Source organism: Photobacterium sp. TY1-4 (assembly GCF_025398175.1).
Classification (GTDB): Bacteria; Pseudomonadota; Gammaproteobacteria; order Enterobacterales; family Vibrionaceae; genus Photobacterium.
Window position 1 is genome coordinate 3,393,874 of sequence record NZ_CP099734.1, and the last position, 115,343, is coordinate 3,509,216.

The following is a 115,343-nucleotide window of genomic DNA, read 5'->3' on the forward strand; positions in this document are numbered from 1 at the left end:
GCACTTTCCAGAGCCTTCACCTGACGCACAAAAAGCTTAAGGGCTAATCCGGTTTCGCTCGCCGCTACTGCCGGAATCTCGGTTGATTTCTCTTCCTCGGGGTACTTAGATGTTTCAGTTCCCCCGGTTCGCCTCAATACGCTATGGATTCACGTATTGATAACTGCTTCTGCAGCTGGGTTTCCCCATTCGGAAATCGCAGACTCAAGTGGCTCTTACTGCCTCATCTGGCTTATCGCAAGTTAGTACGTCCTTCATCGACCTCTGACACTGCATCAAACAATGTGTCATCCCACCGTGTACGCTTCAGTCATGAACTGGTAAACGCAAGGTTAAGCTATCTACCCCCCACTCCCAACGGGCGGTCATGTATTCTGATCCACGATTACTAGCGATTCCGACTTCATGGAGTCGAGTTGCAGACTCCATCATTGCTTGAGCTTGCAGATTTGTAGCACGTTGTAGCCCTTTATGCCGGACCTTCTCCGGTTTATCACCGGCAGTCTCCCACCCGAAGTGCTGGCAAACAAGGATAAGGGTTGCGCTCGTTGCGGGACTTAACCCAACATTTCACAACACGAGCTGACGACAGCCATGCAGCACCTGTCTCAGAGTTCCCGAAGGCACCAATCCATCTCTGGAAAGTTCTCTGGATGTCAAGAGTAGGTAAGGTTCTTCGCGTTGCATCGAATTAAACCACATGCTCCACCGCTTGTGCGGGCCCCCGTCAATTCATTTGAGTTTTAATCTTGCGACCGTACTCCCCAGGCGGTCTACTTAACGCGTTAGCTCCGAAAGCCAGTGTTCAAGACACCAACCTCCAAGTAGACATCGTTTACGGCGTGGACTACCAGGGTATCTAATCCTGTTTGCTCCCCACGCTTTCGCATCTGAGCGTCAGTCTTTGTCCAGGGGGCCGCCTTCGCCACCGGTATTCCTTCAGATCTCTACGCATTTCACCGCTACACCTGAAATTCTACCCCCCTCTACAAGACTCTAGCCTGCCAGTTCCAAATGCGATTCCGAGGTTGAGCCCCGGGCTTTCACATCTGGCTTAACAAGCCGCCTGCATGCGCTTTACGCCCAGTAATTCCGATTAACGCTCGCACCCTCCGTATTACCGCGGCTGCTGGCACGGAGTTAGCCGGTGCTTCTTCTGTCGCTAACGTCAAACAACTAAGCTATTAACTTAGCTGCCTTCCTCACGACTGAAAGTGCTTTACAACCCGAAGGCCTTCTTCACACACGCGGCATGGCTGCATCAGGGTTTCCCCCATTGTGCAATATTCCCCACTGCTGCCTCCCGTAGGAGTCTGGACCGTGTCTCAGTTCCAGTGTGGCTGATCATCCTCTCAGACCAGCTAGGGATCGTCGCCTAGGTGAGCCGTTACCCCACCTACTAGCTAATCCCACCTGGGCCAATCTTAGCGCGAGAGGCCCGAAGGTCCCCCTCTTTGCTCCGTAGAGATTATGCGGTATTAGCCATCGTTTCCAATGGTTATCCCCCACACTAAGGCATGTTCCCAGGCATTACTCACCCGTCCGCCGCTCGCCGCCCAACAAATCACCCGAAGGGTCAATGTTGTCGCTGCCGCTCGACTTGCATGTGTTAGGCCTGCCGCCAGCGTTCAATCTGAGCCATGATCAAACTCTTCAATTAAAGTTTTGGTGTTTCCGAAGAAACGGCTCAGTGATTACTGATAAATTGACTGTGCTGATACCGAAGTATCAATTTGGTCACTCAGCTCACTGATAAATCTTTTTGACTATCATTTCACGAGTGCCCACACAGATTGCATGGTCAAATTGTTAAAGAACTGTGCTTTCAGCGCTTTAGCGCTCAAACGAGGTGCGTATAATACGCTTCCCACTTTGAAAGTCAACATAAAACTCTAAGAAATTTTAAAGCTTTATGGTGACTTGCTTGAATCCCAAGCAAAGTCGGAATGAAAGCCTGGCGATGTCCTACTCTCACATGGGGAGGCCCCACACTACCATCGGCGCTGCTGCGTTTCACTACTGAGTTCGGCATGGGATCAGGTGGGTCCGCAACGCTATGGTCGCCAAGCAAATTCGACGTGAAGGGATTCACCAATATCGCGATGCCATGGATGGCAAGGAGCGATGTGACCCTACACTAAATCTGGAAAAGTTAACTAGTTTCTCAAACACTGCATTCAAGTGCTCGTGGAGTCCGTAAAACCCCTTGGGTGTTGTATGGTTAAGCCGCACGGGCAATTAGTACAGGTTAGCTCAACGCCTCACAGCGCTTACACACCCTGCCTATCAACGTCGTAGTCTACGACAACCCTTCAGAAGGCTTAAAGCCTTAGGGATGACTCATCTTGAGGCTCGCTTCCCGCTTAGATGCTTTCAGCGGTTATCGATTCCGAACTTAGCTACCGGGCAATGCGTCTGGCGACACAACCCGAACACCAGCGGTTCGTCCACTCCGGTCCTCTCGTACTAGGAGCAGCCCCTCTCAATCATCCAACGCCCACGGCAGATAGGGACCGAACTGTCTCACGACGTTCTAAACCCAGCTCGCGTACCACTTTAAATGGCGAACAGCCATACCCTTGGGACCGACTTCAGCCCCAGGATGTGATGAGCCGACATCGAGGTGCCAAACACCGCCGTCGATATGAACTCTTGGGCGGTATCAGCCTGTTATCCCCGGAGTACCTTTTATCCGTTGAGCGATGGCCCTTCCATTCAGAACCACCGGATCACTATGACCTGCTTTCGCACCTGCTCGAACCGTCATTCTCGCAGTCAAGCGGGCTTATGCCATTGCACTAACCTCACGATGTCCGACCGTGATTAGCCCACCTTCGTGCTCCTCCGTTACGCTTTGGGAGGAGACCGCCCCAGTCAAACTACCCACCAGGCACTGTCCGCACCCCCGATAAGGGGGCGACGTTAGAACATCAACACTACAAGGGTGGTATTTCAAGGACGGCTCCACAGATACTGGCGTACCTGCTTCGAAGCCTCCCACCTATCCTACACATGTAGGGTCAATGTTCAGTGCCAAGCTGTAGTAAAGGTTCACGGGGTCTTTCCGTCTAGCCGCGGGTACGCAGCATCTTCACTGCGATTTCAATTTCACTGAGTCTCGGGTGGAGACAGCGTGGCCATCATTACGCCATTCGTGCAGGTCGGAACTTACCCGACAAGGAATTTCGCTACCTTAGGACCGTTATAGTTACGGCCGCCGTTTACCGGGGCTTCGATCAAGAGCTTCTCCGAAGATAACCCCATCAATTAACCTTCCGGCACCGGGCAGGCGTCACACCGTATACGTCATCTTTCGATTTTGCACAGTGCTGTGTTTTTAATAAACAGTTGCAGCCACCTGGTATCTGCGACTGCCAGCAGCTCCAAGAGCGAGTCTCTTCACCGCCGGCAGCGTACCTTCTCCCGAAGTTACGGTACCATTTTGCCTAGTTCCTTCACCCGAGTTCTCTCAAGCGCCTTGGTATTCTCTACCCGACCACCTGTGTCGGTTTGGGGTACGATTCCTTACTATCTGAAGCTTAGAGGCTTTTCCCGGAAGCATGGCATCAATGACTTCACCGCCGTAGCAGCTCGACATCGGGTCTCAGCCTTGAGATGGTCCGGATTTGCCTAAACCATCAGCCTACACCCTTGAACCTGGACAACCGTCGCCAGGCCCACCTAGCCTTCTCCGTCCCCCCATCGCAATAGTAAGAAGTACGGGAATATTAACCCGTTTCCCATCGACTACGCCTTTCGGCCTCGCCTTAGGGGTCGACTCACCCTGCCCCGATTAACGTTGGACAGGAACCCTTGGTCTTCCGGCGAGGAGGTTTTTCACCCCCTTTATCGTTACTCATGTCAGCATTCGCACTTCTGATACCTCCAGCAGCCCTTACAGACCACCTTCAACGGCTTACAGAACGCTCCCCTACCCAATGTAGTAAACTACATTGCCGCAGCTTCGGTGTATCGCTTAGCCCCGTTAAATCTTCCGCGCAGGCCGACTCGACCAGTGAGCTATTACGCTTTCTTTAAATGATGGCTGCTTCTAAGCCAACATCCTGGCTGTCTGAGCCTTCCCACATCGTTTCCCACTTAGCGATAACTTTGGGACCTTAGCTGGCGGTCTGGGTTGTTTCCCTCTCCACGACGGACGTTAGCACCCGCCGTGTGTCTCCCGGATAGTACTTACTGGTATTCGGAGTTTGCAAAGGGTTGGTAAGTCGGGATGACCCCCTAGCCTTAACAGTGCTCTACCCCCAGTAGTATTCGTCCGAGGCGCTACCTAAATAGCTTTCGGGGAGAACCAGCTATCTCCAGGTTTGATTGGCCTTTCACCCCTAGCCACAAGTCATCCGCTAATTTTTCAACATTAGTCGGTTCGGTCCTCCAGTGCGTGTTACCGCACCTTCAACCTGCCCATGGCTAGATCACCTGGTTTCGGGTCTAATCCCAGCAACTGCACGCCCAGTTAAGACTCGGTTTCCCTACGGCTCCCCTAGATGGTTAACCTTGCTACTGAAATTAAGTCGCTGACCCATTATACAAAAAGGTACGCAGTCACACCACGAAGGTGCTCCTACTGCTTGTACGTACACGGTTTCAGGTTCTATTTCACTCCCCTCACAGGGGTTCTTTTCGCCTTTCCCTCACGGTACTGGTTCACTATCGGTCAGTCAGGAGTATTTAGCCTTGGAGGATGGTCCCCCCATCTTCAGACAAGATAACACGTGTCCCGTCCTACTCGTTTTCACTTTAAATGCGTTGTCGGCTACGGGGCTATCACCCTGTATCGCGGCACTTTCCAGAGCCTTCACCTGACGCATAAAAAGCTTAAGGGCTAATCCGGTTTCGCTCGCCGCTACTGCCGGAATCTCGGTTGATTTCTCTTCCTCGGGGTACTTAGATGTTTCAGTTCCCCCGGTTCGCCTCAACACGCTATGGATTCACGTATTGATAACTGCTTCTGCAGCTGGGTTTCCCCCATTCGGAAATCGCAGACTCAAGTGGCTCTTACTGCCTCATCTGCGCTTATCGCAAGTTAGTACGTCCTTCATCGCCTCTGACTGCCCAGGCATCCACCGTGTACGCTTAGTCACTTAACCATACAACCCCAAAGGGTCTGTATCGTAAACAACCAAGGTTTTCCATCAATTACTTGACGGATTAGTTTGTTTTGCCGGACTCTTTGTCTGTCTTCACTTTGAAAAGTGAAAGCAAACTTACACAAGACACTTGAATGTGTATTGCTTGAGAACTCGTTTCACCTTGCGGTGAAACAATAATTCAATCATCGAATCTTCGATAATTGATTTACTAGTCAGCTTTCCAGATTGTTAAAGAGCATGTACTTGCCTTTCGGCATCCACTTTCTAATCACACTCGTAAGTGTATTTAGAAAGTGGCGTCCCATAGGGGAGTCGAACCCCTGTTACCGCCGTGAAAGGGCGGTGTCCTAGGCCTCTAGACGAATGGGACACTGTTGTCTTTTACTATTAACCAGGCAATCTGTGTGGACACTGCATCAAACAATGTGTCATATCGTTAAGGAGGTGATCCAGCCCCAGGTTCCCCTAGGGCTACCTTGTTACGACTTCACCCCAGTCATGAACCACACCGTGGTAAACGCCCTCCCGAAGGTTAAGCTATCTACTTCTGGTGCAGCCCACTCCCATGGTGTGACGGGCGGTGTGTACAAGGCCCGGGAACGTATTCACCGTGGCATTCTGATCCACGATTACTAGCGATTCCGACTTCATGGAGTCGAGTTGCAGACTCCCAATCCGGACTACGACGCACTTTTTGGGATTCGCTCACTATCGCTAGCTTGCAGCCCTCTGTATGCGCCATTGTAGCACGTGTGTAGCCCTACTCGTAAGGGCCATGATGACTTGACGTCGTCCCCACCTTCCTCCGGTTTATCACCGGCAGTCTCCCTGGAGTTCCCACCCGAAGTGCTGGCAAACAAGGATAAGGGTTGCGCTCGTTGCGGGACTTAACCCAACATTTCACAACACGAGCTGACGACAGCCATGCAGCACCTGTCTCAGAGCTCCCGAAGGCACCAATCCATCTCTGGAAAGTTCTCTGGATGTCAAGAGTAGGTAAGGTTCTTCGCGTTGCATCGAATTAAACCACATGCTCCACCGCTTGTGCGGGCCCCCGTCAATTCATTTGAGTTTTAATCTTGCGACCGTACTCCCCCAGGCGGTCTACTTAACGCGTTAGCTCCGAAAGCCAGTGTTCAAGACACCAACCTCCAAGTAGACATCGTTTACGGCGTGGACTACCAGGGTATCTAATCCTGTTTGCTCCCCACGCTTTCGCATCTGAGCGTCAGTCTTTGTCCAGGGGGCCGCCTTCGCCACCGGTATTCCTTCAGATCTCTACGCATTTCACCGCTACACCTGAAATTCTACCCCCCTCTACAAGACTCTAGCCTGCCAGTTCCAAATGCGATTCCGAGGTTGAGCCCCGGCTTTCACATCTGGCTTAACAAGCCGCCTGCATGCGCTTTACGCCCAGTAATTCCGATTAACGCTTGCACCCTCCGTATTACCGCGGCTGCTGGCACGGAGTTAGCCGGTGCTTCTTCTGTCGCTAACGTCAAACAACTAAGCTATTAACTTAGCCGCCTTCCTCACGACTGAAAGTGCTTTACAACCCGAAGGCCTTCTTCACACACGCGGCATGGCTGCATCAGGGTTTCCCCCATTGTGCAATATTCCCCACTGCTGCCTCCCGTAGGAGTCTGGACCGTGTCTCAGTTCCAGTGTGGCTGATCATCCTCTCAGACCAGCTAGGGATCGTCGCCTAGGTGAGCCGTTACCCCACCTACTAGCTAATCCCACCTAGGCTAATCCTGACGCGAGAGGCCCGAAGGTCCCCCTCTTTGCTCCCATCTCGTAAAAGACCGGAGATTATGCGGTATTAGCCATCGTTTCCAATGGTTATCCCCCACATCAGGGCATATTCCCAGGCATTACTCACCCGTCCGCCGCTCGCCGCCCAACAAATCACCCGAAGGCTCAATGTTGTCGCTGCCGCTCGACTTGCATGTGTTAGGCCTGCCGCCAGCGTTCAATCTGAGCCATGATCAAACTCTTCAATTAAAGTTTTGGTGTTTCCGAAGAAACGGCTCAGTGATTACTGATTTCTTGCCGCCGCTTTTAAGAAAAGCAGAAGCAAAAATAAATTGACTGTGCTGATACCGAAGTATCAATTTGGTCACTCAGCTCACTGATAAATCTTTTGACTATCATTTCACGAGTGCCCACACAGATTGCATGGTCAAATTGTTAAAGAACAATTCCTCATTCGCTTTTGCTCTGAGGAGGTGCGCCATTTTAAGGATTCAAAGGGAAGTGTCAAACACTTTTTGAAACTTAATTTTGAAGGCTTTCACCATCTCGACTTGGTGCTTGCTTCCTTACTGAAGAAGCCGCCCTCCGTGTCGGTGAGGCGGCATTATAGAGACTTCCCGATACCTGACAAGCGTTTTTTTGAAAAAAATTACCACTCGGTCATTATTTCAACTAATTTGATCTAGACGCCTCAAATTTCAACATTAGAGGATCATCACACTCACCAACTAGTAATTACAACCTGATGAAAGTAATATCAATGTGACTCTGTTGTTAAAATAACCAATCACAGCCTTCCTTTAATAATCATTATGACGATGTAGTTTTTAATATGAAATTTTCCAAACAAACCATGATGGCCCTCGGGGCTATCGCCATTCTCGGGGCACTCATCATTAGCTTGCTTTCTTTCCCGCCTGCCTTTGCCTTTATCCTCGGTATGATCGCCGCAATCGCTGCGCTGAATTACCTGCCTGAAACACCGGAATCAACCGCAAGTTCTGAGGCAGTACCACCAGTAGGCAGTAAAACAATCTATGTCGGCAACTTGCCTTATCGCGCGAATGAAAGTGAGGTCAAGCAGCTCTTTGCCGAATACGGTGAGGTCTTTGCCGTCCGCCTGATGAAAGATAAGCGAACCGGCAAACGACGCGGATTTGGTTTTGTGGTGATGAATAGCGGTGATGCCGACACAGCTATCAGCCAGCTCAATAATAAAGAGTTTGGGCAACGGACGCTGAAAGTCCGTGAAGCCAACGAACCTAAAAGCCTGGATAGTTAAGCGATTGAACCGCACCGAGATTCATTGCTTTTAAACTAAGATTGAGTGCCGCAGTATGAGGGTCTGCGGCACTATTGTATGTATAGTTGGAAACCAACGCAGATTGCTCTCCCGCCTCCAGCTCCCCCAGCAAAGATTTCACCCGATTCGCAATCGCCAATCCGGAGTCGATAATATTCACCGGGGTACCGAAAGCCTGTGCAATTTCGTGCTTGATCAGCGGAAAATGCGTACAGCCCAACACGATACTATCTACCTTTCCCTGCCATGGCGCTAAGATCCCTGTCAGCTCATCCAGAGAAACACGTTTTCCCCGTAACTTCTCTTCGGCCATTTCCACCAAGCGCGTCGAACCAATTCGGTAGACATCACAATCACTGGCAAACTGCGCAATCAGCTGATGGGTATATTCCCGCTCTACCGTTGCCGGTGTTGCCAATAGGCCTACCGCTTTTTGCTTACTCATTAATGCTGCGGGTTTGATGGCCGGCACAACGCCAACCACAGGAATCATGAGCTCGGCACGCAAAGTCGGCAACACCACTGTGCTGGCAGTATTACAGGCAATTACCACCAGATCGATATGGTGGCGCTCCACTAATAGCGAAACGATATGCCGGGTACGCTTGATGAGTACCGTTTCCGGTAATTCACCATAAGGAAAACCGGCATCATCGAACGCATAGATATATTGAAGGGAAGGAAGCTGGGTATAGATTTCCTGATAAACGGATAATCCCCCGACCCCTGAATCAAAAATTAGCACCCGTTTCACTGTTCACCACAAACCAGATATCATTTCAGGATGCACATCATACTGCGTTCGTTGCCAGATCAGAAATCCCCCGCCGAGGATATCTCTCCATCGGGTTCAATCAACTGGTAACGCTGATAGTGAAAGCGCGCCTGCCGCTCGCAATCCAGCCGTTGGATTTTCAATGCTTCCCGGAAACACGGTGCCTGAACCACCAAAGTGTGAAACTCTCCGTTTTCCCCGCATGGATCGACATGAAGCGGCAACCGAGCCAGTAAGTCTGCGTTATACCATTGGCCGCAATATTCACCATCGAGCTGATGTGTATCGACGGTCGTGATCAGCGTTTGAATACCGCTGTGAATAATTTCCTCGGCCAACTCCCGGCTATCGCGTCCCAGTAACGGAAACAGACATTGCCAACCCGCCGGTTCAATATAACCGCGCCGATACTCAGCAATGCCATTGCAAAACATATCCCCAAATGCCACGGCATCAATCTCCAGGCCACTGTTACGGAGCCCTTCAACAACCCGCGACTGGTATAACGCATTCGGCGGAAAGACTTCCGGTAGGGGGATCAGCACCAACGGCAGCCCTGTTAATGCCGCTTGCTGTTTGAGCACATCAATCGGTGTGGCCTGGAACGGTACTTCATCTTCCAGGCAAGTCGTATACAACCCGACAACCTCGATAGTGGGATCGTCGAGCAGCTTGATTAAGGTCAGCGCCGAGTCTTTCCCGGAAGACCAACTGACCATCACTTTGGTTTTCATAAATACCGTTGCATCCCAAGTAAGAAAAAACCGCCCGAAGGCGGTTTAAACATCGTTAGAAACGATAAGAGACAGTTGCATAGTAACTGCGCTCCGCAGTGTTGTAGCCATAGGCTGTTGCATACTCTTCATCCAGCACATTGGCGACACGTCCCTGCAAGGTCAGCGCCTCTGTTACAAAGTAGCTGGCAGCCAGATCCAGCAAATGATAGTTCTTCAGCTCAACTTCTGAGTTCGTGAAAGTAACCGGATTAAAATACGTATCCCGGCTGTCCCCTTGATACAGATAGCTCATCTCCAGCTGGTAAGAATCCGCTAAGTAGCTGGCATTCCATTTCAGGGCTTCATCAGGCACACGTTTAAGGCGCTTTTTATCACTTTCATTTTCATGATCCATCAGATCCAGCGAGACATCATGGTGAATAGAACCCGTTGCAAAGCTAGCAGCCAACTCAATCCCCTGGACACGTACATCCTGGTTTTCCAATTGCTTACCTTTACCTTGATTGCGGATCTGGTTGCTCACTGTATTGTCGTATACCGCCACTCGCCAATCTAGCAGTGGATGGGTGCCTTCCAGTGCCAGTTCATAGTTTTCAGACTCTTCTGCTTCCAGGCCCGGATTCCCGTAACTAGGCCAATACAAGTCATTAAACGTCGGCGCTTTAAAACCGGTTCCAGCATTCGCAGTCACTCGCATCTGCTCGACAAAACGCCAACCGGCCCCTAACTGCCATGAGGTATAAGAGCCGTAATGCTCATTATCATCGTAACGAACACTCGCCTCTAGCTGGACATCATCGGCATCCCGCCAGAACGTAATATAGCCAGCATCATTACGGCGACTCTCTTGATCATAAGATTCAAATTGACCGGCGAAGTTATTCCAGAGTTCAGAATCACTGACCTTCTCATTCACCAAGTCGACCCCAAACCCGGCATAATAATGCTCTGCCAGTTGATAACTGTTGGTCCAATTCACTTGAGTCCGGTCGGTGACAATCGTACTGCCCGGCTGATTTCCCTTATTCTCACCTTCATCGCGATTAACACCAAGAAGGAGCGAAGATGTCAAACGATCAGCAGCGTAGCTTACCTGGCCGGAAACATTGTAAAACACATAATCAGCCTCATTATTCCCCGGGCTGCCGGTATAATCGTATTCAGTTTGGCCATCATGATAAAAAGCATTCACGACGGCGCGCCATTCATCATTCAGGATAATCCCAAATTCTCCGAGAATATCTTTGCTCTTAAAACCGTCATTATCTTTTTGGTCTTCCAGCCAGGCACCAGAAGAATAATCAGCAACATTGAAGCCATCCGCCTGCTCGAAGTTTCCGGCCACTTTAGCCCAAGTTTGCTCTGTCAAACGGCCGGCAACGCTACCTTTAGTTTGATAATAACCATCGCTCCCCATCCCGGCAGCAACTTGGCCCTGCACATCATCAGGCTGAGCCGTAGTAATAATATTGATCACCCCTGCCGTCGCATCTGCACCATACACCGCAGCACGAGTACCCCGGATGTATTCAATACTTTCAATTCCGGTTAATGGTAGTTGGCTCAGATTAACCCCACCGGCCGTAGCACTCCCGAGACGCACACCATTCATCATAATCAGAACATTCTGGCTCCCGCGAACAAAAACAGTCGTCAGCTGACCGTATCCACCGTTGGCAGCAATGCTCACACCCGGCAGACGCCGTAACACTTCCGCCAGGGATTTGGCCTGAATGGCGTCAATATCTTCTTTGGTGATCACAGAGACAGGGGCAATCACATTTTTAACGGATTGCTCAAATCGGTTGGCTGTTACCACCATGACATCCTCGTCCTGGGCGGCAACAGAAAAAGACGACAGGCACACAGGTGCCAGCGCCACTGCTAAAAGCGTTTTCTTCATTATTTAGATACCTTAAGTCGCGTTAATTACAAAGCAAACTCTTGCTCAGTACCACGGGTCGGTCTTCGGACTTAAGAGCATGGTTGAACAACCACCTAGGCAACAACTTCCCACTTCACTGTCAACGGCTTTGCACCGTCTCTCGAAGCAGTGTTCGGAACTAACGTCCATGTGCTTTCGTTCTCTCTCACCGCTGCGCGTCAGTCACGGATTTTCACCGTGTTCCCTACCTGAATTCAGGTAAACCCGTGCAGGGCGAATGCTAGTTATCCTCATGATGAATGTCTAGTTTTGTTTGTTATGGAATATGACAATACGTTTCGGGCAACACTTTTATCCGTCTCAACACTGGACATCAGTCAACAATGCAATAAAATCTGCGCTCTTATTTTGAGCAGTTTGAGGCACCCAACATGGCATCCACCGACATCAATCCGGCTGAGTACCAGGCACAGCTAGATGAAAAGGCAGCGCGTATTCAAAATATCTTCGCGGATTTTGAAACCCCTGAGCTTGAGGTGTTTGCCTCACCTGCCGAGTATTATCGGATGCGCGCCGAATTTCGGGTGTGGCACGAAGGTGACGATCTCTACTACATCATGTTCAACCAGGAAACCCGTCAGAAATACCGGGTGGATCAGTTTCCGGCCGCCAGCCGCCTGATCAACGATCTGATGCCGCTGCTGGTTGATGCGCTCAAACCAGTCAAAACCCTGCGTCATAAACTGTTCCAGGTTGATTTCCTGTCGACCCTAAGCGGTGAGGTCCTGGTGTCGCTGCTGTATCACCGCCAACTGGACGAAGAGTGGGTTCGCGAGGCCAAAGCACTCAAGCAACGCCTGAACGATGAAGGGTTTAACCTGAACTTCATTGGCCGGGCCCGCAAGCAGAAGATTGTCCTGGATCAGGAACACGTCATTGAAAAGCTCACCGTTCATGATCGCACCCTGACCTACCAGCAGGTTGAAAACAGCTTTACCCAACCGAACGGCGAAGTGGCGCAGAAGATGCTGGAGTGGGCCGTCGACTGTACCGAAGACAGCGCCGGCGATTTGCTGGAACTCTACTGTGGCAACGGCAACTTCTCCCTGGCACTGGCCAAGAATTTTGAGCGGGTACTGGCAACTGAGCTGGCAAAACCCTCGGTGGATTCTGCCCAGTACAACATTGCCGCCAATCACATCGACAATGTGCAGATCATTCGGATGTCGGCAGAAGAATTTACCGAAGCAATGGAAGGCAAGCGCGAATTCCGCCGCCTGAAAAATGCCGGTGTGGATCTGAGCAGCTATAACTGCAATACCATCTTTGTTGATCCGCCACGTGCGGGAATGGACGAAGGTACCTGCCGCATGGTGCAGGCCTACGATCGGATCATGTACATCTCATGTAATCCGGAAACCCTGAAAGAGAACCTGGCGATCCTGGGCGAAACGCACCGCATGACCCGCTTTGCGTTGTTTGATCAGTTCCCGTATACCCACCACATGGAAGCGGGTGTGCTGCTGGAGCGGAAATAACCCAAGTTCCGGCAATCACAGACCATAAAAAAGGCGCCCTCGGCGCCTTTTTTATCATCCAACTGAAGGTGCGAATTACGCTTGCGCTTCAGTGCTTTCGATCTTCTTTGGGCTCATGATCCCCAGCTTGTAAGCAACCCACAGCAGCAGACCCAGGGTGATCATCAGCGGCAGGAAGTTAGACCCCATATCCGGGAACTGCGCGCGCATAAAGCCGGAGTAACCAAACGCACCAGCCAGGAAGCAGGCGAAGGCGATCGCCGGGGTCCCTTCTGTCATCGGCTTGCTCAGGTATTCCTGATACAGGCAGTACGCTGCCAGGCCAAACGCAATGACAGGAAAAATAGAAAACGGTACAGCACTTGATGTGAATACAGCCAACGTCGCATTGCCGCACAGACCTGCCAGAAAAGACAGCAGCAGTGTTTTACGTTCAGCTTTTACTTGTTCCTTGTTCATATCCTTCACCAACACAATAAAGTTAGAGTTTCTGCCTGAGCTCTCGACGCTCACGCTCTTTACGATACCAATAGGCACCTTTCGCAATCATTCGCAATTGCATAATCAATCTTTCCGCATGCTCCGCACGCGCGTGGTTGTCCAGATCCAGCGCCTCCGCCCCCGAACTGAACACCAGCGTGACCGACGCCTCCGCCTGAGTATAGGCTTCATCGTGCGTCACACCAGTTTTCGCTTCCAGATACTCGGTCAGCTCCGCAACGAAGTGCTGAATCTCCCGAGCGACAGCGGCGCGAAACGCCGGCGAGGTGCCGGAGCGCTCGCGCAAAAGCAACCGAAACACATTCGGGCTGCTTTCAATAAATTCCATAAATGTTTCTACAGAGGTACGGATCACACTGCCTTCTTTGGCAATGCGCTGACGCGCCTGGCGCATCAACTGACGAAGGATCAAACCGCCTTCATCGACCATGGTCAGACCCAGCTCATCCATATCCTTGAAATGGCGATAGAACGAGGTGGGCGCAATCCCGGCTTCCCGAGCGACTTCACGCAGACTGAGACTCGAAAAGCTACGCTCGGCACTGAGCTGATTAAATGCAGCATCAATCAGTGAGCGACGGGTTTTTTCTTTTTGCTGAGCCCTGATTCCCATGAACTTGTTGTTTCTCTGTAACCTTTTTTGCAACTATACGCGCTTTTGTTCGCCGGTTCAGCGAAAATTGCCCTTTTCACGGCAATCAGAACATAGTAATTCCCGACCGCAGCTGAATTAAAGCAGTATTTGTCACTTTTAACAGCCAGCTCACAGAGTTACGGCTCCACAACGTGATCGCCACCTATCTATCACAGCCCTCTGATTTTACCGACTTCAGGAAAAAGTTAAACTATCACGTAAGCAATGTTGCAAGGATGATAAGAAAGGCCCGAACAATGACTAAGTCAAAACAACCACATGCCCAGCATTTTGATGCCATTATTATTGGCAGCGGCCCGGGGGGCGAAGGGGCTGCGATGGGGCTCACCAAAGCAGGCTTCAATGTTGCGATTATCGAGCGGGAGAACAGCGTCGGCGGCGGGTGTACCCACTGGGGGACCATTCCGTCCAAAGCCCTGCGCCATGCCGTCAGCCGGATCATCGAATTTAACCAAAACCCGCTCTACTGCAAGAACAACTCCAGCCTCCACAGTACCTTCAGCCAGATCCTCGGCCACGCCCAGGATGTGGTCAGCAAACAGACCCGGATGCGCCAGGGGTTTTACGATCGCAACCACTGCACCATCATCCACGGCGAAGCCAGCTTTGTCGACAGCCACACCGTCGCCGTGAACACCGCGGACGGCAGCGTCGATCGCTATACTGCCGGCCAGTTTGTCATCGCCACCGGCTCACGCCCTTACCACCCGACAGACGTTAACTTTGACCACCGCCGGATTTACGACAGCGACTCGATCCTGCGGCTCAAGCACGACCCTCGTCATATCCTGATTTATGGTGCCGGGGTGATCGGCAGCGAGTATGCTTCGATTTTCCGCGGCCTGGGCGTGAAGGTCGACCTGATCAATACCCGGGAGCGCCTGCTGGAATTTCTCGATAACGAAATTTCCGACTCGCTCTCCTACCATCTGTGGAACAGCGGCGCGATGATCCGCAACGGTGAAACCTACGAGCGGATCGAAGGAACCGACGATGGCGTGATCCTTCACCTGCAATCGGGCAAGAAAATGCGTGCCGACTGCCTGCTGTATGCCAATGGCCGGACCGGGAATACCGATCGCCTGAAGCTCGAGAATGTCGGCCTGTTGCCAGACTCACGCGGCCAGCTCAAGGTCAACAATAACTATCAAACCGATGTCGAACATATCTATGCCGTGGGCGATGTCATTGGCTACCCGAGCCTCGCCAGCGCCGCTTACGACCAGGGCCGGTTCGTGGCCCAGGCTATCAGCAACGGGGAAGCCGAAGGCTGTTTGATCGAACATATCCCGACCGGGATCTACACCATCCCGGAGATCAGCTCCGTCGGCAAAACCGAGCAGGAGCTGACCGCAGAGAAAATCCCGTACGAAGTCGGCCGCTCGCAGTTCAAACACCTGGCCCGCGCCCAGATTGCCGGCACCGAAGTGGGCAGCCTGAAGATCCTGTTCCATCGCGAAACCAAAGAGATCCTCGGGATCCACTGCTTCGGGGAGCGGGCCGCAGAGATCATCCATATCGGGCAGGCGATCATGGAACAAAAAGGCGAAGGCAATACCATCGACTACTTCGCCAATACCACCTTCAACTACCCGACCATGGCCGAAGCCTACCGGGTAGCGGCACTGAACGGCTTAAACCGCCTGTTCTAAGTCGGTCAGAAACGGGGAACTCGTCTTACATGTCGTCCCTCAACAAAAAACGGAGCCGCAGCTCCGTTTTTTTATCCTGCCTGACAGGCAATCCTCACACTTCCATCATCCGGTTATCCGGCGTCAGAATCGTTGACCACGGCAACGACTCATCGCCCAGCGTAATGAAATTCGGGTTCTCCAGCGTATCGCGCTCGTTGTAAGAGAGCGGCGTCAGGTGCGTATTGAGGATCCGGCCACCGGCTTCTTCAACAATACATTGTGTCGCCGCGGTATCCCACTCCCCGGTCGGCCCCAGGCGCAGGTAGCAATCCACCGCGCCTTCGGCGACCAGACACGATTTCAGCGCGGCCGAGCCCAGCGGCACCAAATCATAGTTCAGCGACGGATCCAGGCGATTGGTAATGGCCTGAATATCCTGGCGACGGCTGATCGCCACGGCAATCGACTGGGTCGGCAGCTCATGCTTATGGGTGGAGATCCGGACCGTTTCTCCCTCCGGCGTGATCTTCCAGGCTCCTTTGCCGTGATAGGCGTAATACGCGACCCCGGAGATCGGTGCGTACACCACCCCCATCACCGGTTGGTTGTCCGCCACCAAAGCAATAATCGTCGCAAAATCGCCGCTGCCGGCAATAAACTCCTGGGTCCCGTCAAGCGGATCGACCAGCCAGTAGCGCTGCCACTGGCGGCGCTCCGACAGCGGGATCCCGGCATCTTCCTCTGACAAGACCGGAATATCCGGGGTCAGTTCGGTCAGGCGCTCGACCACCAGCTTATGCGCCGCCAGATCAGCACTGGTCACCGGGGTATTGTCATTTTTCACCTGTTTTTCGAACTGGCCGTGCTGGTAAATATCCAGAATCACCTGACCGGAAGCCCGGGCAATGTCGATGACCGATGGTAATAGGTTCGATAAATCCATCATTCGCTCCTATCGGGAGAGTTGTTGTAAGGCCAGGAACAAGGCCGTAATGCTGCGTGATTCGGCAAAATCGACATGGGTAAGCAGCTCTTCCGCCTGATTCAACGGCCAACGCACGATTTCCAGTGGCTCCGGCTCATCCCCTTCCAGTTGCTCCGGATAGAGATCCTCGGCCAGAAACAGGGTCATCTTGCTGGAGAAATACGACGGCGCCAGTACCACTTCTTTCAGCGGGCGCAGTTGGCGGGCGCCAAACCCAATCTCTTCTTTCAGCTCCCGATCTGCCGCCGCTTCTGCGCTTTCGCCCGGATCCACCAGGCCTTTCGGGAAGCCCAGCTCGTAACGATCGGTTCCGGCCGCATACTCGCGGATCAGCAGCAAATCGCCTTCAGCCGTGACCGGCACCACCAGCACGGCATGTCGGCCGCTGGGCTTCATTCGCTCGTAGGTGCGCTCAACGCCGTTGGAAAACCGCAAATCCAGCGATTCAATCTTGAACAGCCGGGATTGCGCGACCACTTTGGTCGCCAGAATTTCAGGTTTGTTGTTGTCCGCCGCCATGCCGTTATCCTGTATTACCGTCGCATTGACCCGTGGCCGGCCGTGCCTGGTGCGACTTTACCGTGCCACTGAATATGGGCTATTTAAGGTCAATAGCCGAATGAAATAAAGCAAATGATCGCAAAAGCGTTAAGTTGAATCGGTGATTTCCGCTTCCGCTAGAGCCGACCACGGTAGTTGATCGGGTAACGCCCTTGCGAGTCCGGGTTACCCAGCCACTTCAGTTGCTGACCCAGTTGTGCCGGAAACGCCGCGCCCGGTTTGAACCAACCGTTCAGGGCGTATTGACGGTTCGGCGTCAACTCTGCCTGCCATTCACTCGAGACGTCAGGCGACGACTGGTTCGCTACCGCAACCACCTTCCCCTGGGCACACGTCAGATCGGCAATCGCCGAGCCCGGATTCAATCCTCCCATCGGCGTGCTGACAGCGCCCGACGTCCAGGCCAGCGTGCCGTTCAGCTCCGCGCAGAAGGGCGCCTGAAACTGATAATCACGCACCGTCAGCTCCAGATTGCCGGCCAAAGTGATCGGAACCGGAACCTTGGCCTGTGCCATCACCTGTTGCGCCGGCAATGACACCAGCAGATTTTCCGCAAAAGGGCCCTGGGCACGATAACCGACTCGACCTCGTCCAACCAGATTCATGTCACTGCCCTGTCCGAAGCGAACATCGAACGCCGCCTGGGCTGAGAACAGCGCAGCAAGATCCATCTGCCACTGCACGCGCCCCAGATTCTGGCCCTGCCAGGCCAATTGATCGGCGCTGCCCTGCCAGGGTGTGCCACTGAGCCCGGACAACGCCAGCCCCCGAACCGGCGGCACGTGTTGCCACACCCAACTGATCGGCACATGCGCCACCAGACTGGCTACCAATACCACGAGAAATGAAACACTGACGAGTAACTTAAACTTCACGACTATCCTCGGCCCAACTGTAAACGACTGACTTCGACCACACCGGCACGCTCACCTTTCGAGACATCCAGAAACTGCGCCTCAATGCCATACTCGTCTTTCAAAAACGCCAGCCAGTTGACCAGCGTGTTAAACGGCAACGGCTGCACCCAGACCTGAACCGCATCATCGCGGGGCTGCATCCGGATCAGCTCAATCCGGAACCGGCGGGTGGTTTCATTCACCACCTGGTTCAATCCCTGATCGCTGACCATGCCGCTGCTCCCGGAACGGGCACGCAGGGCTGTAATTTCATCCGCTTTGCCACTGACCCAGTTGAGGAGCTGACGCTCCGTCTGCAACTGTTGCGCGGCCAGATCAGCGCGGCTCGACAGCGGCTGCCAGATCCCCCAATACAGCACGGCAATCACCAGGGCGATCCCACCACCCAGTACCAAGCGCTGCTCGCGGCCACTCAGGGATTTCCACCACGCATTCATGATTTTCTCCTTAACACGACTGCGCCGGTTACCTGATTTTCCACTTTATTGAGCTGCCCCTGCTCGACCTCAAACTGCTCGGTCAGCAACAGACGCAATTGTTCGAAATGCTGGAACTCTGCTGAGCTCGCCTGCAACCGCAATTCGGCACGGTTTTGATCATATTTCACATTCAGAATATTGAGTTGCGGCACTTTGTTCAGCGCCGGTTGCAGTTGCGCCAGCCACGGCAGCAATCCTTCATTGCTTCCCGCTCCGCCCAGACGGGCCAGTTCACTGTTCATCTGACGCTTGAGGTAACTCTGCGACGGGATCCGGTTAAACTGCGGAAGCACCTGACGGAAGATCCGCTCGCTTTCGGATTTATAGGCCAGCGCCTGTTGTTCCATCTGCTGGATCGACATCAGGTGCTCGGCCACCAGCGCCACCAGCACCAAACCGGCCGCGATGGCCACCTTGCGCCAGGGCTTGAGATATTTACGCCAGGCCGGTTGCCGTTTATACGGTCCCGACAGCAGATTGGTTCCGCTATCATCGGCCCCCAGCGCCAGCAACTGCATCACCAGCTCCGGGGTTTCGGCTTGCCACTGACCCGGGGCACCTGCCGGTGCCGGGGTATAATGGCGGATCAACACCGCGCCGCTGTCTTCAGTTTCCCCGGCATCAACCGCCTGTGAAGCCGGAGTCTCCACCGATTCACGCGCCGCGTCCTCTTCATCCTCATCATCTACTTCTGCCGTGATCGGCGCTTTCTGCGCCAGTAACCAGGCCGCAAGCCAGGAGGATTCAGCACAAATGCCCTGGGTTTCCGACTGACGGATCAGCCACTGATCTTCCAGCTCCGCCGCGGTATAGCTGTCCCGGAACAAGGGCAGACACAGGCAGTCGGGAACCAGCTTCTTCACATCCATCCCAGCGTCAGCCAATGCCGCCAGCCAGGTCTGGATCTTGCGATGCTCAACCACCGCCACATGGGCGGTCTGTCCTTCCCGCTTGAGCAGGTGTACATGCAGCGCATCCACATCCTGCGCCAACTCTTCTTCCAGCAGGTACGGCAACACGGTCGCCAACTGCCGGCTACTGCCGGACGGGATCACCACTTCCGTCAGCAACACATCACTGGCAGGGATCAGTGCAAACACCGGACGCTGAGCTGCATACTCTTCCAGCTCACTCAGCTGGTCCAGACCGGCCAGCTGACCCGATGCTATTACTTCTTTCTGCTGTCGCGACCAGACCAGCCATTGCACCGGCTGCTCCGGTCGACTACTGAGCCTTATCGTCAGAAACTCGCTCACTGATTCCTCCATAACGGCGACGAACGACTGTCACCTTGTCCTGACCCTCACGTTTCATCAGGGCCACAAGTCTTACTCTGGATCGATCCACCCAGATCTCAGTATCCAGTTGAAAATAATTACTGCTGACCGCCAGGTGCTCCTTGGCGCGCTTCTGGGCATCACTGCTGAGGCGGCTGATCGCCGACTCACCCATAAAGGCATCCACCGTCTGCCAGCCGTCATAGGGACGATTACTGATCAGCGTGGCGGCATCAGACATCGGTAACTCAGGCGCAAACAGTCCCACCAGCAAAGCGGCCTGGGCCTCTTCAAGCGTATTGACGTTAATCACCAGATCCCGGCTGGGCAACGCACACAACAAGGCTTGGGCTTTTTGATAAATCTGGGCGCTGACCCCGTTGACCGCCCGGAATTCACTGACATCGGCCATCCACCCCATCGGCGGCAGGTAAGGCGGCTGAAACCCTTCATAGGTGCTGTCCCCGGCCCCGAACGGCGCATTCACCGGTTCGGCCGGATCCACATATTCCCAACTGGAGTCAGCGACTACTTCGGCTTCGTAGCTGTCAATGCCACTCTCTTCCAGAACACTTTGCAGCGTCCGCACCAGAAACGGCTTCTGGCTGCGATCATCCGGCAGGGGAAGCTCCGACAGGGCATTGAGGTTAAAACAGGCCTGGCGATCAAAGATATTGCCCAGCGCCTCCCCGCCGTCAAGCGGGTAGTGCTGTCCCCGGGTCGCCCACACCTGGCTCAAATTCACGGTGTCGCTGTCTTTCAGGCTCTGATCAACAGCCACTTTCGCCAGCTCTTCCATCCCCAGTGCATACCAGTAGGCCTGCTGGTTCTGGACCTGGTTTTCAACCCGGTAAAAATTCAATTGTAAGCGTTCACTCATCTGGGCAGCCAGGAGCGTCATCAGTGCCAGGAGCATCAGCACGACTATCAGGGCCACCCCACGCTGCTGCTTCATCAGCTTTCCTCCTTGGCTTGCGACGCCAGGGCCGAGACCGGCAGCATATACACCCGTTCAATGTCGCCAAAGTCTTCCAGCGTCAGCCGGATCCGGACCCCTTCCGGCAGGGTGGCATCCTGCCCCCAGCTCTCCAGCCACTTCTTGTCATGGTAGAAGCGCACTTCCAGCTTAGTGACTTTGGGCAGGATCGGGCGGACCAACGGCTCGGCACCGACCACCGTATCCGGGTAGCGGAACCAGACCCGCTCCAGCGTATCGTCGACAATGCGATATCCAACCCGGACATTCTCGCCACGGGGAAACATCTGCTGCGGGTTCTGCCAGCCGGCGCGGGTGAACATGATCCCGTCACTGGACGAATCGAGCAGGTACTCCCCGCTCAGCAACAACTTCCCACTGGGCGCTTCGCCCTGATTCCGGCTCTTGCGGGCGACAATCTGGCGAAAGTCGTTATCCATCATCACCACGACCCGCTGGATCTGCTGCAGCCGCTCGTTGTGCTCACGCGACTGCTGATCGCTGATCTGCACCCCGTTCATCACCTGATAGGCCGACAAGCTCAGCATCGCAAACACCGCGATGGCGACCAGCACTTCCAGCAACGTGAATCCCGTTTGACCCGGGCGCAAGCAGCCCGGGTGCGATGAACCCCTGCGGCAGCGGGCTACAATGATACGATTAGTTTTCAACATAAGTTCTCAGGGTGACCACCGACTGCTTACGGGCTGCATCGGTCGCAACCGTCACATCCAGTGCCCGTAGAAATCCATCGGCGGTCTTGCTGCTTTTAATCGACCAGTACCATTCCCGGCCGGCCAGTTCAGACTTGCCTTTCTTCTCCGAAGCCGGGATCTCCCCTGACAGTCGGACTTTGGCCAACTCGTTATCGGCCACCATGGCCGCGAAGGTTTTCTCTTCCAGGTAGCCCAGCGTATTGAGGTGCTGGCTGACCGCTTTCATCACGCTCAGCGCCGCCGTGGCGAATACCGCCAGGGCGACCAGCACTTCCAGCAAGGTCATGCCACGACCGGTTCTCATCAGCGCCTCCGCTCTGCCAGACTGTCTACGGTTTCTCCCGGCGGCAGCAAATGCAACAGGCCAATTTCATCGGCCTGGACCCGCCAGAACTGATTCTCGCCCGTGACTTCAAATTCCAGGGTAAACGGGGTGTACTCCCCGCTCGCCATCACCACCACCTGCGGTGGTTTTACTTTGTCTTTGTCAGCTTGTTCAGCAAACAGGTCTTCATCAAACAACGAACCCGGCTTGAACAGCCGGTCTTTGTCCTGCCAGGAGTAACTGCCGATCTCCACCCGCAGCCGGATATCATCATCCATCTCGACCCGGGTAAAATAACGGGAGGACTCCATCGGTTTCCATTGCTGACCGGTTAGCTGAAGAAACTGGTAACTGCCCCGCTCGACCCGGATCCCGTAATCGAGCCCGTTGAGCAGGGCATCTTCACCCAGCAGTTGCACCAGATGATGAAAACGTGTGGCTTCTTCCTTCACCCGGTCGTCCTGCTTTTCAGGGAAGGTCGCAATCACTGCCACCGCACTGGTCGCCAGTAACACCAGCACCAGCATCAGTTCGATCAGGGTAAAGCCCGCCGCACGTTTCATCACAATCTCTCTCGGTGCAGCCGGCTTAGAAGTCCAGCATGTTCCAGTTACCAATGTCGGTATTGACCCCTTCACCGCCTTCCTGGCCGTCGGCACCCAGGCTGAAGATATCCACCGGACCATTTTCACCCGGCATCACATACTGGTACTCATTGCCCCAAGGGTCCTGCGGCAAGCGCTTGATGTAACCACCGTTACGGTAGTTGCGCGGCTCCGGACTGGAGGACGGCATTGAGACCAGCGCATCCAGGCCCTGATCGGTACTCGGATAGACGCTGTTATCCAGCTTGTACATATCCAGTGCCTGCTCCAGCGCACTGATGTCCGTGACGACTTTCTGCTGATCGGCTTTCTCTTTGTTCCCGAGCAGGTTCGGCACCACCAGACTGGCCAGCACACCCAGGATCACGATCACGACCATTACTTCGAGCAGCGTAAAGCCGCGTTGTTTGCGTTGCATTGAAAAACCTCCAAAAAATAAAACTTACATGCCAACCATGTTATTGAGCGCAATAATCGGCATCAACGTGGCAACCACGATAAACATCACAATGCCTGCCATTGCCACAATCAGCAACGGTTCAAAAATCCCCAGCGCCATATTCACCAGCGATTCAAAATCCCGATCCTGGTTATCGGCTGCCCGCGTCAGCATCTGCTCCAGCTCACCACTGCGCTCCCCACTGGCAATCATATGCAGCATCATCGGCGGGAACAGCTTGGTCTGCTCGAGCGAGACCCGCAGACTGGCCCCTTCACGCACCTTGTCGGCGGCTTCCAGTACCTGACGGTTCACCCAGGTATTGGTCATCACTTCTGAGGCCACCTTCATTCCCTCCAACAACGGAATCGCACTGGAGGTACAGATCGACAGGGTCCGGGCAAAGCGCGAGGTATTGAGGCCCCGGGCCACCTTGCCGATCACCGGCATCCCCATCACCCAGCGATCCCAGCGCAAACGCACATCCGGTTTTCGCAGGGCCGCCTTGACCAGCAGCAGCGCGCCCAGTACTACAATCAGCACTAAGGCACCCCAGTTCTGGACAAAATTACTGGCCGCCAGCAGTATCTCGGTAATGGTCGGCAGCTCCTGCCCCATCTGGACAAACTGGTCGACAATTTTCGGCACCACGGTGGCCAGCAAAAAGGCCACCACGGCAACCGCCACCAGGGTCAGCATCGTCGGGTAGATCATCGCCTGCTGCAGCTTGCTGCGCATCTGCTGACGATTTTCGGTGTAATCGGCCAGCCGGTTCAAAACCGTATCGAGATGGCCCGACTTTTCGCCGGCCGCGACCATGGCCCGGAACAGCTGATCAAAAATATGCGGATACTCGGCCATGCTGTCGGCCAGGGTATAGCCTTCCACGACGCGCGAGCGTACTGCCAGCAGCATGTTCTTCAGCCGCGGCTTTTCGCTCTGCTCAGCCACCGCCTTGAGGCATTCCTCCAGCGGCATCGACGCCTGAACCAGCGTCGCCAACTGGCGGGTGATCAACGACAGCTCTGTGGTGCTGATCCCGCGGCGCAGGTGAAAGCCACCGCCGGCTTTTTTCTTCTCCTGCGCCAGGCTCTGCACCACTTCGACCGGGATCAGCCCCTGCTCACGCAGCTGCTGGCGGATCTGGCGGGCAGTATCGCCTTCCAGCACGCCTTTTTTCTGCCGGCCCCGGGCATCGAGCGCCTTGTATTGGAACGCCGCCATTTAGCTCCCCTCTCTGGTGACACGCATGACTTCTTCCAGCGTGGTCACACCGGCCCGAACTTTGGTCAAACCATCGTCGCGAATACTCGGGGTGTGGGCGCGAATGGCTTTCTCGATCGCCATCTCCCCGACTTCGGCGTGGATCAGCTCCTGTACGTTGTCATCGACCAGCAGCAGCTCATGGATCCCGGTTCGTCCGCGATAGCCCTTGTGATTACAGGCCTCGCATCCGACCGCCCGGTACAGGGTCAGCGGCTCGTCGTCACGCAGGCCGAACAGTTTCTTCTGCTCGGCATCGGCTTCATACGGCTCCCGGCACGATTTACACAAGGTACGCACCAGGCGCTGGGCCAGCACGCCCAGCAACGAAGAAGAGATCAGGAACGGCTCAATCCCCATATCACGCAGACGGGTGATCGCCCCCACCGCCGTGTTGGTGTGCAGGGTCGACATTACCATGTGACCGGTCAGCGAAGCCTGGACGGCAATCGAGGCCGTTTCCAGATCCCGGATTTCCCCGACCATCACCACATCCGGGTCCTGGCGCAGGATCGCCCGCAGCCCCCGGGCAAAGGTCATGTCCACCTTGGTATTGACCTGCGTCTGGCCGATCCCGTCGATATCAAACTCGATCGGATCTTCCACCGTCAGAATGTTGCGCTCTTTACCGTTGAGCTCCTGCAATCCGGCATACAGCGTCGTCGATTTACCCGAGCCGGTCGGGCCGGTGACCAGAATGATCCCGTGCGGGCGCTGAATGATCCGCTGAAAGTTCTCGTGGTTCCCTGCCGTCATCCCCAGACTATGGAGATCCAACCGGGTCGCGTTCTTATCCAGCAGACGCAGCACCACCCGCTCGCCGTGTGAAGAAGGCATAGTCGAGACCCGCACATCCACCGCCCGGCCCCCGATCCGCAGGGAGATCCGGCCATCCTGCGGCACCCGCTTTTCAGCGATATCCAACCGGGCCATCACCTTGATCCGCGACACCAGCAGCGGGGCCAGTTTCCGGCTCGGCTGCAGCACTTCCCGCAGCACCCCGTCGACCCGGAAACGGATCGACAGCACTTTCTCGAACGTCTCGATATGGATATCAGACGCCGCTTCTTTGATCGCTTCGGCCAGCATGGCGTTGATCAGCTTGATGATCGGCGCATCATCTTCCGACTCGAGCAAGTCTTCCGTCTCCGGCAGCTCCTCGGCCAGCGAGAAGAAATCATCGCTGTCCGAACCCAGATCTTCCATCAACTGACGCGCTTCCGATGAATCACGCTGATACGCTTCCGTCAGCTTCTGCTCGAAAGCCTTCTCATCCAGCGCCAGCGGGGTAAACCCGCCGCCGCTGACCCGGCGGATTTCCGCCAGGACCGGCGCACTCATAACGCCGCAATAAAACAGGGTCCGGCCCTGCTCGCTGGATTCCAGCACCACCCGGTGACGCCGGGCAAAGGAGAAAGGTAACCGGAACAGGGGCTGCAGCGGAGTGAATGCCTGCGCGGTATCCGTATCCATTACTGTGTCTCCAGCTGCGCCACAAAGGCCCGCACTTCCGGCGGCAGCGAAATATCTTCACCGTATTTCGGCAATACCGGGGTCTGAGTGTCCGGCATCAGGCGCAAGCCTTTATCCGCACGGAACAGCTGTTCGGCACGAATGTAGTTATATTTGCGCTGGGTGATGCCATCCGCCGTCACGCCATCACGGATGATGGTCGGCTTGATGAACACCATCAGGTTAGTCTTGGCCTTAGTGGTATTGGTCGATTTGAACAGGTGGCCCAGGATCGGGATGTCCCCCAACAGCGGAATTTTCTGCTCGCTTTCGTCAACCTGCTCCTGGATCAGTCCCCCTAGAGCGATCATCTGGCCATCCTGGACCAGCACCGAGGTGGTCAGCTGGCGTTTGGAGAACCGCACATCCACCGCACCGTCGGCCCCCAGGACGTTCGAGACTTCCTGCTCGATCTTCAGCTGCACCGAATCGCCCTCGTTGATCTGCGGCGTCACGTTGAGCTTGATCCCCACTTCCTTGCGCTCAACGGTCTGGAACGGATTGTCGTTGTTCGAGCTGGACGTTGAGCCCGTCACCACCGGCACTTCTTCACCGACAATGAACGAGGCTTCGCCGTTGTCCATCACGGTAATACTCGGCGAGGACAGAATATTGGAGTTGCGATCGGAAGCCACGGCGTTAACCAGTGCGGTCCAGTCGCCCATCACGATCCCGAGCGCGGCACCGTTGACGCCCCCCAAAACACTGCCCAGAGTACTGTAATCCCCCTGGGTCGGTTCATTCACGGTTCTCGTGCCGTCCGAGTTAATCACGGTCGAGCCCGGCACGTCTTCAGCTTCTTTCAGACCAATCGCGAACTGGCTGATCGGCACCCCGGAATTGCCGAACTGGACCACACCACCATCGAGCGAGCCCCACTGCACCCCGAAATTGATGCCATCGCCTTCGGACAGCTCAACGATCATCGCTTCAATCAGGACCTGGGCCCGGCGAATATCAAGTTGGGCAATAATGTTTTCCAGCGCGCGCATAATATCGGGCGGCGCCGTCAGGATCAGGGCGTTGGTATCGACGTGCGCAGAGATCATCACCTCTGACTTGCCGCCCACGGGATTCTTACTGCCGCCCTGTTTTTCGGCCTGCAGGTTCTCGGAAACCCCCTTCAGCACCTCGACCAAGTCTTCGGCATTGGCGTACTTGAGGTAAATCACCCGGTTATTGCCCGAGGTCGCCATCTCTTTGTCGAGCTGACGAATAAGACGTTTCAGGCGATTACGCACCTGCGGATCTCCGGACAGCAGCACCGCATTGGTCCGCTCATCGGCAACCAGTTTCGGCTGCAGGAACTCCGGTGTCGATTTGGCGTCCGCCGACTTGTTCAGCGCTTCGACAATCCGCACCATTTCGGCCGCTGATGCGTTGTTGAGTTCAACCACATCAATTTCTTTATCGCCTGCGCGATCGACCCGCTCAATGATTTCTGCCAGGCGATTCACCACCGCGGCCCGCCCGGTGATCATAATAATGTTGGCCGGATCGTAGTGCACTACGTTCCCGGCACCGGCATTATCGTTGAGCTGACGCAGCAGCGGCGATAGCTCCCGGACCGAGACATTCCGGACCGCAATCACGCGGGTGACGACTTCGTCGCCCTGCACACGATCAGAGCCGTCAACCACCGGAATGGCCGAGATTTTCGCATCTTTATCGCGGATCACCTTGAGTACGCCGTTTTCCATCTCCACCACGGCAAACCCATACACGGACAGCACATTTAAGAAGAACTGGTAGTACTGCTCATCGTTCAGCAAATCATAACTGCGCACATTAACCTGGCCACGCACCGCCGGATCGACAATGATGGTTTTCTGCAAGTTGCGCCCGACAATATTAATGAATTCCTGAATATCCGTTCCTTTGAAGCTGGCGCTGAATTCATTGGCAAGTACTGAGCTGCACAGCAAACTTCCGGCCAGCCACAGGGCACTTTTCCCCATCCATTTTTTCACAAAAAACTCCTGCTCGTTGTCGCGTGCGTTAGCGCAACTCAATATAAATATCGTGTAACTGGCCGTCCCGCTCGACCGTTAACATAAATTCAGAGGCCTCGGACAACTCCGTCCACAGCCGGGCCATCACGGCCGGATCTGTTAAGTCATTGCCATTGAGGCTCACCGCCAGATCATCGGGCTGTAACCCCACCGCATCAAACAAGGCCCGCTCTTTGCCCGGGTTCACCCGATAGCCAACCAACGCGCCGTCTTTTTTCACCTGCGACAGGCGAATGTAACTGAACAGCGTCTGGGGTTTCTCCAGAATCTCCTGCTTGATCTGGCTTAAATTACTGGCCACAGCAGGCTTCGGCGTCGTGGCCGACGTCGGCTGAGGTTGCGGCTGGGATTTGCTGAACTTCACCCCGTCCAGCATCAGGGTTTCATCCCGGCCGCTATTGCGAATAATCACCCGATCGACATACACCGCCTGCAAGGTCGCCCGGGTACCTTCAATCGCTTCATTCAAGCCATAAGTATTCTGGCGACCGCGATTGGCGATCACCGCCAGACTGGTCCCCGGTTTGGTGCTGGCCACCACACCAACCAACGTCAGGCTCAGCCGGGTTTCCGGCGCATCCTGAGCCACCGGTTTTTTCTCCACCACCGGTGCATTTTGCTGATAGCGACCAAACAGATTCATGCCTAATACATCAGACACCTGAAAACCCTCCCGGTTCGCTTGCGCGACCGCGACGGGTTTCGCCTGCCAGATCGCCGGCGCGGCCGTAGGCTGCATCAACGACCACACCAGACGTCCTAAAATCCATGCCAGCATCACGACCAGCAGCCATGTGGCAATCCGGGTCAGTGTCGCCACTGACATCGGCCGCTTAGCCTGAAGCGTTTCCAACCAATTTGCTGCAACCATTGCTCAACCATCTTCCTGTTGCTGTTAGCCGAACGAGTGCCGTTTGGGCGCCCGAATCAGATAGCATACCGTTTCGAGAAAAATACAGCAGTTTTTTCATCGTAAAAAGACTAAATATATCAAAACAGATCACGTAAAAAACATATCTACTATCAATAGACTAGACAGAGGCTGTCAATTATTCCCTCCCGAGCGTTGAAATTGCACCGACCCGGCACCATTAAGTAAGGCTGACGCTGTCATCGCAATATGGTATTTTTAGTCCCCCTTTGGGAGAAGGAGCACGTTATGGGCCAGCAATCCCCTGATTCCGACACCAGCCAGGTTCGCCTCGACAAATGGCTGTGGGCGGCACGGTTTTACAAAACCCGCTCAATCGCCCGCACGATGATCGACGGTGGCAAGGTGCACTATAACGGCCAACGTTCCAAACCCAGCAAACTGGTGGAAGTCGGCGCCGAAGTGCGCCTGCGACAAGGCAATGATGAAAAAACTGTCACCATCATGAAACTGTCCGGCACCCGCCGGGGGGCCCCGGAAGCGCAAACCCTGTACCAGGAAACAGCGCAGAGCATCGAGCAACGCGAAGCCCAGGCCCAAATGCGCAAACTCAATGCCTATCACAGCCCAAGTCCCGACAAGCGCCCTGATAAAAAACAGCGGCGCGATATAATTAAGTTTAAAAGCAGTAACTGATTTTACCTGCTGGAGTAGAAAGTAAAATGACAAACGATAGTCTGTACCGTTACCTGTTTGACGGTGTATCTGTACGTGGTGAGCTCGTTCAGCTGAGCGACACTTATCAGCAAATCATTTCCAGCAAGGAATACCCGGCACCGATCCAGCACCTGTTGGGTGAACTGCTTGTGGCCACCAGCCTGCTGACGGCAACCCTGAAATTTGAAGGCTCGATCACCGTGCAACTGCAAGGAGACGGTCCGGTGAAACTCGCCGTGATCAATGGCGACCACAACCAGCAAATGCGTGGTGTGGCGCGCTGGGACGGCGACGTTCCTGCCGGAACCATCACCGATCTGATCGGCAAAGGTCACATGGTGATCACCATTACCCCGAACCAGGGTGAGCGCTACCAGGGCGTGGTTGGCCTGGAAGGGGACAACCTGGCAGCCTGCCTGGAAAATTACTTTGCCAGCTCCGAGCAGCTGAAAACCCGCATCTGGCTGCGCACCGGCGAAGTCGAGGGTCAGGCCAAAGCGGCAGGCATGCTGCTGCAAATCCTGCCGGACGGCCAGGGCCACGACACCGACTTCGAGCACCTGGAGCAACTGACCGAAACCGTGAAGGACGACGAGTTGTTCACCCTGCCGGCCCAGGACGTGTTGTACCGCCTGTACCACCAGGAAACCGTGAAGCTGTTTGATCCGCAAGCTGTATCCTTCCACTGCGGTTGCTCCCGCGAGCGCAGCGCCTCGGCCATCTGCTCGATTGAGCGAGACGAAGTGGAGCGGATTGTGGCCGAAGAAGGTCAAATTGCCCTGCACTGTGACTACTGCGGCACCACCTACGCCTTTGACAGCGTTGACGTGGCAGCGCTGTTCAAAAATGCAGCAACCAGTCCATCAAATCAGGTACATTAATTATTCTTTCGTAATAACCCTGAAAGTGAATTACAGGAGCCGGCATTCTGCCGGCTTTTCTTTTAACTGAAGCACAGTTTCTCCCGCCCCCCTGAAATTCAACTACGCCTTAAGTCCCGCTTTTTTCAATAGAAATATTAATCCGAAGCCCTAGCGCAAACGTTTCACAACACGGTAAAATCCCCACTCAAAGACAATAATAACTTTTACTAATCCGTAACTTTAAAGTGGTTATTTTTTGATAAACCTCCCTGAATTACCCCTTTAGGGTTGCTAGCATGGTCAACAGTTAAACAACATCTTACCCAAGGAGCACCTATGACCGTCATGAACGTCGAAAAAAAGGTTGCAAAAAATATGGATCTATCTCAATACGGTATCACCAATGTTACCGAAATTGTTCGCAACCCGTCTTATGAACTGCTGTTCGAAGAAGAGACGAAACCGGGGCTGGAAGGCTACGAGAAAGGGATTGTTACTGAACTGGGCGCCGTGGCTGTGGATACCGGTATTTTCACCGGCCGTTCACCCAAAGATAAGTTCATCGTCAAAGATGACACCACCAAAGAGACCCTCTGGTGGGCCGATCAAGGCCAAAACGACAACAAGGCCATTGATCAAGCCGTCTGGAACGATCTGAAAGGACTAGTGACCGAGCAACTTTCCGGCAAGCGCCTGTTTGTCATTGACGGCTACTGCGGTGCCAACCCGGATACCCGCCTGTGTATCCGCGTGATCACGGAAGTCGCCTGGCAGGCCCATTTCGTGAAAAATATGTTCATCCGTCCGAGTGAAGAAGAGCTGGCCACCTTCGAGCCTGACTTCGTGGTCATGAACGGCGCCAAATGCACCAACGATAAGTGGCAGGAGCAAGGCCTGAACTCGGAAAACTTCACCGTGTTCAACCTGACCGAGAAAATGCAACTGATCGGCGGCACCTGGTACGGCGGCGAAATGAAGAAAGGCATGTTCGCCATGATGAACTACTTCCTGCCACTGCAGGATATCGCCTCTATGCACTGCTCGGCCAACATGGGCAAAGACGGTGACGTCGCGGTGTTCTTCGGCCTGTCCGGCACCGGCAAAACCACCCTGTCGACCGATCCGAAGCGTGCCCTGATTGGTGATGACGAGCACGGCTGGGACGATAACGGGGTCTTCAACTTCGAAGGCGGCTGCTACGCCAAGACCATCAACCTGTCGAAAGAAGCCGAGCCGGACATCTACAACGCGATCCGTCGTGATGCCCTGCTGGAAAACGTCACCGTGCGCAGTGACGGTGCCATCGACTTCAACGACAACTCGAAGACCGAGAACACCCGCGTCTCCTACCCGATCTACCACATCGAAAACATCGTCAAGCCGGTCTCCAAGGGCGGTCATGCCAACAAGGTGATCTTCCTGTCGGCCGATGCCTTCGGCGTGCTGCCACCGGTCTCGAAACTGACGCCAGAGCAAACCAAGTACCACTTCCTGTCCGGCTTTACCGCCAAACTGGCCGGAACCGAGCGTGGGATCACCGAGCCAACGCCAACCTTCTCGGCGTGTTTCGGCAATGCCTTCCTGACGCTGCACCCAACCAAGTACGCGGAAGTGCTGGTGAAACGTATGGAAGCCGCCGGCGCGGAAGCCTATCTGGTCAACACCGGCTGGAACGGCACCGGCAAGCGCATCTCAATTCAGGATACCCGCGGTATCATTGATGCGATCCTGGACGGCTCGATTGAGCAGGCCGAAACCAAGCACATCCCGATCTTCAACCTGGAAGTCCCGGCAGCCCTGCCGGGCGTCGATGCGGGCATTCTGGACCCACGCGATACCTACACCGATCCTCTGCAGTGGGAAAGCAAAGCGAAAGATCTGGCCGAGCGCTTTATCAACAACTTTGACAAGTACACCGACAATGAAGAAGGTGCCGCACTGGTTGCCGCTGGCCCTCAGCTAGACTAACGGACAAACACCTCGAGCGATGTCAGCGCCCCTCATGTGAGGGGCGTTTTTTATGTCTGGTGCAAAAGTCACTGAAATAAAACAAAAACATAAAACAAAAACTAAACCACGTTCTGGCACTATCCGGCTTGCAGCAACCCCAATTTTCGGCCACTCTGATTTCATACTATAGGAGAGTGTCATGCGTCTGGTCGGGAAACTCATCGCCACGGTTATCATCATCAGCCTGCTGGGGCTCACCATTCTGCTGGCCCTGCTGCACACCCGACATGCCACGCCGCTCATCAGCCACCTGATCAACACCCTGACGCCGTATCGCGTCCATGCAACGTCGGTGCGCTACCACATCTTGGATCCCTGGCATCTGCAGATCGACGAACTGACACTCCAGCTCCCCGCCGCCGATGCGCAGATCCCCGAGCCGATCACCGTGCCCCGCCTGGAGCTCTGGCTCAACCCGACCCGCCTGCTGCAGCCGGGCTGGTCGTTCGACACCCTGCTGATAGACGGACTGACCCTGACCGGCACGCCGCCGCTGGCCGCCTTCCCAGCCATGGAAGCCAATCACCTGGCCCTGACCCATTTCAACTGGAACAGCGGCCCCCTGAGCCTGACGGACAGCCGTCTCCAGCTCAACCACTGGCAAAGCGATCCGGCAGCCCCCTATGCCTACCAGGGGGATGTCCAGCTGGCCGCCGCGTCGATTCGCTGGCAGCAACAAGAGTTCAGCAACATCCTGATTGACGGGCAGCGTGACGACCATCAGTGGACTTTGCATGGTTTTTCATTTCACTGGCACGGGGCAACGCTGAGCGGCCAGGCCGAGTATCTGGCCCCGCCCGACGTCCGCCCGCAGTGGCGCATCCACCAGCTGAGCCTGGCCGATCTGACCTTTCAGGATCAAACCCTGGCCAACCACCTCACAGCGCAATGGCAGCACTACCTGAGCGCCACGCGCCCTCAAATCGAGCTCCAGCGTCTGGATATTCTCAACAGCAGTGTCGAGCTGCCGGGCCTCACCCTGAACGGCGCCAATCTGTCCCTGCGGGGATGGCGCCTTGATGACGGATACGCTCCCGAAGAAGCCCTTTGGCAACAGCAGGAAGCCACCCTGTCCTTCGGCGCTGACAGTCTGCAATGGCGGGAGATATTGCTGGACGAGCCCCTGGCGGAGCTTCACTTCCGCCCGCAGCAGATCCAGCTGAGCGCCTTGTCGACCCGGCTGTTAGGCGGTTATCTCACCACAGACGGGACGATCACCCCGGACTTCCTGGCACTCAATCAGTTCACCGCCCGCAATCTTCAGTGGGATTTACCGACAGATTGGGCGAGCACGCTGCACCAACTCGCCGCGCCGTTCGCCGATATCAGCGTGCAGGAACTCAATATCGGCTATTCCGCATTGACCGCCGCCGACCCCACCTGGCCGTTTCATCTCGGCGGACTCAATGCCAGCGGGCATGATTTGCATCTCAAACGCCGCGGACATCCCGGCTTGTGGCAAGGAAACCTGACGGCCAGCGCCAGCAGTGCCGGGCTCAACGGCATTCCCGTGGCGGAGTCGATGCTCGACATGACGGCTCAGGCCGGCCAGTGGCAACTGAACCGGCTGGCCCTGTCATTTGAGCATGGCCTGCTGGAAGCTCAGGGTGAGGTTGCACTGCACCGGGAAGGCCTGCCGTGGCAACTGATCCTGAACGGCGACAGCCTACCGGTCGCCGTCCTGCCCCGCTGGCTGCAACTGCCGGTATCGTTCGATGGCCGGCTCGATGTTGCGCTCGACGCGCAGGGACTGGGCCAGCACCCAACCGGCCTGGCCTACAGCCTGGAAGGCGAACTCACGGCCAACCTGCGCCAGCTCCGGCTCAGCCGACTCACCCAGGACCAGCTCTGGCGCCAGTGGCAACAACCTTCGCTGATACTGGCAGCTGTCCCGCGCCCGGGGCCAGACGCCACCGTGAGCAGCCTGCCATCAGGCGCAGCGCAAGAATCCGAGACGCCAAGATTGGAAGAGCGACCCTCCCAAGGGCGGCTATCCGAAGCACTCTTAGCTGAGAAGGCACCGCCTGAAAAGCGACTGCCCGGGGCGTCGACCGGCGTATTGCAAGCCACGCCGCTCCGGCTCCGAGCCGATCGCGGCCGGATCCGGATCAATCCGTTCGAGATCAAAGGGGAAAATTGGTCAGCCACCCTGAGTGGCCAATGGGATCTGGCCCGGCCCGGCGCCCGACAACTGGAGCTGAAGGCCGAGCAGGGCTGCGAGCGCCTGGAGCGGCGCTGGCAGGGGGATCAGCAGTCGGTGTCGCTGTCTTCCTGTGCAGGCAACAACATATAGGTCCCGGTAAAAGTGGCTGCCTGCTGCTCGCCGCTGTAGATGTCCACATCCACCACTACCCGGCCTTTGCGGCCACCGGCCAGACGGTCGAGATCGCCGCGCAGGCTTTCAACGGCAGCCACCGCCCGGGGCCGCGTCTTCACCGGCGCGGTGTAGCGGATCTTGCTGTCCGCCAGCACGATATCGGCCTGTAGCTTGCGCTCTTTGAGCAGCATCCAGACAAAGCCCCATCCCGCCAGCGTCGCCATGGTAAAAATACTGCCGGCAAACATGCTCTGGCTGGGATTCAAATTGGCATTGAGGCGGGCGCTGACTTCAAACCGGTAACCGGTATACTGCGTGATGACGATCCCCATCTTGTCACTGATCGGGATCTGGTACTGCCACAGCTCCTGCAGCGCCTGGCACCAGTCGGGATTGCGCACGATTTCGCTGAGCGGCTTGAGGTGCTTGATCATCTGCTGATGGCGAACCGGTCCGCGCTCTTCACTCAGTTCGCCCTGATTGATAAACCCGTTACGGGCATAGAAGGAGATGGCATCTTCACGGGCATTACACACCAGACGCTTGGCCCCTTCCTGACGGGCCAACGATTCCAGTGCCATCAGCACCAGCGCCCCCATGCCTTTATGACGATAATCCGGATGCACCGCCATAAACCGGACCTGACCTTCATTGTCCGGTGTCATATACAGGCGACCAATCGCGATCGGCTCGCCGTGATCATCGACAATCATCCGGTGATGGCTGAGCTCGTCATAAGCGTCCCGCTCCGAGCCGACCGGCATATGCCAAGGCTCGCGCAGCATCCGCCAGCGAAAATCGTAATACTGTGTTAACTCCCCGTCCGTCGCCGGGGTGATCAATCGAAACATGCTATCCCTCTCCAACAATTCCCTGTCGGCACTCATCCCTGAGCTGCCGCATCTGGTCTGCGCAAGGCACACCACCGGTCCATCCGAACCAGCTACACCTGTAACCAGAAGGTCACCGGCCCGTCATTGAGCAGCGCAACTTTCATGTCCGCCGCAAAAATGCCGGTTTGGGTGTTGATGTCCTTTGCCTTGCAGCAAGATACAAAATAGTCATACCAACGCTCAGCATCCGCCGGTGCCGCACCGGCAGAAAAGCTCGGCCGCATCCCGCTCTTGGTATCCGCCGCCAGGGTAAACTGCGATACCACCAGCACGCTGCCGCCGGCTTGCTGCACATTGAGGTTCATTTTTCCGGCGTCGTCTTCAAACACCCGGTACCCTAACACTTTATCCCGCAAACGTTGCGCTTTGGCTTCATCATCGCCTTTTTCCACGCCCAGCAGGACCAGTAACCCTTTACCGATCGTGCCTGTGGTCTTACCCTCAACGGTCACACTGGCTTCACTTACCCGTTGGATCAGCGCAATCATGCTGTTGCTCCTTTATATCGTCACGACGGTCATTGCCGGATGCCTGCGCATCCGCCTGTTGTTTGGCCGCGGCTTCTTTGGCTTGTTGCCGCGCTGCCGGATGCCAGTGTACACCTTCTCCTAGACTGGCGGTAATCTCCGCCCCGAGCAAGACAATGCACCAAACCAGGTAGACCCAGACAAACAGGATCGGCACCACGGCCAGGGCGCCGTAAATCAGCTGATACGACGGGAAATTGGTAATATACAAAGCAAAGCCCTTTTTGCTCAGCTCAAACAGGATACTCGCCGTCAGGGCACCGACCAGGGCATGACGAAAACGCACCTTGGTGTTCGGCACCAGCAAGTAAAGGCCAAGAAAGGCACTGGTCGACATCATCACCGGCAGGCCACGCAAGAATTGCTGCAGCGCCCCACTGGCCATCTCACTGCCAAGCAGGTTCAGCGAGCCAAGATACGAGCTGACGGCGATACTGCTGCCGAGCAAAATCGGCCCGAGCGTCAGCACCATCCAATAAATCGAAAACGAAATCACCGGCCGGCGCTTCTCATGCACCCGCCAGATATAATTGAGGGTGGTATCGACGGCGGAAATCAGCATCAGGGCGACCACAAACAGCGCCCCGATCCCCACCGCCGTCATCTTGCCGGCATTGGCGACAAACTCATTGAGGTACTGCTTCACCACCTCTCCGGCCGCCGGGACAAAATTCTCAATCACGAAATTTTGCAGTACCTCGCCCAAGCCGGCAAAGACCGGGAAGGTCGACAGTGCCGACAGCACCACGGTCACCAGCGGGACCAGCGACAGCAAGGTGACATAAGCCATCGAGCCCGCCGCGACCGTCAGCCGATCATGACCGATGCGCCGCAACAGGTACTTAAAGTACGCCAGTACTGCCGGGAACCGCTGCGGCCAATTCCCCTTGCCAGTTAGATGTTTGTCAGCCATAGTCTGTGAATTCTATTTATCTGTTTTTATAGTCAAAATAGTTGGTCAGCCCGCAGATGACAACTACGACTGCCGTCTGCCCAACCGCGCAGGAGCCCATTTATGCCCTATTTGCTCATCGCCTTGCTCAGTTTAACCATCCTGCCGGGCTGCCAGAGTGCCTATTATTCGGCCATGGAACAGGTCGGGGTCCATAAACGGGAGATCATGGTCGACCGCGTCTCCGAGGCCAACGAAGCCCAGCAAGATGCCCAGACCCAGTTTACCCGTGCGCTGGATGCCCTGAAGACCATCCATCAGTTCGATGGCGGGGATCTGGAAGAGGCTTACGACACCATCAACGATCAGTACGAAGCCAGCAGTGACGCCGCCGACAAGGTCCGCAGCCGGATTGCCGCCATTGAGGATGTCGCCGATGCCCTGTTTGACGAGTGGGAAGATGAACTCTCCCTCTACACCAGCACCAACCTGCGCCGCGACAGTGAGCAAAAACTCAAGCAAACCCGTGCATCCTACCAGCGGATGCTGAGTGCCATGCACCGCGCTGAGCAAAAGATGACGCCGGTGCTCAATACCCTGCGCGATAACACCCTGTATCTGAAACACAACCTCAATGCAGCCGCCATCGGCTCCCTGCAGGGCGAGTTCCAATCACTCCAACGCGATATCCAGCGTGCGATTCAGGACATGGAAACGGCAATTGCCGAGTCTGAGCACTTTATTGCCCAGCTCAAGCGCAGCTAAACCAACCGGATCCGGGCCAGCACCCAGCCGGCCCGCTCATCCACACGCCCCCAGGGCACCTCAAGCACCTGATAGCCCAGCGCCTGATACGTCTCGACCAGTTGCCGGTGAATCTGCTCGGCTTCCGCAAAGCTGTGCGGCCGCTCCTCATCCTGAACGTAAATCTCGCGCTTCGGCGCGCAGCAAAACACCGTTGGGTGATAGCCCCGTGCCGCCTGGTGGTAATCCACCGGGATCGGCGCGCCACCAATGGCCAGGTAGGCACAAATATCCCCAATCGCCCGATCGACAAACGCCGGCATGGTGCCTTCTGCCGCTAACCTGCGGTGCTCGCTCATGGCCGACAGGCACAGCGCCGCGAAGGCCGGCAAGTCAGTCCAGGGCAAAATGCCCTGCGCCCGCTGTTGCTGCTCACGGATCAGCTGACGGGAGACTTCCGGAAAAACCAGATAGCCTTTGCGCGCAATGGCCTCCAGCAACGCTGTTTTTCCGGCACCGGGTCCCCCGGTGATAATAATCGGTTGCATCACGTTCACGCTCTGTTGATTGAACCGCGCCGATCAGGGCCCAGATACAACTATCCCCTCATGGTAGCACCAATGAGGGGATAGTTTCATAACGTTCTTTAAAGGGTTACCCTTTCAGCGCGCTTTCTTTACTTGGCAGCACGGCTCGCACGTTTACGATCCGTTTCCGTCAGCAGTTTCTTACGAATACGGATGCTTTCCGGCGTCACTTCCACCAGCTCATCATCATCGATGAATTCCAGTGCCTGCTCCAGCGTGTATTTAATTGGCGTCGTCAGCACCTGCGCATCATCGGTACCTGAGGCACGAACGTTGGTCAGCTGCTTCCCTTTCAGGGCGTTCACGGTCAGGTCGTTGTCACGGCTGTGAATCCCGATCACCATCCCTTCGTAAACTTCCACACCGTGGCCGATGAACAGACGACCACGCTCCTGCAGGTTAAACAGGGCGTTCGTCAGCGCTTTACCCGCGGCGTTTGCAATCAGTACACCGTTGATACGTTGACCAATCTCGCCACCTTTGTGCGGACCGTAGTGATCAAACGTGTGGTACATCAGGCCTGAGCCCGACGTCAAGGTCATGAATTCAGTCTGGAAACCGATCAGACCGCGCGATGGCATCACGAAGTCCATACGGACACGGCCCTTGCCGTCCGGAGACATATCTTTCAGCTCACCTTTACGCAGGCCGATTTTCTCCATGATGCCGCCCTGGTGCTCTTCCTGCACGTCGATGGTCACGGTCTCAAACGGTTCCATCAGCTGGCCGTCTTCTTCTTTGATGATGACTTCAGGGCGTGATACCGCCAGCTCGAAGCCTTCACGGCGCATGTTTTCGATCAGGATCGACAGATGCAGCTCACCACGGCCGGAAACGCGGAATTTGTCCGGGTCATCCGTTTCTTCAACGCGCAGGGCAACGTTGTGAACCAGCTCTTTTTGCAGACGCTCAAGGATGTTGCGTGACGTCACGTACTTGCCTTCTTTACCGGCAAACGGCGAGGTGTTGACCTGGAAGGTCATGGTCACAGTCGGCTCGTCAACCGACAGGGCCGGCAGCGCTTCAACCGTGTTCACGTCACAGATGGTGTCAGAGATTTTCAGCTCGCCCAGACCGGTAATCGCGATGATATCGCCGGCAGTGGCCTGATCCACTTCATGACGCTCAAGGCCCAGGTAACCCAGAACCGTCCCCACTTTACCGTTGCGGGTCTTGCCGTCAGCGCCAACCACGGTCACCTGCTGGTTTGGTTTCACCGAACCACGAGTCACACGGCCCACACCGATCACGCCCACATAAGAGCTGTAGTCCAGCTGAGAGATTTGCATTTGCAGCGCACCCTCAACATCGACGTCCGGCGCAGCAACGTTATCCACGATCGCCTGGAACAATGGTTCCATGTTCTCGCCCGTTTCGCCTTCTTCCAGCGTCGCCCAGCCGTTCAGTGCAGAAGCGTAAACCACTTGGAAGTCCAGCTGCTCGTCGGTCGCACCCAGGTTGTCGAACAGGTCAAACACCTGATCCATCACCCAGTCAGGACGGGCGCCCGGACGGTCAATCTTGTTAATAACCACGATTGGCTTCAGGCCGTGTGCAAACGCTTTCTGGGTCACGAAACGCGTCTGTGGCATCGGGCCGTCAACGGCATCAACGATCAGCAGTACCGAGTCAACCATCGACATAATCCGCTCAACCTCACCACCGAAGTCGGCGTGTCCCGGAGTATCAACGATGTTGATGCGGAAATCGTTCCAGTTGATCGCTGTGTTCTTAGCCAGAATGGTAATACCACGCTCTTTTTCGATGTCGTTGGAATCCATTACGCGTTCTTCAACTTCGCCGCGAGACTCTAACGTGCCAGACTGCTGAAGCAGTTTGTCAACCAGGGTCGTTTTGCCGTGGTCAACGTGCGCAATGATTGCGATATTTCTTAAGTTATCGATCTGTGGATTTGACATGTGTTTTACATTCACTCAGAACATGCAGCGACCGGAAGGTTGCCACGTGGTTAAAAAAACGGCTCATAATCTAACAGATTTTACGTCAAAACCCACCTATTATGTGATTTATATCACCGGCATTTTGATCCGGCCGGATCATCGGCGTGAGTCTCCCCGGCTGACCACCTGATTTTCCGGACAAACCACCGCCATCCCGGTGTCATCTGATTGACAACCCTGCGCCGTAGGCTAATAGTAAAGGCGCGCACCACACAGGTGCCAAACACCCTTCTTGCACCATATTGGTGCTGAATATCACCACATTGGTGCAAGAAATGGATTTTCGAAGCCCGGAATGACGCTAAATGGGCGATTTTGGGGCTTTAAAAAGTTGGCACGGTTCTCGCTATACTAGTTTTAAGTGAACACACTCAGGTTCACCATCTATTATTGCGGCCAGTTGCCCAATCTAACACCGGAGGTTACTTAAGATGTCAGTTGAAAACGTACTCGCGCTGATCCAGGAAAACGAAGTTAAGTTTGTTGACCTACGCTTTACCGATACCAAAGGTAAAGAGCAACACATCTCTATTCCTGCCCACCAAATTGATGCTGACTTCTTCGAAGAAGGCAAGATGTTCGACGGCTCTTCGGTAGCAGGCTGGAAAGGCATTAACGAATCCGACATGGTGATGATGCCGGATGCCTCAAGCGCGGTATTAGACCCATTCACAGAAGATGCGACCCTGAACATCCGCTGTGACATCCTTGAGCCGGCAACTATGCAAGGCTACGACCGTGACCCACGCTCGATCGCCAAGCGTGCCGAAGACTACATGCGCTCAACCGGCATTGCAGACACGGTTCTGGTTGGCCCGGAGCCGGAGTTCTTCCTGTTCGACGATGTGAAGTATGCGACCGACATGTCCGGCTCATTCTTCAAGATTGACGACGTTGAAGCGGCCTGGAATACCGGCAGCGACTTCGAAGGCGGCAACAAAGGCCACCGTCCGGGCGTGAAAGGCGGTTACTTCCCGGTTGCGCCGGTTGACTCTTCTCAGGATATCCGTTCTGCCATGTGTCTGATCATGGAAGAAATGGGCCTGGTCGTCGAAGCGCACCACCACGAAGTGGCCACTGCGGGCCAGAACGAAATCGCGACCCGCTTCAACACCCTGACCACCAAAGCGGACGAAATCCAGGTTTACAAGTACGTTGTCCATAACGTTGCCCACGCCTTCGGCAAAACGGCGACCTTTATGCCGAAACCACTGGTTGGCGACAACGGCTCCGGCATGCACGTGCACCAGTCTCTGGCCAAAGACGGTCAGAACCTGTTTGCCGGCGACAAATACGGCGGCCTGTCTGACATGGCCCTGTACTACATCGGCGGTATCATCAAGCACGCCCGTGCCATCAACGCCTTTGCCAACCCATCGACCAACTCGTACAAGCGTCTGGTTCCTGGATTCGAAGCACCGGTGATGCTGGCTTACTCAGCGCGTAACCGCTCTGCGTCGATCCGTATCCCAGTGGTACCAAGCCCGAAAGCACGCCGCATCGAAGCGCGCTTCCCGGATCCGGCTGCCAACCCATACCTGGCATTTGCCAGCCTGCTGATGGCCGGTCTGGACGGGATCAAGAACAAGATCCATCCGGGCGAAGCGATGGATAAAGATCTGTACGACCTGCCAGCAGAAGAAGCGGCAGAGATTCCAAAAGTGGCTGAATCCCTTGAAGTCGCCCTGAAAGCGCTGGATGAAGACCGTGAGTTCCTGACTGCCGGCGGCGTGTTCTCTGATGATTTCATCGATTCTTACATCGCCCTGAAATCGAAGGACGTTGAGAAAATCAACATGACCACGCACCCACTGGAATTCGAACTGTACTACTCTGTATAAGCAATACGCAGTGTAACCACAGCATGACTTTTAGGCCGGCTTCACAAGCCGGCCTTTTTATCCTTGCCCGGATCGGCCACATCCCCCACCCTGCATCCAAGAGCTCGATCCCAACCCGGAAACCCACCACTCAAACCCATCACGCAGGGAGCCCGTATGAAAGCCATCACGGCCACGATGCTACTCTGTCTGTCTGCCAGCCTGTCCGCCACATCCGTCTATACCTGGCAAGATACACAGGGCGTCACCCATTTCTCCGATCTGCCCCAGCCCGGTGCAACCCCCCTGCTCCTCGACCCACCGGCAACCCTGACCCTGAGCCAACCGGCCCCGACGACGCCCCCGGCACAACCCGAGCCAGCAACACTACCGCCGCTGCTCCTGACGCTGGATTCGCCAGCCGATCAACAGACCCTACGCGACAATCGCGGCATCATCGCCGTCACCCTGTCGGCCAACCGCCCGCTCGCCCAGGACGAACAGGTTCTGGTGCTGCTTGATGGTGCACCTTATGCCGCGCCCCAGGCCACATTGACCTGGCAACTGCACAATATCGATCGCGGCAGTCACCGCCTCCGGGCACAAGTGCTCAAAGACGGCAAGGTTATTGCATCATCTCAAGACATTACTGTCTTTTTGCATCGGGCATCTGTGCGCCAGCAAACCACACCCGGGCCTGAGCCCAAATAAACTCGCCGCCGCACAATTTTCCGTGCACGATTGCAGACAGGCAGGTTACACTTAGTTGCACCAACATGGTGCAATGTCAGTTCATTGCACGCAACAGAACTGGGTCGACAAGGATGAATACAGTGACTGCCTCATTTACACCGCTGATCCTGGATAACATGGTCACGGCGATACTTCTGCTTGATGAAGGGCTGACGATCCGCTACGTTAACCCGGCGGCCGAGCAGCTGCTGTCGTACAGTAAGCGCCGGCTCCATCATGCCCACTTCCCGGCGCTGCTCCAGCACTCCTCGCTGGACCTCGGGTTGATCCAGGCGACGCTGCAAAGCGGGCAGGGCCTGGCAGACAGTGACGTCACCTTTGTGATTGACGGGCGCCATTACACACTGGAGGTCAACGCCAGCCCGCTGTCGTGGCAAAAAGAGCTGCTGATCCTGCTCGAACTCAAGCCCATCGACCAACAGCGCCGGATCAGCCAGGAGCTGAGCCAGCATGCCCAACAACAAGCCGCCCGGGAGCTGGTCCGCGGGCTGGCCCATGAAATCAAGAACCCGCTCGGCGGCCTGCGCGGCGCGGCGCAACTGCTGGAGAAAACCCTGCCCGATCCCAGCTATACCGAATACACCCAGATGATCATCGAGCAGGCCGATCGGCTGCGCAATCTGGTCGACCGCCTGCTGGGCCCCCAACGCCCGGGGGCGCGGAAAATCGACAATATTCACGTGGTGCTGGAAAAAGTCCGCCAACTGGTGGCGCTTGATTCCGCCAGCCAGATCCACTTTCACCGTGACTACGACCCCAGCCTGCCCGACTTCACCATGGATCCGGAGCAGCTGCAGCAGGCAATTCTCAATATCGTCAGCAATGCCGCCCAGGCGTTGCAGCAACACGGCGGCGGCAACATCACCCTGAAAACCCGTACCGATCATCAGACGCTGATCCAGGGCACCCGCTACCGGGTCGCGGCCAAAATCGACATCATTGATGACGGCCCGGGGATCCCGGGCGATATCCAGGACACCCTGTTCTACCCCATGGTCACCGGGCGCGAAGGGGGCACCGGGCTGGGGCTGTCGATTGCCCAGAACCTGGTCGATCAGCACCACGGCAAAATTGAGGTGGTCAGCTGGCCGGGCCATACCGAGTTTTCAATTTACCTGCCGATTAAATGATCCGGCCGCACCAAAACGCAATGCATAACGACAAGACAACTAGAGAGGACGTGATATGAGCAAAGGACTAATTTGGGTCGTCGACGATGACAGCTCAATTCGCTGGGTACTAGAGCGAACCCTCACGGCCGCCGGGCTCAAATGTGACACCTTTGCCGACGCCGACAGCGTCCTGGATGCGCTGGAGCGCAATGTCCCGGACGTCCTGGTCTCCGATATCCGGATGCCGGGCACGGACGGCCTGGCCCTGCTGCGCACCCTGCACCGGGATTACCCGTCACTGCCGGTGATCATCATGACCGCCCACTCCGACCTCGATGCAGCCGTCAATGCCTACCAGGAAGGGGCCTTTGAATACCTGCCCAAGCCGTTCGACATTGACGAGGCGGTGAACCTGGTCGAGCGCGCCGTGACCCACAGCCAGGAGCAAAAACGCCAGCAACAGCCGGACACGGAAACCAAAAGCGCACCGGAAATCATCGGCGAGGCCCCGGCAATGCAGGAAGTCTTCCGCGCCATCGGCCGCCTGTCCCGCTCATCCATTTCCGTGCTGATCAATGGGGAATCCGGCACCGGCAAAGAGCTGGTCGCCCACGCCCTGCACCGTCACAGCCCGCGCAGCCACAAAGAATTCATTGCCCTCAATATGGCCGCGATCCCAAAAGATTTGATCGAGTCCGAGCTGTTCGGCCATGAAAAGGGCGCGTTTACCGGCGCCAACAGCGTCCGCCAGGGCCGCTTCGAGCAGGCGAACGGCGGCACCCTGTTTCTGGATGAAATCGGGGATATGCCGCTCGATATCCAGACCCGGCTGCTGCGGGTGCTGGCCGACGGCCAGTTTTACCGGGTCGGCGGCCATTCGCCGGTCAATGTCGATGTGCGGATCATCGCTGCCACCCACCAGAATCTGGAGCGGCTGGTCGCCCAAGGCGATTTCCGGGAAGATCTGTTCCACCGCCTCAACGTGATCCGGGTCCACCTCCCGGCCCTGAAAGATCGGCGCCAGGATATTGCCCAGCTCACCCGCCACTTTCTCCAGCGCGCCTCGGACGAACTCGGCGTCGAAGTCAAAACCCTCCACCCGTCCGCCGAGGCGGTACTGACCGAGCTCGACTGGCCGGGCAATGTCCGTCAGCTGGAAAATACCTGTCGCTGGCTGACAGTCATGGCCAGCGGCAACGAAATCCTGCCGGCCGATCTGCCGCCGGAGCTGCTCCAGGCCGAGCCCCGCCTCAGCGAAGACAACGCCAACGGGCACTGGGAACAGGCGCTGGAGCGCTGGGCGCGCGAAACCCTGCAACAAGGCAACCAGAACCTGCTGGGCGAAGCCCTGCCTGCGTTTGAGAAAATCCTGCTGGAAACCGCCCTGGCCCATACCCACGGCCACAAACAGGAAGCCGCCCGCTTGCTCGGCTGGGGTCGCAATACCCTCACCCGCAAACTCAAGGAGCTGAATGTGACCGCCGACTAAGGTGCCACACGGCGAGACATACCTATCCGGCATACCCTGATGCACAGCCCGCGCAGGCTGCCCGTCAGGCGTCGGATTATCGGCATAGAAATAACATTCCCGGGAGATAACGTTTGCAAGTTCGCGCTATTTCATCGACTATTTGCTCAATATAACTTGCGTAACTTTTATTCACTTAGGAAATAATGCTGAAACATCGTCTGCTGACATTGCGTTTAGCGGTAATGGCTCCCTTTACCGCGCTGTTGTTGTTAACGGTCGGGATTATTGCCCTGGCCCAGCAGCACAGCTATGAGCGTATGCTCGACGAAGTCAGCGGCAAATTGCTGGGCTCCTACACCCGCAGCATCAGCAATGATTTACGCGTGTTTCTCGGCGATCCCTTTAACACCAATCTGACCATCGCCGACAGTATCCAGCGCCACCGGCTGTACCAGCCGCCGCGCCTGACCGGCCTCGAAGCCTACCTCAAAGATGCCATTGCCAGCCTGTATGGCCACCAGCCGCAGATTACCACCATCGGCTTTGGCAGCCGGGACGGTTATTTCATCGGCTTTCGCAAGCAGGAGCTGCGCCAGTTGTCGCTGATGCTCAAAGATCGGCGCACCGATAACGAGCTGCACATCTACCGGGGCGACAGCCATTACAGCGACCTCCGCTACCGGGTAAGCGATTACGACCCGACGACCCGGCCCTGGTACCTGCCGTTTACCCAGACCCGAACACCGGGTTGGGCCGACGTCTATACCAACCAGGATGATACCCAGTCGCTGACCATCTCTGCCGTCAGCCCGGTGATTGACGATACCGACCAACAACTGCTCGGCATGATGGTCACCGATATCAATCTCAGCCGGATCAACCAATTCCTGCACCGGGAAAGCCGCAACTTTTCCGGCAGTACCTATATTATTGACCAGCATGATCGGCTGATCGCCAGCTCGGCCCAGTCCGGCAATCCGCAGTTAATCACCAATCTGCCGCGCCCCGATGCCCTGATCACCGCCAGCCAGCAGTTTATGGCCAAGTCCAGCCTGACCGGCCGCGACAGCGCCCGCTCGTTTGAGTTTAGCCATGACAATATCCGTTATTTCAGCCGGATCACCCCCTACCATGACGAATACAACCTGAACTGGCATATTGTGGTGATCATGCCCGAAAGCGAGTTGCTCGGTCAGTTGCCGCAACTGCAGGAAACCGGGTTACTGGCCGCCATGCTGCTGGCCGGCTGCGGGCTCATCGCCGGATTGTTCATCCTGAAGAAAATCACTCAGCCGATCACCGACATTGCCCGGGCCTCGCAACAAATCAGCGAAACCCACTGGCAAGTCGACGTACGCCCGACGTTCCGGCTCCAGGAAACCGACCAGCTGACCTCGGCCTTCACCGCGATGTCGGCGCGACTGCAGCACTCTTTCAATACCCTGCGCAAACAGGTCCTCTACGATACCCTGACGGGGCTCCTGAGCCGGGAAGGCCTGCTGGAAGCAACCAAAGCGCCCCACGCCGGACAACAGGCCACCCTGATGATCATCGGCCTCAAGGCGTTTAGTAATATCAATGACGGCATCGGCCATCTCAATGGCGATCGGCTGCTGAGGCTGATCGCCCAGCGCCTGCAGCGCAACCTGCCCGGGGCTGCCCTGCTCAGCCGGATCGATCGCTACGAATTCGCGGTGTTCATTCCCGATCTGGGCCCGGCTCACGACGCCGAATCGATTGCCGACCTGCTGCTGACCTCCTTCTCGATGCCGTACCGGGTCAACGATATCGAAATCATCGTCTCGGCACGCATCGGGGTGATCGACGGCATCTTGCAGCAACACGGAATGGCCGAATGGCTACGCAATGCCAGCCTGGCCCTCAATGCGGCCAAGCGGCAGGACGACCACCCAATCCGGTATTTCACCCCGGCGTTGCTGGAAGCCTCCCAGGAAAAAACCCGGCTGGCGGCCGAGCTCAACCGTGCCCTGGAAAACCAGGAATTCGAGGTGCACTACCAACCGCTGATCGCCCTGGACAGCGGCACCCTGTGCGGCGCCGAAGCCCTGGTCCGCTGGCGCAGCCCGAGCCGGGGGCTGGTTCCGCCGTTTCAGTTTATCCCGCTGGCGGAAGAGAACGGGATGATTAATGAGCTGGGCGATCAGATCCTGCGCCAGGCCTGCCGGGAGACCCAGGGCATGATCGCGCGTGGCGCCTGGCCGGCCGGCTTCATGCTGCATGTCAACCTGTCGGTCCGCCAACTGCAACAGCCCGATTTCGTGCTGCAGCTCAAATCGATCCTGGCCGACACCAGCCTGTGCACGAGCAACCTGACGCTGGAAATCACCGAATCCCGGCTGATCAGCCAGCCGCAGCAAGTCACCCAGACCCTGCGCCAGTTGCGCCGGCTCGGGATCCACATTGCCATTGATGATTTCGGCACCGGCTACTCCTCGCTGGCCTACCTGGCCGATCTGCCGTTTGACAGCCTGAAAATCGATCGGGCCTTTGTCAGCCAGATGAGTGCCAGTACCAACTACACCCCGGTGATCACCGCCATCATCACCCTGGCTCGCCATTTTCAGGCCGAGATCGTCGCCGAAGGCGTCGAAACCCTCGATCAGGCCGAACGGCTGAAATCACTCGGGTGCCATTACGCCCAGGGCTATTATTACGCCAAACCCCTGCCGCTCAGCGATTGGTCAACAGCTCCGGTAAGCGTCGCGGCAAATTCTGCCGACACCGAATCATCCGTGCGCTAACTATAATGATCGAGAATCGTTCTTTGCGTATACTGACGCACCAATTTTCAGCGGGATGACGAGTATCATGATTACCAAGCACCTTCCTTTAACCGATTTGCACCGCCATCTTGATGGCAATATCCGGATCCAGACCATCCTTGAGCTGGGCCAACAATTTGGCATGGCTTTACCCGGTCATGATATCGAGTCCCTGCGCCCGCATGTGCAGATTGTCGAAGCAGAGCCAAGCCTGGTCGCGTTCCTGTCCAAGCTTGACTGGGGCGTTGCCGTTCTGGGCGATCTGGACGCCTGCCGCCGCGTGGCCTACGAGAATGTTGAAGACGCGCTCAATGCCAAAATTGACTATGCCGAGCTGCGCTTTTCACCGTACTACATGGCGATGAAACACCAGCTGCCGGTGGCTGGCGTGGTCGAGGCCGTGGTGGATGGTGTCCGCGCCGGTTGCCGTGACTTCGGTATCCGGGCCAACCTGATCGGGATCATGAGCCGCACCTTCGGCACCCAGGCCTGCCAGCAGGAGCTGGATGCGCTGCTGACCCAGAAGGACCATCTGGTCGCCGTCGATCTGGCCGGGGATGAGTTGGGCCAGCCGGGCGTTCAGTTTGTCTCCCACTTCACGCAAGTGCGCGATGCCGGCCTGCAGGTGACAGTCCACGCAGGTGAAGCGGCCGGTCCGGAGAGCATGTGGCAGGCCATTCGCAAGCTGGGCGCGGTCCGTATTGGCCACGGGGTCAAAGCGATTGAAGATCCGGCCCTGATGGACTATCTGGCAGAGCACAAGATCGGGATTGAGTCATGCCTGACCTCCAACATCCAGACCAGCACCGTCGCCTCGCTGGCAACCCACCCGGTGAAGCAATTCCTGGATCACGGTATCCTGGCCTGTCTGAACACCGATGATCCGGCGGTCGAAGGGATTGAGCTGCCCTACGAGTACGAGGTTGCCGCACCGAAAGCCGGACTGACCGACGCTCAGATCCGCCAGGCGCAGATCAACGGCCTGGAGCTCGCCTTCCTGTCTGCTACCGAAAAACAAGCACTTCGGGACAAAGTGGCACAACGCTAATCCCGCCCCTCAAAAAAACGCAATCAGCCGGGCATTTTTTGCACAAATGCAATTTCATTCCGGCTGATTTTGCGTAAAATACGCCCACTTTCTCCCCACCGCCAACCCACTTTTGATCCGCACTGGCTTCAGCGCTGACCTTTAGGTTGCGGGAGAACTTCACGATCCACCACCCGATTCAGGACACACACATGCTGGACAGTTTTCTCTCTATCAGTATGGCGCTTCCTGCCGTCAGTGAAGTGGCAGCCAATGGCCCGGGCCATTTTGCTGCCAGTGTACTGGCGCTGTTAACCGCCTTCAATTTATTTGGCAACTGATCGCAAAAGCCCTCATGCTGACCATTCAGCATGAGGGCTTTTTTGTCAGGGCCGTTTCCGGCCCGAACCCGTGCGAAGACGGCTAGATCACCCGGGAGAACTGCTGCTGCCGGGCCCGATCGCGCAGGTATTTGTCGAAACACATACAGATATTACGGATCAACAACCGCCCCCTCAGCGTCACCCGGATGGTGCGCTCATCCACGCTCACCAGCCCGTCATTGATAAAGGTCTGTAAAAGTTGCAAATCTTCGGCAAAGTACTGGTCAAAATTCAGGTCAAAGCGGGTGGCAATGTCGGTTTTATCCAGCTGGAAATTACAGATCAGCGCTTTAATCACCTCGCGGCGCAGCAAGTCATCGCCATCCAGCGAGACCCCTTTCCACAGCGCTTCCCGTTTGTCGCCGACACTGGCGTAATACTTCTTCAGCTCTTTCTGGTTCTGGGCGTAACAGTCGCCAATCATCGAAATCGCCGACACCCCCAGCCCCAGCAGATCGCACTCGCCCTGGGTGGTGTATCCCTGGAAGTTACGATGCAGAATGCCGTGGCGCTGCGCCACCGCCAGTTCGTCATCCGGCAGGGCAAAGTGATCCATGCCGATAAACTGATAGCCGGCGCCGGTCAGGGTGGCGATGGTGTCTTGCAAAATCGCCAGCTTCTCGTTGGCGGCCGGGAGGTCGGCTTCCAAAATTTTCCGTTGCGCAGCAAACAGGCTCGGCATATGGGCGTAATTGAACACCGACAGGCGGCCCGGCTTCATGGTCAGCACCTGTTGCAGGGTCTTGGCAAAACTCGCCTGATCCTGTTTCGGCAGCCCGTAGATCAGATCCAGGTTGGTCGAACGGAACCCCAGCTCTTTGGCACGTGCCACCAGCGCAAAAATAAAGGCTTCATCCTGCTCGCGGTTCACCAGCTTTTGCACTTCTTTATTGAAGTCCTGCACCCCGATACTCAGGCGGTTAAACCCTTCGCTGCGCAGGTGATCGAGCATATCGAGTTCAATTTCACGCGGGTCGATCTCAATACTGATTTCGGCATCAGGCGCAAAGTCAAACTGCTCGCGCAGCAGGCCGACCAGGCGGCTGATCTGCGCTTTGGTCAGAAACGTCGGCGTGCCGCCGCCCCAGTGCAGCTGGGTGACGGTCCGATCGCCGAGCAACCCGGCGCGCTGGCGGATCTCCTGCTCCAGGGCGTCGAGGTACTGATCCGCCTTGTGCTGGTGACGGGTAATGATTTTGTTGCAACCACAGTAGTAGCACAGCTTGTGACAGAACGGGATGTGCACATACAGCGACAACGGCCGCTCCGGATACTGTGCACACGCCATATCAAACTCCGCCGACGTGAAGGCTTCATGGAACTCCAGGGCGGTCGGGTAGGAGGTGTAGCGGGGACCTGAATAATTGTACTTTTCTATCAGCGCCTGATCCCAAATTATCTGCTCATTTGACATGACGTATTTCCACTACTGTTCTGGGGTTAATTGCAAAGGCCAAGTGTGCCACAACTTGATAAAGATGTAGATGTTTTACTTATTACAGTGCGCGGAAATGATGACTTGCTCAGAGTTTACGGCCTTATCTTCCTGCGCCGGGTGTCAGCATACAGTATAGATAAGGCCGAGTGCTGCCGGGGAGGCAGCATTGAGGCGGGAGGCTCAGGCTTTCAGGGCCAGGACTAAGTCCAGCTCGCGTTTGATGTCGTCCATCAACCGGGCTTCGGCTTTCATCCGCGTCATATCGAGCTGCATCCGCTCACGCTTTTCCAGCGTTTTGCGCGCTTCGCCCCGCGGCATTTCTTTGACCACCTGATACAACTCATGCATCGCCGGGTACTGATCGGCAAAATCGACCTGATGATCGCCTTGCAGCACCTCCATCAGCTTGTACAAGCGGATGGTCACTTCCGACACATCGCACTCATCCTGCTTCCCGGCCTGGGCAATAATCAGCACGCTTTCCATAATATTGGCATTGCGCTGTTTGATGCCCTCGGCTTCCAGCCGCTGCGCCCGGGCCAAAAAGGCCTTGTGGCGTTGGTTCTGCTGATACAGTTTGAACAGCAGATAACCGGCGTACCCCGCCAGCACGGCAACCACCGCGCTGGCCAATCCAAACCACAACGTCACATTCTGCAAGGCTTACTCCTTGTCGAAATCGTCAAAATCCATGTTTTCAAACTTATCCAGCAGGTCGTCATCGTCATCGTCATCTGACGGTGCCGCAGCAACGACTTCAACCTCGTCGTCTTCCAGCAGGCCCAGCTGATTCATCAACTGCTCAATCCGATCCAGTTTCTGGTCGACCTGTTTTTGCAATCCGGCGCCCAGGTTTTCACCGGCCTCAATCCGATCCAGCAGCACCATCAGCTGGCTGTCATTTTCCAGCATGGCCAGCTCCTGCTCGGCGCTGAGACGACGCTCTTTCTTGGTCATCGGCTTCTTCGCCTCGACGATCAGCGGCACCGGCTTCTTGCTGCCATGGCGCGGATCTTTCGCGCGGGCCTGGGCACGGCTGTCGGCCACCGAGCCGTCGGAGTGACGGCTGCCGGTCTTCAGACCTTTACGCTTACGTGCCTTCTTGCGCAGACGCCCTTCCTGCTCCAGCTGGTTGGTTGATTTCTGGGTATATACTGCCGGGCCTTCTGAGCCCGGCTTACGGCTCTTTTTCTTACGGGTCATTACTGGGTTTTCCTCAGCAAAATTACATCATTTCCAACAAATTCCACACTCAGGCCATCTCGCCGGGCCAGAAAGCGGAACGTTTCGCGGCTGAAAAAGCTCACGTGGGTTGGGTCGTTCTTATAGTGCCAGCGGGCAAATGCCTCGGCATCCGTCGCCAGCTTGGTCATCAGCCCCAGCCATCCGCCGGGCTTGACCATGTTGAGTAACAGCGCCCACTCCCTGGCCGGTGTATAAAAGTGTTCAATCGCTTCGGTACAAGTGACAAAATCATATGTTGCCTCCAGGAGCGCCGGCTCATCGGCAAAATACGGATCATAGATCGCCATCTGATGTCCCATCTCTGCCAGCATGACAGACAAGGTCGGGCCCGGACCGCAGCCAAAATCCAGCCCGTCGAGCGGCGCCGGTCCCAACCGCTCGCTCAGCGGCTCGGCCAGGCGGTTGAGAAAGCGTCGGTAGCCCTGATCGGCCGGGTTGTTCTCATGCTGATCATAGACCGCCTTTTCGTCCGCCGGGGCCAGCAATGCCGCCGGATCTGCAAAGATCAACGCACAGGCCTGACAGCGGAAATAAGCACGAAGGCGATCTTCAACAAACGCATCAGCCGACTGATGTTGACACAGCGGGCAGGTCTGCATGGCTTACTCTCTCCTACGCTTCGGATGACACGGCGCGCCCGTCATCCGACTTAAAATGAAGCCGCGTATCATAGCAGATCCGAATACGAAATGCGCATATTTGCGCCGCCCTCCCGCCAAACCGGGCAGACATGAAAAAAGGCAGCCGAGGCTGCCCTTATTTCACGAATACTGGAAACGGATGAATTAGTGTAGGCCACCAACGTATTGGGACAGAGCGGCAATTTCTTTATCAGTCAATTTCGCTGCCACGGCGCGCATCATGGCATTCATGTCGTTGCTGCGATCGCCGGCACGGAATTTCTCCAGCTGCAGTTTGACATACTCGGCATTCTGACCGGAAATTTTCGGGAAGCCCGACAGGCTGGTGCCGTTTCCGCGCGGACCGTGACAGGCCGTACAAGCCGCAATCCCACGCTCAGCATCACCGGCACGGTACAGGGTCTGACCGATGGCAATCGCAGATTCCGGCGTCGTATTGTCAGAAATAGGTAACGAAGCGTAGTAAGCAGCCAGATCAGCCATATCCTGCTCACTCAATGGCATCGCCATTCCGCCCATAACCGGATCGTTACGGCCTTGCTTTCCACCGGTACTCATCGCCAGCTTAAAATCCTTCAGCTGTTTTTCCAGATAGCCAGCATGCTGACCTGCGATTTTCGGGTATTGCGCCATAATGCTGTTGCCATCTGCTCCATGACAAGCGGCACATGTCGCGGCTTTTGCTTTTCCAGCTTCCACATCTCCCTGGGCCCAGGCTGAGCAACTGGCAAGAAGAGTCAATATCAGTGCTAATTTCTTCATGACATTCCGTTATAATTATTGAGCTTCCAGTACCACAAGTAATGCTCAGTTACATGGTATACAATAAGACCACATAGCGAGCACGGTTTCGCACATTTTACACCATTTCACATAAAAGTAATCAGTCGACTACATGAAGACTTGACGGAGTTAACAGTGAATCAAACTCTCAACTATAGAAATACCGGCTTTATCACAAGTGCACCGACTATTCGTCACTTGCCAAACGACACAGGCGTTGAGATCGCATTTGCTGGCCGCTCCAATGCAGGTAAGTCAAGTGCCCTGAACCGAATTACCGATCAGAAGAGCCTGGCCCGGACCTCAAAAACCCCGGGGCGGACCCAGTTAATCAACATGTTTGAAGTGATCCCGGGTTGTAACCTGATCGACCTGCCGGGGTACGGCTATGCACAGGTTCCGCTGGAAATGAAGATCAAATGGCAGCAGTCGCTGGGTGAATACCTGCAAAAGCGTGAGTGCCTGGAGGGCCTGGTGGTGCTGATGGATATCCGCCATCCGCTCAAAGATCTCGATCAGCAGATGATCATGTGGGCGATTGAGAGCCGCCTGCCGGTGCTGGTGCTGCTGACCAAGGCCGATAAACTGAAAAGCGGTGCCCGCAAGCAACAACTGATGAAAGTACGCGAAACGGTGAAAACCTTTGGCGGTGATGTTCAGGTTGAAGCCTTCTCATCACTCAAAGGCATTGGCGTCGATCAAGTCCGCCGCAAACTCGACGATTGGTTCGCCCCAGAGCTGGAACGCCAGCAGGCACTGCTGGATATGGAAGCGATCGACAGTGAGGAGCACGGGGAATAACCCGTGCCACGACCGGTCTGAAAAATACCCCACCGACCGGTGGGGTAACCGGAGAGAAATAGAAGGTTTTTATTGTTGTCCCACAAGGATTGTTGAGTTCTCCGCCAAGCGCAAGTTTTTCGCCCTGCCCCACCATTCCCCTTTCAATTCGCTTTCAATGCTACCGATTCAGTAACACCGCCCAGCTGCCGTGATGCCCCGTATCCGTCATCCGTCGCCGGTGATGACCCGGTTGTCGGAATGCTTTTGCTCATCCCCCACTCAGGCCATCAAGGCCCTTTCTTTCATCACACAAATTAAGATGAGTGTGCACCACTCCATACTGGAAGTTTATTACATTTTGATGAGCAGAACAGACAAGGCGCGGATAAAAAAAAGCCACCTCAACAGAAGGTGGCCATGTCATGGATGTGCTTGGCAGCCGGCGTTCGAGCCCGCTGGCAAATAACAAATATGAACAAGAAGCAACCTTAATTATACCGAACCGGGTCCATATTTAAAGTAAATACTCTAAACATTTGTTGCACATTGTTTCAGAGAAGCTGCGACAGAGTTGGCAGGGCTTGACAACACGCGGCTGGTCTCTGGCGTAGTCCAATATCTTCCGGCGGATCTGCCCGGGAGCACACAGTGCTTTATTTCGCGACAACTTTCGGATTATGGGTGAGAAAATCGACGCAAACCGGCTGCATCAAGCGGATCGGCATATGACCGTGCGCAACGGAAGCATGGACGGGGAAAATCAAACGGATCATCAAAATAGGTGGGGATGGATTGTGGTGGCGCTGAAATAAAAAACGCCCCGGTCAATCGACCAGGGCTGCTGAATCAGCCAAATCCAATAACGTGAAACAAAAGGTCTGAAAGATAGAACATCTTACCTCTGTACCCTACGCCGATAACTGTATATCAATTGCGCAGATTTGAAAAGCCCTTTTTGTAGTTTTTTTTCACCATGACGTAACTAACTTAAATGTTAGGGAAATTTATCAGCCATTAATTTGCCTAAAAAAATAGCTGGCCTATGGCCAGCTATCAGGATTTTCGCTGCTCATCCGATGCGTGATCCCTTAGTGGGCCTGCTCCCAGTTGTCGCCCTGACCGGCATCCGCGATCAACGGCACCGCCAGTTCCGCCGCGGATTCCATCAACTGACGAATACTGTCGGAGACGCTTTCCAACTCAGATTCCTGTACTTCAAAAACAAGTTCGTCATGTACTTGCATCAGCAGGCGAACCCGGTCGGCCGGCTGCTCACGGATCCACTGATCCACCAGCACCATCGCGCGCTTGATGATATCCGCCGCCGTGCCCTGCATCGGCGCATTGATCGCCGCCCGTTCGGCAGCCTTACGGCGCATGCCGTTTCGCGATTTAATATCCGGCAGGTAGAGGCGACGCCCGAACAGGGTTTCCACGTACCCTTTCTCACTCGCCGTGGTGCGGGTGCTTTCCATATATTCCAGCACGCCCGGATAACGCTCGAAGTACACATTCATATACTCCTGGGCTTCGTTGCGGCCCATATCCAGCTGCTTGGCCAGGCCAAACGCACTCATGCCGTAGATCAAACCGAAGTTAATCGCCTTGGCGCGGCGACGCTGCTCACTGGTAACGGATTCGATCGGCAGACCGAGGATCTCTGCGGCCGTCGCGGCGTGGATATCCTTGCCGTGGCGGAAGGCATCCAGCAGCGCCTGATCGCCAGACAGATGGGCCATGATCCGCAATTCAATCTGCGAGTAGTCGATGGCCAGGATCTTGTAGCCGCTCGGCGCAGTAAAGGCCTGACGGATCCGGCGGCCCTCTTCGTTACGGACCGGAATGTTCTGCAGGTTCGGATCACTCGATGACAAACGCCCGGTGGCCGTCACGGCCTGATGATACGAAGTATGTACCCGCCCGGTGGCCGGGTTAATCATCTTCGGCAACTTGTCAGTGTAAGTCGATTTCAGCTTCGCCAGACTGCGATATTCGAGGATCAGCTTCGGCAGCGGGTAATCCAGCGCCAGCTCCTGCAACACTTCTTCGTTGGTCGACGGCGTGCCGGACGGCGTCTTCTTCACCACCGGCAGGCCCATTTTCTCAAACAAAATCGCCTGCAACTGCTTCGGCGAGCTGAGGTTGAACTCTTCCCCGGCTACCTCGTATGCCTGCTTCTCCAGCGCATCAAGGCGGGCGGCAATTTCAACCGACTGGGTGTTCAGCTTCATGCTGTCAATCAGCACCCCGGTGCGCTCCATCCGCGACAGGACCGGCACCAGCGGCATTTCAATGGTTTCAAACACCGACTTGAGTTTGGCGTCGGCATTGATTTTCTCGATCAGCAGGTTGTGCAGACGCAGGGTAATATCGGCATCTTCTGCGGCATACGGCCCGGCCTGCTCCAGCTCGATCTGGTTAAACGTCAGCTGCTTCTTCCCTTTCCCGGCAATCTCTTCAAAGCTGATCGTCTTGTGCTCAAGATAGCGCAGCGCCAGGCTGTCCATATCGTGGCGGCCGATCACGCTGTTGAACACGTAGGATTCCAGCATGGTATCAAAGGTGATCCCCTGCATCTCAATGTCGTAGCGAGCGAGGATCGAGGCATCGAACTTCAGGTTCTGACCGACCTTGGCCTGGTTCGGATCTTCCAGCAGCGGCTTGAGCTGGGCCAGCACCCAGTCGCGATCGAGCTGGTCCGGCGCATCCAGATAATCATGGGCCACCGGCACATAGGCCGCCTTGCCTTCTTCCACCGCGAACGATACCCCAATTAGGTTGGCCGTCATGTAATCCAGACCATCGGTTTCGGTATCAAAGGCAACGACTTCCGCTGATTTCAGGGTCTCCAGCCAGCCGTTGAATGTGGCTTCATCCAGCACGGTCTCGTAGCCGCTGCGATCAATCACCGGCGCCACCGCCTGAGTTTCAGGGACTGCGGCGGCAACTTTCTCGTCCGCTACAATCCGGCCATCGCTGCCGCTCAGCATCTCTTCCAACCAGCGGCGGAACTGCAACTTGCCGAACAGACGGGTCAGCTCGTCCGCATCCGGCTCGCCCTTGCGCAGCTCATCCGGCGTCACATCCAGCTCGACATCCAGCTTGATGGTCGCCAGCTCATACGAGAGATAAGCGGCGTCTTTATGGTCGGCCAGTTTCTGCGGCATGGTTTTCGAGCCGCGAAAACCCAACGCCGGGATCGCTTCCAGGTTGGCATACAGTGCGTCCAGACCACCAACGCCGGTCAGCAACGCCTTCGCCGTCTTCTCACCCACACCAGGGACGCCAGGAATGTTATCGACTTTATCGCCCATCAGCGCCAGGTAATCGATGATCAGCTCAGGGCCGATACCGAATTTTTCCACCACCCCTTCCGGGTCCATCACCACCCCGGTCATGGTATTGATCAGCGTGACATTCTGATCCACCAGCTGGGCCATATCTTTATCCCCGGTACTGATCAGCACCGGCATATTGGCTTTGGACGCCTGAGTCGCCAGGGTCCCGATCACGTCATCGGCTTCCACCCCGGGGACGGCAATCAACGGCAAGCCCATGGCCCGGATAATCGCATACAACGGCTCAATCTGGCCGCGTAAATCATCCGGCATCGGCGGTCGGTGGGCCTTGTATTCCGGGTAGATTTCATCACGGAAGGTTTTGCCCTTGGCATCAAACACCACGGCAATATGCTCTGTGGAAAACTGGCGCAACAGGCTGCGCAACATGTTCACCACCCCGTACACAGCGCCGGTCGGCTCACCGTCAGAGTTGGTGAGGTTCGGTGCCGCATGATAGGCACGGTAGAGATACGAGGATCCGTCAATCAGGATCAGTGGATTTTCTGGAATAGTTGCCATAAAGAGATTCTTATATCCGGGGGATGAAAGAGTTAGGGCCTTAGAATGCCACGACAGCCGTCAACTGTTAACTATTGTTGGCCACGCGCCTCCGCCACCCTGTGGATAACTTTGTTAGTATTTAAAATGGCCGGGAGGATCAAATTCGACATAAAATCATACGCCTTCAAACAAATCCTTTTAAATCATCACGTTAAACAATTACCTCAAAATAGATCCTCGATCCTAAAATGATCATTAATTGTGGAAAAAGTTAACAGATCGATCTGAAATAAGCATATCTTAGAGCAGACAGCGGCAAAATTGATGATAAAGGAGACCAGCATGAAGAAAATAGCAGTTATTTTGAGCGGCTCAGGCGTCTTTGACGGTGCAGAAATCCACGAATCCGTCCTGGCGCTCCTCGCCATTGAACAAGCCGGTGCCAGCTGGCACTGCTTCGCACCGAATATCTCTCAGCACCATGTGATTAACCATATCAGCGGAGAAGAGATGCCGGAGACCCGCAACGTGCTGGTCGAAGCGGCCCGGATCGCCCGCGGCAACATCGATGATATCGTCAACCTCAGGGCCGTCGACTATGATGCCCTGCTGCTGCCGGGCGGGTTCGGGGTCGCCAAGAACCTGTCTGATTTTGCCCTGGCCGGTGCCAAGTGCCAGGTCAACAGCGAGGTCAAGCGGGTATGCCAGGAGTTTGACCGGGAAGAAAAACCGGCAGCCTATCTCTGCATTGCCCCGACATTGATCCCGACGATCTACGGCGAAGGTGCCCGGGGGACGATCGGCAACGATCCGGACACCGCCAACGCCTTTACCAAGATGGGCGGCGAGCATGTGATCTGCCCTGTGGATGACTATGTGCTGGATCAACAGCGGAAGATCCTCACCACTCCGGCCTATATGCTAGCCGGCAGCATTTCGGAAGCCGCAAGCGGGATCAATAAACTGGTGAAAGAGCTGGTCAAACTGGCGTAAGCAGGCAACGCGGATCCGGATTTAATTTTCCGGGTCCCCAGAAAAGAAAAGGCGGCGCTCCTTGTGGTTGGTCGTCCAACCGGATGCGCCGCTCAGCAGAATTGGTGATTGGTTCTCAGCCCTACACTAAAAACCCAACCGTCGCTGAAGTACACTGGAAGCAATGTGAGCAATGTCGTGCCTTCAAACAAGAGAGCGTTTGTCCTTCCCTCTCGCTGAGTGCAAGTTAATAATAACCATTCTCATTTAAGTTGCAAGCTTTTTATTGAGAATTATTGTCATTTATTTCGATCATTCACCATATCCCGGCTGACACATTGCAACATCAATCGCTAACCATCTGATACAGAAAGATCTTTCACAAAGTGAATGCGGTAATCTTCCAGCCCGTCTTTTTTCTCAAGATGTTCGATTTGATAGCCGTTGCGGAGCAATAGCCGCAGCATGGCCGAAAAACGGTTGCGGGATTTCACCCGTACTTCGACATAGCCCTGCTCACGCATCCAGGTTTCCTGAGCGACCAGCAAGGCCTGCGCCACCCCATAGCCGCGTGCCCCGGCGGTCACCCCGCCCAGCCAGCTGTAAAAACAGGTCTCCGACAGGGCGTAGCCAATTTTGATCCCCACCGGCAGCCCTTCAACCTCCGCGATCAGGATTAACGACGCATGACCCCGGAGCCGGGACTGCAATCCTGCTTCATCGGTCGGATAGGCGAATTCTTCAATTTGGGTCAGCACTGCGGCAGCTTCAGCCACACTGGCCTGGCGGATCTTCATGTCATGCTCCTTTCAGTGATCATCAGACAAAGGGGATAGCCATAAAAAAGCCGACATTCGTCGGCTTGAGTGTAACTTAGACCAGCTCCCGATGGGGAACGGACTGTGGCGTCAGGCTCGTCAGGCGCTTGATCAGATAATTGAGCAACACCCCGTACATCGGCACAAACAGGCCCAGGCTGATGATCAGCTTGAAGCCATAATCCACCAGCGCGATTTCCACCCAATGTTCGGCCATGAACGGATCCGGACTGTGGTAGAAGGCAATGGCAAAAAACGCCACGGTATCGAGCGCGTTACCGAACAAAGTCGAGCAACTCGGAGCCACCCACCACTGTTTGCTCTGGCGCAGGCGGTTAAAGACTGAGACATCGAGGATCTGCCCCAGCAGATAAGCCATGAAGCTGGCAATCGCGATCCGGGCGACAAACAGGTTAAATTCCCCCAGTTGCGCCATGCCCTGATACTCACCCTGATAGAAGAGCACCGACAGCCCGTAGGAAATGGCCAGCGACGGCACCATCACCCGCAGGATGATGTTGCGCGCCATCGCCGCGCCGAAAATCCGCACCGTCAGATCGGTGGCCAGGAAAATAAACGGGAACGAAAAAGCGCCCCAGGTGGTATGGAAACCCAACACGGTAAACGGCAGCTGGACCAGATAATTGCTCGATGCAATGATCAGCAGGTGGAAGGCAACCAGAAACATCAGGGCTTTGCGCTGTTGCGCGAGAGAAAATTGAGACGCAGTCATACTGAGACCTTTTTGTCATTGGGGGAGAGGGAACCCAAAACACCGTCGGCACACTGTGCCGCGGCAACCAGGCGGGCGATTATACCTTAACCATGTCGATTGCCTAGCCCCGGATCCACCCGGCATCCGATGCAATCGATTGAGCCCCGCCGTGGACTATCGGCGCCCCAGCAAGGTGGCGAGAAATTGCAGGGTGTCTGCCGCATCGCCGGCCATGCCTTCGAGCCATAGCGCCCCGCTGTAGTGCTCGCCCTTGAGCATCAACCGACAGCCTTCGAAGTCCACCAGCCAGAGGTGCAGATCGGCATTACACTCACGCTCAATCACAGTGGCATCCAGCTGTTGCAGCAACTGCTCGGCGATGGCCGGAAAATCATCAAAATCAAACTGCGGGCCGTCAATCAGCAGCAGCCCCTGCTCAAGGTCGAGTTCGCGGCAAGTAAAGGCAGGTGTCGAACAGGTCATATGGGCTCCTGGGGTGATGGATGAACTTGCGAGAATCTATCGATTCGCAACTATCGATTCGTTAATACTGATACGTTAATAGGTGCCGTCGCCGACGGTCAGGTGCTCTTCAATCAGGGTCAAAAAGGCCTCACCGTATTTCTCCAGCTTGCGATGGCCGACGCCATTGACGGCCAGCAGCTCGCCGGAGGAGGTCGGCAGTATCTCTGCCATTTCCATCAGGCTGGCATCATTGAACACCACGTACGGCGGTAAATCTTCTTCATCGGCAATCGCCTTGCGCAGTTTGCGCAGCTTGGCAAACAGCTTCTTGTCGTAATGACGGTTGGCCAGCTTATCGTTCTTGGCACTGCGGGCGGCGATATCAAGCCGCGGTACTGCCAGCTCCAGCGCCACTTCCGCGCGCAGGATCGCACGGGCTTTTTCCGTCAGTTGCAGCGTCGAGCTGTGGACAATACTCTGGATCAGGTAGCCACGGTGGATCAGCTGGCGCAGGATGCTGACCCAGAACTCATGGCTGTGCTCGCGACCGATGCCATAGGTCGTCAGCTTGTCGTGGCCGAGCTCACGGATCCGCTGATTCTGCATCCCGCGCAGCACATCCACCACATGGTTGACGCCGAAACGCTGATTAACCCGGTAGACGCAGGACAGCGCTTTCTGGGCCACTTCCAGCGCCGCAAAATGTTTAGGCGGGTCGAGGCAGATATCGCAGTTGCCGCAGGGCTCTTCCCGGGACTCGCCGAAATAATTCAGCAGCACCTGGCGGCGGCAGGTCTGGGCTTCGGCAAACGCGCCCATGGCGTTGAGCTTGTGGCCTTCGACCTGCTTCTGGGCGCCGTCGGCCTTTTCATCCAGACAGCGACGCAGCCAGGCCAGATCAGACGGGTCGTACAGCATCACCGCTTCTGCGGGCAGGCCGTCGCGCCCGGCACGGCCGGTTTCCTGATAATACGATTCGATATTACGCGGAATATCATAATGGACCACAAAGCGGACATTGGGCTTGTTGATCCCCATCCCGAAGGCCACTGTCGCCACCACGATATGAATATCATCGCGCTGAAAACTTTCCTGCACCTGAGCCCGCTCGTCGTGCGCCATCCCGGCATGATAGGCCGCAGCCCGGATCCCGCTCTCGCACAGTTTCTCGGTGATCTGCTCCACCCGCTTGCGGCTGTTGCAATACACAATCCCGCACTGGCCGCGCATCGTCCCCAGATAGCGGATCAGCTGCGACATCGGCTTGTATTTTTCCTGCAGGGTATAGCGGATATTGGGCCGGTCGAAACTGCCGAGGTAGACATGCGGCTCGCTCAGGGCCAGCCGGGAGAGAATATCCTGCCGGGTGGTTTCATCCGCCGTCGCGGTCAGGGCCATGATCGGCAGCTCCGGGACATATTGCTTGAGCGCCCCCAGCGACGCATATTCCGGCCGGAAATCATGCCCCCACTGAGAAATACAGTGCGCTTCATCCACCGCCAGCAGACTGAGCGGCAACTCGGGCAGGCGCTCGAGAAAATCCCGACTCAGGGCCCGCTCCGGCGAGACATACACCAGTTTGATTTCACCGTCCTGCATCTGACGGAAGGTGTCCTGGATGGCCTCGCGCGAGAGGGTGGAATTGATACAGGCAGCTGCCACCCCGTTGGCATTGAGCTGGTCGACCTGATCTTTCATCAGCGAGATCAGCGGCGAGATCACCAGCGTCAGCCCGTCACGGATCAGGGCCGGGATCTGGTAACACAGCGACTTTCCGCCCCCGGTCGGCATGATCACCAGACAGTCCTGCCCCCCGGACGCCGCGTCAATCACGTCCTGCTGGCCGGTACGGAAAGCCTGGTAGCCGAACACATCCCGGAGGATCTGCGCACTGGCGGAAAGTGAAGCCGACTGGCAAACGGCGGCGCTGCTGGATGACATAGGAGGACTCTTTGATGAACGAGCGGGCTATTCTATACCATTCGGATCATGGATGTGAACGTCGCAGCACCGGCACCCCGGCCGACGGCCCGTTTTTCGCCATCCCCCGGCATCATTGCCTCTGCCCAGCCCGGCATTTGCCGAAAAAAGTTCCGGGTGACAGGGTTCTGGATCACGTTTTATACTGCCGGGACATCACAAGTTAGAAAATCGTTTTAACGCGACCACTCCTTTTCCTTAACATTCTGGGTACCGATGAACGAACAACAACAGACGCAGCGTGGCGTCGTCCTGGCCCTGGCAGCCTATACCATGTGGGGCATTGCGCCCATTTATTTCAAAGCCCTGCAACAGGTCAGCCCGCTGGAAATTCTCAGCCACCGGGTGATCTGGTCCTTTTTCTTCCTCGCCGGCCTGATTGCGTTGGGGAAAAACTGGGGCAAAGTCCGGGCCGTATTGCGCCAACGCAAGACCCTGCTGATGCTGAGTGCCTCCTCAGTGCTGATTGGCGGCAACTGGCTGATTTTCATCTGGGCGGTCAATCACAACTACATGCTCGATGCCAGCCTCGGCTATTTCATCAATCCTCTGCTCAATGTACTCCTCGGCATGCTGTTTCTCGGTGAGCGACTGCGACCAATGCAATGGCTGGCCGTGGCTCTCGCGGCCTGCGGCGTGGCGGTGCAGCTGATCCAGTTCGGCTCGCTGCCTTGGATTGCCCTGGCGCTGGCCAGCAGCTTCGGGGTGTACGGCCTGGTGCGCAAGAAAGTTAACTTGGATGCCCAGACCGGGCTCTTCATGGAAACCAGCATCCTGCTGCCGCTGGCCGCCGTCTACGTGCTGGTGTTTGCCGACAGCCCGACCGCGGACTGGACCGCCAATCCGGCCGGTACCAACCTGCTGCTGATGGCGGCCGGGATTGTCACCACCCTGCCGCTACTGTGCTTCACCGGTGCCGCGACCAAACTCAAGCTCTCCACCCTGGGCTTTTTCCAGTATATCGGCCCGAGCCTGATGTTCCTGCTGGCGATTCTGATCTACGGCGAAACCTTCAGCCTCGACAAAGGCTACACCTTCGCCTTTATCTGGGCGGCGCTGATCCTGTTCAGCTTTGACGGCATCAAAGGCCATCGCCAGGCCAGAAAACAGCTGCGCGCCAGCTAAGCTGCAAAGTGTGTTCCTCGCGGGGTGTCAGTTTTTTACAAGCCCGCCCCGCTGCTTTATGCTCTACTGAAAGGCTGTCAGCGTACAATCACCCGGGTGAGGTTCAGGATGAACACAGTCAACCACCGCAAATCCTGCATCGCGGACATCAATCTGATTGATGCCCACTACCAGAGCTTTGCCTTCAAACGCCACTACCACCTCAATTACCACCTCGGGCTGATCACCGAAGGGGAGCAGGAATATCATTTCCACGGCGCCCGCTACCTGGCCGGCGCCGGGCAGATGGTGATGATGCCACCGGATGAAATCCATGACGGCCAGCCGCATGCGCGTGGTTATAAAGTCAAAGTATTCAGCATCACCCCGGACTGGCTCGATCACCAGGCGTATGAATTGGCCGGTCCGCAGCAGATCCATTTTCCGCGCAACCTGATCACCGACCCGCAATTGTTTCGCCAACTGAGCCAGCTGCACGACCAGCTCAGCAATCCGCACTTCCCGCAACTCGCCAAAGAAAGCATGCCGCTGGAATTCTTCTCCCGCCTGCTCAGCCGTTACGGCCAGCTCCGCCCCAATGCGGTCGCCGCCCTGGGCAGTAAAGATCTGCATCAGTTGCGGGATTACCTGATGGCCCACCTGGATCAGAAAATCAGCTTAGAGACGCTGGCCCGGCTGTGCGATCTCAGTCCGTCCCAACTGCTGCGCCAGTTTAAAAAGGCGACCGGCATGACCCCGTATGCCTGGCTGGCCCGGCTGCGGCTGGAACATGCCATGGCCCTGCTCAAGGCCGGCTACAGCAGTACCGATGTCGCCTACCACGTCGGGTTTTACGATCAGGCCCACTTTACCCGCACCTTCAAGCAAACCTTCGGCGTCGCCCCGTCCGGGATCTGAAGCTTTGTGCGGTGGGTGTGAATTTTTTACAAGCGCCCGCTGGTGAGCCCGGGCATGCTATGACGATAGTTATCAGTCGCGGAAACACAGCATGAACGAAGTCCACACCCTCATGACCCTTTTAACCGTCCACTTTATTGCCCTGATGAGCCCGGGGCCGGATTTTGCCCTGGTGGTGCAAAATGCCGGACGCTACGGCCGCCAGGTCGGGGTCAGCATCGCGCTCGGCCTGTCGCTGGGGATCCTGCTGCACTCGATCCTCAGCCTGACCGGCACCAGCCTGCTGATCCGCGAGCAGCCGACCCTGTTTGCCCTGTTGCAAGGTGCCGGTGGGGCCTACCTGTTGTGGCTTGGCCTCGGAGCGGCCCGCAGCGCCTGGTCGACACTGCGCCGGACCAACGCCCCGGACAGTGACGGCGCCCCCGAGCCGGTCGCCGCCATCGGCAACATCAAACAGGCACTGGCCAAAGGCTTTGCCACCAATATCCTCAATCCCAAGGCGCTGGTGTTTTTCCTCAGCCTGCTGTCGACCCTGATCCCGGCCGGGATGTCGACGTCCGGCAAAATCACTGCTATCAGCCTGCTGTGGCTGATCTCCTTCCTGTGGTTTGCCCTGCTCGCCTGGCTGCTGACCGGTCAGCGGGTACAGCAAACCGTGCGCCGATGGACCCCTTACGTCGATGCCCTGTGCGGCCTGATCTTTCTGGTGATTGGCGCCATCATCCTGGTGCGGCTGCTGCCGCTGTAGGCCACTCAGCCGGCCGGAAGGAATGTTTGATAATGAGCACAGAAAAATGCTCATGAATTAGACAGTTACCCATTCTGCTCGTAGTCTGAATGAATATTCAAGGACAAGAGGAACACGCCATGGAATGGAACAAACGCCCCCTGGCTATACTACTGGCTGCCAGCCTGCTGAGCCCGCTCGCCCAGGCCAAAGAGCCACAAAGCAACCCGAGCAGCGGGCAGAGCACGGATCAGGTTGCCCCGGAAACCAGTACCGGCCGGAACCAACAGCAACTGATCACCGGCAGCGAGTGGATGATTGCCACTGCCAATCCCTATGCCAGCCAGGCCGGGGCCGAAATCCTCAAGCAAGGCGGCAATGCCATTGATGCCATGGTCGCCACCCAACTGGTGCTGGGCCTGACCGAACCGCAATCCTCCGGGATCGGCGGCGGGGCATTTCTGGTCTACTGGGATGCCAAGCAGGAAAATCTGACCACCTTTGACGGCCGGGAAACCGCGCCGCTGGCCGTGACGCCACGGCTGTTCCAAGATAAAGACGGCAAGCCGCTGGCCTTCTATGACGCAGTCGTCGGCGGCCGATCCGTCGGCACCCCCGGCACGGTCAAGCTGATGTGGCACACCCACCAGAAGCTCGGCAAGCTGCCGTGGCGGGATCTGTTCCACCCCGCCATCAAGCTGGCGAAAAACGGTTTCACCGTCAGCCCGCGCCTGGCGCAGCTGATTGATCAGGACCGCGAACGCCTGCAACGCTGGCCCAGCACGAAAGCCTATTTCTTCCATGAAAACGGCAAGCCGCTGCAAGCCGGGGAAACCCTGACCAACCCGGCCTATGCCGATACCCTGCGCCGGATTGCCGAGCAGGGCGCCAGCGCGTTTTACAACGGCGACATTGCCAAAGATATTGTCAACACCGTGCGCAATGCCGAGGGCAACCCGGGCGTGCTCAGTGTAATGGATCTGGCCACCTACCGGGTCAAAGAGCGCAAACCGGTCTGCGCCCCGTATCGCCAGTACCAGATCTGCGGCATGGGACCACCCAGCTCCGGTGCCCTGACCTTAGGCCAGATCCTCGGCATGCTCAGCCACTATCCGCTTGAAAACATGGGTCCGGACGATGTCCACAGCTGGCGCCTGCTCGGCGATGCCTCGCGGCTGGCCTTTGCCGACCGCGGCCAGTACATGGCCGACAGCGATTATGTGCCGATGCCGACCCTGGGCTTGCTGGCGCAGGACTACCTAGAGCAGCGCGCCACCCTGCTCAAAGGCGACAAGGCGCTGGCCAGTGTAGCACCGGGCCAACCCGCCTGGACCCACGCCATGCGCTATGCCCCGGATGAATCGATCGAGTTGCCGTCCACCAGCCATTTCGCCATCGTCGATCGCGACCGCAATGTGGTCTCCATCACCACCACCATCGAAAACGGCTTTGGCTCGCGACTGATGGTGCGCGGCTTTTTGCTCAACAACGAGCTGACCGATTTCTCGTTCCGCAGCCACAGTGACGGCCAACCGATCGCCAACCGGATCGAGCCCGGCAAGCGGCCGCGCTCGTCTATGGCCCCGACCATCGTGATGAAAGATAACCAGCCGCTGCTGGCCATCGGCTCACCGGGCGGCAGCCAGATCATCGGCTATGTCGCCAAAACTCTGGTCGGCCATCTGGACTGGAACCTGGATCTGCAACAGGCGATCAACCTGCCGAACATGAACAACCGCTTCGGCGCGTTTGAGCTCGAGCAAGGCACCGACGCCGAGCAGTGGGCACCGAAACTGGAGCAACTGGGCTTCAAAACCCAAATCAAGGATCTCAACTCCGGGGTCCAGGCGATCCGGATTGACGGCAAACGCCTGAGCGGGGCCGCCGATCCCCGCCGAGAAGGAGAGGTGCTGGCCCAGTAAGCCACACGCCTTCCACGTCTCCGGCCCAACAAAAAGCCCGCAGACTTTTCGTCTACGGGCTTTAGTCTGCGGGCTTTTCATTGGCGGAACGCGATGTCAGCACAACGCCGAAGTCACACAACGACGCTGGGGGCTTACATCGGCTCCAGCTTGGCGTACTGGGTCACCAGCCACTTGATCCCTTCACCGTTGAAGGCAACCTGAACCCGGCTCTGGGCACCACTGCCTTCAAAATTGATGATGGTCCCTTCACCGAATTTCGGGTGCATTACCCGCTGACCGAGGTTAAACCCGGTCTGGTTGAAGTTGTCATTCACCTGAGTCTGGCTGAAACGACCGCTGCTGGCCGGACGCGAGACCTGGGCCTTCATCCGCACTTCTTCGACAAACTCAGACGGGATCTCGCGAATAAAGCGCGATGGCTTGTGGAAGTTGTCCTTGCCGTACAGCCGACGCATTTCCGCGTAAGTGATGTAGAGTTTCTGCATCGCCCGGGTCATGCCGACGTAGCACAACCGGCGCTCTTCTTCGAGACGGCCCACTTCCTCGCTGGTGCGGGCGCTCGGGAACATGCCTTCTTCCACCCCGACCATAAACACCACCGGGAACTCCAGCCCCTTGGCACTGTGCATGGTCATCAGCTGGACCGCATCTTCAAATTCATCGGCCTGACCTTCGCCGGCTTCCAGCGCCGCATGGGACAGGAACGCCGCCAGCGGTGACAGATCTTCGGCTTCTTCCGGCACTTCATACTGACGGGTTGCCGTCACCAGCTCTTCTAGGTTTTCGATCCGCGCTTGGGCCTTCTCGCCTTTTTCCTGCTCGTACATGGCGCGCAGACCCGAGTTGCGGATCACCTCATCAGTCTGCTGGAACAGCGGCAGCTCGCAGGTATCATCTTCCAGCGCATTGACCAGTTCGATAAACCGGCGCAGGGCGTTAGCAGCCCGGCCGGCCAGCACCTGCTCATCGAGCAGGGCAACACTGGCCTGCCACAAAGTTGCGCCGCGATCGCGCGCCGCCATCCGGATAGTGTCCAAGGTGCGATCGCCGATCCCACGGGTTGGCGTATTCACCACCCGCTCAAACGAAGCATCATCGTTACGGTTGGACAGCAGGCGCAGATACGCCAGTGCATCTTTGACTTCCTGACGTTCGAAGAAACGCATTCCGCCGTAAATCCGGTACGGCAGACCTTCCTGGATCAGGGCTTCTTCCAGCACCCGCGACTGGGCGTTGCTGCGATACAGCAGCGCGGTGTCGTTCAGGGTGCCGCCCTGATCGCGCCACGCCTTAATCTTGCCGACGGCAAAGCGGGCTTCATCCAGCTCGTTAAATGCCGAGTACAGGGAGATCAGCTCGCCTTCCGCCCCTTCGGTCCACAACCGCTTGCCCATCCGCTCATTGTTATGGGCAATCAGTTCATTGGCCGCGTTCAGAATATTGCCGGTCGAACGGTAGTTCTGCTCGAGGAAGATGGTCGAGGCATTGTGGAAATCACGCAAAAAACGCTGGATATTTTCCACCTGAGCACCCCGCCAGCCGTAAATCGACTGGTCGTCATCGCCAACAATCATCACATGGCAGTCCGGGCCGGCCATCAGCCGCAGCCAGGCAAACTGGATGTTGTTGGTATCCTGGAACTCGTCCACCAGAATTTGCTTGAAGCGGGCCTGGTAATGTTCGCGGATATGTTTGTTGTCCCGCAGCAGCTCAAACGAACGCAACAGCAGCTCGGCAAAATCGACCAACCCGGCCCGATCGCAGGCTTCCTGGTAGGCACGGTAAAGCTGCAACCAGACTTGCTCAACCGGATCGTTGAAGGTTTCGATATGGTTCGGGCGCAGCCCTTCGTCTTTCTTGCCGTTGATATACCAGGCCGCCTGGCGGGCGGGCCACTGTTTCTCATCCAGGTTCTGGGCCTTGATCAGGCGGCGCAGCAGGCGCATCTGATCGTCCGAGTCGAGAATATTGAAATCTTCCGGCAGGCGGGCATCGAGGTAGTGGGCGCGCAGCATGCGATGACACAGGCCGTGGAAAGTGCCGTTCCACATCCCGGCGCAGGAGCCCTGCATCAGGGCATTGATCCGGCCGCGCATTTCAGCCGCCGCCTTGTTGGTAAAGGTCACCGACATAATGCCGTACGGTGATGCCTGTTCAATCTGCAACAACCAAGCGATTCGATGGACCAGCACCCGGGTCTTACCACTACCCGCCCCCGCCAGCACCAGGTGATTCCCCAGCGGCGCAGCCACCGCCTCGCGTTGCTTGTCATTCAGGCCATCTAACAGGAGTGAAGCGTCCATCATTACCTACTGGTTATTTATACACTGGCGACGATTATAACAGCTCCACTTGAGAATGCCTTATCGAACTTCGCCCCGCCCTTGCGAGGAGAAATACCAGACCGCTCACGCGTTGATAGCGCCGTTTCAAGTCACTGTCCCGGCTCCCTTTTGTTCTATGCTTGAAACGACGACATGTTGCGGAAACGATCAGTGAGTTAAAAAAGTGTGAAAGAAATCTCAGCCCGGCCCTTTCTAATCACACGAGAGCATCATCCATGCCATCACCGTGCGTCGCCCACACGCGATGCCACCGCAACCATCCGTATTGAAGAGGATATCTCATGAAAAAATCGACCAACCTCGCCCTCGCCACGGCTGTGACCGGCCTGCTTGCCCTGGCAGGAACCGCGGCCACCACAACCACCGCCGTCGCCGCCGATGCCAAAGAAAAATGCTACGGCGTTGCCAAGGCCGGGAAGAATGACTGCGCCACCAAGACCAGCTCCTGCGCCGGGACCGCCAAAGTCGACGGGGCCACAGACGCCTTCATCATGGTGCCGAAAGGCCTGTGTGATCGGCTGGCCGGCGGCTCAACAACCCCGAAATCGAGCTAATGCGTCCGGCTGACACGCAATTGGTGGGGGTGGGTCTACGGCCCCCCCACCTGACCGAATTCTGCGACCAGCAACCGGCGATCGGCTGGCTGGAGATCCACAGCGAGAATTACTTTCTCCCGACCTCTGCCGCCCGGCAGCAATTGCGGCAAATTGCCGAGCACTACCCGATCAGCTGCCACGGCATCGGCCTGTCCCTCGGCTCCGCCGACCCGCTGGATCGGGCGCACCTGAGCCAGCTCAGGCACCTGGTGGATGAGATCAACCCGATAGCAGTGTCCGAGCACCTCAGCTGGAGTTCCATCAACGGACAATTTTTCAATGACTTGCTGCCCATGCCGTATACCGAATCAGCCCTGCGCCACTTTTGCGACAAAGTCGGACAGGTCCAGGACGCCCTCGGCCGCCAAATCCTGATCGAGAATCCGTCAAGCTACCTGCAGTTTGCCCATGCCGAGATGCCCGAGTGGGAATTTCTCCACCAGGTGCAGCAGCACAGCGGCTGTGGGCTGCTGCTCGATCTCAACAACATCTATGTCAGCGGGTTTAACCACGACTTTGACTGCCAGACCTATCTGGCCGCGCTGGATGCCTCAACGGTGAAAGAAATTCACCTGGCCGGCTTCACTGTCAAACAACTCGAGGCCGGGGAGATCTGGATCGACACCCACAGCAAGCCGGTCAGCGAGCCGGTCTGGCAGCTCTACCGCGACTGGCTCCGCCAGCACGGCCCCGTGCCGACCCTGATCGAATGGGACCAGGACATTCCCGCACTGCCGGTGTTGCTGGCAGAAGCCGACAAAGCCCGAAATATTCTGCGCCAGGAGGCCCCGCATGGCCGCTTCGTCACCCCCTGATCTCCAGCAATTGCAGCAGGAATTTGCCGCCGCCCTGCACTACCAGCCCAGCCCGGTGGCTGCGCAAGTAGAAAACGGTGCCCTGAGCGCCGAGCAGCGACTCCAGATCTACCGCAATCACTTTATTCTCAGCCTGTCCGAGGTGCTGGAAGCTGTTTATCCGGCCGTCCAAGCCGTCATCGGCGAGACCTGTTTTGCCCAGTTGGCCCGCCAGCATGTGCTGCGCCAGCCGTTGCAGCACGGCGATGTCAGTTGCTATGGTGACAGACTCGAAGACATCATTGCCGGATATCCGGAGTTAACCGACGCCGTCCCCTATCTGGCGGCGCTGGCCCGCCTGGAGTGGCAGGTTGACCGCGCCGGGCACGCCCCGGCTTCACATCACACATTTCCGTTTGCCAAGTTACAACAACTCACCACCGGCAATACGGCCGATTTCTCCCGGTTACAACTCACCGTGCCCGAAGCCACCAACTGCCTGGATACCGACTACCCCGTAGCCACCCTGTGGCAGATGATCACCCATAACCAGATCGAGACCATCGACCTGGATCAGGCTCAATCGGTGGTGATCCAGCATCGCCCGGATCACATCGCCGTGATCCCAACCAACCGGGCCGGCACCGCCCTGATCCGCCTCAGCCAGCGCGGCGAGACGCTAGGCCGGGCATCCGAGGCCATGCTGGCCGAACTGGGCGAATTGGTCCGGCAACAAATTTTTTCTGATGTTCAGGTTGTGCCACAGGGAGATGCTTTATGAAAAATATTGTTCAGCAGATTGATCGCCTGGCAGAGCGGACGACCGAGCCGCTCATCCCCTTGCTGTTGCTGTTCACCCGGCTGTGGGTCGCCTGGGTCTTTTTCAACGCCGGGCTGATCAAATATGCCAGCTGGGACAGCACCCTTTACCTGTTTGAATTTGAATATCAGGTTCCGCTGCTGCCGTGGAAATGGGCGGCCTACCTCGGCACCGGGGCCGAGCTGATCCTCCCGGCCTTTCTGGCGTTGGGCCTGCTGACCCGCCCGACCGCGTTGGCACTGTTTGCATTTAACGCCATCGCGGTGGTGTCCTACCCGCTGCTGTGGGAGCGCGGTTTTTTTGATCACCAACTGTGGGGCATGATGCTGCTGGTGAATTTGTTCTGGGGCGCCGGGGAGGTTTCCCTCGACCAGCTGTTTCGCCGGGCCCCGAAACAGAGCCTGCTGGAATAAATGGCCTACCCAAGGCCAGATGGCAAAAAGGCGATCTGCAGATCGCCTTTTTCATTTCTGAATGTTCAGCGGTGATTGAAGCGACCGGCCCAACCGCTCAGACCAACGCCAACAGCTGGGACAGAGAATGGATCTCAACATCCGGCAGCCATTTGGCTTTCGGCTCCCGGCTCAGTTGACGCTGCTGATCATTGAGCCAGCATGCCTGCATCCCGTGCAGTTTCGCCCCGCCGACATCACTGACCAAATGGTCGCCGACATGCAGAATCTCACCGGGCGTGAGTCCCAACAGAGCCACCGCCTGGGCAAACAGATCCGGTTCCGGCTTGGCCAGACCGTCCCGGCCAGCCACCAGAACCCGGTCAAAGTACTGGCTGAGACCGATTTTTTCCACATCCACATTACCATTGGTGATCGCCAGCATCGGCACCCGCTTGCCCAGCTCACGGAGCACCCGGTGGGTTTCCGCCGGCACCTCAACCTGATTGCGGACCACCAGCACATGCCGGACCCCGGCCTGAGCCGCCTGCTCCGCCAGCGTCTGGGCATAGCCCAGCTGCATCAAGCCGATTTTCAGCAACTCATAGCGCCATTGCGTCACGTCGTGGCGCAGCAGCGGGTTGTGCTCGGCCAGCCTGAACTTGAGCCGCAGCCAATCTTTGCGGGTCAGCGCGTCGCTGATCGGGTGAACGTCCGCCAGCCAGTCATACATGGCCTGCTCTGCCCGCCGGATCACCGGCCGGTTGTCGTACAAGGTATCATCGAGATCAAATGTCAGCGCCTTAGGGGGCTGGTAGCGACGATAAAACTGCATGGCTGCCTCTGCAAAAAAGAATCAAACAATGCGACCCACGAACGGCTAGCGTTTGCCCCGCTTGGCTCGCGGATGCGCCTCATCATAGACCTGGGCCAGATGCTGAAAGTCGAGGTGGGTATAGATCTGGGTGGTCGACAGGTTGGCGTGCCCGAGCAGCTCCTGCACCGCCCGCAGATCCCCGCTAGACTCAAGCATATGGGTGGCAAAGCTGTGACGCAGTTTATGCGGATTGATATGGCTCGACACCGCCTGCTTCTGACCCCACTCGGCCATGCGCTTCTGGACATTACGGGTCGAAATCCGCTGCCCCAGCTTGGAGACAAACAGCCCCGGCTCATCTCCGGCAGCCAGCTGGCCGCGCACCTTGAGCCAGTGTCCGACCCAATCCCGGGCCAGTCCGGCAAACGGCACCACCCGCTCTTTGTCGCCTTTACCAATCACCCGGATATCGCCCTTGCTGAGGCTGATGTCCCGCACGTCAAGATTCACCAGCTCCGACAAACGCAGACCAGCACCGTACATCAGCTCCATCATGGCCCGATCACGGATCGACAGCGGATCATCTTCGTTGACATCGAGCAGCTGATCCATCTCGTCGACATCGAGGTTTTTCGGCAGCGGGCGGGCTTTGCGCGGTGCCGACACCCCTTTCGCGGGATTGGCCTTCAGATCGCCCTGATGGACCAGATAATCGAGAAAACTACGCAGCGCCGACAGGCGCATCGACAAGCTGCTGGCCTTGAGACCATCGCGCATCCCCTTGCTGGCCAACTGACGTACCCAGGCCGCATCGACCGTCTGCCAGTCGGTGACGCCCAGATCCACCAGCTGCTCGGCCATCGTGGTGAGCTGGCGCTTGTAATTGTGCTGAGTGTGCAGACTCAGTTCACGCTCGCTGCGCAGGTATTCATAAAAGCGCAGCAGCGGCTTTTCCAGTCCAGCTGGCAGGCTCAATCAATCACCTCACGGGTGTATTCCCAGTGATAGATCAAACGGGTCAGCACCAGCGCCAGCTGCTCGACGAACAAGGTGTCCATCGACGGCTGGAAATGACCGCCGTCCGGGCTGGCAAAACTCAGCACCCCGATCGGCTGCTCCAGCCCCAGCGGCAGGACCACAAAGGATCCCAGGTGCGGCGGCTGATCAAACAGCAACTCACTCTCCGGCTTGCGCAGGCGACCCAGGTACACCGAACGTTGGGACAGATGTGCAATCCGGAACGGTTCGAAAGCTTTGCGCTCTAAAAACAGGGTGTCGTCAAAACTGTCGAACAGCTTGAGGCTGACCTCCAGGTTCAACTTTTCCGCCAGGGATTCCAGGATCACCAGCGCCTGGTAAATATTGTGGGTCTGAAACAATTGATGCTGCGCCCGGGCAAAAATCTCAAACAGCTCGCTGTTTTTGCCGGCAGCAGCCACCAGGCCGCGGATTTCGCTTTCCAGATCCCGGACCTGATGACGCAACCGGGTCAGCTGGATTTCCACCAGAGACACGGCTCCCCGCTCCGGGTGGTTGACTTGCAAGCCGTCCAGCACATCCGGCTGGCGATCAAAAAAATCAGGATGGTCACGCAAATACGCCGCAACTTCCTGATCGGTCAACAGGGCGTCTGCCGCAATCGGCAGCTCGTCCAGTTGGGATACATCGGTCATAATACTATTTGTCCATCAAACACATGGGCAGCAGGGCCAGTCATGTACAACGGTTTGCCCGGACCCGGCCAGCGAATATGCAAATCGCCGCCCGGCAGGCTGACTTTGACTTTTTCATCCAGCAGCCCTTGCTGACGGCCAATGGCCACCGCCGCACAGGCACCGCTGCCGCAGGCCTGGGTTTCCCCTGCCCCGCGCTCATACACCCGCAGTTTCACTTCGTTGCGGTTGACGATCTGCATAAAGCCGGCGTTCACCCGCTCGGGAAAACGCTCGTGGGATTCTAACAAAGGCCCCAAGGAGTCGACGTCCGCAGTCGCCACATCCTCGACCACGGTCACACAATGGGGATTGCCCATGCTGACCGCCCCGCAAAAGACAGTTTGCTCGCCGACCCGCAAAATATAGGTTTTCTCCGCCTGCTTGGCCCGAAACGGGATCTTCGCCGGCTCAAAGTCCGGCACGCCCATATTGACCGTGACCTGATTGTCATTCTCCAGCTTGAGCACCATCTTACCGCCCTTGGTGCTGACGGAAATATGGTATTTGTTGGTCAGCCCTTTCATCCAGACGAAGCGGGCAAAACAGCGCGCGCCGTTGCCGCACTGCTCCACCTCACTGCCGTCGGCATTGAAGATCCGGTAGTGGAAATCCGTTTCCGGATCGTAAGGCGGCTCCACCACCAGCAGCTGGTCAAAGCCGATGCCGCGATGGCGATCGGCCAGGCGGCGAATGGCATCAGGCGAGAAGAACACATTCTGGGTCACACAATCGACCACCATGAAGTCGTTGCCTAAACCATGCATTTTGGAAAAGTTAATCTGCATGAAGTCCTGTCTCGTTATTCCGGTAAGATATGCTCAGACTGCCACAATTGCGCCAGGGTTTCACGTTCGCGCACCAGATGCGCCTGATCACCATCAACCATCACCTCGGCTGCCCGGGTCCGGGTATTGTAGTTCGACGCCATCACAAATCCGTATGCCCCTGCCGAGCGCACCGCCAACACGTCGCCTTCTGCCAGACACAGAGCGCGATCTTTGCCGATGAAATCCCCGGTCTCGCAGATCGGACCGACAAAATCATAGGTCGTCGCCGTCCCTTCGCGCGGGCTGACCGGAATGATGTCCTGCCAGGCTTGGTACAGGGTCGGGCGGATCAGATCATTCATCGCCGCATCGACAATGGCAAAGTTCTTATGCTCGGTGTGCTTGAGGTATTCCACCCGGGTCAGCATCACCCCGGCATTGGCGGCAATCGCCCGGCCCGGTTCAAAAATCAGCTCCAGTTGCGGGTGATCGACCAGGCGCGCCAGCAGGGCCGAAGCATAGGCTGCCGGCTCCGGCGGTTGCTCGCTGCTGTAAGTGACCCCCAGACCACCGCCGACATCCAGATGGTCGATTTCAATCCCTTCGGATTTCAGGGTATCAATCAGTGCCAACAGGCGATCGGTGGCATCGATGAAAGGCTCCAGCGCCGTCAGCTGTGAGCCGATATGGCAGTCCATCCCGGTGACCTTAAGGTGCGGCAGGCTGTGGGCCAGACGGTAGACTTCCGGCGCACGATCGAAGGCAATCCCGAACTTGTTATCCCGCAGGCCGGTGGAGATATACGGGTGCGTCTGCGCATCGACGTCCGGGTTGATCCGCAGCGAAACCGGGGCCACTTGACCCAATTCGCCCGCCACGTCATTGAGGCGGATCAGCTCCGGCTCAGATTCGACATTGAAGCACTTAATGCCCAGTGCCAGCGCCCGCTTCATTTCCGCCGCGGTTTTGCCGACGCCGGAGAACACCACCTTGGCCGGATCGCCGCCGGCGGCAATCACCCGCTCCAGCTCGCCCTGAGAGACGATATCAAACCCGGAGCCCAACCGGGCCAGAACATTCAGCACCCCGATATTCGAGTTCGCCTTCACCGCATAGCAAATCAGGTGCGGGTGATCCGCCACCGCCTGATCAAATGCACGCCAGTGGCGCTCCAGCGTCGCACGCGAATAGACATAAAGGGGCGTGCCAAAGCGCTCAGCCAGTTCACTCAGTGCGACGTCTTCGGCCCATAGCTGGCCGTCTTGCTGGTAATTAAAGTAATCCAATGTTGTCTCTTCCCTGTCTGCTCGCTGTGTTTACGGTTGTTGTTGTTGCTGCTGCTCAGAATCATCCGGCATATATAACGGACCACTCTGGCCGCAGCCGGTCAGTGCCAGGATCCCCAGAACCAAAATTGCCAATAAACCTTTACGCATGTTTCAAAGCCAGTGATTATCATTTCAATGCCCTCTATAATCGCACCAACACTCGGAAAAGCAATAGGACGCAATGGGATGAACGATACAGAATTTCATAAGCTGGCCGATGAAGTGCTGATGCACATCGAAGAAGGCATCGATCAGTCTGGTGCCGACATCGAATATGAAACGACAGGCAACGTACTGACGCTGGAATTTGAAAACCGCAGCCAGATCGTAATCAACCGCCAGGAGCCGCTGCATGAAATCTGGCTGGCCTCCAAATCCGGCGGCTACCACTTCAAATATAAGGATGGCGAGTGGCGCTGTACCCGCAGCGGCAATGAGCTGATTGCGCTGGTGAAGCAGGAATGCTCCCTGCACGCCGAAGAGCCGGTCAACTGGTAAGCCCCGAACTCAGACGCCAGAGATACAAAAAGCGAGAGCCGGGCTCTCGCTTTGTTGTTTTGGGGCCGCTTCAGCCCAGCTGACGGGACGATGCCGGCATCACCATCATCTCCGGTGCCGCGGACTCTGCCGGACGCCGCGGGATCTGCTGACCGCCCTTGAACGGGATCACCTGCGGCTCACCACCGTCGCTATGGACGATGTCGTAGAACTGCGGCAGGTTAAAGTTAATAAAGTTGGCACTGTAGCTGAAGCGATCCTGAGCCGAGGTGTAGAACCGGTTTACCCCGTGCACCATCTCGTTCTTATCGCCGCAGCACTGGCGGTACACTTCCACCCGATTCGCTTCATCGAGAATATAAATGTTATAGCCGCTGTCGCAGTCCTCGAAGAAGAACTGGATCAGCCCTTCACTGGCGTAGGAGTCGACAATTTCCGGCGGATGCGGCTCATCGGTTTTGCCCATCACCAGATTGGCCGAGCCAAACAGCTTGTTAGTCGAGATGCAGCTGTAGAAATCAACCGAGTTCTCCAGCTTCTGGACCGATACCCCGCGGCGTTCGAAAAACAGGCCGTGGGTCTGCTCGCCAATGCGAATGGCTTTAAAGCGGCGGCGTTTCTCCTGCTCGACCGGTTTCAGGCGCAACTCGATACATTCGGCTACCAATTGGTAGACCAGATTGCGGATCAGGCCGCGCATGTGCTTGCTGTAACAGAACACATCCACCGACTCGGGCGGGATCGCATCCTGGTGCATCTTGCCCAGTACCGTTTTGAGCGCATCGAGCATCGCATTCTCGCCGCTGAAGTTGAGGGTTCTCACTTCATTCCAAGAGTTGCGGTATACCAGATCGACACTGCCGACCAGGCACAGTTGCTCCGCGCCGTAACTAAAGATATCTGTGTTCTTGAAATCGAACTTCACCGCGCGGTTTTTCAGCGCTGTGGTCGGGTCATTCTCCAGGTTGATAAACAGACCGAGCTGGCGGATCTCACACGGACTTGACAGCGCCTGCAGGCCCGGCTGCGGCCGGCGGATCGGGAAGGTGTTGCGAATATCGCTGACCAGCTGATACAGCTTGTCGAGATCCATTGCCGCATCCCGCACCACGGTATGCAGGCAGGTCGATTCGGTCAGCAGGCCGTTGAAATAGGCCCACGCCACCAGCTTGCTCAGGTAGCGGTTATGCTCCAGCGACGGCTGGCCGAGGATCGCATAGGGGTCGAGCGAGTGCTTGTACAGATACCAGCCCGCGGCGTTGGTCCGCCCGGCCGGCACCTGGATCAGCGTCAGGTCCGGTTCGTGCAAATCCGGTGAAATCTGCGGATTGAGCAAGGTCACTTTGCCCGGCAGCACCTCAAACGCCGCATACAGTTTGCGGGCCAGGATACTGATATCTTCCGGGCTGATCGCCGAGGTAATATTGTTGCGCCGGGCGAAGCGGATCAGATTCCGGTAGCTCAGCATCAGGGCATCAAGCAGTTCATTATGCGCCCGCTTGACCTGCTCCACCTTCCAGTTCCGGCGGTTGTCCAGCTCCAGCAGCACCGCTTGCGGCCACTGCCAGGCCCCGGTCAGCTCTTCCAGCACGTCACGGCGCCAGGGCACCGAGCCCAGCGACGGCTCGCGGGTCAGTTTTTCGTGGGTCTTGAGATAAAAGCAGCGCCGCACCAGATCCAGCCGGCGATGATCATCAATCCGCTCCAGATAGCGGGTCACCTTCTCCAGCATCAGGAAGTACGCATCCATACAGTATTCGGTGCGATCCTCGGCGAAAAATCGCCGTTTGGCATCCAAACTAAGCAGTTGGGTGTGCGGATATTCCCACGAGTAGGCTTCGAGCAAAATGGCTTTGAGCACCGATTTGTACGGCGAGTCGATACTTTTATACAGCTGCCACAGACTGGAGCCGAAGTATTCCTCGGCCGGGATCCGACTCAGGCCGCCAAAATCGATCCACTTATCACGACGGATATACCCGTTACTTTCGAGGTAATGGAGATAATCGTCGTAACACTCCTCCATCTCCGGCGGCACCATGTACCACAGCAGTCGCTGACCGGCGAGTTGCACCGCCGAGCGGTAAAACTCATCGAGCAGCAGCAAGTGCTGGCTCGAACCACAATTCTCGCCGGTCATGGCTTCGGAGAAGTTGTCGCGGAAACGATTTTGGTCAATCAGGAAGAAGTTGGCTTCAACGCCCTGGGCCATCGCCCATTCGGAGACCAGGCCGCATTTGCTTTCCAGGGCGGCGCGCGCCTCGGCAGACAAGTCGGTGCGGATACAGACCCAGATATCGAGATCACTGGTCAGGCTCTGACCCAGGGAAGCGGTACTACCCATGGCATACAGGCCCAGGATTGGCATCTCGGCCAGGGACAGGATCGGGGAAGAAATCGTGGTGTGATGGGTCAGGCCACAATCATCAATAAACTGCTGCTGCGCGTCAGTCACAGTAAAGTCAGCAATCCCGGCCGGTACTGCCTGCTCCACATAGCCAGGCACCGCCGGATGATTGTAATGCAGCAGCACGGTCAGCAAATTAAAGACCCGCTCGGACGGGGCCGTCATGGCCGCACGAGCTCGTTCCAGCCGGAGCTGGTTCAGCTGATCCAGTCTGCGTTTTAGCGTCTCGATAAAATTGTGCAAATTACTCTTCCAAGAGCTGCCAGCTTGAGAGCGGCCCAAATCTGGTCATTCGACATGCAGCACAGGGGCCACACCGGAGCAAAAACGTGATCAATCTAACAGTTTTTGCTTTGACCGTAAAGATAGTGTCAGATTATGACAGCTTATGAATGGTATGCCGACTGATAAAATGCCTGGCCAGGCCCATCCTTAGTCCTAACTCACCCTCAAGTTAGTACAAACTCACTAAACCGCCAAAGACGGCAGGGTCATGCATTCGACGCCTCGAGGTTATGTGATAAATATCACACTAATCACAGCAAATGGCAAGACAATACTGCGTCACCGCACTGAGCTACAGATACGAATTACCATCACTTTCAAGGAGTGATACGATTACCGGATTACCCAAGTAAGTGATGATATGGATCTGATTCTATGAGCGATAAACCGATCCGGATTGCCACCCGCAAAAGCCCGCTGGCAATGTGGCAAGCTGAATTTGTAAAGGATGCCCTGGTGCAGGCGCACCCGGGCCTGAACGTCGAGCTGGTACCGATGGTCACCAAGGGCGACGTCATTCTGGATACACCACTGGCCAAGGTCGGGGGAAAAGGTTTGTTCGTCAAAGAGCTGGAAGTGGCGATGCTCGAAGGCCGCGCCGATATCGCAGTTCACTCGATGAAAGATGTTCCGGTCGAGTTTCCTGAAGGCCTGGGCCTGGTCACCATTTGCGAACGCGAAGATCCGCGGGACGCCTTCGTCTCCAACCATTACGACAACATTGCCGCGCTGCCGGCTGGTGCCGTGGTCGGCACGTCCAGCCTGCGCCGCCAGTGTCAGCTGCGCGCCCGGCGCCCGGATCTGGTGGTCAAGGATCTGCGCGGCAACGTCAACACCCGCCTGAAAAAGCTCGATGACGGCGAATACGACGCGATCATCCTCGCCTGCGCTGGCCTGATGCGCCTGAACATGCACGACCGCATCCGCGGCGCGATTGCACCGGAAGAGAGCCTGCCGGCCGTTGGTCAGGGCGCGGTCGGGATTGAATGCCGCCTGGACGATACCCGGGTCCGTACGCTGCTCGATGCGCTCAATCACTCGCCAACCGCCACCCGCGTATTGTGTGAGCGGGCGATGAACAACCGTCTGCAAGGCGGCTGCCAGGTGCCAATCGGCAGCTATTCAGAACTGGAAGGCGATCAAATCTGGCTGCGCGCCCTGGTCGGCGAGCCGGACGGCAGCAAAATTGTCCAGGGTGAAATTCGCGGCCCACTCGCCGATGCCGAAGCCCTGGGTACCGAGCTGGCAGATCAGCTGCTCGCCCAAGGTGCCAAAGAAATTCTGGAAAAACTGTACGGCGACGCCTGATGACCATCCTGATCACCCGCCCGGCACCGGAGGGCGACGCGCTGGCCCGACAGCTCAACGCGGCGGGGATCAACGCGATAGCCCAACCCCTGCTCGAGATTGGCCCGGGCGCTGAGCTGCCAACGCTCCAATCCCGGCTCGATCATCTGCAATCTGACGATTTTCTGATTGCCGTCAGTGCGCATGCAGTAGATCTGGCGCACAATTACTTGTGCTCGCAAGGTGCCAGCTGGCCAAAAAACGTGCATTATATGGCGGTTGGAGACAAAACGGCTGCCCGTCTCGCGGCCTGCAGCGGCCAGGAGGCCCACAGCCCCGAGACCCGCAACGACAGCGAAGGATTGCTGGCCCTCCCTGCCCTGACGCAGGTCCACGGCCGCCGCGTCCTGATCTTGCGCGGTAACGGCGGCCGCGAACTGATTGCCCAAACCCTGCAACAGCGCGGGGCTGAAGTGCATTACTGCGAAACCTACCAACGCCGCCTGCTGCCCCTGGATGGCGCAGCCCTGTGCCAGGCCTGGCAGGCGCAACAGGTTTCGTCCATAGTAATCACCAGTAGTGAGCAACTGGCATATCTGTATCGTTTGGTTCCAGAGCACGACAAAGCTTGGTTTCTGCAGCGACACCTTTTCGTACCAAGCCAACGCATTGCTGAGCAAGCCGCAGCGCTTGGTTTCAGCACTGTTTCCACAGTGGGAAGCGCGGCGAACTGCCAGCTTTTTACAACCCTAAGCAAGATAGGCACGATGGGATAAATCGGATGACTGATAAAAAAACCAATAATGAAAACCCTGCGGATCGCAACCAGTCGGCAGCGGGAAAAACAACGGACAAACCAGGTCAAGCAAGTGCCCCGACCCAAGCACCGGACACCGGAGCCACCAAGGACAAGGCAGCCCAGGCGAAGACCCCACCCCCGGCCCAGCCAGCCGAAGCCAAAGGCGGCAACAAAATGGGTGCCATCGCCATTGCGCTGGTGATTGCCCTCGGTGCCGGCCTGTATTACCACGGCCACCAGCAGACCCTGACCCAGAACGCCAAAATGGCCGCTCTGGAGCTCCAGCTCGCCAACATGAAGGGCGAGTTGAAAGACACCATTTCATCCAGCCAGCAAGCGACCCTGAACAAAGTCGAAACCAGCCTGCAACGCACCGACGTCTCGCTGTCGCAGCAGAACAAATCGATCACCAGCCTGCAAATGGCGCTGTCGGAAATGAAAGGCCGCCGTCCGAACGACTGGCTGCTGGCCGAAGCCGACTACCTGGTGAAAATGGCCGGGCGCAAACTCTGGCTGGAGCATGACACCGCCAGTGCGACTATTTTACTCGAATCGGCTGATCACCGGATTGCCGAGCTGAACGACCCGAGCCTGACCCCGATCCGCGAAGCCATGCACAGCGATATCACGTCGCTGAAAGCCGTGGCCCGCATCGACCGTGACGGTCTGGTGCTGCGCCTGACCAGCCTGCAGGAAGCCGTACCGGCGCTGCCGCTGGCCAATGCCGTGCTGGCTGACGTGGTTCCGGAAGAGTCCGCGGCCGTCTCGACCTCAGTCGATGACTGGAAAACCAACCTGATGACCTCGCTGAAGAACTTCAGCGAACACTTCGTGACCTACCGCACCCGGGACGGCAGCGTGATCCCGCTGCTGTCGCCGAAGCAGGACTTCTACCTGCAGGAAAACATCAAGTCCAAGCTGGAAACCGCTATCAAGGCTGTGTACCGCGAGCAGGGCGATCTGTACCGCAAATCGCTGCTAATGGCCAAAGACTGGGCTGAGCAGTTCTACGACATGGAAGATCCGGCAGCGCAGAGCTTCGTCAACACGCTCCAGGCCCTGGCCCAGGAAACGGTGGAAGTCAGCTACCCGAACAAGCTGAAGTCACAGCCGCTGCTGACCCAGGCCATCGGTGAGCGCGTGCGCCAGCAAGTGAAACCCCTGAGCACTGAGGAGAATCCGGCATGATCAAACTGTTACTCCTGGTGGCGGCCCTGATCGCCGGGATTGTCGCCGGACCGATGCTGGCCGGTAACCAAGGCTACGTGCTGATTTCCGTCGCCAACCAGACCCTGGAAATGAGCATCACCACCCTGATCCTGCTGGTGATTGTGCTGTTCGGACTGTTCTTCCTGCTGGAAACCCTGCTCAAGCGCCTGCTGTCGCTGAGCAGCAGCACCCGCGGCTGGCTGAGCGGCCGTAAAACCCGCAACGCCCGCCGCCAGACCGCCGATGGCCTGGTCAAGGTGATCGAAGGGGACTGGAAGCACGCCGAGAAGCTGGTCGTCAAAGCGGCTAAGTACAGTGATGCCCCGCTGCTGAACTATCTGGCAGCGGCCGAAGCCGCCCAGAGCCAGGGCGATACCAGTCAGCGTGACGAATATCTGCGCCTGGCCGCGAAAGTGGACAGCCAGAGCCTGGCCCTGGCGCTGACCCGCGCCAAGCTACTGTGCCGTCAGGAGCAATACGAACAAGCGGTTGCCACCTTACAGGATCTTCGCCATGAGCACAGCCGCAACCCGGTGGTCCTGAACCTGCTGAAAGCCTGCTACCTCAAGCTGGAAGACTGGAAACCCCTGCTGGCCCTGCTACCGCATTTGGAAAAACAGGGGCTGGTCGACGTGGCTGAAGCAGACCAGCTGCGGATCAAAGCCGAGTGCGGCGTGATGAGCCATATCACCCAGCAACACGGCAGCGACGGCCTGATGGGGCACTGGAACAGCCTGAGCCGCAAGGACAAGCAACGTCCGGAGCTGATCGCCTGCTTCGTCAAACTGATGAGCAGCCACAGCGCCGACAGCGAAGCCTATACCGTGCTGCGGGATGCGCTGAAAAAGAGCAATGATGACGATCTGATCGAGCTGGTACCAGCCCTCAATCTGGCCGATTACCACCCGGCGATTGTCCGCCTGCAGGATCTGCTGCGCTATGACAGCAGCAACCCGAGCACCCACAGTGCGCTGGGTCAGTTGCTGATGCGTGAGGGTAAGTGGGAAGAAGCCAAAACCCATTTCGAGAAAGCCATTGAGCTACGCCCGAATGTGGAAGATTACGGCCACCTGGTCGAAGTGCTGGAAAAACTCAATGACAGCCAGGGTGCCGCCGACTTATCCCGCCAAGCCCTGACACTGGCATTACCCGCCAAGAGTTAACAAAATCACAACATAACATTTTGTCTCAAAAAGCACCCGGAAGGGTGCTTTTTTGTACTGATTTGTAAGGGAATATATTCCAAAATCCGATATATTGTATCCAACTGTTAACAGCCATTTCATCTTATAACTGTCCCATTGCTAGCATAATGTAAAAGTTATTCAATACCGACTCTCATTGCTAACAGATGGATAACTAACGATGGATATGCTTCCTTGGTTAATCGTATCTGGCATCATCGTTTCTGTGATCACCTGTCTGATGACTGCGGTACTGATCAAAGAGTCGTAAGTTGCCTGTAAAAAAGGCCTCCATCTGTGGAGGCCTTTTTTTTCAAATCGATCATGTCCGCTGTCCGGACACATATCTCCGGGCGAACTAAGCCAGCTTCACGGCGCGCTTGGCCTTGGCCAGCACCTTCTCGTAACGCTTGACGGCCTTGGCCGCTTTCTTCAGCCGTTTATTTTTCTTTTTCGCCAGTTTCTTCAGTTTCCTGATCTGTTTTTTCCCCAGCGATACGGCCAGCTCTGCCGGTACCATCGACTCCCTGTGCCCGTGAGATGAAGCCAGGGCAAGCGCCGGTGACGCCACAACAGGGGCAGCCGGAACCGGCGCCGGACGTGGCGCCTTCGTAATCGGCTTGGGTAACTGCAGCGAGCTGGGTTTACACAGATATCCTTTCTCGCTGGCCGAGCGGGCGCAACTGCGGCAGACAAACTTCGGCTCGCTGACGATCCGGCTGATCACCGCAAACTGATCGGCAATCTCTGCCCGGCGGTATTTACATAACGACTTTGCCATCCCCGATGACTTCCTCACTCAAATCCAACTGATGCCATGCCCGGATTATCACCGCCGGAACGGCGGTGGCAAAGCATTATTTCATGGCCGCGATCACATAGACATCAAAGCGATTTTTCTTGGTTTCAATCGCCGTGGACGGCGCCTGACCTGCCAGGTATTCGGCATAGTCCGGCCGCTTGACCACCACTCGCTTGGTCGCCAGCGCCAGCGCCGGGGCCAGCAAGACATCCGCGTCATCATCCGCTCCGACCAGGGTCTGAAATACCCGCATCTCTTTTTTCACCAACGCCGATTTTTTCTTATGCGGATACATGGGGTCGAGATACACCACATCCGGCGCAGCAAAATCCGGATCCTGCGCCAGCAGGGCCAGCGCGTCCTGGCTCGAGGCATGCGACAGACTCAGCCGCTCGCACACCCAGGCCCCGATTTCCGGATCCTGCTGGGCCCGGTGTAACCCGTCTTCCAGCAATGCCGCCACCACCGGATTCCGTTCGACCATATGTACCCGGCAGCCCAGCGAAGCCAGCACGAAGGCATCCCGCCCGAGTCCGGCGGTCCCATCCACCACCGACGGCATCACCCCGCCTTTCAGGCCAACCGCCTTGGCAATTGCCTGACCCCGGCCGCCGCCGAATTTGCGCCGGTGGGCAGCCGCGCCCCCGGCAAGATCGACATACACGGCCCCAAGCTTGGGCTCGTCCCGTTTGTGCAGCTCCAGCCGCTCGGCCGTGAGCACCAGCGCAAAGTTGCTGTCCGGATCATGGCGCAATCCCCAGCGTTGGGCGAGGGCGTCCAGCGCAGGCTGGCGATCAGGGGTTTCACAAATTAAAGCTAGTTGCACTGCAATCTCCGGTGTCTGGTTAAGGCTTCTGGTTGGCGCGATCAGTCCCGCGCTGAGGCCGGGAGCGGATTATAGCACTGCCGCCGAGCGTTGGTGCAACTGGCTGACCAGGGCCGCCAACGGCTGCGGCTTGCCAAACAGGTATCCCTGGGCATAGTCGACGCCCAGGGTGTCGAGCCGGGCCAGAATCGCCTCGTTCTCGACAAATTCCGCCACCGTCTGCTTGCCCATTTTCTTGGCCAGGCCGTTAATGGCCTGCACCATCGCGAAGTCCATGTCATCATCGAGGATGTCACGCACGAACATGCCGTCGATCTTGATGATGTCGACCGGCATGCGTTTGAGATAACCGAACGAAGACAGCCCGGAGCCAAAATCATCCAACGAGATCAGGCATCCCAGCGCTTTGAGCTGGGTAAACAGGTGAATCGCTTCGCTGAGGTTGCCGATCGCTGCCGTCTCGGTGATCTCCAGGCAAATCTTGCCGGGCGGCAGCCCAGAGGTGCGGATTTTTTCAATCAGGAACCCGACAAACTCGCGATTGCCCATCGACTGGCCCGACAGGTTAATGGCACAACGCGCCAGCGAGTCGACCGCCGTCGGGTGCGCCACCAGCCAGTCCAGCGTGGCATTGACCACATAACGGTCAATCAGGTGGGCCAGGTGATAGCGCTCAGCCGCCGGCATAAACAACCCGGGCGACACCATCTCCCCCTGGCTGTCGCGGATTCGAACCAGGATTTCATAATGATGGGTATCCTGCGCCCCGCTCAGCGGCACGATTTGCTGCGCATGCAGCTCCAGCCGCTCTTCGGCCAGCGCCTTGCGGATCAGGGTCACACACTCCATCTCCAGCTCCCGGCGCTTGAGCTCCTCATCATCCGGATGATAAAGGTGCAGCCGGTTGCGTCCTTCATCTTTGGCGGCATAACAGGCGGTGTCGGCCTGCGCGTGCACCTGCTGGGTCGAGCCGGCGGTGTCATCAATCAGACGGATCCCGATGGAGCCGCTGAAACTGAAGCGGGTGTTTTGCCAGTAAAACTCGGCTTTATCCAGCAACTGCAGGATCTGCTCGCCCAGTGCCAGCGCTTCGGGCGCATCGCAATGAAAGAGCACAATGGCAAACTCATCGCCGCCGAGGCGCGACAGCACGGATTTCTCCGGCAAGATACCACGCAGCAACAAGGCAACCTGCTTCAGCGCTTCGTCCCCGGCGGCATGGCCGGCAGTGTCGTTAATCACCCGGAACTGATCCAGATCGATATAAAACATCGCATGGCGGGTCCCGTGCTCCCGGGCCTGTTGCAGTACCATCTCCAGCCGCTGCTCAAAATAGTTACGGTTGTAGAGATCGGTCAGGGGGTCGTGATTGGCCCGGTATTCCAGCTCGGCTTCCAATGCCCGGGTCGAGGAAATATCTTCCCCGACCAACAGCAACTGCCGCTTGGACTGGGTCGGACGAATGGTCTCCCGGATCCAGACCGTGCGGCCATCGGCACAGCGATAGCGCAACTGGCGACGCCAGACCTGCTGGGCATCACTCTCACGCGCTCCGGCAATGAACTGCTGCGGCAACGGCACCTCGTCCTGGTAGAAATCGGTCACCTTGTGGCCGAGCAGCTGGCGTTTGTCGTAACCGAGCAGCTCCGCGGCAAACTGATTCACCGACTGGATCCGGGACTGGCTATCGATGGCCAGCAAAATCACCGGCTGCTGCTCATAGAGCAGCCGGTAGCTGACTTCCCGCTCGCGCAACTTCTCTTCCATCTGATGGCGGGATGTGACGTCCCGGGCTTCAAACAGCAGCTGCTCATGCGCGCCGACGGAGGCCGGCATCCGTTTCATCGCCAAATCCAGTACCCGGCGGCCGTCTTCCTGGCTCTGGATTTCCACCTCCATCCGGATCCGCTGATCAGCCCAGGCCGACTGAAAGCCCTGGCTCAACCGGGTGGCCGTGTCCTGATCCCAGCAATGCCAACGCCAGATCGCGCGGTCATATTTCATCGCCGCGCGCCCCACCAGCTGCTGCAGCGCCAGATTACCGGACAGCAGCTTACCGCCGTCATCCAGGATCCCGATAAACTGGAAGCTCTGATCAAACACCCCTTCGAACAGGGCACGGCTTTGCTGCAACTTGGCCTCACTCTTGCGCAGCCGGCGAATAAACAGGCTGAGGAACACAATAATCGCGACCATCACCACCAGCACCACGGCCATGATCCGCAGCTCCCGGTTATAGCGCTCATACCAGCTCAGGGGCTTGTTCAGTACCACCCCGGCTTCCGGCTCAATCAAGCCCCATCTCTGGAGGGCCTGATGGTTGAAGGTCGCCTGGTTGGCACTGGAAATAAAATAGGGATAAGTCTGGATGTCTCCCTGCACGATCCGCAGCAACAGCTCGCCGACCTGGCTGCCCTTGGACAAGGCGCCGCCCAGCATGCCGCCCACCGCGCCATGCTCAATCAGCTGGCTGTACGACGAATACACCGGGGCATTTGCATGTTTCACCAGGGTCTGGATGAAGGGGACATTGTCCATGTAATGTCCTTGGCTATCGATAAAATAGCTGAGGTACAACAGGGCAGAATGCGCCGGCAACTGCGCCGACCGGACGAAAACATCTTCAAATCGGCCCTGGTTGATACGGTGGACGGTCACGTTGGACGGGTGCGTGGCGACATACTCAGCAATCCCCCGCCACATCGCATTGCCGGTATAGGTATTGTCGGCCAGCACATAAATTTGTTGCAGGTCCGGCTGGACCGACAGGGCCAGGGCGATATTATCCGACGGCTCGGTGATATCCAGCACCCCGGCCACCTTGCTCAGCCGCGCATGCCGGTCCGGGGCGTAATCGTCGATGCCGGTCATGATGACCGGCGTGTTGCCCACTTCCTCCGCCAGCTCGTTGACCAGCCACAAGGCGTGGTCATCCGTCACCACAATGGCCTTGTAGGTCTCCCGGCTCAGCTTGGTGCGGTAGATATCCAGCAACTCCTGCAGGTAGCTTTGCGACTGATAGCGTTTGCTGTCCATGTAGCTCACCTGGAGCGACACGCCGTGCGGCCGGACCGCGGCATCAATCCCGTCCTGCAGGGCATCCGTCCAGCCCATCCCCCGGTGGTAGGAATGGATCACCAGCGTCTCTTTCTCATAGGCCAGCGCGGGTGCCGCCAGCAGTACCATCAAAAAAGCAATAAAGCGCATAAGCTGTCAGGGTTCCTGTGGGTCAACGTTCGCACCAGGACGGATTTCAGTCGCGACGAGAAGTCGCACAGTATAAGATATGACCGGTATCGGATAAACAACAGACACAGGAAAACCATGACCCAGCCGCCACGGATTGATGACTTAGACCGCGATATTCTCAATGCGCTGATGAACGATGCCCGGATCCCTTATGCCGAAATGGCGAAGCGCTTTCAGGTCAGCCCGGCAACGGTTCACGTCCGGGTCGAAAAGATGCGGGCCGCCAACATCATCACCGGCACCGAAGTGGTGATCAATCCCAAGTTGCTCGGCTATGACGTGTGCTGCTTTATCGGCATCAACCTCAATGCCGCCCGGGATTACCACTCGGCCCTCGCCAAGCTCAACGAGCTCGATGAAGTCGTGGAGGCCTACTACACCACCGGGGCGTACAATATTTTCGTCAAGCTGATGTGCAAGTCGATTGAAGAGCTGCAATATGTACTGATCGACAAGCTGCAGGCCATTGACGAAGTGCAATCCACGGAAACCCTGATTTCGCTGCAAAACCCGATCAACCGCAACGTCAAACCCTGATCGCCGGGCGCCGCCATCATCCGACCGTGTCGGCGCAGAGACAAAAAAAGGGTTGATGCCGCAACATCAACCCTGAGTCTGATTCTGATCTCGCCCGCCTTACTCGGCGTTATTGCCATTCTCATCGAGCGCAGCCTTGCGCGCGGCACCTTCTTCGGCCAGCCACTCGGCCACCGGCTTGGCAAAGTAAGTCAGAATACCGTCCGCCCCGGCGCGCTTAAAGCACAACAGGGATTCCATCACGGTTTCACGCTCTTTCAGCCAGCCATTCTGGATTGCCGCCATGTGCATCGCGTACTCCCCCGACACCTGGTAGGCAAAGGTCGGCACCTGCAGCTCGCTCTTCACCCGACGCACCACGTCCAGATACGGCATGCCCGGCTTGACCATCACCATGTCGGCCCCTTCATTGATATCCATCGCCACTTCATGCAGCGCTTCATCGCTGTTGGCCGGATCCATTTGATAGGTCTTCTTGTCACCGCCTTTGAGGTTCGCCGCTGAGCCGACCGCATCGCGGAACGGGCCATAGTAGTGCGAGGCATACTTGGCCGAATAGGCCATGATTTGGGTGTGAATGTGGCCCGCTTCTTCCAGCGCAGCACGGATCGCCCCGATGCGGCCGTCCATCATGTCTGACGGGGCCACGACATCCGCCCCGGCTTCGGCATGAGACAATGCCTGCTTGATCAGCACTTCAGTCGTCACGTCGTTCATCACGTACCCGTCGTCATCAATGATGCCGTCCTGGCCGTGGGTGGTGAACGGGTCCAGTGCCACATCGGTGATCACGCCCATTTGCGGCACATGCTCTTTGAGCAGGCGCACGGCACGCTGCACCAGACCTTCCGGGTTATGGGCCTCGGCGGCACACACGCTCTTGAAATCCTGGGACACGACCGGGAACAGGGCAATCGCCGGCACCCCCAGCTTGGCCAGATACTCGGCTTCCAGCAACATCAGATCAATCGACAGACGTTCCACGCCCGGCATGGATTCCACGGCTTCACGGCGGTTTTTGCCCATCAGGATAAACATCGGATAGATCAAATCATCGGCTGAGATCTGGTTTTCAGCGATCAGACGGCGAGTGAACTCATGCTTACGAATACGACGCATACGGCGTGCCGGAAACGCGCCCTGAATAGATACTGACACTGCATACTCCTTCATGGTTGGTTCGCGGGTACGGCGAGGGGATCGCAGCCTGGCTGCGCCAGCATCGTACCCAGCGGAATTTGCTCGATCATACCATCGTCGGCCCGCTTTCGGAGGTCAGATGGCGAAAAATGCCTTGGTTGTCGCACAAGATTGTTTCATCACAGTCGCTGCGTCCTGCCCCCGGCACTCGGCGATCACCCCGGCGATATGCGGCAGATACTTCGGCTCATTGCGGCTGGATTTCGGCTTCGGGCGATAGTCCCGCGGCAACAGATACGGGCAGTCGGTTTCGATCATCAGCCGCGCATCGGGGATCAGCCCGACCAGCGCGCGCAACTCGGTGCCGCGGCGCTCATCACAGACCCAGCCGGTAATGCCGATATGCAGATCCAAATCCAGGCACTCCCGAAGCTCGGCTTCACTGCCGGTGAAGCAATGCAGCACCGCAGCCGGCAGCTGGTCGCGCCAGGGTTTGAGGATCGCAACAAACCGCGGATGGGCATCACGGCAGTGCATGAACACCGGCAGGTTCAGTTCAGCGGCCAGTGCCAGCTGGGCTTCAAACACCGCTTCCTGCTGCGGGCGTGGTGAGAAATCGCGGTTGAAATCCAGCCCGCATTCGCCCACAGCCACCACCGCCGGCTCGCCCGCCAACGCCCGGATTTCCGGCAGGGTCAGGTCAGCTACGGTTTTGGCATCGTGCGGATGCACCCCGGCGGTACTGTAGCAGTACCCCGGCCACTGCCGGGCCAGTGCCAGCGCGTCGCGGCTTTCCGCAATGCTGGTCCCGGTCAGGATCAGCCCCTCGACCCCGGCCGCCTGCGCGCGGGCCACCACGTCGTCCCGATCTTTATCAAACCGGCTGTTGGTCAGGTTCACCCCGATATCAATCATGCTGTGTTATCCGTGTTGTGTTCATCCGGGGCCATTTTGCCATAAAAAAACCGGCCGGAGCCGGTTCTTCTCGAACGTTCGCGATTAATCGCCGTCGCGCCCGGCCGTTTCAGTTTCGTCTTCTTCTGCTACTTCCCGGACATAAAAACGGGCGCAGAACAGGCCTACTTCAAACAGCAGGCACATCGGGACGGCCAGCAATGTCTGGGAAATAATATCCGGCGGGGTCAGCATCATCCCGACCACAAAGGCACCCACAATAATGTACGGCCGCTTCTGGCGCAGGCTTTGCGGATCCGTCGCGCCGGTCCAGCACAGCAGGATAATGGCCACCGGGATCTCAAAGGCAATCCCGAACGCCAGGAACAGGGCCAGCACAAAATCGAGGTAACTGGCGATGTCCGTGGCCACCTGCACCCCTTCCGGGGCAATACTGGTAAAAAAGCCGAACACCAGCGGGAACACGACAAAGTAGGCAAAGGCGACCCCGGCGTAGAACAGCAGTGAGCTGGAAAACAGCAACGGCATGATCAACCGGCGTTCATGCTTATACAAACCCGGCGCGATAAAAGCCCAGACCTGATAGAGGATCATCGGCACCGCGACAAACACGGACGTCACCAGAGTCAGCTTGATCGGCGTAAAGAAGGGGGAAGCCACATCGGTCGCAATCATGCTGGCGCCTTCCGGCAATCGCTCTACCAGCGGTGCCGACAGGAAAGCATAAATATCGTTGGCGAACCACACCAACCCCAGAAAGACCAGGAAGACACTCAGAATAGAGCGCAGCAGCCGATTCCGCAGCTCGATCAAATGGCTGAACAACGGTTGCGTTTCTTCAACGGTAGACATAGCGATGTAATTAATCCTGCTTATGAGAAGTGGTTGCTGAGGCTCGCTCGTTGTTGTCTGCTTTATCGGCATACGGGCGCTGTACATCGGCAGCGGCCTGCTTGAGTTCTTCTACCGAATTACGCAGTTCCGGTGACAGATCTTTCATGCCCATTTGCTCTGCTTTTCTCAGATTTTCCTGCAGCTCCTGGATTTTCATCTCCTGGGACAGTTCATCCTTGACCGCATTCGCCATATTCCGAGCAGCGCCTACCCAGCGCGATACCGAACGGATCGCGACAGGCAGACGTTCCGGCCCCAGTACGACCAATCCCACCACGGAGATCAGTATTAACTCCCAGAACCCGATATCAAACACGTGTTAAACCTGCTCTTTATCTTTCTGGCTCTTCTGAGCCTGCTCGCCCTGACCATCGGCCAGTTTCTTCTGCTCGAAATCCGCATCTGCGTCTTTCTTGGCAGTTGTGTCCTCATCACCGATGGCTTTTTTGAACCCTTTGACTGCCGAACCGAGATCGCCGCCCAGCGAACGCAGCTTCTTGGTGCCGAACAGCAGCACAATGATCAATGCAATGATGAGCAATTGCCAGATACTAATACCACCCATGCTTGTTTTACCTCTGCGAATTATGGTTGATCACAAAATGATATATATTAAAGCCTACTTTAACCGCTATTTGCGGCAAGCACGCCATCCGAGTAACCAAAACGTGACCCCTGTTACGGCTGAAAGCGCCGGATAAGTTTCAATCTGATTACTAAAAAGTATGGCAGAACATACAACCAGGGTCGCACCAATGCCAAAATAGAATCTCGCCTGGCCCTGATAGCGCCGACTGGCCATGAAATTGTCGTACAGGGTATCAATGCGCTGGTTCAATGCATTGCCCTGGCGCAAACTATCGTAAATGAGTTCCGGCAATTCTGGTAATTTCTCGGCCCAGAACGGCGCCCGGGTCTTGACCCCTTCGATCACGGCTTGCGGCCCGACCTGACGCGACATCCAGTCTTCCAGAAACGGCTTGGCGGTCACCCACAGATCCAGCTGCGGATACAGCTGTCGGCCCAACCCTTCAACGTAGAGCAGGGTTTTCTGCAGCAGCACCAGTTGCGGCTGCACTTCCATATGAAAGCGGCGCGCGGTATTAAACAGGTTCAGCAACACATGGCCGAACGAAATTTCCGCCAGCGGCTTTTCAAAAATCGGCTCGCACACCGTGCGGATCGCGAACTCAAAATCATCGATATTGGTGTTTTTCGGCACCCAGCCCGAATCCACATGCAGCTCCGCCACCTTGCGGTAGTCGCGGTGGAAAAACGCCAGCAGGTTCTCGGCCAGGTAGCGCTTGTCTTCGCGGTTCAGCGTCCCAACGATGCCGCAGTCGAGGGCAATCCACTGCGGATTCTGCGGGTTTTTCCGCGAAACGAAAATATTGCCCGGGTGCATGTCGGCATGGAAAAAACTGTCACGGAACACCTGGGTGAAAAAGACCGTCACCGCATTTTCCGACAGCACTTTCAGATCCGTGCCGTTGGCCACCAGCGCCTCGATATCCGACACCTGAATGCCGTAAATCCGCTCCATCACCAGCAGCCGCTCGCTGCTGAGATCCGAGTAGACTTCCGGCACATAGAGCATATCGCTACCTTCAAAATTGCGCCGTAGCTGGATCCCGTTGGCCGCTTCGCGCATCAGGTTCAGCTCATCGAGCAAGGTGCGCTCATATTCGCGGATCACTTCCACCGGACGCAACCGACGCGCTTCAGGCCAGGCTCGAGCCACAATCCGGGCCATCCGGTACATCAGTTTGATGTCCGCCTGGATCACCGGCAGGATGTCCGGGCGGATCACCTTGAGCACTACCTCGCGCCCGTCAGATTTCAGGGTCGCGGTATGAACCTGGGCAATCGACGCCGAGGCCAGCGGGGTTTCATCAAAGTCATCAAACCAGGTTTCCAGCGGCCCGCCCAACGACTGCTCCATCTGCTGCTTGGCCAGCTTACCGTCAAACGGGGCCACCTGATCCTGCAGCATCGCCAGCTGATCGGCGATATGCGGCGGAAACAGATCGCGCCGGGTCGACATCATCTGACCAAACTTGATCCAGACCGGTCCCAGCTCCTGTAAGGCAAGACGCAGGCGCACGCCCAAAGGCTGATCGGCATATTCGTTCTTCATCCAGAACAGCGACTTGCGCATCATCTTCGGCAGCTTGACCCGCGGATCATCGGGCAGGAAATCATCCAGCCCGTAACGCAGCTTCACCGCCGTGATCTGATAGAGGCGCTTAAATTCCGATGAGGTCATCATACAGCAGCACGCTCCAGGATCTGGTTCAGGCGCGACTCGAGCCGGGCCACATCGGTGCGTAGATCATCGACCTGATCGGCAAAATACGCCACTTCCAGCGCCTGCGGCGCCAGTCGCCACTCTTCGGTAATGACTTCGGCCAGATCCCGCTGACGACGCTCGACACCGCGACGGATCGTCTCGACGCCGTTTTTAAGGCCGCTGACGACCGTGTGGGCCACGATATCACCGGTATATTGCGATAATATTTCGGCGACATCCGGCTTTAAGCCACTGAGAAACGAGGAAAATTGCTGAGCCAACTGAATATCGCCGTCAAGCGAAAGCTTATCGGCCTTGATCAGCTGGGTCAGGTTGGCCTGCTGGCGCAACTCCGGCAGCACGCTGAGATTCAACGCCAGACGACAGTCCACGTCCCCTTCATAGGCTGCCAGCACATCAATCTGCTGGCTGAAGATAAAAATCAACTGCTTGTTGAATTCATTCAGGGTCACGCTGATCGCTTTGCCGCGCAGGCGGGCCAGACGGCGCTGGCTGTCAGCATCGTCTTTGAGCAGCGCGTTGAGTGAGGTTTCAATGGCGCCGGTTACAAGAGCATCGATGGGCATAATATCCTCAGAATTTGTAGCCACGGTGCAGCGCGACAATCCCGCCGGTCAGGTTGTAGTAACGGGTCTGCTCAAAACCGGCCTCCTGCATCATCCCTTCCAGGGTGTCCTGATCCGGGTGCATGCGAATGGATTCAGCCAAATAACGGTAACTGTCAGCATCGTTGGCGATCAACTCACCCATTTTCGGCAACAGGTGGAACGAATAGGCGTCGTAGACTTTGGACAACGGCGCGAAGACCGGCTTGGAGAACTCCAGCACCAGCAGGCGGCCGCCCGGCTTGAGCACCCGGTACATCGAGCGCAGGGCTTTGTCTTTATCCGTCACGTTACGCAGGCAGAAACTGATGGTAATACAGTCGAAATAATCATCCGGAAACGGCAGCTCCTCAGCATTGGCCTGCACATAACCGATGTTGCCGACAATGCCGTTGTCGCGCATCTTGCTGCGGCCAACCTTGAGCATCGAGTTATTGATATCGGCCAGGATCACCTGCCCTTCATCGCCGACCATGCGCGAGAACTTGGCCGCCAGGTCGCCGGTACCACCGCCCAGATCCAGAACACGCTGGCCACGACGCACACCACTACAATCAATCGTAAACCGCTTCCACACCCGATGGATGCCCATCGACATCAGGTCATTCATGATGTCGTACTTGGTCGCTACCGAGTGGAAAACTTCTGCAACCAGCTCCGCTTTTTCGTCCTTGGCCACGGTGCGATAGCCAAAATGGGTTTTATCTTGTGTCGTGTCCGTCATGCTATTTCCGTCATGCTAACTCTCTGTATTGATCGGCTTAGTGTACTTGATGGCTGCGATTTGCTCAAAGCACTACGACAAATCATTTCCTGCCGATGTGGCCGCGATCCGGTCCATCGCAGCGTCCGGTGATGCCGGGGCCGCCCGCTCCCGCGCGAGCGTTGCCAAAGACTGCTCGGCCAGCGCCGGATTAATGTCCCGTTTCACTTCGACCCCGAGTGACTTGAAGCTCTCCGCCTGGCGGATCACATTCCCCCGGCCATGCACCAGTTTGTTCATCGCGCCCTGGTAGCTCTGGCTGGCCTTGTCCAGCGAGGCGCCGACCGCTTCCATATCGCAGACAAACAGCCGCAGCTTGTCGTACAACTTCCCGGCCCGCTCGGCGATCTGCTTGGCATTCTGATTCTGACGCTCGTTGCGCCACAGGTTATTGATGGTGCGCAGCGCCACCAGCAGGGTGGTCGGGCTGACCAGCATGATATTGTGCTCCATCGCATCGCGGATCAGCGCCGGGTCGGCTTCCACCGCCGCCTGGAAGGCCGGTTCGACCGGGATGAACATCAATACATAGTCGAGGCTGCGAATGCCGTGCAGCTGATGGTAGTCTTTGCGGCTCAGGCCGCGGATGTGGCTGCGGATCGAGGCGATATGCTCGCTCATCGCCAGCTCCTGCTCCGCCACGGTGTCGGCATTGAAAAAGCGCTCATAGGCGATCAGCGACATCTTGGCATCGATCACCACCTCTTTCTCCTGCGGCAGATGGACCACCACATCCGGCTGATAGCGCTTACCTTCTTCGTTTTCCAGGCTGATCTGGGTCTGGTACTCGTGGCCTTCTCGCAGTCCCGACTCGGTCAGCACCCGCGCCAGCACCACTTCGCCCCAGTTGCCCTGCGCTTTATTATCCCCTTTCAGGGCCTGGGTCAGGTTGACGGCTTCGCGCGCCATCTGCTCATTGAGCTGCTTGAGGTTGTTGATCTCATGCACCAGAGTATGGCGCTCGCGTGCTTCCTGGCTGAAGTTGTCGTTGACTTGTTTCTTGAACCCTTCCAACTGCTCACGCAGCGGGCCGAGCAGCGTCGCCAGACTGAGCTTATTCTGCTCATCCACACTACGGCTCTTTTGTTCAAACAACCGGTTGGCCAGGCTTTCAAACTGCACCCGCAGCCGCTCTTCGGCATTTTCCAGCAGCGCGATTTTCTCATCGGCGGCTTTTTGCTCTTCAAAATGGCGCGCTTCCTGCTCGCGCAGATCGGCTTCCAGCCCGGCATTGGCCATCCGGGCATTGTCCAGTTGCTCGCTCAGGTACTGTTTCTCGTTTTTCACCGCCTCAAAGTGGCGCATTTTCTCCAGCGCCGCGGCCAGCCGGGCGTGCATCTGGCGCAGCTCAGAAGTCAGGCGATCCCGCTCGACATCCAGCTCGTCGAGATCCTGGTTGCGCTCGGCTAACTGAGCACTGAGGTAGGCTTCCTGGCTCTGTGCCAGGCGCTGATCCGCCTCACTCTGCTGCTGGTACAGTGCCAGTTGCTGCGCCATGCGCCCTCTCATCCACAGCCCCGTGATCACGCTGGCCACCGTTGCCCCCGTCAGAGCAGCGACCACAGCTAGCCCGCTCCCTGTAAGCCACTCAGTTATCATTGATACCCAACCTTTATGACGCCAATTCAGCGCAGCCTGTCAGTACCGCGCCTGTTCTGTTTCAAGGGCTACAGGCTAAGTGGATACTGGATAAATGTCCAGCCATGTTCCGTGTCCAACGCTCTTGTGTGACGTCACCGACGTGCCCGTCACCCGCCCGCAGCAAAGGCTTTCCGCCCGGACGGCTATCGCATACACTGGCGCTTTAGTACGACAAATAACTGGACTGCGGGGAAAACCCCCAGCAGCCGATGGACAAGGAAGTATGAAGAACGAACGCCTCGCGCTGAGCTACGGGCTGACGGCCGTCCTGCTGTGGTCAACCGTCGCCACCGCTTTTAAGATCACCCTGAGCTATTTCACCCCGCTGCAAATGCTGGCGGCCGCCAGTGCCGTTTCCGTGCTGGCACTGACTGCCATCGCCCTGTATCAGGGCAAACTGCACCAGCTCGGGCGCACCTTTCGCTCCCGCCCCGGCTATTATCTGCTGCTGGGGCTGATTAATCCGCTGGCTTATTATCTGATCCTGTTTCAGGCCTATGATCTACTACCCGCCTCGCTGGCCCAGCCGCTCAACTACAGCTGGGCGATCACCCTCACCCTGATGGCGGCGGTGTTCCTCGGCCAGACCATCCGCCGCCAGGACTGGATCGCCTGCGGATTCGGCTACTTTGGGGTGGTGGTGATTGCGACCCAGGGGAACCTGCTGGCGCTGGATTTTGACAGCCCGCTCGGGGTGGGTCTGGCGCTGTTCTCGACCCTGCTCTGGGCACTGTACTGGATCCTCAATACCCGCAACCAGGCCGATCCGGTGATCAGCGTGCTGCTCGGGTTCCTGATCTCACTGCCGATTTCCGTCGGCGCCAGCTTCGCCGTTGACGGTTGGCCCGATGCGCCCTGGCAAGGCTGGGCAGCGGTCAGTTATGTCGGACTGTTTGAAATGGGGATCACCTTCGTGCTGTGGATCAATGCACTGAAACTGACGGAGAATACGGCGCGGATCAGTAACCTGATCTTCATCGCGCCCTTCATTTCTCTGCTATTGCTGGCCACCATCATCGGCGAGTCCATTCATCCCGCCACCCTGATCGGTCTGGTGATGATTATTTGCGGCCTGCTGATCCAGCAGTGGAAAGGCAAGTCGCGCCCGGCGGCAGACTCTTCCTGCTAGCATTGATCCCGTCTGCCTAAGCAAAAAAAAGCCTGCCACATTGTGGCAGGCAAGCGAGATTGGGTTGTCGAGACCCCGCGTCTTTAAAGGGTAAAGGACGTCTTATTATTCAGTAAACTTCAGGAGCGATTGCATTCATTGGTGCGCTGGCGGTATTAGTTGCTGGCCGCAGCTGCATGCCAGCGACGCCCGAATCGCGATCCCAGGATCACCAGACCCGGTGCCAACAGCCACATATGCAGCACCATCAGATCCGGCGGCAGCAAGTCCAGGCGCTGGGTCAGGCTGACCATGGCACCAGCTCCACTCATCTGGAACAGCCCCAGCAGTGCGGCAGCGGTGCCAGCGCGATCACCAAACGGCGCCAGGGCTTTCCCGGCCGCCGAGCCGAGGACAAAGGCAAATCCGAACGAAGACATGAACACCGGTACCATATAGGCCCAGGCTTCGCGCAAGTGACTCAGCATCAACATCGCCACCCCGGAAGCCACCAGCATGACTAACCCGGTCGCCAGCGTCCGGCGCGAGCCAAAGCGATCGATATATTTTGGCGCTACCATGCAGGCTAAGATATTCAGCGCCGCATTGACCCCGAACCACAGCGTAAACTGACCCATATCCTGACCCAGCTCAGTCATCAGCCAGACCGGGGCCGAAGTCACATAAGCCAAAATGACCGCCATCGCCAACATACACATAATGCTGTGGTACAGGAACGTCGGCTCGCGCAGCACCGAGCGGTAACGCGCCCAGCTCAGCATCGCGCCCGACACATCAGTCTCCACCGGACGGGTTTCGCGGAACTGCAGCAAAATGAAGGTCCCGGCAACCACCGCAAACCCAGCCATAAAGCTGAAGTTGCTGCGCCAGCCAAACTCATGGGTCAGCCAGGTACCCAGCAAGGGTGCCAGCGCCGGAATAAAACAGATCGCGCCGTTGAGATAGCTGATCATCCGGCCGCTTTTTTCCGGGCCGAAGCTGTCACGCACTGCAGCAAACGCCGCCACCGAGGTGGCACAGGCACCGAAACCCTGCAGCAGACGCGCCACCAGCAACAGATCCAGGGTATGGGCGACATAGGCCAGCGCGGCACTCAGGCCGTAAATGGCGATCCCGCCCAGGGCAATCGGGCGGCGGCCGAAGCGATCGGCCAACGGACCGGCCAGCAACTGACCCAAGCCCAGGCTGAACATAAACCAGGTCACGGTATCCTGGACCCGCGCCGGTTCGACGGCAAACGTCTCCGCCATGGCCGGGAGTGCCGGCAGATAAATATCAATCGCCAGCGGGCTGAACAGAACCAGAATTACCATCAGGGCGACAAGTCGGGTTCCGGACGGTGAAGAAACAGGGGTCATGGTGCATTTCCTTTATGATGATGGCGGCAGTCTAAGCCCTTCGTGATATGAACAGAAATGGTTTATATTCAAATCAGAATTTCCAATGGGGAATATCATCATCCGAGGTGCCTAGTGTCTTTTGAAAAACTCGCCCGCATCGATCTCAACCTGCTGGTGTGCCTGCATGTCCTGCTGGAAGAGTGTAACGTTACCCACGCCGCCAAACGGCTGCACCTGAGCCAGTCCGCCGTCAGCAAAAGCCTGATGCGGCTGCGCGAGCAGTTCAACGATCCCCTGTTCACCCGCAATGCCCACGGGTTATGTCCGACGCCCCGGGCGAAAGCCTTGCAGCCGTTGCTGGAGCACCTGCTGCATGAAATCGAGCAAATCACCGCGCCGCCGGAATTTACCCCCCGCACCAGTGATCGCCACTTCAAGATGGCGCTGGTCGAGAGCGCCTACCCACTGTTTCTGCCGCAGTTCCTCGGCGATATCTTCTCTGAAGGACCCAACCTGACCATCGACACCCAGGCCTGGGAGCCCAATACATTCGAAAAACTGCAATCGGGGGAAATTGACTTCGGTATCACCGGCAAGGATCTCAACCCCGCCGATGCCATGCTGACCCTGATGCCGCCCAAAGGCATCGTGTTCCAGGAGCTGTGCCGCGACCGCCAGTGTTGCATTGTCCGCCCGGACCATCCGATCCTGAACCAGATTTGGGATGAAGCCAGCTACCTGGCCCAGCGTCATATTCAGGTGCGTTGCATCGGCGACGACCGCTGGTTGCTCGATTACAAGCTGGCCGAACGCGGCCTGGGCCGTGACATCGCCATGTATGTGCCGGATTTCAACAGCGCGGCCTGCCTGTGTCACCAGACCGACTTTGTGTTCACCGCCCCGAGCCACTTTGCCAACTACATTGCCAAGCAGCTCGGCCTGGTGGTGCTGCCGTTGCCGACCGAATTGCCGCCGATGGCCTATACCCTGTTCTGGCATCAGCACCAAGAGAAAGATCCTGGGCACAGCTGGTTACGCGAGATCATTATCGGCCGCTGTCGTGATTTACCAGTCGGTTAATTGCAGCCGACAAGTAAACGCGCTACCGTAAAGCGATCCGGCCTGAATGGCCTGAGCCGTCACGCCAGGACGGCGAACGACTTTAAGGAATGATGAAGCATGCAAACTGTTATTTCACAGCGTGTTGAGCAACTACGTGAATGGTTAACGCAGAACCAGCTCGATGCCTTTCTGATCCCGCACGAGGATGAGTACCTGGGCGAATATATTCCCGCCCACAATGATCGCCTGCACTGGGCCACCGGCTTTACCGGCTCGGCCGGGATGGCGATTGTCACCCGCGACAAAGCCGCCATGTTTGTCGATGGCCGCTACGTGGTCCAGGTACGCAAGCAAGTCCCGGGCGATGTCTTTGAATATCGTCACCTGATTGACGAGCCGCCGATGCAGTGGGCCCAAGCCAACCTGGCCGCCGGCAGCAAGGTGGCAATCGATCCCAAGCTGCACAGCGGTGCCTGGCTGGCACGCACCGAAGCGGCAGTGGCCGGTGATCTGACACTGGTCACCGTCGATGCCAACCCGATCGACGGCCTGTGGCATGACCGTCCGGCACCGACCCTGTCGGATGCCAAGCTGATGAGCCTGGACTTTGTCGGCGTCAGTAGCACCGACAAGCGAGCGCAAATTGCCGCCGTGCTGAAAACTCAAAAAGCCGATGCCGCCCTGCTGACTCAAGTCGACAGCATTGCCTGGCTGCTCAATATCCGCGGCAGCGACATTCCGTGTCTGCCGGTTCTGCTATCCACCGCGATCCTGCACCAGGACGGCAGCGTCGATTTCTATATCGACCCGGCCCGCCTGCCGGCTGCATTTGCAGACCATGTCGGTGAAGGCGTTCGCATCGCGCAACCGGACTCCCTGGAAGCCGGTCTTCAGGCCCTCGGCGGCAAAGCCGTACTGGTCGATCCGGCCACCAGCAATGCCTGGGCATCACAGATCCTGACTGACGCCAAGGCCAAGCTGATTGCTGCCCAGGATCCATGCATGCTGCCGAAAGCGGCCAAGAACCCGACCGAGATTGCCGGCATGAAAGCCAGCCACATCCGTGATGGCGTCGCGATCAGTAAATTCCTGGCCTGGGTCGATCGCCAGGTCGACCAAGGCAACCTGCTCGATGAAGGCACGCTGGCCGATCAACTGTGGGCGTTCCGCTGTGAAGACAGCAGCTGTACCGATGTCAGCTTTGATACCATCTCGGCGGCCGGCGGCAACGCGGCAATGTGTCACTACAACCACAAGAACCAACCGGCACCGAGCGTGCTGGAAATGGACAATGTCTACCTGGTGGACTCCGGCGGCCAGTACCCGGACGGCACCACCGATATCACCCGGACAGTGGCGATCGGCAAGCCGGGCGATGAAGTCAAACAAACCTTCACCCTGGTGCTGAAAGGTCACATTGCGCTGGCAACGGCCCGGTTCCCGAAAGGCACCACCGGCTCTCAGCTTGATGCCCTGGCCCGTCAGCACCTGTGGGCACACGGTTTTGATTATGACCACGGGACCGGCCACGGCGTCGGCCACTTCCTCAATGTCCACGAAGGGCCGCAGCGGATTGCCAAGGTCTACAACCCGACCGCCCTGCAACCGGGCATGGTGTTGTCGAACGAGCCGGGTTACTACCGCGCCGATGCCTTCGGGATCCGAATTGAAAACCTGGAGCTGGTCGTTGAGGTGGCAACCGCCGGGGACATGACGGTGCTGGGCTTCGAGTCCCTGACCCGCGCGCCAATCGACCGCCGTCTGGTTGAGCTTTCGCTGCTGACGGATGTTGAGCTGGCCTGGCTGAACACCTATCACCAAACCGTGTTTGAAGTGATCAGCCCGTCACTGAGTGGCGACGATCTCATCTGGCTTCAGCAAGCCACGGCACCGCTAAGCCGCTAGGCTCGCGCTACTGCCACATAAAAAACGCCCGCAGCCACGGTATCCGTGTTACTGCGGGCGTTGTGATTTCAGGGCCGCGCCTGAACGTCGTCCCACCGAAAAAAGGTCACCTAGCCGGAATAGGCTGCGTGCCAATCCTTCCACACCACCTCGAAACCATGGTGTTTGACGGCTTCCGCCACCGCCGCGACCGAGCGCTCGTCACTGATCGCGAACTGCTCCAACTCCGGCTCATCATCAGCATAACCGCCCGGCTGGGTTTTCGACCCTGCCGACATACTGGTTACCCCCAGCGGCAGCACATTATCGCGAAACTGCGGTGACTCCCGGGTCGACAACGATAGCTCCACTTCCGGGTTCAGCAACCGGTAAGCACAGATCAGCTGCACCAGTTGGCGATCACTCATCACCGACTTCGGTTGCAACCCGCCGGTACACGGCCGCAGGCGCGGAAACGAAATCGAATAGCGGGTTTGCCAGTAAGTCCGCTCCAGATACGCGAGGTGGCTGGCGACAAAGAAGCAGTCGGTGCGCCACTCTTCCAACCCGATCAACGCCCCGATGCCGATTTTGTCGATCCCGGCCCGGGCCAGCCGGTCCGGGGTTTCCAGCCGGTAGACAAAATCGGTCTTGTTGCCGCGCAGGTGGTGCTCGGCATAGGTCGGCGCGCTATAGGTTTCCTGATACACCATCACCGCATCCAGCCCCAGGGTTTTCAGCTCGGCATACTCGTGCTGATCCAGCGGCTGGACCTCCATCGCCAGATAACTGAACTGGGACTTGATGCGCGGCAGCGCTTCGCGGAAATAATCCATCCCGACCTTGCGCTCATGCTCACCCGTCACCAGCAGCACACTGTCAAAGTGCATCGCCTTGATGGCGGCACATTCGCGTTCAATCTCCGCCATATCCAGCGTGCGACGCTTGATGCGGTTTTCCATCGAAAAGCCGCAATAGGTACAGGCGTTGGCGCACAGGTTCGACAAATACAACGGCACGTAGAACGAGATGGTCCGGCCGAACCGCTTACGGGTCAGCGCCGCCGACAGCTGCGCCATCTGCTCCAGATACGGTTCGGCTGCCGGGGAGATCAAGGCCTTGAAGTCTTCCAGATCCCGTTTGGGTTTGCGCAGTGCCCGTTCAACATCGGCGGGCGTTTTGCTGTAGATCGACAGCCGGATATCATCCCAATCCAGCTGCCGCCAGACATCCACATAACTCATGCGGCCCCCTTAGGCGGTGTGATCCAAAAACGCGGTCAGCGGACTGGAAGCCATCGCTTGGTTCACGGTCCCGGCCAGCCCGGCCTCGTAAGCCATCCGGCCGCTTTCCACCGCCAGCTTGAACGCCTTGCCCATCGCCACCGGATCAGCCGCCGCGGCGATCGCGGTGTTGACCAGCACAGCATCGGCTCCCAGCTCCATCGCTTCGGCCGCATGAGACGGCGCACCAATTCCGGCATCGACCACCACCGGCACCCGGGCCTGATCGATGATAATTTCCAGAAAGTCACGCGACGCCAGCCCCTTGTTCGAGCCAATCGGCGCACCGAGCGGCATCACTGCGGCACAACCGACTTCTTCCAGCCGCTTACACAGCACCGGATCGGCATGGCAGTAAGGCAGTACAATGAAACCTTCTTTGACCAGCGCCTCTGCGGCCGCCAGGGTTTCGATCGGGTCCGGCATCAGGTATTTCGGATCGGGGTGGATCTCCAGCTTAAGCCAGTTGGTCCCCAGTGCGGCACGGGCCAATTTGGCAGCAAACACCGCTTCTTTGGCATTTTTGGCGCCGGACGTGTTCGGGAGCAGGTTGACACCGGCAGCGATCAAAGGCGCCAGAATGTCATCATCCCGGCTCTCAATATCGACCCGCTTGAGCGCCATAGTCACCAGCTCAGAGCCACTGGCAATAATAGAGTCACTCATCGCCTGCCGGCTGGCATACTTACCGGTGCCGGTGAACAGGCGGGAAGAAAAGGTTTTATCGGCAATCTTCAGCATTTAACCTCCGGCAATCGCTTGGAACAAGGCGATGCGGTCGCCTTGGCTGAGTCGGGTCGTGTCCCAGTCGCTCCGGGCCACAATGTCATCGTTGAGGGCAACGGCTGTCGCTTGCAACGGCATCTCCAGCGCAATTAGCAGCGCGGCCAGGGTATGTCCGGCCGGGCAATTCACCGGCTTGTCGTTGACGCGGACTTGAATCGCAGTTGTTGTCGTCATTCGTTCTTCTCTCCTGTGCCACAGACCGGGCACGCTGGCTCACGCGCCACGTTGAAGGTTTGCCAGGCAGATGTCAGTCCGTCAAATAGCCGCAGGGTGGCAAACGGTAAGGTGCCGGACCCCGTCAGCAACTTCAGCGCTTCCAGCGCCTGTAACGTGCCGATCGTACCGACGACCGGACCAGCGATCCCGCTGGTACTGCAATTTTGCGGCGCCTGCGGGGCATCCGCCTGCCAGGGAAACAGACAGTGATAGCAGGGCCCGGATCCGCCGCGGAAATCAAACGCCATCAGTTGTCCCTGCCAGCTGATCGCCGCCCCGGCAATCAGCGGTTTACCTGCGGAAACACAGGCCTGATTCACCGCGTGGCGGGTTTCCAGGTTATCCGAGCAATCGAGTACCACATCAGCCAGCGACACTTCCAACGCCAGCTGCTGCGCTGCCAGTCGGGCTTCGACCGGACGAACCCGGATCATCGGATTGAGGCTTCGCAGTTGCTCTGCAGCGGCGTGGGCCTTGCTGTGCCCCTGATCCGCTTCGCGATAGATCACCTGCCGCTGAAGGTTTGAGCTGTCGACGACATCATCGTCCGCGATCACCAGCTGACCGATCCCGGCACCGGCCAGATACAAGGCCGCCGCCGATCCCAAACCACCCGCGCCAACCAGCAGCACCTGCGCCTGCGCGAGCTGGGCCTGTCCGGCTTCACCGATTTCCGGCAACATGATCTGGCGGTTATAGCGGATAAAAGCCTGATCACTGAGCATGGGCGGGCTCCTTGGGCAGGACAGCGTGCTGCGGCTCCGGGCGCACCAGACGACGGTAAAATGCATCGACCGCCGCCTGAGGATCCTCGGCCTGAGTAATGGCCCGGACCACCGCCACACTGCTGACACCGGTTTGCCACACCGCATCTGCGCGAGACAGGTCAATCCCGCCGATCGCGACGGTCGGGAATTCCCGGCCAATCAAGCGCCGGTACAGCGCCAGACGGCTCAGTCCCTGCGGCTTGGACGGCATTTGCTTGGTGGTGGTCGGATAAATATGGCCCAGAGCGATATAGCTGGGATGAAACTCTGCCGCGCGCAGGATTTCGTAATAGCCATGGGTTGACAGACCCAGACGCAGGCCGGCTTGCTGAATGGCAGCCAAATCAGCCGTTTCTAGATCTTCCTGCCCCAGATGCACCCCGTAAGCCCGGTGTTCAATCGCCAGTTGCCAGTAATCATTGATATAGACCTGCGCCTTGGCCTGCGCCCCGGCGGCGATCACCTGACGGACCTGCGCGGCAAGCGTGGGCTCTGTCGGATCTTTGATCCGCAATTGCGTCAGGGTGACGCCCATCTCCAGCAGCCGTCCGACCCAAGCGGCCGAATCGACAACCGGATACAGCGCCATCTGGGCCGGATCCGCCTTGGCAAACGGCGCCACCGCCACTTCCCGGCTGACCCACCCGAGTGCCTCGGCCTGTGGGTGATTTGCGGTCAACGGACGCGGAAACAGCGCCCGCTCAAGCGGCCAGCAGTCGACACACCCTTCGTCTTTATCATGGAGATAACACCGGGCGTAAGCCCGGGCGAGCGTCACCGCATCTTCCAGCGGATAATCCAGGGCTAGGGCCGCCAGCAACATGGCACGCTGCGGCGCTTCAGGCCCAGCTTGCCCGCAAAATACCGCGCGAGCTTCGCCATGGTGATGCCACAAGTCGACATATCCCAGCGCCGTCGGCAAACCGCAAATCACCAGTGACGGATCCTGCGCAACCTGCTGCTGCACCTCACGCAGGGACGGATACGGCGGCAGCCACTGATCCTGCACCCGGTAATCCGCAGCTCCGCTATCTTCAGGATGAAAGGTCAGGCGAATTCGGCGATGGTCGACGTCTATCCCGACATCAGGTGAAGTCGCCCAGACCACCTCAACCGGCGCCCCCAATTGATAGTGCTGTGCTGAAGCCAGCACAGCATTGAAATACCGGCGCAACGGTGCCAGGTATTCCGGTAAGGTGAGTGTTCCCATCAGCCTTCCTCGTGTGCCGGGTGGTACAGCTCACTGCCTCGGGCTCGGAATTCTTCAGCTTTCTGCTGCATCCCCTCCAGCGGGTCTTCCAGAAGTTTGATTTCCACCGCCTGCGCCTCTTGGGGCAGCGTTTTAGCATAATCCCGCACTTCCTGAGAGATCTTCATCGAGCAGAATTTCGGACCGCACATCGAACAGAAGTGCGCTACCTTGCCCGATTCCTGCGGCAGGGTTTCATCGTGGTAGGAGCGGGCCGTTTCTGGATCCAGCGCCAGGTTGAACTGATCTTCCCAACGGAATTCAAAACGGGCTTTCGACAAGGCGTTATCCCTTACCTGCGCGCCCGGGTGTCCTTTGGCCAAATCAGCAGCATGAGCACATAGCTTATACGTGATCAGCCCGACCTTTACATCGTCTTTGTTCGGCAGACCCAGGTGCTCTTTCGGGGTGACGTAGCACAGCATGGCGCAGCCGAACCAGCCAATCATCGCTGCACCAATCCCTGAAGTGATGTGATCGTAGCCCGGAGCAATATCCGTCGTCAGTGGGCCCAGAGTGTAGAACGGCGCTTCATGGCAGTGCTTGAGCTGCTCATCCATGTTCTCTTTGATCATGTGCATCGGCACGTGTCCCGGCCCTTCAATCATTACCTGGACATCATATTCCCAGGCGATTTTAGTCAGCTCTCCCAAGGTGCGTAGCTCACTGAACTGCGCTTCGTCGTTGGCATCAGCCACCGAGCCCGGACGCAGGCCATCCCCCAGAGAAAGCGAAATATCGTACCGGGCACAGATTTCACAGATCTCGCGGAAGTGTTCATACAGGAAGCTTTCTTTGTGATGCGCCAGACACCACTTGGCCATGATTGATCCACCCCGTGAGACAATCCCGGTCACCCGCTTGGCGGTCATCGGCACGTAGCGCAGCAGTACCCCGGCATGGATAGTGAAGTAATCGACCCCCTGCTCGGCCTGCTCCAGCAAAGTGTCGCGGAATACTTCCCAGGTCAGGTTCTCCGCAATACCGTTCACCTTTTCCAGCGCCTGATACATCGGCACCGTACCGATTGGCACCGGGCTATTGCGGATGATCCACTCACGGGTTTCGTGAATATTGCGACCGGTCGACAGATCCATCACGGTATCGCCGCCCCAGCGGGTCGACCACACTAACTTTTCCACTTCTTCTTCAATCGATGAACTGACAGCAGAGTTACCGATGTTGGCGTTCACTTTGACCAGGAAGTTACGACCGATAATCATCGGCTCTGATTCCGGGTGGTTGATATTGGCTGGAATAATCGCTCGGCCTTCCGCCACTTCCTGTCGGACAAATTCCGGCGTAATTTCTTTCGGCAGATTGGCCCCGAAGTTCTGGCCCGGATGCTGTTGAGTCAGCACGGCATCGCGGTACTTGGCGCGGCCCATATTTTCGCGAATTGCGATGTATTCCATTTCCGGGGTAATGATCCCCTGACGGGCGTAATGTAGTTGGGTAACATTCGCCCCCGCTTTGGCACGCCGAATGCGAGCGCGCTCACCAAAACGCAGCTCGTCCAGCGTATCATCGGCCAGACGCTCTTTGGAATACGCCGAACTCAACTCATCCAGCAGCTCGGTATCTCCGCGCTCTGAAATCCAGGTTTCCCGCAGTCGCGGCAGGCCCGTGTAAATATCGATTTCATGGGCAGGATCGGTGTACAGTCCCGATGTATCATAAACGCGGATCGGCTCATTGGGCTCCAAAACCGGGGCATCTTTGGTGCCGCCGACCAGGCTGTCCGACAGGGTAATTTCGCGCATCGGGACACGAATATCGTCGCGGCTGCCCGTCACATAGACTTTGTGTGAGTTCGGATACGGTTGGGTGGTGAGTGAATCAATGAATTGTTTCGCTTCCAGTCTCGCTTGTTTGCGATTCGACATAGCAATTTCCTTGGTTTCAATAAAAGGGAAGTTGCTTATCGGATGGGTGCGTCAACAAGAGGCTACACGTAGGGTGTGTAACATCATCTGGAACAGCAGCTGCAGGTGCAGCAATACAGAAGATTTTCTCTTGTTCCCTTCGCAGGTATTAGCCTGATCAGGTTCTACGGATCCCGCAATGCGGTCTCAGCCAATTGGCACTCCGACAAGTTAAGCTCGAGTATATGGAAGTCTTGAGCGAACAGCAACTATCCTGAGCTGCTTTGTTGTAACATCTGATCAATGACACATTAACACATCGCAGCCGCCTTGCTGTGACAAAGCCTGCCCCAGATCGCCAAACCACTGGATACCGCTTTTGTGTGTACCAAGAACGACCAGATTAGCCCGAACCTGCTTCACCAGATCCAGCAAATGCTTCGCAACGTCCCCATCGGCAATATGCAGGGCCCGGACTTTATAGGGGGATGCCTGAGACAAGGCAGATAGCTGCTGAATGCGGAGCGCCTGGGTGTCTAAGTGCGCCTCTTCCAGCCCCAGCTCCGCATCCAGAAAACTCACATTCCCCAGCCCCGGCTCGACAAACGCGACATGCAACTCGGCATGGTTCTGCCCTGCAATCAGCGCCGCTTTCACCATCAACTGGTGTGCATCCAGGTTATCCGGGTTTACCGCCAGCAGTACCGTCTGATACAACGCCATACTTTTCCCCCGAGAATGATTCATGTCACCCACCGAAACATCGTGCATCAATCATTGATTGCACATTTACAGCCCGGCAAAGGTGATCAACACACAGCTATCGTGGTATTAGTATGGCAACTTTCTCACAACCTAAAGTAGTATCAATGAGCCAATTTTTCTTCTTGGGACTGATTGCGCTGGGCGGTGCCTTTGGCGCCTGTTCACGGTATCTGATTTCTGAACTGTGCGTCAGCCTGTTCGGCCGGGGATTTCCCTACGGTACCCTGGTCGTCAATGTGCTCGGCTCCTTGCTCATGGGGCTATTGATGTCTGCCATCAACCAGGGCATGATTGCGAGTGTCCCCGCCCGTCCCATCATTGGTTTGGGCTTTCTCGGGGCCCTGACGACCTTCTCCACGTTCTCGATGGATAATGTCATTCTGATGCAGCAAGGCGCGTTTTTAAAAGCCGGACTCAATATACTGCTCAATGTCGCTCTCAGCATCGCAGCCTGCTTTGTGGGTTACCAGCTCCTCATGAAAAACTAGCGCCTGCGTAGCCCAAACAACGCTGACATCGCGTCCATCTCCCCACGGCCTTCGAAAGCAGCACTAAAATTGGTAGATCATAAAGAAAGAAATTTGATCAGGCCAACAGAAGCTCGATGGATCATAGGATCGGACAGGGCTGTACTCCGATGCTACGATATCCCAAAGACCATCAGGCGCTGCAGTACATTAATGGAATTCGACAATCAGCATACAAAAAAGCCCCTGCATCTCTGCAGGGGCGTATAGTCTGAGGCTTCAGAAGACGGCAGGGAGCCGCATTCAGGAAATTCAGAGAATCCACTGCACTGACAATGGACGCTTAAAACAAAAAAACCTCAGCATTTCTGCTGAGGTTTCAAATATGGCAGGGGTGGAGAGATTCGAACTCCCAACACGCGGATTTGGAATCCGCTGCTCTGCCAATTGGAGCTACACCCCTGTTGGCTCAGTTTTTAAGAGCTGAAACTCTGAATAAGTGGCGGAGCGGACGGGACTCGAACCCGCGACCCCCGGCGTGACAGGCCGGTATTCTAACCAACTGAACTACCGCTCCACACGGCACCTAATCGAAGTCTTACTGTTGATGCTTCAATCAAGTTAATGTTCAAAGCCTGGCGATGTCCTACTCTCACATGGGGAGGCCCCACACTACCATCGGCGCTGCTGCGTTTCACTGCTGAGTTCGGCATGGGATCAGGTGGGTCCGCAACGCTATGGTCGCCAAGCAAATTCGATGTGAAGGGATTCACTAATATCGCGATGCCATGGATGGCAAGGAGCGATGTGACCCTACACTAAATCTGGAAAAGTTAACTAGTATCTCAAACACATCATTCAAGTGCTCGTGGAGTCCGTAAAACCCCTTGGGTGTTGTATGGTTAAGCCGCACGGGCAATTAGTACAGGTTAGCTCAACGCCTCACAGCGCTTACACACCCTGCCTATCAACGTCGTCGTCTACGACAACCCTTCAGAAGGCTTAAAGCCTTGGGGATGACTCATCTTGAGGCTCGCTTCCCGCTTAGATGCTTTCAGCGGTTATCGATTCCGAACTTAGCTACCGGGCAATGCGTCTGGCGACACAACCCGAACACCAGCGGTTCGTCCACTCCGGTCCTCTCGTACTAGGAGCAGCCCCTCTCAATCATCCAACGCCCACGGCAGATAGGGACCGAACTGTCTCACGACGTTCTAAACCCAGCTCGCGTACCACTTTAAATGGCGAACAGCCATACCCTTGGGACCGACTTCAGCCCCAGGATGTGATGAGCCGACATCGAGGTGCCAAACACCGCCGTCGATATGAACTCTTGGGCGGTATCAGCCTGTTATCCCCGGAGTACCTTTTATCCGTTGAGCGATGGCCCTTCCATTCAGAACCACCGGATCACTATGACCTGCTTTCGCACCTGCTCGAACCGTCATTCTCGCAGTCAAGCGGGCTTATGCCATTGCACTAACCTCACGATGTCCGACCGTGATTAGCCCACCTTCGTGCTCCTCCGTTACGCTTTGGGAGGAGACCGCCCCAGTCAAACTACCCACCAGGCACTGTCCGCACCCCCGATAAGGGGGCGACGTTAGAACATCAACACTACAAGGGTGGTATTTCAAGGACGGCTCCACAGATACTGGCGTACCTGCTTCGAAGCCTCCCACCTATCCTACACATGTAGGGTCAATGTTCAGTGCCAAGCTGTAGTAAAGGTTCACGGGGTCTTTCCGTCTAGCCGCGGGTACGCAGCATCTTCACTGCGATTTCAATTTCACTGAGTCTCGGGTGGAGACAGCGTGGCCATCATTACGCCATTCGTGCAGGTCGGAACTTACCCGACAAGGAATTTCGCTACCTTAGGACCGTTATAGTTACGGCCGCCGTTTACCGGGGCTTCGATCAAGAGCTTCTCCGAAGATAACCCCATCAATTAACCTTCCGGCACCGGGCAGGCGTCACACCGTATACGTCATCTTTCGATTTTGCACAGTGCTGTGTTTTTAATAAACAGTTGCAGCCACCTGGTATCTGCGACTCTCAATAGCTCCATCCGCGAGGGACTTCACCGTCAAGAGCGTACCTTCTCCCGAAGTTACGGTACCATTTTGCCTAGTTCCTTCACCCGAGTTCTCTCAAGCGCCTTGGTATTCTCTACCCGACCACCTGTGTCGGTTTGGGGTACGATTCCTTACTATCTGAAGCTTAGAGGCTTTTCCCGGAAGCATGGCATCAATGACTTCAGTGCCGTAGCACCTCGACATCGGGTCTCAGCCTTGAGATGGTCCGGATTTGCCTAAACCATCAGCCTACACCCTTGAACCTGGACAACCGTCGCCAGGCCCACCTAGCCTTCTCCGTCCCCCCATCGCAATAGTAAGAAGTACGGGAATATTAACCCGTTTCCCATCGACTACGCCTTTCGGCCTCGCCTTAGGGGTCGACTCACCCTGCCCCGATTAACGTTGGACAGGAACCCTTGGTCTTCCGGCGAGGAGGTTTTTCACCCCCTTTATCGTTACTCATGTCAGCATTCGCACTTCTGATACCTCCAGCAGCCCTTACAGACCACCTTCAACAGCTTACAGAACGCTCCCCTACCCAATGTAGTAAACTACATTGCCGCAGCTTCGGTGTATCGCTTAGCCCCGTTAAATCTTCCGCGCAGGCCGACTCGACCAGTGAGCTATTACGCTTTCTTTAAATGATGGCTGCTTCTAAGCCAACATCCTGGCTGTCTGAGCCTTCCCACATCGTTTCCCACTTAGCGATAACTTTGGGACCTTAGCTGGCGGTCTGGGTTGTTTCCCTCTCCACGACGGACGTTAGCACCCGCCGTGTGTCTCCCGGATAGTACTTACTGGTATTCGGAGTTTGCAAAGGGTTGGTAAGTCGGGATGACCCCCTAGCCTTAACAGTGCTCTACCCCCAGTAGTATTCGTCCGAGGCGCTACCTAAATAGCTTTCGGGGAGAACCAGCTATCTCCAGGTTTGATTGGCCTTTCACCCCTAGCCACAAGTCATCCGCTAATTTTTCAACATTAGTCGGTTCGGTCCTCCAGTGCGTGTTACCGCACCTTCAACCTGCCCATGGCTAGATCACCTGGTTTCGGGTCTAATCCCAGCAACTGCACGCCCAGTTAAGACTCGGTTTCCCTACGGCTCCCCTAGATGGTTAACCTTGCTACTGAAATTAAGTCGCTGACCCATTATACAAAAGGTACGCAGTCACACCACGAAGGTGCTCCTACTGCTTGTACGTACACGGTTTCAGGTTCTATTTCACTCCCCTCACAGGGGTTCTTTTCGCCTTTCCCTCACGGTACTGGTTCACTATCGGTCAGTCAGGAGTATTTAGCCTTGGAGGATGGTCCCCCCATCTTCAGACAAGATAACACGTGTCCCGTCCTACTCGTTTTCACTTTAAATGCGTTGTCGGCTACGGGGCTATCACCCTGTATCGCGGCACTTTCCAGAGCCTTCACCTGACGCATAAAAAGCTTAAGGGCTAATCCGGTTTCGCTCGCCGCTACTGCCGGAA

97 protein-coding genes, 3 tRNA genes, 5 rRNA genes, 2 riboswitches and 1 other annotated feature (2 of these 108 only partly in view) are annotated in these 115,343 nt (G+C 56.9%); of the genes, 35 read left to right on the top strand and 70 right to left on the bottom strand.

Annotation, left to right across the window (positions count from 1 at the left end; genetic code table 11):
- Positions 1–1,660, bottom strand: a sequence feature (most likely nonfunctional fraction of RNA operon); it reaches 2,581 nt to the left of the window's first position.
- Between the two features lie 292 nt (positions 1,661–1,952).
- The 4 genes from rrf (NH461_RS15685) to NH461_RS15700 all read right to left on the bottom strand — a co-directional run bounded on the left by rrf (NH461_RS15685) (position 1,953) and on the right by NH461_RS15700 (position 7,115).
- Positions 1,953–2,068: ribosomal RNA gene (gene rrf / locus NH461_RS15685) — 5S ribosomal RNA — on the bottom strand.
- Between the two features lie 149 nt (positions 2,069–2,217).
- A 23S ribosomal RNA gene (locus tag NH461_RS15690) occupies positions 2,218–5,108 on the bottom strand.
- Between the two features lie 297 nt (positions 5,109–5,405).
- Positions 5,406–5,481: transfer RNA gene (locus NH461_RS15695), tRNA-Glu, on the bottom strand.
- A 67-nt stretch (positions 5,482–5,548) separates the two neighbouring features.
- Positions 5,549–7,115 (bottom strand): 16S ribosomal RNA (locus tag NH461_RS15700).
- The 16S, 23S and 5S rRNA genes sit together here with 1 tRNA gene alongside, the layout of an rRNA operon.
- Positions 7,116–7,698: 583 nt before the next feature.
- Between NH461_RS15700 and NH461_RS15705 the strand changes: the two genes are divergently transcribed.
- Positions 7,699–8,148: an RNA recognition motif domain-containing protein gene (locus tag NH461_RS15705; protein WP_261601207.1), complete on the top strand. Its 450-nt coding sequence runs from the start codon at positions 7,699–7,701 to the stop codon at positions 8,146–8,148.
- Here NH461_RS15705 and murI read toward each other — a convergent pair.
- From murI to NH461_RS15720, 3 genes are read right to left on the bottom strand one after another with little or no spacing between them, the layout of a single operon-like run.
- Positions 8,129–8,923 (bottom strand): glutamate racemase, encoded by a 795-nt coding sequence (murI, locus tag NH461_RS15710; RefSeq protein ID WP_261601208.1) that lies wholly within the window; start codon positions 8,921–8,923, stop codon positions 8,129–8,131. The genes NH461_RS15705 and murI overlap by 20 nt on opposite strands.
- A gap of 59 nt (positions 8,924–8,982) precedes the next feature.
- Complete coding sequence (locus NH461_RS15715) at positions 8,983–9,678, bottom strand: adenine nucleotide alpha hydrolase (RefSeq protein WP_261601209.1); 696 nt, start codon at positions 9,676–9,678, stop codon at positions 8,983–8,985.
- 55 nt (positions 9,679–9,733) lie between these two features.
- Positions 9,734–11,584: a TonB-dependent receptor domain-containing protein gene (locus NH461_RS15720; RefSeq protein WP_261601210.1), complete on the bottom strand. Its 1,851-nt coding sequence runs from the start codon at positions 11,582–11,584 to the stop codon at positions 9,734–9,736.
- A gap of 38 nt (positions 11,585–11,622) precedes the next feature.
- Positions 11,623–11,849: riboswitch (cobalamin riboswitch) on the bottom strand.
- A 148-nt stretch (positions 11,850–11,997) separates the two neighbouring features.
- Between NH461_RS15720 and trmA the strand changes: the two genes are divergently transcribed.
- Positions 11,998–13,104, top strand: coding sequence for a tRNA (uridine(54)-C5)-methyltransferase TrmA (gene trmA / locus NH461_RS15725; RefSeq protein ID WP_261601211.1), 1,107 nt, complete (start codon positions 11,998–12,000; stop codon positions 13,102–13,104).
- 75 nt (positions 13,105–13,179) lie between these two features.
- Here the strand turns inward: trmA and NH461_RS15730 are convergent, their stop codons facing one another.
- Together NH461_RS15730 and fabR are read right to left on the bottom strand one after the other, a co-directional pair.
- Positions 13,180–13,563, bottom strand: coding sequence for a YijD family membrane protein (locus NH461_RS15730; protein ID WP_261601212.1), 384 nt, complete (start codon positions 13,561–13,563; stop codon positions 13,180–13,182).
- Positions 13,564–13,585: 22 nt separating this feature from the next.
- Positions 13,586–14,218, bottom strand: a complete 633-nt coding sequence (gene fabR, locus NH461_RS15735) for an HTH-type transcriptional repressor FabR (protein WP_261601213.1) — start codon at positions 14,216–14,218, stop codon at positions 13,586–13,588.
- 278 nt (positions 14,219–14,496) lie between these two features.
- Between fabR and sthA the strand changes: the two genes are divergently transcribed.
- On the top strand, positions 14,497–15,912 hold the full coding sequence (sthA, locus tag NH461_RS15740) for a Si-specific NAD(P)(+) transhydrogenase (protein WP_261601214.1): 1,416 nt from the start codon (positions 14,497–14,499) through the stop codon (positions 15,910–15,912).
- Between the two features lie 94 nt (positions 15,913–16,006).
- On the opposite strand, the gene cysQ is transcribed toward sthA, so the two are convergent.
- The 14 genes from cysQ to gspC all read right to left on the bottom strand — a co-directional run bounded on the left by cysQ (position 16,007) and on the right by gspC (position 28,832).
- Positions 16,007–16,837, bottom strand: a complete 831-nt coding sequence (cysQ, locus tag NH461_RS15745) for a 3'(2'),5'-bisphosphate nucleotidase CysQ (protein WP_261602930.1) — start codon at positions 16,835–16,837, stop codon at positions 16,007–16,009.
- A 9-nt stretch (positions 16,838–16,846) separates the two neighbouring features.
- The gene (gene nudE / locus NH461_RS15750; protein WP_261601215.1) at positions 16,847–17,398 is read right to left on the bottom strand and encodes an ADP compounds hydrolase NudE; all 552 of its coding nucleotides are present in this window, start codon (positions 17,396–17,398) and stop codon (positions 16,847–16,849) included.
- Positions 17,399–17,556: 158 nt separating this feature from the next.
- Positions 17,557–18,315, bottom strand: a complete 759-nt coding sequence (locus NH461_RS15755; RefSeq protein WP_261601216.1) for a type II secretion system protein N — start codon at positions 18,313–18,315, stop codon at positions 17,557–17,559.
- 2 nt (positions 18,316–18,317) lie between these two features.
- Complete coding sequence (locus NH461_RS15760; RefSeq protein WP_261601217.1) at positions 18,318–18,794, bottom strand: type II secretion system protein M; 477 nt, start codon at positions 18,792–18,794, stop codon at positions 18,318–18,320.
- On the bottom strand, positions 18,791–20,092 hold the full coding sequence (gspL, locus tag NH461_RS15765) for a type II secretion system protein GspL (protein ID WP_261601218.1): 1,302 nt from the start codon (positions 20,090–20,092) through the stop codon (positions 18,791–18,793). Before gspL ends, NH461_RS15760 begins: the two co-directional genes overlap by 4 nt.
- Positions 20,061–21,071 (bottom strand): type II secretion system minor pseudopilin GspK, encoded by a 1,011-nt coding sequence (gspK, locus tag NH461_RS15770; RefSeq protein WP_261602931.1) that lies wholly within the window; start codon positions 21,069–21,071, stop codon positions 20,061–20,063. The genes gspL and gspK overlap by 32 nt, the downstream gene beginning before the upstream one ends.
- Positions 21,068–21,763 (bottom strand): type II secretion system minor pseudopilin GspJ, encoded by a 696-nt coding sequence (gene gspJ, locus NH461_RS15775; RefSeq protein WP_410000084.1) that lies wholly within the window; start codon positions 21,761–21,763, stop codon positions 21,068–21,070. The genes gspK and gspJ overlap by 4 nt, the downstream gene beginning before the upstream one ends.
- The gene (gspI, locus tag NH461_RS15780; RefSeq protein WP_261601220.1) at positions 21,750–22,109 is read right to left on the bottom strand and encodes a type II secretion system minor pseudopilin GspI; all 360 of its coding nucleotides are present in this window, start codon (positions 22,107–22,109) and stop codon (positions 21,750–21,752) included. The genes gspJ and gspI overlap by 14 nt, the downstream gene beginning before the upstream one ends.
- A complete protein-coding gene (gspH, locus tag NH461_RS15785) occupies positions 22,109–22,696 on the bottom strand; it encodes a type II secretion system minor pseudopilin GspH (RefSeq protein WP_261601221.1) in 588 nt (195 codons plus the stop codon). Before gspH ends, gspI begins: the two co-directional genes overlap by 1 nt.
- A gap of 22 nt (positions 22,697–22,718) precedes the next feature.
- A complete protein-coding gene (gene gspG / locus NH461_RS15790) occupies positions 22,719–23,153 on the bottom strand; it encodes a type II secretion system major pseudopilin GspG (protein ID WP_261601222.1) in 435 nt (144 codons plus the stop codon).
- A gap of 24 nt (positions 23,154–23,177) precedes the next feature.
- Complete coding sequence (gene gspF / locus NH461_RS15795; RefSeq protein ID WP_261601223.1) at positions 23,178–24,398, bottom strand: type II secretion system inner membrane protein GspF; 1,221 nt, start codon at positions 24,396–24,398, stop codon at positions 23,178–23,180.
- Positions 24,399–25,910, bottom strand: a complete 1,512-nt coding sequence (gene gspE / locus NH461_RS15800; protein ID WP_261601224.1) for a type II secretion system ATPase GspE — start codon at positions 25,908–25,910, stop codon at positions 24,399–24,401.
- The gene (gene gspD / locus NH461_RS15805) at positions 25,910–27,919 is read right to left on the bottom strand and encodes a type II secretion system secretin GspD (protein ID WP_261601225.1); all 2,010 of its coding nucleotides are present in this window, start codon (positions 27,917–27,919) and stop codon (positions 25,910–25,912) included. Before gspD ends, gspE begins: the two co-directional genes overlap by 1 nt.
- A 28-nt stretch (positions 27,920–27,947) precedes the next feature.
- Positions 27,948–28,832 carry a type II secretion system protein GspC gene (gspC, locus tag NH461_RS15810; protein ID WP_261601226.1) on the bottom strand — a complete coding sequence of 295 codons (885 nt, stop codon included), beginning with the start codon at positions 28,830–28,832 and terminating at the stop codon, positions 27,948–27,950.
- Positions 28,833–29,120: 288 nt separating this feature from the next.
- Here gspC and hslR point away from each other — a divergent pair, with 288 nt between their 5' ends.
- The 4 genes from hslR to NH461_RS15830 all read left to right on the top strand — a co-directional run bounded on the left by hslR (position 29,121) and on the right by NH461_RS15830 (position 34,715).
- Positions 29,121–29,528 (top strand): ribosome-associated heat shock protein Hsp15, encoded by a 408-nt coding sequence (hslR, locus tag NH461_RS15815; RefSeq protein ID WP_261601227.1) that lies wholly within the window; start codon positions 29,121–29,123, stop codon positions 29,526–29,528.
- A gap of 26 nt (positions 29,529–29,554) precedes the next feature.
- On the top strand, positions 29,555–30,430 hold the full coding sequence (gene hslO, locus NH461_RS15820) for an Hsp33 family molecular chaperone HslO (RefSeq protein WP_261601228.1): 876 nt from the start codon (positions 29,555–29,557) through the stop codon (positions 30,428–30,430).
- A 318-nt stretch (positions 30,431–30,748) separates the two neighbouring features.
- The gene (gene pckA, locus NH461_RS15825) at positions 30,749–32,380 is read left to right on the top strand and encodes a phosphoenolpyruvate carboxykinase (ATP) (RefSeq protein ID WP_261601229.1); all 1,632 of its coding nucleotides are present in this window, start codon (positions 30,749–30,751) and stop codon (positions 32,378–32,380) included.
- A 181-nt stretch (positions 32,381–32,561) separates the two neighbouring features.
- Positions 32,562–34,715, top strand: coding sequence for an AsmA family protein (locus tag NH461_RS15830; protein WP_261601230.1), 2,154 nt, complete (start codon positions 32,562–32,564; stop codon positions 34,713–34,715).
- Here NH461_RS15830 and NH461_RS15835 read toward each other — a convergent pair.
- The 3 genes from NH461_RS15835 to NH461_RS15845 all read right to left on the bottom strand — a co-directional run bounded on the left by NH461_RS15835 (position 34,670) and on the right by NH461_RS15845 (position 37,072).
- Positions 34,670–35,590, bottom strand: a complete 921-nt coding sequence (locus NH461_RS15835) for a bifunctional GNAT family N-acetyltransferase/hotdog fold thioesterase (RefSeq protein WP_261601231.1) — start codon at positions 35,588–35,590, stop codon at positions 34,670–34,672. The two genes, NH461_RS15830 and NH461_RS15835, sit on opposite strands and share 46 nt — an antisense overlap.
- Before the next feature lie 92 nt (positions 35,591–35,682).
- On the bottom strand, positions 35,683–36,120 hold the full coding sequence (gene dtd / locus NH461_RS15840; protein WP_261601232.1) for a D-aminoacyl-tRNA deacylase: 438 nt from the start codon (positions 36,118–36,120) through the stop codon (positions 35,683–35,685).
- Positions 36,092–37,072 (bottom strand): virulence factor BrkB family protein, encoded by a 981-nt coding sequence (locus NH461_RS15845; RefSeq protein WP_261601233.1) that lies wholly within the window; start codon positions 37,070–37,072, stop codon positions 36,092–36,094. Before NH461_RS15845 ends, dtd begins: the two co-directional genes overlap by 29 nt.
- A 102-nt stretch (positions 37,073–37,174) precedes the next feature.
- Between NH461_RS15845 and NH461_RS15850 the strand changes: the two genes are divergently transcribed.
- The gene (locus NH461_RS15850) at positions 37,175–37,816 is read left to right on the top strand and encodes a DUF2959 domain-containing protein (RefSeq protein ID WP_261601234.1); all 642 of its coding nucleotides are present in this window, start codon (positions 37,175–37,177) and stop codon (positions 37,814–37,816) included.
- Here the strand turns inward: NH461_RS15850 and NH461_RS15855 are convergent.
- Together NH461_RS15855 and typA are read right to left on the bottom strand one after the other, a co-directional pair.
- A complete protein-coding gene (locus tag NH461_RS15855) occupies positions 37,813–38,343 on the bottom strand; it encodes an AAA family ATPase (protein ID WP_261601235.1) in 531 nt (176 codons plus the stop codon). The genes NH461_RS15850 and NH461_RS15855 overlap by 4 nt on opposite strands.
- A gap of 128 nt (positions 38,344–38,471) precedes the next feature.
- On the bottom strand, positions 38,472–40,301 hold the full coding sequence (gene typA / locus NH461_RS15860) for a translational GTPase TypA (protein ID WP_261601236.1): 1,830 nt from the start codon (positions 40,299–40,301) through the stop codon (positions 38,472–38,474).
- 473 nt (positions 40,302–40,774) lie between these two features.
- On the opposite strand from typA, the gene glnA reads away from it, so the two are divergent.
- The 7 genes from glnA to NH461_RS15895 all read left to right on the top strand — a co-directional run bounded on the left by glnA (position 40,775) and on the right by NH461_RS15895 (position 49,650).
- Positions 40,775–42,184 (top strand): glutamate--ammonia ligase, encoded by a 1,410-nt coding sequence (gene glnA / locus NH461_RS15865; RefSeq protein ID WP_261601237.1) that lies wholly within the window; start codon positions 40,775–40,777, stop codon positions 42,182–42,184.
- Positions 42,185–42,340: 156 nt separating this feature from the next.
- Entirely contained in the window at positions 42,341–42,874 is a 534-nt protein-coding gene (locus NH461_RS15870) for a DUF4124 domain-containing protein (RefSeq protein ID WP_261601238.1), read from the top strand.
- A gap of 122 nt (positions 42,875–42,996) precedes the next feature.
- Positions 42,997–44,046, top strand: a complete 1,050-nt coding sequence (gene glnL / locus NH461_RS15875; protein WP_261601239.1) for a nitrogen regulation protein NR(II) — start codon at positions 42,997–42,999, stop codon at positions 44,044–44,046.
- A 55-nt stretch (positions 44,047–44,101) separates the two neighbouring features.
- Entirely contained in the window at positions 44,102–45,517 is a 1,416-nt protein-coding gene (gene glnG / locus NH461_RS15880) for a nitrogen regulation protein NR(I) (protein WP_261601240.1), read from the top strand.
- A gap of 185 nt (positions 45,518–45,702) precedes the next feature.
- The gene (locus NH461_RS15885; protein ID WP_261601241.1) at positions 45,703–48,261 is read left to right on the top strand and encodes a GGDEF and EAL domain-containing protein; all 2,559 of its coding nucleotides are present in this window, start codon (positions 45,703–45,705) and stop codon (positions 48,259–48,261) included.
- 67 nt (positions 48,262–48,328) lie between these two features.
- Positions 48,329–49,330 (top strand): adenosine deaminase, encoded by a 1,002-nt coding sequence (gene add, locus NH461_RS15890; RefSeq protein WP_261601242.1) that lies wholly within the window; start codon positions 48,329–48,331, stop codon positions 49,328–49,330.
- A 191-nt stretch (positions 49,331–49,521) separates the two neighbouring features.
- The gene (locus NH461_RS15895; protein WP_261601243.1) at positions 49,522–49,650 is read left to right on the top strand and encodes a hypothetical protein; all 129 of its coding nucleotides are present in this window, start codon (positions 49,522–49,524) and stop codon (positions 49,648–49,650) included.
- A gap of 82 nt (positions 49,651–49,732) precedes the next feature.
- Here the strand turns inward: NH461_RS15895 and hemN are convergent, their stop codons facing one another.
- The 5 genes from hemN to NH461_RS15920 form a co-directional block, all read right to left on the bottom strand.
- Positions 49,733–51,106, bottom strand: coding sequence for an oxygen-independent coproporphyrinogen III oxidase (hemN, locus tag NH461_RS15900; protein WP_261601244.1), 1,374 nt, complete (start codon positions 51,104–51,106; stop codon positions 49,733–49,735).
- Positions 51,107–51,310: 204 nt separating this feature from the next.
- Positions 51,311–51,781: a DUF2489 domain-containing protein gene (locus tag NH461_RS15905; protein WP_410000114.1), complete on the bottom strand. Its 471-nt coding sequence runs from the start codon at positions 51,779–51,781 to the stop codon at positions 51,311–51,313.
- A gap of 12 nt (positions 51,782–51,793) precedes the next feature.
- Positions 51,794–52,333: a Der GTPase-activating protein YihI gene (gene yihI, locus NH461_RS15910; protein ID WP_261601246.1), complete on the bottom strand. Its 540-nt coding sequence runs from the start codon at positions 52,331–52,333 to the stop codon at positions 51,794–51,796.
- Complete coding sequence (locus NH461_RS15915; RefSeq protein ID WP_261601247.1) at positions 52,333–52,974, bottom strand: class I SAM-dependent methyltransferase; 642 nt, start codon at positions 52,972–52,974, stop codon at positions 52,333–52,335. The genes yihI and NH461_RS15915 overlap by 1 nt, the downstream gene beginning before the upstream one ends.
- A gap of 186 nt (positions 52,975–53,160) precedes the next feature.
- Positions 53,161–53,778 carry a c-type cytochrome gene (locus NH461_RS15920; RefSeq protein WP_261601248.1) on the bottom strand — a complete coding sequence of 206 codons (618 nt, stop codon included), beginning with the start codon at positions 53,776–53,778 and terminating at the stop codon, positions 53,161–53,163.
- A 156-nt stretch (positions 53,779–53,934) separates the two neighbouring features.
- Between NH461_RS15920 and yihA the strand changes: the two genes are divergently transcribed.
- Positions 53,935–54,600, top strand: a complete 666-nt coding sequence (yihA, locus tag NH461_RS15925) for a ribosome biogenesis GTP-binding protein YihA/YsxC (RefSeq protein WP_261601249.1) — start codon at positions 53,935–53,937, stop codon at positions 54,598–54,600.
- 1,070 nt (positions 54,601–55,670) lie between these two features.
- Here the strand turns inward: yihA and polA are convergent.
- Entirely contained in the window at positions 55,671–58,442 is a 2,772-nt protein-coding gene (polA, locus tag NH461_RS15930; protein WP_261601250.1) for a DNA polymerase I, read from the bottom strand.
- Between the two features lie 324 nt (positions 58,443–58,766).
- On the opposite strand from polA, the gene elbB reads away from it, so the two are divergent.
- A complete protein-coding gene (elbB, locus tag NH461_RS15935; RefSeq protein ID WP_261601251.1) occupies positions 58,767–59,417 on the top strand; it encodes an isoprenoid biosynthesis glyoxalase ElbB in 651 nt (216 codons plus the stop codon).
- A 332-nt stretch (positions 59,418–59,749) separates the two neighbouring features.
- On the opposite strand, the gene NH461_RS15940 is transcribed toward elbB, so the two are convergent.
- From NH461_RS15940 to recQ, 4 genes are all read right to left on the bottom strand, one after another.
- On the bottom strand, positions 59,750–60,193 hold the full coding sequence (locus NH461_RS15940; protein WP_261601252.1) for a GNAT family N-acetyltransferase: 444 nt from the start codon (positions 60,191–60,193) through the stop codon (positions 59,750–59,752).
- A 76-nt stretch (positions 60,194–60,269) separates the two neighbouring features.
- Positions 60,270–60,947 (bottom strand): 7-cyano-7-deazaguanine/7-aminomethyl-7-deazaguanine transporter, encoded by a 678-nt coding sequence (locus NH461_RS15945; RefSeq protein ID WP_261601253.1) that lies wholly within the window; start codon positions 60,945–60,947, stop codon positions 60,270–60,272.
- 156 nt (positions 60,948–61,103) lie between these two features.
- The gene (locus tag NH461_RS15950; protein ID WP_261601254.1) at positions 61,104–61,412 is read right to left on the bottom strand and encodes a DUF3630 family protein; all 309 of its coding nucleotides are present in this window, start codon (positions 61,410–61,412) and stop codon (positions 61,104–61,106) included.
- 75 nt (positions 61,413–61,487) lie between these two features.
- Positions 61,488–63,335: an ATP-dependent DNA helicase RecQ gene (gene recQ, locus NH461_RS15955; protein ID WP_261601255.1), complete on the bottom strand. Its 1,848-nt coding sequence runs from the start codon at positions 63,333–63,335 to the stop codon at positions 61,488–61,490.
- A gap of 255 nt (positions 63,336–63,590) precedes the next feature.
- Between recQ and rarD the strand changes: the two genes are divergently transcribed.
- From rarD to ggt, 4 genes are all read left to right on the top strand, one after another.
- Positions 63,591–64,499 (top strand): EamA family transporter RarD, encoded by a 909-nt coding sequence (gene rarD, locus NH461_RS15960; protein ID WP_261601256.1) that lies wholly within the window; start codon positions 63,591–63,593, stop codon positions 64,497–64,499.
- A gap of 108 nt (positions 64,500–64,607) precedes the next feature.
- Positions 64,608–65,396, top strand: a complete 789-nt coding sequence (locus NH461_RS15965) for an AraC family transcriptional regulator (protein WP_261601257.1) — start codon at positions 64,608–64,610, stop codon at positions 65,394–65,396.
- Between the two features lie 91 nt (positions 65,397–65,487).
- Positions 65,488–66,144, top strand: coding sequence for a LysE family translocator (locus tag NH461_RS15970; RefSeq protein WP_261601258.1), 657 nt, complete (start codon positions 65,488–65,490; stop codon positions 66,142–66,144).
- Between the two features lie 119 nt (positions 66,145–66,263).
- Positions 66,264–68,045 (top strand): gamma-glutamyltransferase, encoded by a 1,782-nt coding sequence (ggt, locus tag NH461_RS15975; RefSeq protein ID WP_261601259.1) that lies wholly within the window; start codon positions 66,264–66,266, stop codon positions 68,043–68,045.
- Positions 68,046–68,179: 134 nt separating this feature from the next.
- Here the strand turns inward: ggt and uvrD are convergent, their stop codons facing one another.
- Positions 68,180–70,354: a DNA helicase II gene (uvrD, locus tag NH461_RS15980; protein WP_261601260.1), complete on the bottom strand. Its 2,175-nt coding sequence runs from the start codon at positions 70,352–70,354 to the stop codon at positions 68,180–68,182.
- A 320-nt stretch (positions 70,355–70,674) separates the two neighbouring features.
- On the opposite strand from uvrD, the gene NH461_RS15985 reads away from it, so the two are divergent.
- Genes NH461_RS15985 through NH461_RS16000 form a run of 4 tightly spaced genes read left to right on the top strand, consistent with a single transcriptional unit; the run spans position 70,675 to position 73,016 of the window.
- Positions 70,675–70,947, top strand: coding sequence for a DUF2282 domain-containing protein (locus tag NH461_RS15985; protein ID WP_261601261.1), 273 nt, complete (start codon positions 70,675–70,677; stop codon positions 70,945–70,947).
- Positions 70,947–71,804 (top strand): DUF692 domain-containing protein, encoded by an 858-nt coding sequence (locus NH461_RS15990; protein WP_261601262.1) that lies wholly within the window; start codon positions 70,947–70,949, stop codon positions 71,802–71,804. The genes NH461_RS15985 and NH461_RS15990 overlap by 1 nt, the downstream gene beginning before the upstream one ends.
- Positions 71,782–72,564 carry a DNA-binding domain-containing protein gene (locus tag NH461_RS15995; RefSeq protein ID WP_261601263.1) on the top strand — a complete coding sequence of 261 codons (783 nt, stop codon included), beginning with the start codon at positions 71,782–71,784 and terminating at the stop codon, positions 72,562–72,564. The genes NH461_RS15990 and NH461_RS15995 overlap by 23 nt, the downstream gene beginning before the upstream one ends.
- Positions 72,561–73,016, top strand: a complete 456-nt coding sequence (locus NH461_RS16000) for a DoxX family protein (protein ID WP_261601264.1) — start codon at positions 72,561–72,563, stop codon at positions 73,014–73,016. Before NH461_RS15995 ends, NH461_RS16000 begins: the two co-directional genes overlap by 4 nt.
- Before the next feature lie 97 nt (positions 73,017–73,113).
- Here NH461_RS16000 and yigB read toward each other — a convergent pair whose 3' ends face one another.
- The 6 genes from yigB to lptM are packed head-to-tail and all read right to left on the bottom strand — an operon-like array spanning position 73,114 to position 77,730.
- Positions 73,114–73,830 carry a 5-amino-6-(5-phospho-D-ribitylamino)uracil phosphatase YigB gene (gene yigB, locus NH461_RS16005; protein WP_261601265.1) on the bottom strand — a complete coding sequence of 239 codons (717 nt, stop codon included), beginning with the start codon at positions 73,828–73,830 and terminating at the stop codon, positions 73,114–73,116.
- 45 nt (positions 73,831–73,875) lie between these two features.
- Positions 73,876–74,787, bottom strand: coding sequence for a tyrosine recombinase XerC (xerC, locus tag NH461_RS16010; RefSeq protein WP_315903229.1), 912 nt, complete (start codon positions 74,785–74,787; stop codon positions 73,876–73,878).
- Positions 74,784–75,485, bottom strand: coding sequence for a DUF484 family protein (locus tag NH461_RS16015; protein ID WP_261601266.1), 702 nt, complete (start codon positions 75,483–75,485; stop codon positions 74,784–74,786). Before NH461_RS16015 ends, xerC begins: the two co-directional genes overlap by 4 nt.
- A complete protein-coding gene (dapF, locus tag NH461_RS16020; RefSeq protein ID WP_261601267.1) occupies positions 75,482–76,312 on the bottom strand; it encodes a diaminopimelate epimerase in 831 nt (276 codons plus the stop codon). The genes NH461_RS16015 and dapF overlap by 4 nt, the downstream gene beginning before the upstream one ends.
- 14 nt (positions 76,313–76,326) lie before the next feature.
- A complete protein-coding gene (gene lysA / locus NH461_RS16025; protein WP_261601268.1) occupies positions 76,327–77,580 on the bottom strand; it encodes a diaminopimelate decarboxylase in 1,254 nt (417 codons plus the stop codon).
- Positions 77,581–77,610: 30 nt separating this feature from the next.
- Positions 77,611–77,730 carry an LPS translocon maturation chaperone LptM gene (lptM, locus tag NH461_RS16030; RefSeq protein ID WP_261601269.1) on the bottom strand — a complete coding sequence of 40 codons (120 nt, stop codon included), beginning with the start codon at positions 77,728–77,730 and terminating at the stop codon, positions 77,611–77,613.
- A gap of 78 nt (positions 77,731–77,808) precedes the next feature.
- Between lptM and cyaY the strand changes: the two genes are divergently transcribed.
- A complete protein-coding gene (gene cyaY, locus NH461_RS16035; RefSeq protein ID WP_261601270.1) occupies positions 77,809–78,120 on the top strand; it encodes an iron donor protein CyaY in 312 nt (103 codons plus the stop codon).
- Between the two features lie 70 nt (positions 78,121–78,190).
- Here the strand turns inward: cyaY and NH461_RS16040 are convergent, their stop codons facing one another.
- On the bottom strand, positions 78,191–80,770 hold the full coding sequence (locus NH461_RS16040) for a class I adenylate cyclase (RefSeq protein ID WP_261601271.1): 2,580 nt from the start codon (positions 80,768–80,770) through the stop codon (positions 78,191–78,193).
- A 417-nt stretch (positions 80,771–81,187) separates the two neighbouring features.
- On the opposite strand from NH461_RS16040, the gene hemC reads away from it, so the two are divergent.
- Genes hemC through NH461_RS16060 form a run of 4 tightly spaced genes read left to right on the top strand, consistent with a single transcriptional unit; the run spans position 81,188 to position 85,270 of the window.
- Complete coding sequence (gene hemC, locus NH461_RS16045) at positions 81,188–82,120, top strand: hydroxymethylbilane synthase (RefSeq protein ID WP_261601272.1); 933 nt, start codon at positions 81,188–81,190, stop codon at positions 82,118–82,120.
- Positions 82,120–82,875 carry a uroporphyrinogen-III synthase gene (locus tag NH461_RS16050; protein WP_261601273.1) on the top strand — a complete coding sequence of 252 codons (756 nt, stop codon included), beginning with the start codon at positions 82,120–82,122 and terminating at the stop codon, positions 82,873–82,875. The genes hemC and NH461_RS16050 overlap by 1 nt, the downstream gene beginning before the upstream one ends.
- Positions 82,876–82,880: 5 nt before the next feature.
- A complete protein-coding gene (locus NH461_RS16055; protein ID WP_261601274.1) occupies positions 82,881–84,086 on the top strand; it encodes a uroporphyrinogen-III C-methyltransferase in 1,206 nt (401 codons plus the stop codon).
- Positions 84,083–85,270 (top strand): heme biosynthesis HemY N-terminal domain-containing protein, encoded by a 1,188-nt coding sequence (locus tag NH461_RS16060; RefSeq protein WP_261601275.1) that lies wholly within the window; start codon positions 84,083–84,085, stop codon positions 85,268–85,270. Before NH461_RS16055 ends, NH461_RS16060 begins: the two co-directional genes overlap by 4 nt.
- Positions 85,271–85,649: 379 nt before the next feature.
- Here NH461_RS16060 and NH461_RS16065 read toward each other — a convergent pair whose 3' ends face one another.
- From NH461_RS16065 to NH461_RS16075, 3 genes are all read right to left on the bottom strand, one after another.
- Positions 85,650–86,072, bottom strand: a complete 423-nt coding sequence (locus tag NH461_RS16065) for a hypothetical protein (protein ID WP_261601276.1) — start codon at positions 86,070–86,072, stop codon at positions 85,650–85,652.
- 76 nt (positions 86,073–86,148) lie between these two features.
- The gene (locus tag NH461_RS16070) at positions 86,149–86,919 is read right to left on the bottom strand and encodes a class I SAM-dependent methyltransferase (RefSeq protein ID WP_261601277.1); all 771 of its coding nucleotides are present in this window, start codon (positions 86,917–86,919) and stop codon (positions 86,149–86,151) included.
- 69 nt (positions 86,920–86,988) lie between these two features.
- A complete protein-coding gene (locus NH461_RS16075; RefSeq protein WP_261601278.1) occupies positions 86,989–90,126 on the bottom strand; it encodes a bifunctional diguanylate cyclase/phosphodiesterase in 3,138 nt (1,045 codons plus the stop codon).
- A gap of 117 nt (positions 90,127–90,243) precedes the next feature.
- Between NH461_RS16075 and asnC the strand changes: the two genes are divergently transcribed.
- Positions 90,244–90,705: a transcriptional regulator AsnC gene (asnC, locus tag NH461_RS16080; protein WP_261601279.1), complete on the top strand. Its 462-nt coding sequence runs from the start codon at positions 90,244–90,246 to the stop codon at positions 90,703–90,705.
- A 99-nt stretch (positions 90,706–90,804) separates the two neighbouring features.
- On the opposite strand, the gene hemB is transcribed toward asnC, so the two are convergent.
- From hemB to rmuC, 9 genes are all read right to left on the bottom strand, one after another.
- Positions 90,805–91,863 (bottom strand): porphobilinogen synthase, encoded by a 1,059-nt coding sequence (gene hemB, locus NH461_RS16085; RefSeq protein WP_261601280.1) that lies wholly within the window; start codon positions 91,861–91,863, stop codon positions 90,805–90,807.
- A gap of 117 nt (positions 91,864–91,980) precedes the next feature.
- On the bottom strand, positions 91,981–92,760 hold the full coding sequence (gene tatD / locus NH461_RS16090; protein ID WP_261601281.1) for a 3'-5' ssDNA/RNA exonuclease TatD: 780 nt from the start codon (positions 92,758–92,760) through the stop codon (positions 91,981–91,983).
- A gap of 84 nt (positions 92,761–92,844) precedes the next feature.
- Entirely contained in the window at positions 92,845–93,612 is a 768-nt protein-coding gene (gene tatC / locus NH461_RS16095; protein WP_261601282.1) for a Sec-independent protein translocase subunit TatC, read from the bottom strand.
- Positions 93,613–93,622: 10 nt separating this feature from the next.
- Entirely contained in the window at positions 93,623–93,970 is a 348-nt protein-coding gene (gene tatB / locus NH461_RS16100; RefSeq protein WP_261601283.1) for a Sec-independent protein translocase protein TatB, read from the bottom strand.
- Between the two features lie 3 nt (positions 93,971–93,973).
- A complete protein-coding gene (gene tatA / locus NH461_RS16105) occupies positions 93,974–94,219 on the bottom strand; it encodes a Sec-independent protein translocase subunit TatA (protein WP_261601284.1) in 246 nt (81 codons plus the stop codon).
- A gap of 66 nt (positions 94,220–94,285) precedes the next feature.
- Entirely contained in the window at positions 94,286–95,920 is a 1,635-nt protein-coding gene (gene ubiB / locus NH461_RS16110) for a ubiquinone biosynthesis regulatory protein kinase UbiB (RefSeq protein ID WP_261602933.1), read from the bottom strand.
- Positions 95,920–96,531, bottom strand: a complete 612-nt coding sequence (locus NH461_RS16115; protein ID WP_261601285.1) for an SCP2 domain-containing protein — start codon at positions 96,529–96,531, stop codon at positions 95,920–95,922. Before NH461_RS16115 ends, ubiB begins: the two co-directional genes overlap by 1 nt.
- A gap of 7 nt (positions 96,532–96,538) precedes the next feature.
- Positions 96,539–97,294 carry a bifunctional demethylmenaquinone methyltransferase/2-methoxy-6-polyprenyl-1,4-benzoquinol methylase UbiE gene (gene ubiE, locus NH461_RS16120; RefSeq protein WP_261601286.1) on the bottom strand — a complete coding sequence of 252 codons (756 nt, stop codon included), beginning with the start codon at positions 97,292–97,294 and terminating at the stop codon, positions 96,539–96,541.
- Between the two features lie 72 nt (positions 97,295–97,366).
- Entirely contained in the window at positions 97,367–98,932 is a 1,566-nt protein-coding gene (rmuC, locus tag NH461_RS16125) for a DNA recombination protein RmuC (protein WP_261601287.1), read from the bottom strand.
- Positions 98,933–99,197: 265 nt separating this feature from the next.
- On the opposite strand from rmuC, the gene NH461_RS16130 reads away from it, so the two are divergent.
- A complete protein-coding gene (locus tag NH461_RS16130; RefSeq protein WP_261601288.1) occupies positions 99,198–100,103 on the top strand; it encodes a DMT family transporter in 906 nt (301 codons plus the stop codon).
- A 155-nt stretch (positions 100,104–100,258) separates the two neighbouring features.
- Here the strand turns inward: NH461_RS16130 and NH461_RS16135 are convergent, their stop codons facing one another.
- The gene (locus NH461_RS16135; protein ID WP_261601289.1) at positions 100,259–101,461 is read right to left on the bottom strand and encodes a multidrug effflux MFS transporter; all 1,203 of its coding nucleotides are present in this window, start codon (positions 101,459–101,461) and stop codon (positions 100,259–100,261) included.
- A gap of 114 nt (positions 101,462–101,575) precedes the next feature.
- Between NH461_RS16135 and NH461_RS16140 the strand changes: the two genes are divergently transcribed.
- Positions 101,576–102,523 carry a LysR family transcriptional regulator gene (locus tag NH461_RS16140; RefSeq protein WP_261601290.1) on the top strand — a complete coding sequence of 316 codons (948 nt, stop codon included), beginning with the start codon at positions 101,576–101,578 and terminating at the stop codon, positions 102,521–102,523.
- Between the two features lie 99 nt (positions 102,524–102,622).
- Complete coding sequence (locus NH461_RS16145; protein WP_261601291.1) at positions 102,623–104,410, top strand: aminopeptidase P family protein; 1,788 nt, start codon at positions 102,623–102,625, stop codon at positions 104,408–104,410.
- A 110-nt stretch (positions 104,411–104,520) separates the two neighbouring features.
- Here NH461_RS16145 and thiH read toward each other — a convergent pair whose 3' ends face one another.
- The 7 genes from thiH to NH461_RS16180 form a co-directional block, all read right to left on the bottom strand.
- Complete coding sequence (gene thiH, locus NH461_RS16150; RefSeq protein WP_261601292.1) at positions 104,521–105,633, bottom strand: 2-iminoacetate synthase ThiH; 1,113 nt, start codon at positions 105,631–105,633, stop codon at positions 104,521–104,523.
- Between the two features lie 9 nt (positions 105,634–105,642).
- Positions 105,643–106,413, bottom strand: a complete 771-nt coding sequence (locus NH461_RS16155; protein ID WP_261601293.1) for a thiazole synthase — start codon at positions 106,411–106,413, stop codon at positions 105,643–105,645.
- Entirely contained in the window at positions 106,414–106,632 is a 219-nt protein-coding gene (thiS, locus tag NH461_RS16160; protein ID WP_261601294.1) for a sulfur carrier protein ThiS, read from the bottom strand.
- Positions 106,629–107,399 (bottom strand): HesA/MoeB/ThiF family protein, encoded by a 771-nt coding sequence (locus NH461_RS16165; protein WP_261601295.1) that lies wholly within the window; start codon positions 107,397–107,399, stop codon positions 106,629–106,631. Before NH461_RS16165 ends, thiS begins: the two co-directional genes overlap by 4 nt.
- Complete coding sequence (gene thiE, locus NH461_RS16170; RefSeq protein ID WP_261601296.1) at positions 107,389–108,651, bottom strand: thiamine phosphate synthase; 1,263 nt, start codon at positions 108,649–108,651, stop codon at positions 107,389–107,391. Before thiE ends, NH461_RS16165 begins: the two co-directional genes overlap by 11 nt.
- Positions 108,651–110,576, bottom strand: a complete 1,926-nt coding sequence (thiC, locus tag NH461_RS16175) for a phosphomethylpyrimidine synthase ThiC (protein ID WP_261601297.1) — start codon at positions 110,574–110,576, stop codon at positions 108,651–108,653. The genes thiE and thiC overlap by 1 nt, the downstream gene beginning before the upstream one ends.
- A gap of 117 nt (positions 110,577–110,693) precedes the next feature.
- A riboswitch (TPP riboswitch) is annotated at positions 110,694–110,791 on the bottom strand.
- A gap of 64 nt (positions 110,792–110,855) precedes the next feature.
- Positions 110,856–111,302: a universal stress protein gene (locus NH461_RS16180; protein WP_261601298.1), complete on the bottom strand. Its 447-nt coding sequence runs from the start codon at positions 111,300–111,302 to the stop codon at positions 110,856–110,858.
- Between the two features lie 122 nt (positions 111,303–111,424).
- Between NH461_RS16180 and crcB the strand changes: the two genes are divergently transcribed.
- Positions 111,425–111,808 (top strand): fluoride efflux transporter CrcB, encoded by a 384-nt coding sequence (gene crcB, locus NH461_RS16185; protein ID WP_261601299.1) that lies wholly within the window; start codon positions 111,425–111,427, stop codon positions 111,806–111,808.
- Between the two features lie 365 nt (positions 111,809–112,173).
- Here crcB and NH461_RS16190 read toward each other — a convergent pair.
- From NH461_RS16190 to NH461_RS16205, 4 genes are all read right to left on the bottom strand, one after another.
- A tRNA-Trp gene (locus tag NH461_RS16190) sits at positions 112,174–112,250 on the bottom strand.
- A 37-nt stretch (positions 112,251–112,287) separates the two neighbouring features.
- Positions 112,288–112,364: transfer RNA gene (locus tag NH461_RS16195), tRNA-Asp, on the bottom strand.
- Positions 112,365–112,420: 56 nt separating this feature from the next.
- Positions 112,421–112,536, bottom strand: a 5S ribosomal RNA gene (rrf, locus tag NH461_RS16200).
- A gap of 149 nt (positions 112,537–112,685) precedes the next feature.
- Positions 112,686–115,343, bottom strand: a 23S ribosomal RNA gene (locus tag NH461_RS16205) (it continues 231 nt past the right edge of the window).

Coding starts and splice junctions, on each gene's coding strand:
- NH461_RS15950 (WP_261601254.1), bottom strand. CDS start 61,412: ATGACCTGTTCGACACCTGCCTTTACTTGCCGCGAACTCGACCTTGAG.
- tatC (WP_261601282.1), bottom strand. CDS start 93,612: ATGTCTACCGTTGAAGAAACGCAACCGTTGTTCAGCCATTTGATCGAG.
- polA (WP_261601250.1), bottom strand. CDS start 58,442: ATGGCAACTATTCCAGAAAATCCACTGATCCTGATTGACGGATCCTCG.
- NH461_RS15855 (WP_261601235.1), bottom strand. CDS start 38,343: ATGCAACCGATTATTATCACCGGGGGACCCGGTGCCGGAAAAACAGCG.
- gspI (WP_261601220.1), bottom strand. CDS start 22,109: ATGAGAACCGGTCGTGGCATGACCTTGCTGGAAGTGCTGGTCGCCCTG.
- NH461_RS16015 (WP_261601266.1), bottom strand. CDS start 75,485: ATGACCGATGTATCCCAACTGGACGAGCTGCCGATTGCGGCAGACGCC.
- NH461_RS15715 (WP_261601209.1), bottom strand. CDS start 9,678: ATGAAAACCAAAGTGATGGTCAGTTGGTCTTCCGGGAAAGACTCGGCG.
- ubiE (WP_261601286.1), bottom strand. CDS start 97,294: ATGACGGACACGACACAAGATAAAACCCATTTTGGCTATCGCACCGTG.
- NH461_RS15940 (WP_261601252.1), bottom strand. CDS start 60,193: ATGAAGATCCGCCAGGCCAGTGTGGCTGAAGCTGCCGCAGTGCTGACC.
- NH461_RS16135 (WP_261601289.1), bottom strand. CDS start 101,461: ATGACCCCTGTTTCTTCACCGTCCGGAACCCGACTTGTCGCCCTGATG.
- trmA (WP_261601211.1), top strand. CDS start 11,998: ATGGCATCCACCGACATCAATCCGGCTGAGTACCAGGCACAGCTAGAT.
- NH461_RS15920 (WP_261601248.1), bottom strand. CDS start 53,778: ATGAAGAAATTAGCACTGATATTGACTCTTCTTGCCAGTTGCTCAGCC.
- NH461_RS15990 (WP_261601262.1), top strand. CDS start 70,947: ATGCGTCCGGCTGACACGCAATTGGTGGGGGTGGGTCTACGGCCCCCC.
- NH461_RS15720 (WP_261601210.1), bottom strand. CDS start 11,584: ATGAAGAAAACGCTTTTAGCAGTGGCGCTGGCACCTGTGTGCCTGTCG.
- uvrD (WP_261601260.1), bottom strand. CDS start 70,354: ATGATGGACGCTTCACTCCTGTTAGATGGCCTGAATGACAAGCAACGC.
- cysQ (WP_261602930.1), bottom strand. CDS start 16,837: ATGGATTTATCGAACCTATTACCATCGGTCATCGACATTGCCCGGGCT.
- NH461_RS15970 (WP_261601258.1), top strand. CDS start 65,488: ATGAACGAAGTCCACACCCTCATGACCCTTTTAACCGTCCACTTTATT.
- gspC (WP_261601226.1), bottom strand. CDS start 28,832: ATGGTTGCAGCAAATTGGTTGGAAACGCTTCAGGCTAAGCGGCCGATG.
- thiS (WP_261601294.1), bottom strand. CDS start 106,632: ATGACGACAACAACTGCGATTCAAGTCCGCGTCAACGACAAGCCGGTG.
- gspG (WP_261601222.1), bottom strand. CDS start 23,153: ATGCAACGCAAACAACGCGGCTTTACGCTGCTCGAAGTAATGGTCGTG.
- dapF (WP_261601267.1), bottom strand. CDS start 76,312: ATGCAGATTAACTTTTCCAAAATGCATGGTTTAGGCAACGACTTCATG.
- NH461_RS16055 (WP_261601274.1), top strand. CDS start 82,881: ATGACTGATAAAAAAACCAATAATGAAAACCCTGCGGATCGCAACCAG.
- fabR (WP_261601213.1), bottom strand. CDS start 14,218: ATGGGAATCAGGGCTCAGCAAAAAGAAAAAACCCGTCGCTCACTGATT.
- NH461_RS15845 (WP_261601233.1), bottom strand. CDS start 37,072: ATGGCTGACAAACATCTAACTGGCAAGGGGAATTGGCCGCAGCGGTTC.
- tatA (WP_261601284.1), bottom strand. CDS start 94,219: ATGGGTGGTATTAGTATCTGGCAATTGCTCATCATTGCATTGATCATT.
- thiE (WP_261601296.1), bottom strand. CDS start 108,651: ATGGGAACACTCACCTTACCGGAATACCTGGCACCGTTGCGCCGGTAT.
- NH461_RS16115 (WP_261601285.1), bottom strand. CDS start 96,531: ATGCCCATCGATGCTCTTGTAACCGGCGCCATTGAAACCTCACTCAAC.
- tatD (WP_261601281.1), bottom strand. CDS start 92,760: ATGATTGATATCGGGGTGAACCTGACCAACAGCCGGTTTGATAAAGAT.
- pckA (WP_261601229.1), top strand. CDS start 30,749: ATGACCGTCATGAACGTCGAAAAAAAGGTTGCAAAAAATATGGATCTA.
- NH461_RS15965 (WP_261601257.1), top strand. CDS start 64,608: ATGAACACAGTCAACCACCGCAAATCCTGCATCGCGGACATCAATCTG.
- ubiB (WP_261602933.1), bottom strand. CDS start 95,920: ATGACCTCATCGGAATTTAAGCGCCTCTATCAGATCACGGCGGTGAAG.
- typA (WP_261601236.1), bottom strand. CDS start 40,301: ATGTCAAATCCACAGATCGATAACTTAAGAAATATCGCAATCATTGCG.
- gspJ (WP_410000084.1), bottom strand. CDS start 21,763: ATGTTGAAAACTAATCGTATCATTGTAGCCCGCTGCCGCAGGGGTTCA.
- cyaY (WP_261601270.1), top strand. CDS start 77,809: ATGAACGATACAGAATTTCATAAGCTGGCCGATGAAGTGCTGATGCAC.
- NH461_RS16180 (WP_261601298.1), bottom strand. CDS start 111,302: ATGAATCATTCTCGGGGGAAAAGTATGGCGTTGTATCAGACGGTACTG.
- NH461_RS16165 (WP_261601295.1), bottom strand. CDS start 107,399: ATGCTCAGTGATCAGGCTTTTATCCGCTATAACCGCCAGATCATGTTG.
- NH461_RS15760 (WP_261601217.1), bottom strand. CDS start 18,794: ATGAATGCGTGGTGGAAATCCCTGAGTGGCCGCGAGCAGCGCTTGGTA.
- hslR (WP_261601227.1), top strand. CDS start 29,121: ATGGGCCAGCAATCCCCTGATTCCGACACCAGCCAGGTTCGCCTCGAC.
- sthA (WP_261601214.1), top strand. CDS start 14,497: ATGACTAAGTCAAAACAACCACATGCCCAGCATTTTGATGCCATTATT.
- NH461_RS16000 (WP_261601264.1), top strand. CDS start 72,561: ATGAAAAATATTGTTCAGCAGATTGATCGCCTGGCAGAGCGGACGACC.
- recQ (WP_261601255.1), bottom strand. CDS start 63,335: ATGTCATCCAGCAGCGCCGCCGTTTGCCAGTCGGCTTCACTTTCCGCC.
- NH461_RS15835 (WP_261601231.1), bottom strand. CDS start 35,590: ATGTTTCGATTGATCACCCCGGCGACGGACGGGGAGTTAACACAGTAT.
- ggt (WP_261601259.1), top strand. CDS start 66,264: ATGGAATGGAACAAACGCCCCCTGGCTATACTACTGGCTGCCAGCCTG.
- asnC (WP_261601279.1), top strand. CDS start 90,244: ATGACCCAGCCGCCACGGATTGATGACTTAGACCGCGATATTCTCAAT.
- crcB (WP_261601299.1), top strand. CDS start 111,425: ATGAGCCAATTTTTCTTCTTGGGACTGATTGCGCTGGGCGGTGCCTTT.
- NH461_RS16050 (WP_261601273.1), top strand. CDS start 82,120: ATGACCATCCTGATCACCCGCCCGGCACCGGAGGGCGACGCGCTGGCC.
- elbB (WP_261601251.1), top strand. CDS start 58,767: ATGAAGAAAATAGCAGTTATTTTGAGCGGCTCAGGCGTCTTTGACGGT.
- gspF (WP_261601223.1), bottom strand. CDS start 24,398: ATGGCGGCGTTCCAATACAAGGCGCTCGATGCCCGGGGCCGGCAGAAA.
- lptM (WP_261601269.1), bottom strand. CDS start 77,730: ATGCGTAAAGGTTTATTGGCAATTTTGGTTCTGGGGATCCTGGCACTG.
- add (WP_261601242.1), top strand. CDS start 48,329: ATGATTACCAAGCACCTTCCTTTAACCGATTTGCACCGCCATCTTGAT.
- yigB (WP_261601265.1), bottom strand. CDS start 73,830: ATGCAGTTTTATCGTCGCTACCAGCCCCCTAAGGCGCTGACATTTGAT.
- rarD (WP_261601256.1), top strand. CDS start 63,591: ATGAACGAACAACAACAGACGCAGCGTGGCGTCGTCCTGGCCCTGGCA.
- NH461_RS16065 (WP_261601276.1), bottom strand. CDS start 86,072: ATGGCAAAGTCGTTATGTAAATACCGCCGGGCAGAGATTGCCGATCAG.
- NH461_RS15730 (WP_261601212.1), bottom strand. CDS start 13,563: ATGAACAAGGAACAAGTAAAAGCTGAACGTAAAACACTGCTGCTGTCT.
- hemN (WP_261601244.1), bottom strand. CDS start 51,106: ATGTCAAATGAGCAGATAATTTGGGATCAGGCGCTGATAGAAAAGTAC.
- glnG (WP_261601240.1), top strand. CDS start 44,102: ATGAGCAAAGGACTAATTTGGGTCGTCGACGATGACAGCTCAATTCGC.
- rmuC (WP_261601287.1), bottom strand. CDS start 98,932: ATGATAACTGAGTGGCTTACAGGGAGCGGGCTAGCTGTGGTCGCTGCT.
- thiH (WP_261601292.1), bottom strand. CDS start 105,633: ATGAGTTATGTGGATGTCTGGCGGCAGCTGGATTGGGATGATATCCGG.
- nudE (WP_261601215.1), bottom strand. CDS start 17,398: ATGGCGGCGGACAACAACAAACCTGAAATTCTGGCGACCAAAGTGGTC.
- NH461_RS15945 (WP_261601253.1), bottom strand. CDS start 60,947: ATGACTGCGTCTCAATTTTCTCTCGCGCAACAGCGCAAAGCCCTGATG.
- gspE (WP_261601224.1), bottom strand. CDS start 25,910: ATGGATACGGATACCGCGCAGGCATTCACTCCGCTGCAGCCCCTGTTC.
- NH461_RS15985 (WP_261601261.1), top strand. CDS start 70,675: ATGAAAAAATCGACCAACCTCGCCCTCGCCACGGCTGTGACCGGCCTG.
- yihI (WP_261601246.1), bottom strand. CDS start 52,333: ATGACCCGTAAGAAAAAGAGCCGTAAGCCGGGCTCAGAAGGCCCGGCA.
- hemC (WP_261601272.1), top strand. CDS start 81,188: ATGAGCGATAAACCGATCCGGATTGCCACCCGCAAAAGCCCGCTGGCA.
- NH461_RS15870 (WP_261601238.1), top strand. CDS start 42,341: ATGAAAGCCATCACGGCCACGATGCTACTCTGTCTGTCTGCCAGCCTG.
- NH461_RS15705 (WP_261601207.1), top strand. CDS start 7,699: ATGAAATTTTCCAAACAAACCATGATGGCCCTCGGGGCTATCGCCATT.
- NH461_RS16145 (WP_261601291.1), top strand. CDS start 102,623: ATGCAAACTGTTATTTCACAGCGTGTTGAGCAACTACGTGAATGGTTA.
- NH461_RS16075 (WP_261601278.1), bottom strand. CDS start 90,126: ATGCGCTTTATTGCTTTTTTGATGGTACTGCTGGCGGCACCCGCGCTG.
- NH461_RS15850 (WP_261601234.1), top strand. CDS start 37,175: ATGCCCTATTTGCTCATCGCCTTGCTCAGTTTAACCATCCTGCCGGGC.
- thiC (WP_261601297.1), bottom strand. CDS start 110,576: ATGTCGAATCGCAAACAAGCGAGACTGGAAGCGAAACAATTCATTGAT.
- NH461_RS15995 (WP_261601263.1), top strand. CDS start 71,782: ATGGCCGCTTCGTCACCCCCTGATCTCCAGCAATTGCAGCAGGAATTT.
- NH461_RS16130 (WP_261601288.1), top strand. CDS start 99,198: ATGAAGAACGAACGCCTCGCGCTGAGCTACGGGCTGACGGCCGTCCTG.
- NH461_RS15830 (WP_261601230.1), top strand. CDS start 32,562: ATGCGTCTGGTCGGGAAACTCATCGCCACGGTTATCATCATCAGCCTG.
- NH461_RS15895 (WP_261601243.1), top strand. CDS start 49,522: ATGCTGGACAGTTTTCTCTCTATCAGTATGGCGCTTCCTGCCGTCAGT.
- NH461_RS16155 (WP_261601293.1), bottom strand. CDS start 106,413: ATGCTGAAGATTGCCGATAAAACCTTTTCTTCCCGCCTGTTCACCGGC.
- dtd (WP_261601232.1), bottom strand. CDS start 36,120: ATGATTGCGCTGATCCAACGGGTAAGTGAAGCCAGTGTGACCGTTGAG.
- NH461_RS15885 (WP_261601241.1), top strand. CDS start 45,703: ATGCTGAAACATCGTCTGCTGACATTGCGTTTAGCGGTAATGGCTCCC.
- hslO (WP_261601228.1), top strand. CDS start 29,555: ATGACAAACGATAGTCTGTACCGTTACCTGTTTGACGGTGTATCTGTA.
- NH461_RS15915 (WP_261601247.1), bottom strand. CDS start 52,974: ATGCAGACCTGCCCGCTGTGTCAACATCAGTCGGCTGATGCGTTTGTT.
- glnA (WP_261601237.1), top strand. CDS start 40,775: ATGTCAGTTGAAAACGTACTCGCGCTGATCCAGGAAAACGAAGTTAAG.
- NH461_RS16060 (WP_261601275.1), top strand. CDS start 84,083: ATGATCAAACTGTTACTCCTGGTGGCGGCCCTGATCGCCGGGATTGTC.